Here is a 115,343-nt window from a genome sequence, read left to right on the forward strand (position 1 = left end):
GCCCGCGGCTTCGACCGTCTCGACCAGGTTGCTCGCGGGGACCGCGGAGCCGTGCCCGGGGCTGCGCAGCATCACGACCAGCCGCCGCACTGCGCCGAGGGCTTCCGAGCCTGCCTGCTCGATCTCCTTGATCAGGTCATGCTCGGGACCCTCGGCGAGGATCACGCTTGCGGCCTGCGTACGCACCACAACGCCGGTGATGTGGTGGGCGACCAAGTCGTGCAATTCCCTGGCCAGCTCGAGCCGCTCCCGGTCGCGGGCGGCCGCCAGTGCGGCGTCACGGCGGGCGTCGCCGTCCCGCAGGATCAGCCCGACCATGACGCTGCAGCCCCACAGCAAGGCCCACATCACCGCCACGGCCAGCGTCGCGGACGTGCTGCCGTACCGCAGTACTGGCGCGGACGCCATCGCCAGCCCGCCGAGCACCGCGAGTACCGCGGCGAGCCCCCGGTGCAGCTGGTGGCATGCCGCTCCCACCAGGAGCATCGACGCCACGACCTCGGGATCTCCGCCGATCTCCGCCGGCAGTGCCACGAAGAAGCCCACTCCGCTGCAGGCCAGGGAGAGCGCGATCGCCGAAGCGGTCAGCGTTGCCGTCCGCTCGGGAAAACGCCGCCGCAGCAGGGCGATCGCGCCTGCCGCCAGACCCACCGCGAAGTAGAGGATCTCGCCTGCTGAGGCCGGGGCGTGCACGATCAGCCGTCGCACGAGCAGTTCGAGGTTCAGCCCGGCCACGACCACGACCTCGGTGATCACGAGACCGCGGACCGGCTGTGGGGCGATGGTCGGAAGCACGGCAATCCTTCCTGCGGGTGCCGGGGTGATCATCATGAGGGGCCGCGGACATTCCGGCACCCCGGCACCCGGGTGATCACCGGGATTTCGCCGCGCAGGTGAGGTCGTGTTCCGGCCGTTGCCCCGTGGTCAGGAACGCGGTCGCCGCCGCATCGGCGCACGGGTTGGCGACATAGGGGTACACGCCATGGCCGCCCGCGTCGACGATGACCATGCGCGCCCGGTCGCCGAGCGCCCGCCGCATCTGCAGGGCACCCGCCAGCGGGGTCGCCGGATCCCGCAGGTTCTGCAACATCAGCACGTTCGACGGTCCCCGGTCTCCGACGCGCACCGGCGGCTCGGCCGGCTTCGACCAGAACGCGCAGGGCTGGACGTTCGCCCCGGCGGCGCCGAACATCGGGTGACGCAGCCGGTCGAGCGCCACGGCGGCCTGGTAGGTGCCGACCGACCGCGGCCACTGGGAGTCGTTGCACACGAGGTAGTAGCGACCTGAGATCAGGTTGTCCACATCCGATGGAGCGCCACCGCCGGGAAGTTGCGGGAGCGGCCGGCCGGTGTCCAGCGCCTGCCACACCTTGGCCACCAGCGGCATTGCCACGTCGTTGAAGAGGAAACCGTAGGTCAGCATCCGGAAGGTCGGACCGTCGACATCCTGGGCCGGCGTTTTGTCCAGCCGCGCGGCGAGCTCGAAATATTTCGCAGTGACCAGCGCGGGAGTGCTACCCAGGTGGTACGTCGAGTCTTGGGCGGCGGCGAACTTGGCGAAGTCCGGGAAGCGGTCGTCCATCCCCTGGGCGAAGAGCCGGTCGTTCGCGAAGTCCCAGCCGGTCGCGTGCAGGTTGCTGTCGAGCAGGATCCGGTCGCTGCGCTCGGGAAACAGCGTGGTGTACACCGCGCCGAGATAGGTGCCCCACGAGTAGCCGGCGAAGGAGGTCTTCTCCTCGCCCAGTGCTGCCCGGATCCGGTCCATGTCCCGCGCGACGGCGGCGGTGCTGAAGAACGGCAGCATCGATGCGGTCTTGGACGTGGCGCACTGCTGAGCGATTGCCTTGGACTGGTCGGCCCGCATCGCCACGTCGGCGGCGTTGCGCGCATAGGGCGGGACGTTGCCCACCGCCTGCTGCTCCGCGGTCAAATCACACGTCACCGGGGTGCTGTGCCCGATCCCTCGCGGGTCGAAGCCGATCAGGTCGTAGCTGTCCAGCACGCTCTGCGGCAGCTTCGCGGTGACCAGTTCGGTCGGAAACTTCAGCCCGGATGAGGGCCCGCCCGGGTTGGTCAGCAGCACCCCGCGGCGCTGCGCCGGGTTCTTGCTCGCCAGCCGCGAAATCGCCAGGTCGATCTGCGTGCCGCCGGGGTTGCGGTAGTCGAGCGGGACCTTGATCGTCGAGCACTCCAGCCCGGGTGCGGTAGCGTCGCCCGGACAGGGCCCCCATTGCACCGTACCCGGCGGCGTTCCGGCCTGGCTGGCTCCGGCGGGCACCCCCGCGAGCGCCCCTGCCCCCAGGACGCCGATCGCGAGCGCGATGGACCACGTCTTCTTCATCCGATACCCCTCCTTGAGCCGACGCTAACGCGCCGGAACCGTCGCTCGTCAACCTGCGCTGGCCGGTGGTGAGCGAATTTCATTCTGCTTGGCATCGATGCAGTGCACATCGAGCGCGCGAATGGTTCCGAAGAGGCCGGGTATCGGCCAAAAGGACTAGGGCCGGAAGTTTCGGGTGCGGCTCGGATAGGAGCTGCCGGCCCCGGGCTTCGCGAATGCCGGCGTGATTAACAGGACGTCCGCTCGGAAGCGCTCGGAGAGGACGCCGGGCTGGTGTCGGCGATGTCTTCGGAACGGACTCCAGGCCGCGACCGTGATGAGTAGCTGCGCAGCGCCGCGCGGGTCCTGCTGCTGGAGAACTGCGGACCGGCGCAGCTTTGACTTCGCTCGAAGCGTTCGCCGAAACCTCGACGGCGCGTTCTGCGCCGCTGTGTTCTGCGCCGTGGTGCATTGGGGACCGGGCGCCTGGCTTGCGCCTCGGCGGGCACGTGCCGGCGCTGCTCAGCGGGCCGAGCGGGCCGGTTCACGGGAACCTCGGTGAGGCGATGGGCCCGCCGCAGGGTACGGCCACCTGGCGGGCGTGCCGGCGATGACCGATCCCGACCTGACCGCGCAACCGTTCGTCGCGCACATCGACGACTCGTACCGTCAGCTCGCCGACGCGCTGCGCCGCGCCCAGGCCGGAGGTCGGATCGCCGTCGGTGTGGACGTCGACAGGCCGCGGGGCACGTGGTGGCGCTCAGCCACGGCGTCGGCACGAGTGGCCTCATCGGACAGCTCGCCGTGGACGCCGCCGAACGATGCTGGGCGCCCACCTGGACGCGCTGTTCTCCGGGGTCAGTGGCTGCCTGCGAGCTCGCCGGACAGCGTGCCGTGCCGGCGCGCACTGTCGGCGTTGAGCCCGACGATCTCCACGGTCTTGCCCCGGCCTTCGTACTTGGTGGTGATCGCGTCGAGGGCGGCGACGGTCGAGGCGTCCCAGATGTGGGCCGCGCTCAGGTCGATGATCACCGTGTCCGGGTCGTTGGCGTAGTCGAACTGGTAGACGAGGTCGTTGCTGGAGGCGAAGAACAGTTCGCCGGTGACGGTGTAGACGACCTGGCGGCCGCCGGGATCGACCAAGGGGGAGACCTCGACGAGGTGCGCGACCCGGCGGGTGAAGATGACCATCGCGGTGATCGTGCCGACGACCACGCCGATGGCGAGGTTGCTGGTCGCCACGACCACGGCGACGGTGATCACCATGACCGTGATCTCGCCGGCGGGCATCCGCTTGAGCGTGGCGGGGGCGACGCTGTGCCGGTCGAAGGTGCCGAAGGCGACCAGGACCATCACGGCGACCAGCGCCGCCATGGGGATGTCGGAGACGACCGGGCCGAACACGATGCACAGGATCATCAGGAATGTCCCGGCGAGAAACGTCGAGAGCCGGGTGCGGGCGCCGGCGGTCCGGACGTTGATCATGGTCTGGCCGATCATCGCGCAGCCGCCCATGCCGCCGAAGATGCCTGTGACGACGTTGGCGATGCCCTGGCCGATCGCTTCGCGGGTCTTGTTCGAGTGGGTGTCGGTGATGTCGTCGACCAGCTTGGCGGTCATCAGCGATTCCATCAGCCCGACGAGGGCGAACGCCAGTGCGAAAGGGGCGATCAGTTTCAGGGTGTCGAACGTGAACGGCACGTCCGGCACGCCCGGAACCGGCAAAGACGACGGGAGCGCGCCCTTGTCGCCCACTGTGGGCACCGAGATGCCCGCGGCGATCGTCAACGCGGTGAGCGCCACGATCGACACCAGTGGGGCCGGGATCACGCGCGTCAGCTTCGGGAAGAGGATCATGATTCCCAGGCCGGCGGCGAAAAGCGGGTAGACCGGCCACGGAACGTCGATCAGTTCCGGCACCTGCGCCAGGAAGATCAGGATGGCGAGCGCGTTGACGAACCCGACCATCACGCTGCGGGGCACGAACCGCATCAGCTTCGCGACGCCGAGGGAGCCGAGCACGATCTGGATGAGCCCGCCGAGGATGACGGTGGCGACGAGGTAGCCGAGGCCGTGTTCGCGGGCGAGCGGGGCGACGACGAGGGCGATGGCGCCGGTGGCGGCGGAGATCATCGCCGCGCGGCCGCCGACGACCGAGATCACCACGGCCATGGTGAAGGAGGCGAACAGGCCGATGCTCGGGTCGACGCCGGCGATGATCGAGAAGGAGATCGCCTCGGGGATCAGCGCGAGCGCGACAACCAGGCCGGCGAGGATCTCGGTGCGGGCGACCTTCGGCGAGAGCCACGCCGGGCGCGTGCGCAGAGAGGACAGAACAGAAGACAAGAGGGCAACCTGACGTGCTCGGGCGCCACGCGGCGCGGCAGTGACCACGTCGCCGACGACGTGGCAGAGGGCTGGAGGGCGAGCAGACGTGTGCCTGCCCGGGCGAGGTTCGGTTCGACCGGCGAAGGGTTAGCTCGGCTGGATCACGGCACCTGCTCGGCGTGTACGGGGATGCTCCTCGGCTCGACAAGGGGACTCGGGGGCGGCAGTGACCCCGGCGGTCCGGCGGCGTGCTCGCCACCGTCGTCGGCGACTGAATAGGGCCACCGTACACTACCCTCACGTAAGAGTAGACTCGCCGGGTGACTTCAGGTATTACGGCTCGACCTCGTCCGGTGGACGTTCCCGGCGAGGCAGGGCGACGGCGGACGTTCGCCGTCATCAGCCATCCGGACGCGGGCAAATCGACGCTCACCGAGGCGCTGGCGGTGCACGCCAGGGTGATCTCCGAAGCCGGTGCGGTGCACGGCAAAGCCGGCCGGCGCGGGGTGACCTCGGACTGGATGGAGATGGAACGCGCCCGCGGGATCTCCATCACCTCCGCGGCACTGCAGTTCGCCTACGGCGACACCGTGATCAACCTGCTGGACACCCCCGGGCACGCCGACTTCTCCGAGGACACTTACCGGGTGCTCTCGGCGGTGGACTCCGCGGTCATGCTCCTGGACGCGGCCAAAGGCCTCGAGCCGCAGACGCTGAAGCTGTTCGACGTCTGCCGGTACCGGGGCATTCCCGTGATCACGTTCATCAACAAGTGGGACCGGCCCGGTCGCGACGCCCTGGCCCTGTGCGACGAGTTGACCGACCGGATCGGGCTCACCGCGATGCCCGTGACCTGGCCGATCGGGCAGGCCGGGCAGCTGCGCGGGGCGCTCGATCTCGCCGAGGGCAACGTCATCCGGTATCAGTCCGCGGCGGGCGGCGGCGGCGCGCCCGACCTCCGGCTGGACGCGACCCAGGCGGAAGCCGAGTTCGGCGATGACTGGCTGCGCGCCCGCGAGGAAGCGGACCTGCTGCTCTCCGCGGGCGGCGAGTTCGACCTCGCCCGGTTCACCGCGGCGACGGCGACCCCGGTGCTGTTCGGCGCGGCGGTCCGCAACTTCGGCGTGCGCCGGCTCCTGGATCTGCTCGTCGACATCGCGCCCGGGCCCGCCCCGCGGCTGGACACCGGACATCACCCGCGTGCGCTGGACGCGCCGTTCTCGGCGTTCGTGTTCAAGGTGCAGACCGGCATGGACCCGGCGCACCGAGACCAGATCGCGTTCGCCCGCGTCTGTTCGGGGGAGTTCGAGCGCGGGATGGTCGTCACCAACGCCTCCACCCGGCGGCCGTTCGCCACGAAGTACGCCCAGCAGGTGTTCGGCCAGCAACGCTCCACAGTGGACACCGCGTATCCGGGCGACGTCGTCGGCCTGGTCAACGCCACCGCGCTGCGGGTCGGTGACACCCTCTACGCCGGCAAACCTCCGGTGCGCTTCCCCGGCCTGCCCAGCTTCGCGCCCGCGCACTTCGCGGTCGCGCGCCCGGCCGATCTCGGCCGCGCGAAGCAGTTCCGCAAAGGCGTGGAGCAGCTGGGTGCGGAAGGCGTCGTGCAGGTCCTGCGGTCGGACCGGCGGGGCGACGCCGCCCCGGTCCTGGCTGCGGTCGGGCCGATGCAGTTCGAGGTGGCCGCGCACCGCATGGAGCACGAGTTCACCTCGCCGATCCGGCTGGAGCAACTGCCCTACCGGGCTGCGCGGCGCCTGGTCGATCCGGTCCAGCGCGGTCTCGTCGACTCCGGGGCGCGCAGTGAGGTCCTGACCCGTCTCGACGGCACGGATCTCGCGCTCTTCGCGGAGGAAATGGATCTGCGGCTGCTGATCCGCCGGTTTCCCGAGCTGGAGCTGGAAACGCTGGTCGCGGAAGGAGGTTGAGGGCGCGCGTCAGCGCGGTGAACGCGCCGCCGTGGCGGTAGCCGGGCGATCCGTGGCCTGGTGGGACCTCAGGAGTCCCGCGAACTCCTCGGCGACGGTCAGTTTCGCCCGCAGGTCCGCGCACGCCTTTTCGGCGGTCTCGCTGAACTCCCCGAGCCGGGCCGCGGGGTTCTCGATGTGTGGGCTGCCGGGCACCGGGTCGAGGATGGCGAGCAGGTCGCGCATCTCCTCCAGCTGGAACCCCAGCGGCTTCATCCGCTTGATCAGCAGCAGCCGGTCGATGTCGGGTTCGGTATAAAGGCGGAACCCGCCTTGGCTGCGGGCGCTGGGCACCACGAGGCCGACTTCCTCGTAGTAGCGGATCGTGCGCAGCGACAGCTCAGTACGCTCGGCCACCTCGCCGATCTGCATCTGCTCGCCCACGCTGGGTCCTTTCGTCCGCCGCGGGTCAACGGTAACGCACCTCGCCGCCCGGAGACCGGCGTCACAGCAATCCTACCCTCACGTGAAGGTAGTGTCTGAATCGGCAATGGTCCGTTCTGGTCCCCGCCGCAGCGCTCTGCCCGGCGCCGCGTTCCGCATGGGGAACCCATCACTTCACACGTTAAAGGGGAACCCGACGGTGTCCTCCGGCGCCATCGCGCCGCGGTCCGTCGCCGTGCCCGGCCAGGCACACCTGCCCCGCGTCGTCGGCGTAGCGGCGGTGCCTTGGCCCTGCACACCACGTCCATTCCGGAGATCCTTCTCGAACTGCGTCCGGCGATGCTGACGGTCGCCGTCGCCGACGACAGTCCACGGCCCGCGGTGCTGATGGGACGAGCCGGAAGCAATTCGCCGGCGCTTGGTCTGCGGATCGTGGCGGACGCGGCGCGGGTGTGGGGGAGCAGCTCGCGCTGGTCCGGAGGCAAGATCGTCTGGGCGGTACTGGCCACCGGCCGACGCCGCGACCAGCATGACGGGTAGCTGCCTCCGGCGGGTTCTCGGGCGCGTCGAGGGGTTCTCGATCGTGGCCGGGGTCAAAGGTGACAATCCTCTGCGTGCTGACGCTCACCGCTGCTCTAACCTCACCCGCTCAGAACAAGTCGCAGAGTTCTGCCGAGACGAGGCGTCCGCCTGTGACACTGCAGGAGGCGCTCACCGATCCTGACCCGTTGATCCGTTATCAGGCCCGTCGGCAGCACGCTTACGAGAGCGGCGAACTGGTGCTTGACTCGGACTTGGTGACCCTTGACCGCATGGTCGAGATCTGGCAGCGGAACAGGGATTGCTTGCGTGAGCACCGCTTGCGCGCGGCGGAGTCGCGCCGCACGGCACCTCGAGCAGGCCGTAAAGGGTAGCCGGTCACTTGAGGCTGCCGTGGGGTTTATCGGCCCGTCTGGAGGAGTCGGAGGACGGGCCATCGGTGATTCAGAGATGATCTGGTGAGTGGTGCCCGCGACGCCGGGCGTAACCGAGCCCGATCGTCCTCATACTCGCCGAGGACCCGATCACGAACATCGACACCAGGAACGGCTCGTACGTACCGATGGGCTGAGCCGCTGAGGCAGGAACGCGCCAGGGCGTACATCAGCAGTGCGGTGGTGAAACGTGAGCGATTCGCCGACGGCGGCTCCGCGTCGGTGGCCGGTGGCATGACGAGCGCGATGGCCGGCGACGCGTGTCCGGGATCAGTACCCGTTGTCCCGGTCGATGCGGCGTGGCGAATAGCGGGAGTCAGTGCGGCAACGGCGAGGTCAGCGTCGAGAACACGTGACCTGACCCAGGCCCCGGTGCCCGGCCATCGTGTCGTGGCCTGGAGGCCGGCGTCGACGTCGACAGAGGCGACGGTGCTTGCGGAGTCGCCCACGTACACGCGCCGGCCGTCCGTGCTGACCGGTGAGGTCACCCGTCCGGGGAGAGCTATCGACCACAGGGGCTTCCCGAACGGTGACAGGCGATGAGCCGCTCCTGCGACGGCAGCAACACCGTGCCATCCCGGAGTACGAGAGGTGAGGTCGACAGATTGCCGCCTGAGGAGCCGCCTGAGTCGTAGGTCCAGCGGTCGCTGCCGTCGGACGGATTCAATGCGTGCAGCACGCCGCCGTTGGACGTCACGGATAGCGTGCCGTCGGCACCGACGACCGGCCCCGGAGTCACGGCATCCTCCAGTTTGCCCTCCACCGCACTGTTCCTTCGCGGGACCGTCCGTGGTGGATGATCCGGAGTGGCGGGCGTCATGCAGGGCCGAGGGCCACGGCGCCCATGTCTCGGTGCCCGGCGGCTGTTGCGGCACCACGACCGGTGTGGCGGACGCGGGCGCGGGGCCGGCTGTGGTGCGCAGGCGGCCAGTGCCACGGCGAGCAGGGCTACGACGGGAACGAGCCGGTTGGCCACCGAACTACGCGATTCAGCCTTCTGCGAGTGCCCGGTCGCTCTTGCGGGCCTACTTCGCGGGACGGGGCGCAACGGCTGCTCCGACTTCGTCAAGGGTCTGCTGTGTGACCAGGCCGGTGTCCTCGAGGACTTCCATGTGGTCCATGACGGTCAGGCTGGCCTGGCGGGCCAGGCGCCGGACGAGGTCGTTCTGGGTGCTCGCGCGAACTTCGGCGATGGTGGCGAAGATCTTGCCGTGGGACGACCGGAGCAGGCCGACGAAGAGCTCGTCGAACTGCAGTCCCTGCGCCTCCGTCAGTTGGCGGTCCCAGCCCTGTTGCTCGGCGGTGGCCTGGTCGGGGAGCTGCACACCGGTGATGGCCGAGTCTTCGCGGACGAGCTGGTCCAGGAGCGAGTGACCGTCGAGCAGGTGCATGCCCGCTCGCTTGACAGCCTCGCTGCTGGCGTGGGTCTGTGCGAGCCGGCCGGCGGGGATCTCCCACAGCCCGGCTTGCCGGACCTTCACCAGGAAAGTCTTGTCCACGTCGGTGAGCGGTCCGCTGTTCCCACTGGGCGGCGCTGCTTCCGGGGCGGCGCCGGCGTGCGCGCCGGCCGGAGCCTGGCCCGCCTGGTCGGTACCGCCGGTCGCGATCGCGACGGAGCCCACCCCGAGTGCGGTGGCGGCGACCACGCCGACGATGATTGCGCGGGCTTTCGTGCTGCTTTTCATGCCACGGTGACTCGACATGATTCCCTTTCGGACGGTCGTTCGGGGAGGGCGCCCGCCGTGGGGACGGGAGTGACGGCGGGCGCCCGGTCCGGTGTGGGTCAGGCGTTGCAGGTCTTGTTGCGGTTGATGCAGTTGACGACCTGGTTCATGAGGCGTTGGGACATGACATTGGCGAAGTCGTCGTGGTCGGACAGCGGGTTGTGGTCTTCCTGGGGGAATGAGTCCACTTTGTACTGTTTCTTGACCTGGATGTCGTGCGGGATGTCGTAGACGAGGGTGATCCGCAGCTGCGGCACCGCTGTGAAGCCCTGTGCGCACCGGCCACCCTTGTCCGGGAAGACGATGTGCGTGCGGTGGTTCGCGCTGTCGGTGTTCTTGCCGTCCCAGCAGCTCGGGAAGGTGTGGATCCGCTCGACCTTGCTGCCGTCGGGACAGATCGGGTACTTGTCGGTCAGCCGGTTCTCGAAGCCGGTGCAGGTCCACGCCGCCCGGGTGTTCTTCGTTCCGTTGACCGACGGCTTCGCGTCGCCCGTGAGTGCGCGCAGGAACTTCGGCATCGCGGTGACCTGGCCGGCCGGGCTGCCGCGGAAGGTGATGCCGACCTTCGCCGGGCGCTGGATCTCGCCGTCGTTGTCCGGCAGTTCGTTGTTCTCGTCCGCGCCGGGCAAGGGCTTGGCGTCTCCGCCGGTGCCGGTTTGCTGCCCGAGGGTGCAGGGGGCGAGGGCGTCGAGGCCCTGGGGTTTGGCGGCGGTGCGGCCGATGGCGATGGCCATGCGGTCGATGGTGGCGGCGCGTTTGTCCTTGAGCGGGCCGAGGATGGCGTTCTGGACGAAGTTGGGGCCGCCCTGGCCTTGGCTGGTGGCGAGCCGGTTGTTCGCTTCCTGGAGCTGGGAGTTCAGCAGTTTCAGGTTGCGGTCCACTTCGGCCTTGGCCGAGGCCGGGACGGCGGGGAGCTTGCTCGCGACGTCCGGGCAGGTGATCTGCTGAGCCACCGCGCCGCCGGGCGCGCCACCGCCGTTGCTCGCGCTGTTCCCTCCAGTGCCGGCCTGCTCTTTGAGCGTGCAGGGCGCGAGTGCGTCGAGGCCCTGGGGTTTGGCGGCGGTGCGGCCGATGGCGATGGCCATGCGGTCGATGGTGGCGGCGCGTTTGTCCTTGAGCGGGCCGAGGATGGCGTTCTGGACGAAGTTCGGGCCGCCCTGGCCTTGGGTGCTGGCGAGGCGTTGGTTGGCTTCGTCGACCTGGGTGTCGAGCAGGTCGAGATTGCGGTTGATCTCGGCCATCGCGGAGTCGGGGACGTCGGGAAGCTTGCTGGCGACGTCCGGGCAGGTGATCACCGGGGTGGTGGCGGCCTGGGACGCTTGGTCGCGGTCGCCGTCGGGGGATTGGGCCGGCGGGTTCTTCTCTTCGTCTGCGGTGTCGATGCGTACCACCGGCCAGAAGTAGGCGGACTTGTCGCCGTTCTTGCATGTGGTGCCGGCGGCGTCGAGGCTCTTGTTGTTCGAGTCCGCGTTGGAGGAGAGGTTGCCGACGTAGTCGTGCAGGTGCTGGGCGCCGTTGCGGATGCCGGGCTGGGCGACGAAGTTGTCGGGGTTGAAGTGGCCGTTCTCGTTGCGGCCGCAGTCGACGGTGAAGGTTCCGGTGGACGCGCCGCGGGAGTTCGCGGGCTCGGAGTTGTTCGGGGCGACCTTGAGGATGTCGATGTAGAGGGCGGGGTCGGCTTCGTCGGCGCCGGCCTTGCCGGGTTCGCCGAACGTGGTCGCCACCACGATGCCGCCGGCTGCGATGGCGAGCGCGAGGGCGCCGGTCGCGATCTTGGTGCGTCGGGAGATGCGGTGCCTTCCGGTGTTTCCGGGCATGGGTGACTCCGTTGTTCGGGGCGACGGCAAAGGGCAGGGGGTGCCGCCGCAGATGTGCCGTACTGCCTGGGGAGTAGCGGGGACGGGGCGCTCACTGACCCGACATCAGTGGAAGCAGCGCAATACCTGTTAGCGCTAACCACGACGGAGAGGTTTGTTCCTCGGGGGAATGGATGATCTCCGTGGTGGTTGTGGCGGCAATCGTCGCTTGTCCGCTTCGGGTTGTCCAGGGTTCGGAAGGTGTGCGAAATACTTCGGAAATGTGGTGAACCTTGGTGAACCGGCGTCCGTGTATCCCGGTGGAGCGTGAAGTCTGCAGCTCGGCTGCAGCCTCGGGATCGCAAGGTGATTGTCAGGTGCACCGCCGTCCTGATGCGGAAAGGTGACCTCGACCAGCGTCGACGAGTGCGGACCGAGAGGGAGCCAGGCGGACTATGAGTGCACGGACCCCGGAAACGGACCAGCGCGGTGTGCCGCGCGAAGCCGGTGAAAGTGGGGTGACGGCGCGGCACAGCGTGGTGTTCGCCGCCACCCACGCCACGGCGTTCCTGGCCGGGGTTTGGCTCGTGCTGTCGCCGTACGTGTTCGACCAGCGAGTCGGCGGCCTGTGGTGCGACCTTTGTGCCGGTGCCGTCCTCGCCGTCAGTGGTGCCGCCGCGCTCGTCGAGCCGGGGTCGGTGAAGGTGTGGCGGCCGGTGCAGCTTGTCGCGGGAGCGTGGCTGATTGCGGCACCGTTCGCGCTCGGGCAGGACGCCGTCGCCTCCGCGACCCGGGTTGGTGACCTACTCCTGGGAACCGTCGTGTTGGTCGCGTGGGCGGTCGGCGCGGCGGCGGTGTTCCGGGCCCACCGGCGCGGGGAGCGCCGCCGGCGACGCGGCAGCTGGGCCGGGCGCCGTCGGGTGTGATCGTCGCCGGCGGATCATCCGCGGTGACCGTCGGGCGCCGACTTCGGGGAATTGGGTTGCGCTTCAGCGGAGGCGATCTTGCTGTCGGCCGGGCGCGCCGTTGAGCCGGTGTCGCTCGTGCAAGTACAGCGCCTGGCCGATGTCGCCGAGCAGCATGCCGAACGAACCGGCGATGAACAGCCAGATCGCGAGCAGCTCGGTGGTGTGCCAGACGAACAGGACACTGCCGACGAAGAAGACGAGGTTGCCGGCCACCCCGATGACCAGGTGCACGGTCGGGAACTCGCGGACGAACGCCTTGAGCATGGTTACTCCCAGCACTCCTTATGAAGGCGGTTCGGTTAGGCCGGTTGGACGGTCTTGACCGCGAGCTGGTTGCCGGGGAGATCGCCGTTCGCGCAGCCGGTTCCCGGCATGGGCACGAAGTTCGAATCGGTTTCCTGTGGCAGGTAGATGCGTAGTCCGCGCACGGGAGTCGGCCGGCAGATGTCGTCGGGATAGTTGTGCACGTTCACGAACTGGATGAGGGCCGTCGCGGTCTGCCCGGAATTCAGCTTGACCGAGTTGCCCTTCGTGCCGGAGCGGTAGGCCGCTTCGCCTACTTGATGGCCGTCGTCTCCGGCCACATAGGACACTCCGGGAAAGCCCTGCACAGTGCACGGATTCGCTTTGGTGTTGGTGATCAGCAAGGGACGGTAGAGCGAGCCCGCGGCTGCGTCTCCCTCGCCGAGCGCCAACTTGACGTCGCCCGCGCCGCACAGCTCGTTCCCGGCCGGCGCGACGGAGGTCGAGGGGAGCGGCGAGGTGGATTCGGGTGTGGTCGCGGTCAAGGTATAGGTCGGTGAGGTCGTCGTCGGTGGCGCGACCGTGTTCGAAGCGGCAGGGGCCGGGTCGCTGCTACCGCAGCCGGTCAGCCCCAACGCGCCGACCGACACGGCGATGATGGGGAACAGTCGTGGATTCTTCGGGTGATGCACCGGAATTCCTCCTTGTGACGCTTGTGATCCGCACTTCAAGTAGGCCGAGTTCTCGGTCGGCGGCCACGCAGGAGGGATACCCCGGGCCGCGACGCGGGATGCCTTGCGTGACCTGACAGTCCTCTTACGATCCGGGCGGTGGATCGTAAGGTGATCGTCAGGTGCGAGAGGCGGAGGTTCGGAAATACTAGGGGATTGACCTGGAAATGCTCGTCATGTTCGAGTAACAGCATCCGCCGATTCCTTTGTGGTACTGGAAATTCGCCCCTACGTTCGTGGCCACTCGGATCGTGAAGGGGTGCGAATGACGCACGAGGGATGGACCCGCCGCGACTTGCTGCGGCGGACGGCGCTCACCACAGCGGCGGTGCTGGGCGGAGGCGTGCTGATGTCGGCCTGCGAGAGCACCGGCGGTGCCGACGGTGGCAAGGACGCGCTGCAGGCGGCCAAGGACGCCAAGACGATCAGGATCGGCATCGCGAACGAGGCGCCGTACGGATTCGCCGACAGCTCGGGCAAGACGACCGGTGAAGCGCCGGAGGTGGCCCGCGCGGTGTTCAAGGCGCTGGGCATCGACGGCGTGCAGGCCAGCGTGGTCCCGTTCGACCAGCTCATCCCCGCCCTCACCGCGAAGCAGTTCGACGTCGTGGCCGCGGGCATGAACATCACCGGCAAGCGCTGCCAGACAGCGGACTTCTCGGCACCGGACTTCTCGGCGCTCACGGCTTTGCTCGTGCCCAAGGGAAGCCCGCAAGGTGTCGTGAAGCTCGAGGACGTCGCCGCGAAGAGGGTCAAGGTGGCGGTGCTCTCGGCCGCGGTCGAGAAGGGCTACCTCATCGGCGCCGGCGACCGCCCACCGGTGGCGTCCGGTGCTCCCGCTCGCCGGGGCGTGGCTGGTGGTGGCACCGATCGCTCTCGGCTACAACCACGGGACCCCGGCCCCGGCCACCACCGCCAGCGACGTCACGGCCGGAGCTGTCGTGCTGGCGCTTTGGGGTGCCGGCGTCGTCGTGCTGGCCCGCTCGTTGCGCCATCGGGGAGAGTGGTGACCCCGACGGAGCCGGCGGTCATCGTCTCCGGGTACGACGGCACCCAGGAGTCCCTTCGAGCCGTGTTCTGGGCCGCGGCGGAGGCCGATCGCCGGCACAACGCGCTCCTCGTGGCACGCGCCCTGGACTGGAGCTGGCCGGGCGGGAGTTACCCGGAGGTGGCGCTCGCGCCACTGAGCGGGGGAGCCGAGCGGCTGCGCAGCGACGCCGAGGCGCAGATGCGGGAGGCCGTGCGCGAAATCGGCCATTCACCCCCGACCTCGAGGTGCGGACGGTCCTGCTCGACGACGTGCCCGGTCCGGCGCTGGCTCGCGTCGCTGCCCGGACCGAAGCGGTGATGGTGGTGGTGGGGCCGCCGAGCACGGGCCCGCTTGGCCGGGCGGTTCTCGGGTCCACCACCGCCGGACTCGCGAAAGCGTCCGGACGACCGCTCGTCGTCGTCCGAGGTGAGGAACCCGTCGAAGGGACCGCACGGTACCCCGTGGTCGTCGGTCTCGACCCGGCAGCCGACAATTCCGCCGCGCTGGCGTTCGCACTGGACTTCGCCCAACGGCACGCAGTTGCAGTGCACCTTGTCCATGCGATGACCGGCCGGTTCCGCAAGCACACCGGCCCGTCGGAGCCGATGGTGGCCGAGCTGGCCGGCTGGTTGTCCGCTTACCCGGAAGTCCCGTCGCCTTCGAGCTGAGCGACTGCCGAGCCGCGCACGACCGCGTGTACGACATCGAAGTGCACGACGGTGACGCGTAGGTTCCCGGCGGGCAGCTCGTCATACGGCGCGACATGGTCCTGCACTGCGGTGACCACGTCCACACCGTGGAGTACCACGGTGCGACGCACGCGCTCGTCATGAACGGCAAGGCCGGGAACCCCGCGTTCCAGGCCCGGCTCAACCTGACCGAGGACGGGAACGGCTTCGTCGGAACGATGTCCGCCGACGGCGGTACTCCGGTGGCCGTGCGAGGCGCGGGGATCGAGGTCGTCTACCACACGGAACGGCGGCACCCCGGCCTCGTCGTACCTGCCGTGGGTGGACTTCACCGTCAGGACCGCGTGGGTCCAGGGGATTCTGACGGTCACCTACCCGCTGGGCTCCGACGACGTCAGCGACCGGTCCGCGTCACCAAGGTCGACCGGCCCACGGGGGAAACGACACTCGAGATGCCCGCGGAGTTCAGGGGCGCCTTCCGGCCGGACTCGTTCGTGATCGTCCTGGCTTCGGGCAGCCGCTCCTTCGCCGGCACCTTCGACGACAGCGAAGACAACCGTTACGACTGGCGAGGGAACACCGCCGCGCCGCCGCAGGTGACCGCGGCGGCCGCGGCTCCCGCGCGGCCGCGCTGGCCGGCGCTGCGCCCCAGGCCACGCTGTCCCCGCGTGTGGGTGGCGCGGATGTGCGGGAACGCGATCTTTTGGAGTCGACGTAGGAGGTCATGGTGACAGGTTCTCGGGTTTTGCCGCGGGGCAAGGCTGTCGTGGTGGGCTCCGGTGTCACCGAGGAATTCATGGCCGCGGCAGCGTGGGCCGCGGGGGAGGCGGAGGCTCGCGGTCGCCCACTCGTGGTCGTGCGAGCGTTCGACTGGCACTGGCCGCCGATGCCCATACCGACGGTGCCGTCGGTGCCGGCGGATGACGGCGGTGAGGTGTCCGGCCGGCGGTGCAGGTCCAGCTGCCGCGGAAATCCGGCGCGAGCACGCCGGAGCCGACGTCGGCGCGGCGGTGACCGACGGGCATCCGTCGCTCGCCCTGCTGGGCTCGACCACTTCGGAACTGGTGCGCACGACACACCGGCCTGCCGTGGTCGTCCGTGGTGCCGCACCGCGTTCCGGAGCCGATCGAGACCGGGGAAGCCGCGTTGCCGGTTATCGGCAGTCATAGCCGTGGGCCGTTGCGCCGCGCGATGCCCCGCTCGGTCAGCCACTGGGTGCTCCAGTACACACGCTGCCCGGTCGCGGTGCTGCGGGAACTCGACGACGGCGAGAACGACGAGCTGTGAGCAGTCGAGAGAACTTGTCGGGAACCCGGACGTCCGTAAGAGATCGGTAACCGCAGCGCCGGGCACAGCTGGGCGATTCGTCCCGTTGAATGAGGCATCGCGGACGACGAGGAGAACGAGATGAACGGCACGACCCGCCTGCTCGCCCGGCCCTGGCTGATCGGCGTCCTGGTAGCGGTCCTGGTCGCGGTCGCCGCGGGCCTGTACTGGTTCCAGCCGTGGCAGCTGTGGGTCGATGAGACGGTGCAGGAAACCCTTCCGTCCGGCGCGCCGGCGTCACAGCCTCCAATACCGGAGTCAACGTCGTCGGCGCCGGCCTCTCAACCGGCTGCGCCGGCCGAGGTCGCGACCGGCACGCTGATCAGCCACGAGCACCAGACCACCGGAACAGTCCGGGTCCTGCGCGCGGCCGACGGGTCATTCCTGCTGCGCCTGGAAGACCTCGCCACCAGCAGCGGCCCCGACGTACACGTCTGGCTCACCGACGCGCCCGTGAGACCGGGCAAGGACGGCTGGGACGTCTTCGACGACGGCAAGTACCTCGACGCCGGCAAGCTCAAGGGCAACAAGGGGAACCAGAACTACTCCCTGCCGGCGGGCACCGACCTGGCCGGCTACACCAGCGTGAGCCTTTGGTGCGACCGCTTCAACGTGTCCTTCGGTGCCGCCGAACTGACGAGCCGGCCCGCCTGACGGGCGCAGCTCACCCGCACCGGCCTGTCACGGCCGGTGCGGGTGCCGGTCCGAGCCAACCCGCCGGTTCGCCTCCTTCTACGGTGAGGTCGCCGTGGGCCGACGGCTGAGCGTCATCGCCTGGTCTCGCCGGGGGAGTGGGCGCAGCCGGTAGGTGTAGCTGTAGTCGCGGTCGGCGAACAGCTTGTATTCGTCGTGCGTGTGCGCGCCCCAGCTGTTGTCGCCGCCGACGCCCATCTGCTTGTGGTTCAGGCGCAGCACCACGTCTTGGCGGGCAGTGAGCTGGTAGTCGTGCCGCGCACCGACCGACAGGTCCTCCGGCGTGAAGTGCGAGGCGTTGACCTCCAGCAGCGGCTCGCCGCTCGCGAGGAGCCCGATGCCACGCTTGTTGGTCAGCGCGACCCACCGCACGTCCGTCTTGTTGCCGTTTTCCTGAGGGCGGATGTAGTCCGTCCACTGCCCGGCGACCGTCGAGGAGTACCGGCCCACGTCCGAGCCCGTGTTGCGGTCCCAGTGGTTCTCCTCGGGTCCTCGGCCGTAGTAGTCGAGGGTGTCGAATTCGCTGGGCAGGAGCAGGATCGTTCCGATTTCGGGGATGTAGGGCAGGGTCGGCGAACCGGGGTGGAGCGTGTTGTCCACTTTGATCTCGGCGTTGCCGAAGATCGTGTACGTGGTCGTGTACGCCGAGGCGACCGACGTCGGCAGGGTGCCGCTGACGGTCACCGCGGCGGCCTTGCCGGCGAGGGTTTGCACGGTGACGCCGGTGACTCGGCGGTTGGTGCCCGCGTGCCGCCAGGTCGCGTTGCGGCTCGGCTGTCCGTTCCCGATGTCGTTGTCGGTGGGTGCACGCCAGAAGTTCGGGGCCGGCCCCGACGTCACGAGCCGCACCCCGTGGGCCTCGTAGGTGGCGATGAGGCCGGTGTCCTTGGCGATGGTCACGGTGAACCCGTCGCCGGTGACCGTGACGGTCTTGTCGGTGTCCGCGACGACGACGGCCGGTACCTGCGCGAGCGGCACCGGCTGCACCGCGGGGCCGCCGAAGCCGACCGGCAGCTGCTGTTCGGCCACCTCGTGGCCTCGGTCGGCCCAGGCCGTGCGGGTCCGGGTGGTGAAGGACAACTGAAGGAAGTACTCGGATCCCGGCTCGAGGCGGGCCGGGCGGCGGAACGGCACGGTGATCGCCCGGCTCGACCGGGGTGGCACGTCGAGCTGCGCGCGCGTGAGCTGCCCGCGCTGCACGACCGTGCCGTCGGCTACGAGTTCCCAGCTGCCGTCGTAGGTGTTGACGTTGGTGAAGAGGTTCTCGTTCGTGATCGTCACCCGGCCCGAGGTGACGTCGGGGCCCGCGGAGACGTTGATCGACTGGTAGACGTGCTTGACCTCGGTGGCCTTCCCGCCCGGCTGGCGTTCGGCCGTGACGATGCCGTTGGCGCAGAAGTTCCCGTCGTTGGGGTTGTCGCCCCAGTCGCCGCCGTAGGCGAGGAAGGTCCGGTCAGCGGGCTGCTGCTCGGTGTAGGTGGCGGTGGCCGCGTCGAACCAGAACCGGACGGCAGGGTCACGCGGGTCGCGGGTCGTGGTCGTGAGTTCCGCGGCGCTGAGTCCTCGCGCGTACACGTGGGCGGCGCGGATGAGCCCGCCGAACACGCGCTCGGGGTTCTCGGCGTCGGTGCCGAGGGCGAGCTGGACCGCGGTGCTTTCCGGGGTGCGGTCGGTGCCGGTGGTGGCCACGGCGTTGCCGTCGAGGTAGAGCGTGAGCGTGTTCGCCGCGTCGTCGAAGACGCCGGCTACGTGGTGTTCCTTCCCCGTCCAGTCCGCGGGCAGGGGTGCGTTGACCGCGATCCATCCGCCGGCGTAGATGAAGAACTCGAGACTGTTCTCGGAGAGCTTGAGCGAGTACTGGTGATCGCCCTTGGCGATGATCGGCTGGTGCCCACCGACCGCGGCCGGGGTGACCCAGGCTTCCAGCGTCAGCGAACCGGTCAGTTCCAGGCTTTCCGCGGAGGCGAACACCGCACCGCCCGAGACGCCGTGCGCGCGGTCGAACGTCGCGGCGGGTGCGAGCTCGGCGGCCAGGGCTTGGGGTCCGGTCTCGGCGAGCAGCTTGCGTGGCGGGGTGGGCCAGTGCAGCCCCTGGTCCACGAAGTCCCAGATGAACCCGCCCTGCAGGATCGGGTACGTGCGGATGATGTCCCAGTACTCCTTGAGGTTCCCGTTGGAGTTCCCCATGGCGTGGGCGTACTCGATCATGATGTACGGCCTGGTGTCGGACGTGTCGAGCGCGCGTTCCTTGATCCTGGCGGGGGTTTCGTACATCTGGGAGCGGATGTCGCTGACTTCGGGCCGGTTGTCGCCCTCGTACTGGACCACGCGGGTCGTGTCGTAGGAGCGGATCCAGTCGCGCATGGCGACGAAGTTGCTGCCCGCGCCGGCTTCGTTGCCCAGCGACCAGATGACCACGGAGGGGTGGTTCTTGTCGCGGTGCACCATCCGCTGGGCGCGGGCGAGCACCGCGGTGGTCCAGTCCGGGTTCGAGCCGGGGTAGCTGTCCCGGACACCGTGGGTCTCGAGGTTGGTTTCGTCCAGGACGTACAGGCCGTACTCGTCGGCCAGCTCGTACCAGGTGGGGTTGTTGGGGTAGTGGGAGGTGCGGGTGGCGTTGATGTTGAGGCGCTTCATCAGCCCGATGTCCTCGACGAGGTCGGCGCGGGTGAGCGCGGCGCCGTGGCCGGGGTGCATCTCGTGGCGGTTGGTGCCGCGCAGCGTCACCGGCTGCCCGTTGATGCGCATCAGCCCGTCGGCGAGCCTGAATTCGCGGAAGCCGACGCGTGCCGAGAGGGTCTCGACGACCTTCCCGGCCGGGTCCCGCAGCACGAGCACCGCCGTGTAGAGATCGGGCCGCTCCGCCGACCAGAGTTTCGGCGTGCGCACCCCTTGGGTCGCGCTCACCGTGACGTCCTGCCCGGCGGCGCCTGAGCCGAGGTTCACCTGCTGGCTCAACGGACGCGGCCAGACCGGCCGCCGGTCCGCGTCGTAGAGCTGGGTCTCCACGGTGTAGGTGCGCTTGTCCGTGCCGCCGTAGTCGCGGACGTGGGCGGTGACGGCGAGGTCGGCGTTGGTGTAGCCATCGCGCAGCCACGTGTCGAGGCGGAAGTCGCGCAGGTGCACCGCTGGCGTCGAAAACAGGTAGACGGACCGGAAGATGCCGGCGAGGCGGATCATGTCCTGGTCTTCCATCCAGTCGCCGTCGGGGAAGCGGTAGACCTCGACGGCGATCCGGTTGGTTCCCGGCCGGAGATGTTCGGTGATGTCGAACTCGCTGGGCGTGTACGAGTCCTCGCGGTAGCCGATCAGCGTGCCGTTGATCCACACGTAGAACGCCGACTTGACGCCCTCGAAGTGCAGGAACGTGCGCCTTCCCCGCCAACCGTCCGGGACGCGGAAGGTCCGCCGGTACTGGCCGACCGGGTTGAACCGCGTCGGTGCGAAGGGCGGCTGGGCGTTCTCGTTCTGACCGTTGGCGCCCCACCAGGGGTAGGTGATGTTGACGTAGATCGGGAAGTCGTAGCCGTGCAACTGCCAGTTCGACGGAACGGGCATCCTGGCCCAGGAGCTGTCGTCGACGTCGTCGCGGTAGAAGTCGGGATCGCGCGCGTCGGGGCGGTCGGCGTGCTGGAACCTCCACTCGCCGTCGAGGTCGAACCGGTAGGGCGAACGAGTGCGGTCGACGGCCAGCGCCTGGCCGAGGTCGGCGTAGGGCATGAGCGTGGCGTGCGGCGGCTCGGTGCCGATCTCGAAGATCCCGATGTTGTTGTTCCACTCGGGGAAGCCGTTCGGCGGCGCGCCCAGGCCATCGAGCGCGGTCGCCGCCGCGGCCGGGCATGGCATCGTGGCGGGCAGGGCCAGCGTCCCCAGGAGCGCGGCGCTTCCCTCCAGGAACCTGCGACGGCTGAGCCCTGCGCGGCGTGCGGCCGGGTCTGGCGAGACCTGCGACATCGTGAACCACCCCGTTCCTCGACGACCTACAGCGTTACGGGTTCACCCTCACGGAGTCAACACTGTTGATCAGAAACCAACGGAAGTATGTTGATTTATGTTGAGGTGAGCGTGCGGGGTCCGGCGCCGCGCTGAGGGTCCGGCTGCCGGTCGACGAAGAAGAGGAAGCTCAGGCCGAGCCCGGCGCAGGGACGTTCGACATGATCGGGCGTCCGATGATGGTCAGCTGCTGGTCGACGCCGGACGCCGCCGAGGCTGCAGGTTTCCCTCCACGCCACCGGTGCACCCGGACGGTCGTTCGGCCCGGCGGATCTGCATCGATCGCATCACCTGCTCGGCGAGATGGAGAAGGAGCTGAAACCGACCGGGGCGTGGCTCTTCAGCGCCCGGTTGAGCGAACCGGGTGCCGCGCGAGTCCGGCGGCGAGGTGCTGAACACCGACGGGCCGTTCGCGGAAAGCTGAACACTTTCGAGGCCGGCTGGCAAGCACAGGGTGGAAGGGCAAGGCGGACCTACGAGTCCTCCCGGGTGAAGGTCGCCGATATCGCCGCCGGCAAGTTCTGACCGAGCCCCGGCTTTGATCGTTCGGGCTGAGCGGATCAAGGGCAGCTGTTATTTCGCACAAAGGAGAGTAATGCGGAAGAAACGCCACCACCTCCGTGCGGTGCTGGGGTGTCTCATCGCCACGATCGTCAGCCTTTCTGGGGTGAGTGCCGCTCGAGCGGGCCAGCCGGATCGGGTGCCGGTGGCGCATCTGACCGACACCGTGGCCGACCAAATGGTCCGTGAGGGCACCCAAACCGGACCGACCGATCCCTCCACACAACTCAGCGCCCAGGTTTTTCTCAACGGCGACGCCAACGGCTTGGCCGACTACGCGCGCGCGGTATCCGACCCGGCCGACCCCCGCTACGGCCATTTCCTGACACCCGACCAGACCCGTGGCCGCTTCGGTCCCACACAGCACCGGATCGACGCGGTCACCGCCTGGCTGCGCGGCACCGGGCTGTCGATCGTCTTCGTCAGCTCGCGGGGCGTCGTCGTGCACGGAACGGTGGCCCAGGCGGCCTCCACCTTCGGCACGAGGTTCGCGAACTACACCGCCGGGGAGCGGCAGTTCCGCGCGGCGGTGGATCCGATCACCGTGCCCGCCTCCGTGGCGGCCGACGTGCTCGCCGTCACCGGGCTCACCGCCGGTGGCAAGCCCAGCAAGCCCGCCTCCGACGGGCCTCCGCCGGAGGCGGGGACGTTCGCGCCGGACAAAGTCACCGGCCGGGCCGATACGCCGTCCAGTCCGTGCCCCGCCTACTTCGGCGACACGCCGGCCGCCACTCTCCCTCCTGCCTACGGGCATCTCGTCCAGTGGGCCCCGTGTGGCTACACGCCGAAGCAGGTTCGCGACGCCTACGGGATCACCGGCACCGGGCTCACCGGCAAGGGCGTGACCATCGGCATCGTCGGCTCCAGCTACGCGGTGAACGCCCTGGCCGACGCGAACCGCTTCGCCGCGGAACACGGCGAGCCTGCCTTCGTGTCAGGTCAGTTCACTGCGTATGTCGCGCCCGGTGCCGGTACGAGCGAAGCCAGCGGCGAGTTCGGCATGGACATCCAGGCCGCGCACGCGATGGCCCCGGAGGCGAATATCGCCTACGTGGTCGGTTCCGCGGCCATGTGGGGAGACCGGGTGCTGGACGGGATCGGAACCATCGTCGAGCAGCGCCTGGCAGATGTCGTGTCAGGCTCGATCACGGTCGGCCGCACCCCCGGTTCGGCGCCCGATGCGATCGCCGCGTACGAGCGCCTGTTCCAGGAGGCGGCGGTCGAAGGCATCACCATCGATTTCGCCAGCGGCGACTCGGGCGGTGGCCTCGTCGACGGTGTGAGGTCCGTCGAGTATCCGGCGTCCAGTCCCTGGGTCACCGGGGTGGGCGGCACCACCCTGGCCATCGGCCCGCGCAACAGGTACCAGGGGGAAGTCGTCTGGGCGACTTCGAATACGGAGCTGTCGGCGGACGGCACAGGCTGGGAGTACGAACCACCCGGCTACGAGGGAGGTGCGACCGGTGGCGGTACCAGCACCGTGTTCGGTCAACCCTTTTACCAACACGATGTCGTACCAGCGACCGTCGCCGGCACCCCGCCGATGCGCACCGTTCCCGACGTCTCCTCCCTCGCCGACCCAGACCTCGGTCTGCTCATCGGGACGACCGGGTACGACCTGAGCGGCAACCTGGGCTACACCGAGGGCAACGGCGGCGGGACCAGCCTTGCGTCCCCGTTGTTCGCCGGCGTCGAAGCCCTCCTCGTGCAGGTCCACGGTCCGCTCGGTTTCGCCAACCCCGCTCTCTACGCCCGCCACCACATGTTTCACTGCATCCACGACAACCTGGCAGGAACCCCGAACACCATCGCTTTCGCCGTGAGCCGCCGCGGTCAGGTCACACTCGTCACGCCCGGGCAGTACGCGAACGCGTCCCTCGAGTTCGAGCCCGGCTACAACACGGCAACCGGGCTTGGCTCCCCAACTCGAGAGCTGATCGACTCATTCCGGTCAAGGCCGTAGAGCCACCGTGTCGCCTCGCGCCAGTGTCGGCGAGGCGGGCAACGCGTCCCTGCTCCGGATTGGGCTCTGGCCTCGACAAGGACGGGACGGAGGCACGATCCGGGCCGATGTGATGTGGGCAGGACCAGATCGCACCGGACAGATATCGACGGTGAGACGACTTCGCAGGAGCGACCAGGGTTCCCTTGAGCAGGAACTACGAAAAGGCTCGGGGGCGGTCCTTTCGGAGAGGTATGCCATCGACTTTCCTGCCATGCGTTGTTGGACTGCAGGTGGAGAGGGGCGCCGACTCGGTATGTGGCGAGAGTTTGCAAAGGGAGACTCGGCGCACGCCTTCGCGCGGGGTCGGATCCGTTCTGTGCGCTCGTCAGCCGGGCATCGGTGAGGTCGGCTCAGTACGAGAAGCTCTCGCTCGGCCAGCGGCTCTCGAACTCCTCGCGGGCGTTGAGCAGCAAGGCGCCGAAGCTGGCGCCATGCTGCGGATGTTCCCACGGTGAAGGTCGGCGCGAAGTGGTTGTGACGGCGGCCGTTAGGCGACGGGAGCGGCTTCCCATGCCTGTCGGTTTCCTTTCGTGTGTTCGGACGGCGGGGAAACTACGACCGGGTAGCGGTCACCGGCGGCCTTCGGCGTCTTCGGCGAGGAGCAGGTACGCGCCTGCCGTCCAGGTGTATGCGCGGTCGCGTAGTCCTTCGCCGGTCAAGGCGTCGAAGTTTTCGGCGAAGCCCGACTTCTCGCAGGTTGTCCGGAACCGGGAGCTCACCTGCTCGGCGAGGTCCTGAGCTCCGCCGCGGCGGAGACCGTCCTCGATCAGGACCGCGACCGGCGCCCAGACGGGGCCTCGCCAGTAGCCGTCCGCTTCGTAATACGGCGAGGTGGGCAGCTCGGTGGCCGGCCCCACCGCGGTCAGGTGCCGGGTGATGCCGTCGCACAGCCGCTCGAAGACATCGGGCGGCAGGTGCTCGCCCAGCACGACCGGCATGAGCTCGAGTAGACTGGAGCCGGCGCGGAGCGTCCCACTGACCACCCCGCGACTGACGAACCGGGCGCCGTCCCACAGCTCGGCCAGCATCGCGGCCAGCAGGTCGTCGGCCTGGCGATCCCACGGCTGCGCCGGCTCACCCAGCTCGGCGGCGAGCCGGGCCAGCTCCTTCAGCTGCAGGACCAGGAACGCGGCGAGATCGGCTGACTGGACGAGGCGTTCCTCGCGGAACACCGTGGCGTTGTCCCAGCCGCTGTCGTTGCCGTGTTCGTAGTAGGGCAGCGGGTGACCGGGCGGCCGCCGGTGGTCGAGCCAGAACCGGGTCCATGCCGAAAGCTGCCGGTACGTCCGCTCGGCGTCGGGTACCTCGCCACCGAAACGTTCCCGCAACCGGCCCAGGGCCCACCCGTGGATGGGCGGCTTGACGAAGTTGCGCAGCGTCTCCGAGTGGGTGATGGAGTCCGGCAGAGCTCCCTGGTCGTCCTGGTGGTCGAACACCACCTGGAACTGGTCCCAGGCGAGCTCCGGGGCGCCGGAGGCCAGCGCCAGCGCGGTGAAGCAGTGGTCCCAGCTCCACACCTTGTCCATCCAGTGCTTCGACATCAGCACCGCCGGACGGGTGATGAACCCGGCCGGCCGGACCGTGGCCGACCAGATCACATAGCAGGCCAGCTCGGCGGCCGGGGTCCGCTCGCCGCGCCACGGCGCCACGGCGTCGGCGAACCGGGCGAAGTCGTCCGCCGAGGTGGTGACCGCCTCGGACAGGCCCGGCCCGGGCGCGTGTGGCGGCGATGTGGCGATCTCCTCGATCACCAGTTCCCACGGTTCGCCGTCTTCGCCGGTGGCGACCAGCCGTTCCGCCGTCCCGAGCTGCTGGTCGCCCGACCGGCGCTCCTGTCCGGAAACGACGGTGACGCGGAACCGGTGTCCGGTCTCGTAGGAGGTGAACACGGCGCCCCCGGCCGGATCGGGGTAGAGGTAGGTGCCGGTGAAGGGGGTCAGCGTCGGCTCGGTCGCGCTGATCCGGACGCCCAGCCCGTTTCCTGCGATGTGCAGGGTGCTCGCTGAGCCGAACGCCGCGGTGATCTGCCCGTCACCGGCGCTCCACGTGAGCTTCGCCGGCTCCGCGGTGATCGAGGTGGGGACCCGGACGCCACCGGCGACGGGCACGATCGACAGGACCGGGTGCATCCCGTTGCGGTGGGATACCAGGTGAATGTCGTCGCTGTAGGTCGCGAGGCCCACGACGGGAGAGAGGCCGAACCAGGCACCGAACCGGCTGAAGGGGATCTCCCGCACCGAGAACTCGGGGGCCACAGTGGACTTCCTTTCAGTCTTTGACGGCACCGGTGGTGATGCCCGCGGCGACGAAGCGCTGGGCGAGGACGAGGAGCACGGCCGCGGGGATCGACGCGACCACGGCCGTGGCCATGATCGAGTTCCACTCCTGGTTGTTGTTGCCGATGTAGCGGTAGATGCCGAGGGTGAGTGGCTGCAGCCGGCCACCGGCGTCCAAAGTGGACGCGAACACGAAGTCCGACCAGGCCCACAGGAACGAGAACAGGGCCGCGGTCACGAGTCCGTTGCGGCTGGCCGGCAGAACGACGGAGACGAACGACCGCCAGGGCCCGGCACCGTCGATCCGGGCCGCCTGCAGCAGTTCGTCCGGGACGACCGCCATGAAGGACGTGAGGATCAGCACCGCGAACGGTACGGCGATGGTCGAGTCCGCGAAGATCAGCCCCCAGATCGAGTTGGTGATCCCGAGACCGACGTAGATGCCGTAGAACCCCAGAGCCATGATGATGCCGGGGATCATCTGCGCGACGAGCAGGACGAACGCCAGCGGACCGCGGCCGCGGGGCCGGAGCTTGGCCAGTGAGTACGCCGCGGGTGCGGCCAGTACCAGGGTGAGCACCACCGTGCCCAGCGCGATGAGCAGGCTCGTGCCGAAGTACGGCAGTTGTTCGCGCAGTACCCGCTCGTACCCTTCGGTGGTCGGGGACGACGGGAACAAGTCTGGCGGCGACTTGCGCATGTCACGCGCGGGCGTGAGCGAGACGTTGACCATCCAGTAGACCGGGAACAGCATCAGCGCGGTCAGCACCAGGCCGACCGCGGTCCGCCAGGCCGGGCGCCTCATGCCGGCTCCTGCCTGCGCTGCAACCGGATGTACAGCAGACCGGCGGCGAGCGCGAGGAGGATGAGCACGTTGCCCACGGCGGCGCTGGGCCCGAACCGGGGGAGCAGGCTGCCGAACCCGAGTTCGTAGGACCAGGTGGCCAGGGTGCTCGACGAGCCGCTCGGCCCGCCCTTGGTCATGATCCAGATGATGTCGAACACCTTCAGCGTATAGACGAGGCCGAGCAGCAGGGTAATGGCCGAAACCGGGCGCAGCAGGGGAAAGGTGACGTGGCGGAAGGCCTGCCAGCCGGTCGCGCCGTCCAGTGAAGCAGCCTCGTAGACGTCTCGGGGAATGTTCTGCAGGCCGCTGTAGAGCACGACGAGGTTGAACGGGATCCCGATCCAGATGTTGGCGGCGATGACCGACACGAGCGACCAGGACGGCGAGGTCAGCCAGTTGACCGGGCCCGCCCCGACGAGCTGCAGTCCGGCGTTCACCAGCCCGGACTCGCTGTTGAGCAGCCAGGCCCACGTCGACGCCGACACGATCAGTGGCAACAGCCAGGGCACCAGGAAGAGGGCACGCAGCGTCGCCGACAACCGGAATCCGCGGGCGAAGAACACCGCCATCGCCAAGCCGATCACGTACTGGAACGCCAGCGACGCCACCGTGAAGACCAAGGTGTTCACCAGCGCGGTCCGGAACAGCGGGTCGCCGAACACCGTGGCGTAGTTGGCGAACCCGACCAGCGGCGCTCCACCGTGGACGAACGTGCGGACCGTGTAGCCGCGGATGCTCAGGTCGACGTTGGTGAGCAGCGGGTAGGCGTAGCACACCACCAGGTAGGCCACCAGCGGCACTAGGAACGCCCAGCCGACGACCTGCCTGCGGACCTCTCGCGAGCGCATCGGCACCTACTTCGCGGCCGCGGCCTGGGCGTCCGCGAGCGCGGCTTGCGGTGCCTTCGACCCGGTCAGTGCGGCCTGGACCGCGCCCCACAGGGGCTGCGAGATCCGCGGGTAGCGGGTGCCGAGGCCGTCCCCGGTGCGGCCCTTGGCGTTTTTCACCGCGTCCACCCAGACGGCCAGTTCCGGCGCCTGGGCGACCTGCTGTTGCTGAACCGAGGGAACGGCGGAGACGTAGGTGAGGGCGGTGTCCGTCGCGAGCACCTTGTCGGGGTTGGTCAGGCACGCGGCGATGCGTGCGGCCTTGGCTTCCTTGTCCTTGTCGTCCTGGGCGGTGACGGTGACGAACTCACCGCCGGTGGGTGCCGGCGCTGTTCCCCCGGCCCGGGCGGGAATCGGGACGACGCCGTACTCGAAGCCCGCCTTCTTCGCGTTCTGCAGCTGCCAGGTGCCGTTTTCCGCGAACGCGAACTCCCCGGTGGCGAACTCCTGCCAGCTCGTGGTCTGAGTGTTGTTCACCACCGAGTTGGGGGCATATCCCTTGTCCAGCCACGACTTCCACACCTCGAGCGCGGCGGTGGCGGCGGGGGTGCCCAGGTCGGTCAGTGCCGCTCCGGCGCCCCAGAACCACGGCAGGAACTGGAACGTGCCCTCCTCGGTGCCGATCGCGGAGAACGTGATCCCCTTCTTGCCCGCCGTCTTGACCTTGCCCAGCGCGGAGTCGAGGGAGGCCCAGTCCTTGATCGCGGCCGGGTCCACGCCGGCCGCGGTGAGCACAGTCTTGTTGTAGTAGAGCGCGAGCGTGTTCGCCCCGATCGGCACGCCGTAGGTGTGGCCGCCGACCTGCCCGGCGCCCAGGAGGTTCGGGGACACCTGGCCGGCGTCCAGCCCGACGTCCTCGTTCGCCTTCAGCACCCCGCCTTCGGCGAGCGTGCTCACCACCGGGTTGTCCAGGACCAGCACGTTCGGGGCGGTGCGTTGCTGCGCGGCGAGCAGGACCTTGTTGGTCAGGTCGGTGGTGTCGTAGGACTGGCGCTGGATCTGCACGCCCGCCTCCGTGCCGCACTTGCCGATCACCTGCGCCCACTCCGAGCTCGCGTCGAACTGCGGGTACGGGTCCCACAGGGAGAACGGACCGGCATCACCAGAGCCGCCGGTGCCGGACGACGGCGAGCACGCGGTCAGGGACGCGGCCAAGCCGAGCGCGGCCAGGGCGGCGGGGAAACGGCGGGAGCGGTGCATGGTGGTCCCTTCCTGCGGCTGCGGTGACGACTACATCGAACCGGTTCGATGCCAGAAGGCGACGTCAACGTAGCCTTCACGTCCTGACGGCGCAAGTACGCGTTACGATCGTCGACGGATCGGTCGAACCGGTTCCTATGCCGAACGGAGAGGTGTGGATGAACATCGGGGAGATCGCCCGGCGCGCCGGGGTGTCGCGCAGCACGGTGTCCTACGCGCTCAGCGGGAAACGGCCGGTCTCCGCGGCGACCGTGCGGCGGATCAACGACGTGATCGCCGAGCTCGGCTACCGGCCCAACGCCAGCGCCCGTGCCCTCGCGGAAGGCCGCACCCGGACGTTCGGACTGGTGATTCCCCCGGCGAGCGCCCGGCTGACCGACGCACAGCTGGGCTTCGTTGCCAGCGTGGTGGAGGCGGCCGCGGTGCACGACCACGACGTGCTGCTCTCGCCGGGCGGTGGAGACCACAGCCGGTCGTTCGACCGGATCGTCACCGGCCGCCGGGTTGACGGGGTCATCCTGATGGAGATCCTCCTGGAAGATCCGCGGGTCGAGCGGCTCGGCCAGGCCGGGCTGCCGTTCGTCACCATCGGGCACACCGAGCATCCCGGCGCGCTGTGGTGGGTGGACGTCGACTACGCGGCGCTGATCAGCCGATGTGTCCACCACCTGGCCGACCTCGGGCACCGCGACGTCGTCCTTGTCAACCGCTCGGACGAGCTCGTCGCCGCGGGCTACGGCCCCGCCCTGCGCGCGGCCGCAGGATTCCGCAAGGCGGCCGCGGAACGCGGCCTCACCGCGCACCACGTGTGCTGCGCCGACGAGCCCGCCGCCGGCCTGACGTGCTTCGAGCGGATCCGGGCCGACTGGCCCGATGTCACCGCCGTGGTGACCATCAACGAGGCTGCGCTGCCCGGTGTGCAGCGGGCGCTGCTGCACGCGGGGCTGAACGTGCCGCGGGACTTCTCGGTCACCGGGGTGATCGCCGACCGCCTGGCGGAGGACTTCCACCCGCCGCTCACGGCGGCGGACGTACCGGCCAGGGAGATGGCCAGGCTTGCCGTAGCGCTGCTGCTGGAGCAGATCGGGGACGCGTCGGCCACGCCGCGGCACGCGCTGCTCGAGCCCGCGATCTCCTTGCGGTCGAGCACCGGTGCACGCCGGTAAGGCGGAACCGGTTCGACCAAGTCTCTCTTGATTGCCCGACTCTCTTGGGCGTACTCTCGTCGTCGCATCGAACCGGTTCGAATCTTTCTTACCGCCCGGTCCGGTCGGAGTGTCGATGGTTCACCGGCGAACTTCCGCACCGCCGCCCACGGCGGTCGCTCCACCGAGCTTTCCCCGCGTCGCCGCCGGCCGTCTCTCCGCTTGAGTCCGGGACCTCCCCACGTCCAAGGAGTCGCAAGTGGACACTGTCCGCACGGCCCGGCGACCGCGTCGCCGCCTCGCCACTCTCCTCACCGGGGCCGCGCTCGTCGCGGCCTCCCTGACCACGGCCACCAACCCGGCCAAGGCCGCCGACGAATCCGTCGGCGTCGACTTCTCCATCGCGGGCGGGGCGCCGACCTACCGGGCTTCGGGCTGGATCTACGGGATGACCGAAAACGCGTCGGGGCCCGCCGACCACTTCTACCGCGACGTGCGGTTCCGGTACATGCGTGCCGGGGGAGCGCAGCTCGACAGCCCGGGTGGCTGGGTGTCGGGCCGGTACGACCGCCGGTGGAACGCGACCCGCGCCCAGTTGCTTCGCACGCGATCCCTCGGCGGTCAGTTCGTCCTGCTCGTCCACGACCTGTGGGGCGCCGACGGTTACCCGATCTCCCGTTTCCCCGGGGACAACGGCGACTGGAGCGACTACGACAGCTTCCTCACGCGGCTGATCAACGACGTCCGGGCGACCGGCGCTCCCGTCGAGTGGGACCTGTGGAACGAGCCGAACCTCGGAATCTTCTGGAACCGCACGCAGTCGCAGTACTTCGAGCTGTGGCGACGCACGTACCAGCGCGTCCGGGCGGCGTTCCCGGACCAGCTGATCGTCGGCCCCAGCTTCGCCGGTGTCCCGTCGACCACGAACACCTGGTGGAACCAGTACCTCGACTTCGTCCGCGCGAACAATGTCGTCCCCGACATCGTCAGCTGGCACTCCCTGCCCGGGGATCCCGTGGTCAACGTCGCGGCAGCCAACGCCACGCTCGACCCGCGCGGCATCCCGCACCCGAGGCCGTACCAGATCAACGAATACGGCGCCTCGAACGAACAGAACCCGGGCGACGGCTCCTGGTACGTCGCGCGCCTGGAACGGGCCGGCGCAGACGGCCTGCGCGCGAACTGGGCGAGCACCGGGAACCTGCACAACGACCTCGCCAACCTTCTCGTCCGCGACTCGGCCGGCCGGCACCTGCCGAAGGGCGAGTGGTGGGTCTACCGCTTCTACGGGTCCCAGACCGGCCAGGTCGTCTCGTCGACGCCCAGCTCGGACTACGACGCGTTCGCCACGAAGACCAGTGGCGTGGCGAAGATCCTCGTCGGCGGTGGCCGGACGACCGGCAATATCGCGGTGAACCTGAACCGGCTGGACACCACGAGCGGCCTCGTCCAGGACAACCAGGTGCGTGTGCTCGTCCAGCGCATCCCCTACAACGGCGGGGGTGCGGTCCAGGGGCCGGTCACGGTGCAGAACTCGGTGGTGAGCCTGTCCGGCAACGCGGCGACGGTCAACCTGCCGCACAGCGCCATCGACGACTCCTTCACCATCACCCTGCTGCCGCCATCGGACGCCGGCTTCCAGGCGGTCGCGGTCGCTCAGCATTCCCAGCAGTGCCTGGACAACGCCAATCTGAACACCGCTGACGGCAACCAGCAGCAGCAGTACCCGTGCGAGGGCGGCGACCAGCAACTCTGGAACTTCCGCCCGGTCTCCGGGGCGGCCGGAACGTTCACCTTGGTCAACCAGCAGACCGGCAAGTGCCTGGACGTCAACGGCGCCTCGACCGCGGACGGCGCTGCCGTGCAGCAGTGGACCTGCCTCAGCGGAGCCGCGAACCAGCAGTTCACGCTGCGCAAGGTGACGTACGGCGGCAACGATTCCCACGACTACCAGCTGGTTGCCCGCCATAGCGGCAAGTGCGTCGACGTGAACGCCGTATCGGCCGCCGCGGGTGCGGTGATCCACCAATGGACGTGCAATCCGGCCACGCAGGGCAGCCCGCTCAACCAGACCTGGCGGCTCTGGGGCCACTGAAGCAAAGCCGAACGGCTGTCGCGGGGCGCAGGGTTCCGGCGGAGCCGAGGCGCAGGCGCTTCGGCTCCGCCGGATTGTCGTGGCAGTACTGGTGCTCGCTGTCGAGGCGGTACTCCGCGTTCACCAGTTCGAGGAGCTCGGCCACCGACGTGTCGCCGGATCGCCGGTCGAAGGTGATCTCGCCGTGCTGCAACAGGTTCACCCGGTCGCTGACGTCCATCACCTGGCCGTAGTTGTGGGCGATGAGGATGATCGCGATGTCCCCTCGCTGCTTCAGTTCCCGCAGCAGGCGCAGGATCACCGCGCTCTCCTTGGCGCCCATCGCGGCGAGCGGCTCGTCGAGCAGCAGGAGCATCGCGTTCGAGCACACCGCGAACTGACCCATCGTCCGCTGCCGTTCCTGCGACGCCGCGAGATGAAACGCCGCGCCGTTGTTCGACTACCATCTGGCGCAGCCGGAAGTGCCGCCGCGAGCGTGTCCGATATCAGGCGGGTTCGCGGGCGAGCCACGGCGGCGGAAGGGGCGACCTGCTCAAGGCCCCGGGCGTGTCCGTGGAACGGATCGGTCCTTGCCCATGCGCAGGATCAAGGCGACCGCGTCCTCCGAGGGGACTGCCGGAGTCAGCACCTCCTGCAAGAGAAGGCCACGTATCGCGGCAACGGTGACGGTGGCCAAAGTCGACGCTTCCTCGGTGTCGAGCCCCTCGCGTTCCGCGAGCGAAGCCAGCATCTTGGTCAGGTCGTCGAGCGAATCGATGAACTCACGAAAGTCCTCTGGGCTGTACGCGGCGAGTCCTACGACATGGAAGAAGCCGCGGACCCGCGACAGCTGCTCCGGGCGGGTGTACGTCCGCCAGATCGCCACGACGAGGTCGTCGAAGGTGCCTTGCCGGGCTGCCTCGAGCAGTGCCTCGTTGTCACGAGATCGCTGCGCTTCGAGCATGGCCGCCAAGACGCCCGGAAGTGAACCGAAGTGGTATCGAAGGAGGGCGTGGGTGGTCTCGGTCCTGGCCGCGATCTCACGAAGCGACACCTCCGGTGAAGGAAGGTCCTCGCCGAAGGCGTCGAGAAGCCGAGCCAGGAGACGCCCGCGTGCGTCGCCCTTGCGTTCCGCGTTTGACAGGATCACTCCCATAGTTTATCCATTGGATAAGAGACTGGCGACGCCGTGTTGCTCACACATGGTCGCAGTCGGCGCCGGTGGAGGGAACGACTCGTGGAACGGTGTCAAGTGGTCGGCGCGACGGTCGTCGACGGATCGGGTCGCGACCCGGTCGACGTCGACGTCACCATCGAAGACGGGCACATCACCCAGGTCGGTGCCTCCGGCGCACACGGCGAGCACCTCGATGCCGGAGGCCTGACGATGACGCCCGGCCTGATCGACGCTCACGTCCACTTGGGCCTGTCGAGCCCGATCCAGCCGCAGTTCTCGTTCCGGATCAGCGCCGCCGAGCTCGCGGCGGACATCTTCGCCACGGCCGGCGCGACGCTCGACGCCGGCTTCACCACCGTCCGGGACACCGGCGGGGTCGACGGCGGACTCGTCACCACGATCGCGAAGGGCAAGGTCCGGGGGCCGCGCGTCCTGTCCTGCGGACCGGTTCAGTGCCAGATCGGCGGGCACGGCTACTACGGAGCCGACTGGGAACCCACCGAGCTGTGGAGCAGCCACCACCTGCCCGGCCTGTGCGCCCTGTCCATGATGTCCGGCAACGCGGACGAGCTGCGGCGCAACGTGCGCGAGGCGTTCCGCCGCGGAGCCTCCTTCCTGAAGCTCTGCGTGACCGGCGGAGTGGTCGGCGCCCACGACCGGCTGACCGACACCCAGTTCACCGTCGAGGAGATCGCCGTCGCTGTTCAGGAGGCCGCGGCGCGGGGCACCTACGTGACGGTGCACGCCCACAACAACGACGGCATCCGGAACGCGATCGAGGCCGGGGCGCGCTGTGTCGAACACGGCACCGATCTCGACGAAGCCACGGCCACCCTGATGGCCACTCGAGACGTCGCCCTCGTGCCCACGTTCGCCGTCGTCGAGCAACTGCTGCACGACACCGCCGGAGCGGGCCTCGACGAATCCACCCGCGACCGGGTGCTGGGTGTTCGTGAGCGGATGACCGAGGCGCTCGCCGTCGCCAAGGAGGCCGGAGTGCGGATCGGGCTGGGCTCCGATCTCATCGGCCCGGCTCAGGACCGCCGGGGCGAAGAGCTCAGGCTGCGCGCGAAGCTCGAAACACCGATGGCAGCTCTCGTGGCGGCCACCAGGACCAACGCCGAGATCCTCGGCCTGGCCGGCCAAGCCGGTGTCATCGCTCCCGGCGCGCAGGCCGACCTCGTGCTGTGGAACGGCAACCCGGTCGAAGACCCGGAGCTGTTCGCCGACCCCGCCAACGCCGTCCTCGTACTCAAGGCCGGCCGAATTGTGAAGGACCTCCGATGAGCACCATGTGGCAGGGCTGCCTCGCCGACACCGACTACTTCGAGCTGCGTTCCAGCGGCGGGCACGACTACGGCGTCTGGGTCACCACACCACCGGGCTACGACCCCGCGACGACGCGAACTCCTGTCGTGTACGTGCTCGACGGCAACTGGGCCGTGGGCATGACGGCTCCGCTCATCGTCACCCAGAAAGACCCCATGCAGCAGCTCCAGCCCTACATCCAGGTCAGCGTCGGCTACGCGGGCGAGGACGCACAGCACTGGGCACGGCTGCGCAACAGAGACCTCGTGCCACCCGGCGAGCCCATCGCCCAGGAGTTCGTCGACGCCGTGGAAACGGGAATCCGAATGGGTTCGATGACCCGCGAGGAAGCCGACGCCTACCTCGCCGAACTGCGCGACGCCCACGCCGATGCGTTCCTGAGCTTCCTCACCGCGGAACTGCACCCGCGGATCGAACGCGACTACGGCACGGCCGCGAGCGGTCACGGCCTCTTCGGCTACTCCTACGGCGGACTCTTCAGCCTCTACGCCTGGCTCACCGGCAGCACACTCTTCGAGAGCATCGGAGCGGGCAGCCCCGGTGTCGTCGGTGAAGACAGTCAGGTCTTCGCACGGCTCGAAGAAATGGGCGACCGCCTGCCTGCCGCCAAGCTTCACGTCACCCTCAACGAACAAGAGCTTCTCGGAGACCTGGCCGTCTACCAGAACCTCGCGAAGAACACGGCCACCGTCCTGCACCACCTGACCGCCCGCGGCGGCGCCGTCACCAGCGCGGTCCTGCGCGAAACGCACGTGACCGGCCTTCAGGCCTCGTTCCTCAGCTACCTCAGGACCTGCCGTGCCCGGTAAGCGCCCGAGTGCCGATGTGGTCGTGATCGGGGCCGGGGTGATCGGTTCGTCGATCGCCCTTGAGCTTGCCCGGGCGGGGCACCGGGTGAACGTGCTCGATCGGGCCCCTGGGGCCGGCCAGGGGTCGACCTCGGCATCGAGCGCGATCGTCCGGTTCAACTTTTCCACCGCCGCCGGGGTGGCGACGGCGTGGGAGGCGCAGTTCGGCTGGCTCGACTGGGCCGGCCACCTAGGGCACGATGTCGGCGATCTCGCGATGTTCCACAAGAGCGGGCTGGTCATGCTGGACGTCGAGGCGGCTCCGCGTACGTCATGGCTTCCGTTGTTCGATGAGATCGGTGTTCCCTACGAGGAATGGGACAGCGCGACCTTGGCCGAGCGCGTTCCGGGTATCGACGCCGGCCGCTATTGGCCGCCGAAGCGGCTCGCCGACGAGGAATTCTGGGAGGACGCGCACCATTCGCTCGGTGGCGTGTACACCCCGGATGCCGGTTACGTCTCGGACCCGAGCCTCGCCGCCGTGAACCTCGCCGCCGCGGCCTCGGCGTGCGGGGCGGAGCTCCGCTTCCGCAGCACGGTGACAGCGGTGGAGAAGGCCGGCGGGCGCGTGACGTCGGTGCGGCTGTCGGACGGCACCCGGCTTCCCTGTGCCGTCGTGGTCAACGCGGCCGGTCCGTGGTCGGGCGCGGTGAACCGGTTGGCCGGCGTGGGTTCCGACTTCACGGTCGGTGTGCGCCCGATGAGGCAGGAAGTAGCGCACGTGCCGGTTTTGGAGAGCTACGGCGGGCCGGTGGTGGCGGACATGGATCTGGGCACCTATTTCCGTGGTGAGGCGGCAGGGGGCCTGCTCGTCGGCGGAACGGAGCCGGAGTGTGATCCGATGCAGTGGATCGACGACCCGGACGCCGTCGACATCCACCCGACGGCCGCGGTCTTCGAGGCTCAGGTGACGCGGGCTGCACGGCGGCTACCCGATCTGGCGGTGCCCAACCGGGCGCGCGGCGTGGTGGGCGTTTACGACGTCGCCGACGATTGGACCCCGATCTACGACCGCACCGAACTCGAGGGCTTCTACCTCGCGATCGGAACGAGTGGCAACCAGTTCAAGAACGCGCCGGTCGTGGGGCAGCTGATGACGGAGCTGATCAACCAGGTGGAGAACGGCGTCGACCACGACGCGGTGCCCGTCCGGTTCCGGGCCCCGCGCACTGGCCTGGAGATCGACCTGGGTGCGTTCTCGCGTAAGCGCAACCGAAACACGGCGAACTCGGGCACGGTGCTGGGCTGAGCAGGGAGCTCGGACGAGGCCGTTGTTCTCCGTAGGCGAGTTGTCGAGCAGCCGTGACGCCGTGCCATGCAGCACTGCCGCGGTGTCTCGGTGTCCTTGAGGAGGCGCCTGTCGAAATGGCGCGGATCTCGGACGGCTGCTCGTCGGCGGTGACGGCTTCGGCGCCGAGTTCACCACGGCGCTGTGCTGGGATCTGGCGCCTCGGTGGCTGGTCCGGTGGAGGCAACGGGTTCAGCGAAGCGGACCGCGCTTGCCCGCCTCGAACAGCTGGAACGACGCACCCGTCCCTTCGCCGTCGCGCCGCCCTGCGCGGACGTCGCCCGCGTCCGCTGGGGCGAACCTGAACTCGTCGGCGGGATCGTCTTCCGCACCTTTACCAGCGCCGGCCGCGCCCGCCACACCGCCTGGCGCGGGCTGCGCGAGGACCGCAAACCCAACGACGTCATCGCCCCGGGTGCAATGCCGGCACCCACGGTGACAAGGCCGACGCCGACAGCAACGGACGCTGCCGAACACCCGGAAGCGGCAGGCACACAGCCGACGCAGTTGGGCGAGAAGGTGACGGTTCAGGTCGAGAACCGGCGGCTGACCATCTCGAACCTCGGCAAAGTCCTCTACCCGCAGGCGGGTTCACCAAAGGCAAAGTGATCAACTACTACTCACGGGTCGCCCCGGCCCTGCTGCTGCATCTGGCCGGCCGTCCCGTCACGTTCATCCGCTTTCCCCACGGGGGTTGCCGGCCAGCAGTTCTTCGAGAAGAACGTCGCGAGCGGTGCGCCCGACTGGCCGACCACCGTCCGGCTGCCCACCTCCGGCAGGCGCTCCGGTCGCGGGGAGGGCGTCATCGAGTACGTGTTGCTGGACGAGCTTGCGGCCCTTCATCACCGGCCTGCAGGTCGGCTGCGCGGGCGTCCCCGCGAACCGTGGCGCGATCGCCTACGACGCCACCGGCTACAACGCCGACACCGTCGTGCGCGCCACCACCCAGGCCATCCTCGGGCTCGGCGGCCGCGGCCTGGCCCAGCTGACGTCGGCCGGTGCATCCGCCGCGGAACCTGCGCCGACCTGCCCGTGACCACGGGGGAGCCCGGCACCGGTGAGTGCCGGGCTCCCTCGGCGGTTCATACGTGCCGGAACTCCGCCGGGCGCTTCCCGGTGAACGCGGCCATGCCTTCCTGCTGGTCGTGCGTCGCGAAGGTCGAGTGGGACAGCCGGCGCGGCCGATCGCTTCGAGCACATGTGGCGCCCGGTGTTGCTTGTTGGCGTGGCCGCCGTGGAGTTGAGATCGATTGTCCGTTGTCTGGGTCGTGTGGTTGGCGCAATACGCGATAGACCAAGGGTTTTCGATCTGAGTGACGGCGTTGTGGTGAGTTCCGTTGGCAGGATCCATGATCCACAGCTGGCCGGTGGCGTGGCGGAATCCGAGCGTTGTCCAGGTGCGGCGTACTTGTTCGAAGGCTGATTTGTCTTTGAGTTGTGCGCGGTCGAGGTTGATGGGGAACGGCAATTCGGTGACGAGCTGCTCGCTCTGCAGGCCACCTGCTTCGACGCTCGTCAGGCACGCCGAAGCGCCGAGGCCATCGACGTCATCGACGATGTGGCGGTGGTCCGACAACTGCTCGCCGACAAGTACGGGACGTCGTCGCCGAGGCCGGGCCTGCACCGCGGTGACGCGCCTGAGGTCATGACCTGCGGCCGGCGATGATGTCCCCGATCGTCGTCAACGCCGGGTTGCCCGGGTCCCAGTACTCGCTGTGCGCCGCGCCGCTCGGGCCGCCCGTCGGGCCCGGGGTGCCTGGGGCGGAGGCGAACACGTCGCCGCCGAAGGGCCGGTCTGCGGGGTTCGGGCCCAGTGCGACGTCGTGGTCCGAGGTGAGCGGGCCGCCCGGCTGGTACGGACCCGGGTTGATCTTGCCGTTCGTGATGCTGATCAGGTCGTTGGCCGCGGTCGTCGAGTGGACGTGCTCGGCGACGTGCGCCTGGTCGACGCCGTCGAGGTGCAGCTGAGCGGCTTGGTCCACACCGACGCCCGGGCTCGCCACGAACACGAGGTCGTCGGCGTTCAGGCCGCCGTCGCGGGCCGCGTGGCCGATCGTCGTCGTGCCGTAGCTGTGGCCCAGCACCGTGTTGTGCGAGGCAGGGCCGACGTGCGTGGCGCGCAAGCCGTCCTGGAACGTCTGCAGGTCGCCCTTGCCGCCGTCGGCGTAGGACTCGTCCCCGGCGTTGTAGAGCTGGTCCGGCGCGTCGTAGCCGACCCACGTGATGACCGAAGTGGACGGTGACCCCGCGGCCTGCGCGGCGTCGTACATCACGTCGGCGCGGTGGACGTCCCCGGTGATGCTGTTCAGGTCCGCCATGGTGCCCGGGACGTACGTCGTGACGTTCGCGGCCGTGTCGGGGTTCCCGGTCGCGACCACGCCCTTGCCGTCCGCGGCCGTGTCGAGCTCCAGCAGGAACGTCGGTGGCCCGCCGCCGTTCAGTCGGTCGCGCAACGCGGTCAGGCCGTTGACGCGGTCCTTCAGAGCGCTGTCGCCGCCGTCCGGGACACCGCCCCCGCCACCCGTGTAAGGGTTGTAGCCCTGGTTCTGGTCGGCTTTGAGAGCGGCGCTCGCGGCGTCGACCTCCCGGTCCAGCGCGGCGCGGTTCAGCGAGTCGCGGACCGTCGCGGGGACGCCGTCGAGGTTGCGGATCGAGTCCGGCGCGTCCTGCATGACCTTCGCACGGTCGGCGTCGGACAGGCCGTCCCACCACCCTTTGACCGTCGCCGGCCCGCCACCCGGCGGCGCCGCGGGGGCCGGACCGTGGTCGGGTGCGGCCAGCGGAGCCCCGGCGCCCGCGGAGACGCGGCCCGCGGCGTCGTCGAGGATGCCCTGCGCGAGGCTCGCCACCTGGCTCGCGAACTGCGCCCGGTAGGCGTCGCTCGCCCCGGCGGGCAGCTTGCCGAGGTTTTCGTAGGTGGCGGAGTTCTGCGCGATGAGGTCCACAAGGGACTGTTTGGCCGCGGTGACTTCGCCGGCGAAGTTCGTCACCCGGGCCGCGACCTGCCGCATCGCCTGGCCGTTGTCGCCGGCCTGGGTCAGCACCCGGTGCGCCCGGGCGAACATCGCGACACCGGCGGTGTCGGTCCACGACGTCGTCAGGTCGGCGGTGTTCGTCCCGGCGGCCCGGTCGAACGTCCCGGCCGCCGACTCCCAGGACCCGGCGAGTGTCCGGACGGAGTCCTCGTTCGTGTCGGGCCACGGGACCTTGGCCTTCACCGCGCCCCACAGGGCGTCGGCGGGTTCGGCGATCGGCATGGCTCCAGGATTCCACCCGGGGCACCGAAAACGCGCCCGGTGGCCGGAAGCGGACAACGGCGTTTCGCCGCCGCCCGCCCGCCGCAGAATGAGCGGGTGACCACAGCAGCGGGCGATCAGATGGGCATGGAAACCGACACCGTCGACCGCGGCGCGCAGGCTCTCGCCGACAGCGGCACGGCCCTCGGAACTGCCTGGCGTGCCGGTGATTCGGCCATCGCCGCGGGCGAACCGGCCATCGGCACCGGCGTGCTGGGCGCGGCGTTCCGTGGCGGCTATACGGGCACGAGCGACGCGGTGCGCCAGTCCGCCGGATTCGTCGCGCCGGACTTCGCCGCGACCGCCGAGGCCGGCCGGTTGTCCGCCGCGGACTACGCGGCCGCCGACCAGCGGGCCCGGGCCGCGATGGCGGCCGGCCGATGAGCGAGTCGCCGGACGGTACCGTCCGCGCCACGCTCGGCGAGCGCGGCGAACTGGTGCGGCTGTGGCTCGACCCCCGCCTCCTGCGGGAGCCGGACCGCCTCGCCGCGAGAGTGCTCGACACCGTGGCGGCTGACGCCGAGTTCGATTTCGAACCGCTGCTTCGGGAACTGGACGGCTTTCCCGCGCTGCGCGACAGTCTCGAGCGGTTCCGCGACGAACTGCCGGGTGTGCGCGAGACGGCGTTCTCGGACGACGGCCTGATCAGCGCCACCGTCACCGGCGACGGCCGGCTCGCGGACCTCGAGGTGAGCCCGCGCGCCTGTCACGATTCGAAAGCGCTGGCGACGGTGATCGTCGCCACCGTGCGGCGGGCCGGAAAGGCGGTCGAGCACAGGAATTCCACGCTCGCGCACGGGCTCACGGCGCCAGCCGGTACCCCACGCGGTGCTCGGTGTGGATGAGGGCCGGCGGCCGGAGCTTGCGCCGCAGCTGCGCGATGACGACGTCGAGGACGTTGGTCGCCGGGGTGGCCATCTCGTCCCAGGCGTGCGCGATCAGCTCGGCCCGCGGCACCGCCTCGCCCGCGCGCCGCGCCAGCAGCTCCAGGACCGCGAACTCCGTGTGCGTCACCGTGAGCAGGACCCCGGCCCGCCGCACCTGACGGCCGCCGACGTCCACTTCGAGGTCGCCGCAGCGCAGTACCACCGGCTCGGCGGGGCGCGGCGCCCGGCGGCACAGGTTGCGGACGCGGGCCACGAGCTCGTCCACCGCGAACGGTTTCACCAGGTAGTCGTCGGCGTGGGCGAGCCCGGCGATGCGGTCGGCGACGGCGTCGCGCGCGGTGAGGAACAGCACCGGCGTCTGCAGGCCGGCCGCCCGCTTCGCCGCGAGGAACCCGACGGCGTCGCCGGACGGCAGCATCCGGTCCAGGACCGCGCAGTCGTAGGTGTTGACCCAGAGCGCCTCGTCGGCGGCGGGCAGGTCGCCGACCACGTCGACGGCGAACCCGGCCCCGCGCAGCGAAGCGCCGACCGCGAGCCGGAGGTCGGGGTCGTCTTCGACGATCAGCACGCGCACACTTCCGGACAGTAGCGCCCCGGCGTCCGGTCAGCCCGCTTCGGCCAGCAGCCAGCCGCGATCGGCGGCCTTGACCCCGGCCTGGAACCGGCTGCGCGCGCCGAGACGCCGCATGATGTCGGCGACCATGCGGCGCACGGTGCGCACGGACACGCCGAGCTCGGCCGCGGCGGACTCGTCGGTGTGGCCGGTGGTGAGCAGCTCCAGCAGCCGGGACTGGCGCTGGTCGAGCGCCTCGTCGTGGCCGCCTTCGATCAGCGGGGTGGCGACCGGCCAGAGCCGTTCGAACAGCTCGACGGTCGTCGTGACCACGCCGGGCAGCCGGAACGCGAGCACACCGGAGGAGCTGATCGCGCGGTCCGCGGGCAGGACGACGAGCGAGCGGTCGAGGACCAGCGCGTCGGTCGGGACGGCCGGAAGGGTACGCACGGAAGCCCCGGCCAGGGCGAGGGCGCCGAGCCGCCGGCTCAGCGCCGGGGCCGTCCTTGCCGTGTCGGGCACCAGGATCCGGTAGCCGACGCCGCGGCCGAGGTGTACGTGATCGTTCGGGCGGACGGCGCCGAGCGGCGCGCGGGCCGCAGGGCCGGAGGTGCTCATGACGAGGACTTCGTGGCGGGCGTCCGCCAGCAGGTCGGTGCGGGGCGTGGTCATTCTGCGGTCCCTCCGATCGGGAGCGTGGCGGTGACGCCGGTGAGGTGGTGGCCGTCGAGGCGGTCGAGCCGCCGGCCGTGGCCCGCGCACCAGCGGGTGAGCCCGGGCAGCGCGGCGTCGAGGGCGGCGGGGGAGCGGGCGGCCAGGCGCAGGGTGGCGCTCGTGGTGGTGCCACGCGGGGTGCGCCGGGCTTGCGCCGCGAGGGTGACGGCGACCCCGGGCGGGCGGCTGAGCAGGCCGGCGACCAGACGTTCGGTGACCGGGCCGTCGACCCGGAAGCAGATCTGGGAGATCGGCCCGGTGCGCCAGCGGGTCCAGTCTTCGCGCAGTACGGTCCGGCCGCCGGTGACGTGCGCGAGCGCGGCGATGGTGGCGAGACCGGCTTCGCGGCCGAGAGGTTCCGACGGGACGCCGTGCTGGGTGAGGCCGCGCAGGACGCGGCGGAGGGTGTTGCGCAGGACGAGGGTGAGGACGTCGTCGTCGGCGTGCCCGGCGGTGCGGACGGCGTGGATGCCGAACCACCGTCGCGGCGGCGTGCCGGGTCCGCCGCCGGCGTGGAAGATCGCCTGGACACCGGGGTAGGGGCCGTCGGGATCGGCCGCGGGCAGCAGCGTGGCGGGCGGGACCCACCGCGGGCCGCTGGTGGTGGGCTCGGCGACGGCCGCGACGCCACCGGCGTGCCGGACGACCAGGACGGGGACACCGGCGAGGTCGGTGGCACCGACGCTGACGCCGGGCAGCAGGTGCTCCAGCAGCGCTGCGGCCCGTTCGTGCGGCGGCAGGGCGACGTCGCGGGGGCGGGCGAGGTAGCCGAGGCCGAGCGAGGTGAGTTCGGCGAGGCTGCGGTTCTTGATCTTGAGGGTGCTCCCGCCGGTCACCGCGGCGGCGAGAGCGGCCGCCGCGGTGACCGGCCAGGGCTGGGTGAGGCCGGCGGCGGCGAGAGCGGCGGCGCATTCCCAGCGGACGAGAGTGCCGGCGCGGGGAAGCGGTTTCGCGGATTCGGCAGGCGGCTCGGTGACCGCGGTTCGGGGCGGCGGCGGGGTCGCGGGCAGGGAGAGCGCAGTGGCGTAGCGGAGGGGCGCACCGACCGCGGCCGCGACGACCGGCGGGGCCTGGTCGGTCGTGGGGTGGAGCGGCGCGCCGGCCGCGACCGCGGAGCCGGGCTGCGGCAGGCTCGTGGCCGTGGCAAGCCGGACGCCACCCGCGGCCACGCCACCCGCGGCCACGCCACCCGCCGCCGCGGTCTCCGTGGCCTGTGCCGCGCCCTCGACCTCCGGCGGCGGCGCAGCGAGCACCGTGGTGCCCACGGGCCCGGTCATCCCCGGGTTGATCGCCGCCACAACCGCCGGGCGGCTCGAGAACTCAGCGCCGGCCATCCCGCACCTGTCCCTCCGTCGCTCGCCGGAACGCCGCCGTCAGCTCGGGCCCCGGCTCGACCCCCAGGTCGCTCCGGAGCGCCGCCCGCGCGCGGCGGTACAGCCCGATCGCCTCACTGCTGCGACCCCGGTCGCACAGCAGCTCCATCCAGCGGGCCCACGGCGGCTCCCACCACGGGTCTTCGTCCACCAGTCCCCTCAGCAACGCCTCCGCCTCGCGGAACCGGCCCAGCGAACCGTGGACCTCCGCCAGCTCCAGCCGCAGATTCCGGTGCACGCTCGCCAGCCACGTCACCGTCCCCGGCCCGGAGCCCGCGCGGAGCCCGTCGAACGGCGTGCCGCGCCACAGCCCCAGTGCCGCGCCGAACAGAGCCGCCGCCCTTGCACGAGCCCCCACGTCCCGTGCGCGGCGACCCTGTCCGGCCAGCAGCTCGAGGTGGTCGACGTCGAGTTCGCCCGGCTCCACCCGCAGCCGGTAGGCGTGTTCGCCGCGCTCGATGCGGGGTCCGCCGGCGGCGGCCGGGAGCGTGCGGCGCCAGTGCCAGATGTAGGTCTTCAGGTTCGCTTCGGCCGACACCGGCGCGGCCTGTTCCTGCCAAGTCGCCGCGATCAGCTGCTCGACGTCCACCCATTCGTTAGCGTGGAGCAGCAGCGCGGTCAGCACCGCCAGCGGCTTCCGGGCGCCGCGGACCCCGCGCACCCGGACCGGTCCGAGCACCGAGAACAGCGGGGGAAAGGACACTGTGGACAATGGCCCGGTGGACACCTCGGTCAGCGTGGTCGCCGTCATCACCGGCACCCCCCTCGTGGTCTGCGGTGTTCAGCTTGGGCGATCCGACATGAGGATTCGATGACAACGACCCGGGTGCTGGTCGTCGAGGACGACGAAAACCTTCGCTTCGCGGTGGCCACCGAGCTCACGGCCGGTGGTCTCGCCGTCGCTACCGCCGCCGACCTGGCCGGCGCGGACGCCGCTTTGCGCGAGACCGACGTGGCCTGCGTCGTCTTCGACCGGATGCTGCCCGACGGCGACTCGCTGCACTTCGTCGACCGGCTGCGCCGCCGCGGCTGGGCCGTCCCGGTCCTGTTCCTCACCGCTCGCGACAGCACCCAGGACCGCGTCGACGGCTTCGCCCACGGTGGCGACGACTACCTCGTCAAGCCGTTCTCCCCGGCCGAGCTCGCCGCGCGCGTGCACGTCCTGTGCCGGCGTGGCGGGAATCCCCGGCCGTCCGTGCTGAGCGTCGCCGACCTGGAGCTGGACAGCGCCCGCCGCGAGGTCCGCCGCGCCGGCGTGCTGCTGACGTTGTCGGACAAGGAGTTCGCCGTGCTCGAGGTGCTGCTGATCCGGGCCGGGCAGGCGGTCGGCCGCGAGGAACTGCTCGACCACTGCTGGGACGGCTCGGCCGACCCGGTCGCCAACGTCGTCGACGCGGTCGTCAAACGCTTGCGCGCCAAGCTGCGCGAACCCGGCCTGATCCACGCGGTGCGCGGCACCGGCTACCGGCTGGCCGTGGAATGACGCGCTCCTCGGCCGACCGCCTGCGCCGTCTGCGCGTGCTGCTCACGATCCTGTTCACCGCGATGAACACGGTCGGCCTGGTCGTCGTCGCCTGGCTGGTGCTCGCGGCCGACTCGCGGCAGCGCGAACAGCACCTCGACGACGAGCTGTACCGCGTCACCTCCGTGGTCAAGCGGCTGCTGCGCGCCGACGGCCCGGACGGCATCAGCGCCGCCGGTGCCGACCGCGACGAGGTCAACGACGCCTGCCCGCAGTTCGCCGTGCTGCCCGGCGGATCCGGGACGTTCCCGGCGAAGCTGAGCGGCCGCCCGTGCGTGGCGGTCGACGTCGACGTGCTCAACGGCTACGCGCAGCAGGCCATCGAGCAGAGCAAGTTCCTCTACGGCGGGATCGACGCCCCCGACGGCAGCCCGCTGCGGATACGCGTCGACCCCGTCCGGGCCCAGTCCGGCCGCTACGCCGGCGCTGTGGTCGCGGTGACCGACGCGCGTGCCGAAACGGACGCCCACGAGCGCGAGGTGCTCTGGGTGGTCGGCGGCGCGGTGGTGCTGGCCGGGGCGCTCGGCCTGACCGGGTGGGTCCTGTCCGGCCGCGCGATCCGGCCCGCGGCGAGTGCCCTCGAGCAGCAGGAGCTGCTGCTCGCCGAGACCGCGCACGACCTGCGTACGCCGGTGGCCGCGCTGCGGGCCCTCGCCGAGACGGCGCAGCGGCACCCGGCCGAGTCCGCCGAGCTGCTGCCGCGCACGGTCGCGCTGTCGGCCCAGATGGGCGAGATCATCGACGGCCTGCTCGTGCGGGCCCGGCTCGCGGCGGGCGTCGACCGGCTGACCGTCCAGCCGGTCTGGCTCGACCAGCTCGTCTCCGGGGTGGTCGAGGACACCCCGGCCGAGGGCGCCCGCGTCGCCGTCACCGCCGCGCCGTGCACCGTGCTCGTCGACCCGGCGCTGGTCCGCCGGGCGATCGGCAACCTCCTGGACAACGCCCTGCGCTACGGACGGCAGCCGGGGGAGCAGGCCGTCGTGCACATCACCGTCGCCGGGGGCCGGGTCACCGTGGCCGACCAGGGGCCCGGCGTCGACAGCACGACGGCGGAGGAGCTGTTCGACCGGTTCCGCACCGGCAGCGGCTCCTCCGGGCTGGGCCTGTCGATCGTGCGCTGGGTCGCGCAGGCCCACGGCGGCCGTCTCAACCTCTACAACGCCGACGAAGGCGGCGCGATCTTCGAGCTGGAACTGCCCCTGGCACCCGAGCGCCACTGAGTGTCACGGAGCCCTCCGCCTGTTCGCGTGCCTGAGGACTCTGCTGGGGTGCGGAAATGGACCGGAAATGTATCGGGTGCCGTACACTCCGCCACGTGAAACTGGGGATCGAAGGGCGGTTTCCGGGGGGCAAAAAACTGCGTTCCCGGATTCCGCTGGTACTCGTCGTGGCGTTGTGTGCCGGCGGCGCCGTCGTGGCGCTGACCGGCAGGACGCCGTCCGCCGGGGCGGATTTCCTGCCCGCGGGGCACTGGTTCTACGACTCGGAAACGCAGTCCGCGCTGCACATCGACGGCTCGACCGCGCAGATCGACTCCGCCGGCCAGGTGCCCGGCCGCCCGGGCAGCCAGGTGCTGCAGGGCGACACCAGCGGCTACGTCGTCGGGCAGGACGGCGGCATCACGATGTTCGACCAGTCCACCCTGGCCGCGCAGCCGCCGCAGACCGCTCCCGACGACGAGCGCGGTCTCGCGATCGAAACCGCCGGCGGCCCCTACCTGGCCTACCGCAACGCGGGCAGGATCGCCCGGCTCGGCGGCGCGGTGCAGCTGATCGACGTCGAGGGGCCTTTCGGCGACCCGGTCGCGATGGCCGACGGCACACTCTGGCTCAACCGCACCGACACCGGGCAGCTGTGCCGGCTGCGCAAGGACGACTCGTCGGTCGCCTGCCCCGCCTCGGCCCAGCCCGGCGACACCGGTGGCATGACCCTCGTCGGCGGCAAGCCCGTCTTCGTGAACACCCACGACCGCACGCTGCGCACCGTCGGCGACGACGGCGAAGGTGCCGCGGTGCCGCTGGACGTCCCCGTCTCGGCCGCGACCCGCCCGGCCGCGGCCGACGTGCAGGGCCGCGTCGCGCTGTTCGACCCGGAAAGCAAACGCCTGTACCTGGTCGACCCGGCCGGGTTCGACCCGGCGAAGCCGCGCGAGCGACCGATTTCCGCGCAGTTGCCGCCGGGCGACTACGACGGCCCGGCTTCCACCGGCGACGTCGTCGCCCTGGTCGACAAAGCGGGCCGCAGGCTGCTCACCTACGACCACACCGGCGCGGCCCGCGACACCAAGCCGATCCCGGCCGAGCCCGGCACGCCGAAACTGGTGCAGGGCGGCGACTCCCGCGTCTACGTCGAGGGCGACCGGGGCCGGCACGTCCTGGTGCTCGACCACGACGGCCGGGTCTCCGACGTCCCGGCCGCGGGCCGCCCGCCGACCACGAGCGTCCCGCCCAGCCCGCCGCCGCCGGAGACCCCGCCGACCGGCAGCGCGCCGCCGGTGCGGCCGCAGCCGACGCAGCAGCCGGAGCGGACGGTCGTGCGCACGGAAAGGCCGCCGCCGACCCCGAAGTCGACGCCGAAACCGCCACCCGCGCCGCCGCCGACGGTCGCGGCGAGCCCGCCGAGCGCGCCCACGCGGGTCTCCGCGAAGGCCGGGGACGGTTCGGCGACGGTCAGCTGGGGCGCGGCCGCCGCGAACGGCTCGCCCGTGACCGCGTACAAGATCACGTGGACCGGCGGCGGCAGCGGCTCGGTGACGATGATCGCCTCCGCGCGCTCGACCACCGTGCAGGGCTTGGCGAACCGCAAGGCGTACACCTTCACCGTCCGGGCCGTCAACGAGGTCGGCGAAGGCCCCGGCGCGTCCAGCGGCTCGGTGACGCCGGCCGGTACCGAGAAGCTGACGCTGTCGCGCGGCGGGCAGTGCGCCCCCGAGTACGACCGCGACGGCTGCGCGAAGATGCACGTCGTGCTCAGCGGGTTCGCGCCGGGCACGCACGTCGACGTCGTCCCGCACTCGACGGATTCCGGCTACAGCAACGGAGGCCACGGCGTCGACACCGACTCCAGCGGGCGCGCGGCCTTCAGCGCGTTCGACTACTACGGTGTCGGCAACACCGTCTGGGTCACCGCGAGCGTCGACGGCTCGGCCGTGACCTCGAACCGTCTCAAGTGGACAGGAGGCTGATAGTGCCGACACCGGCCGAGGTGTACCAGCTGATCGCGCGCAACGTGCAGACCGTGCTGCGCGGGAAGCCGGAGGTCGTGCGGCTGGCCGTCGCCGCGGTGCTGGCCGAGGGCCACCTGCTGGTCGAGGACGTGCCCGGGCTCGGCAAGACGACGCTGGCGCGGTGCCTGGCCCGCAGCATCGGCGGCAGCTACCACCGGATCCAGTTCACCCCGGACCTGCTGCCCGGCGACATCACCGGTGTGCAGATCTACCACCAGCGCGAGGAGGCGTTCCGCTTCCACCCCGGCGGGATCTTCGCCAACGTCGTGGTGGCCGACGAAATCAACCGCGGCACACCGAAAACGCAGTCGGCGCTGCTGGAGGTGATGTCCGAGCGCACTGTCACCGTCGACGCGGAGCGGCACGAGGTGCCGACGCCGTTCATCGTCGTCGCGACCCAGAACCCGATCGAGATGGAGGGCACCTACCGGCTGCCCGAAGCCCAGCTCGACCGGTTCCTCATGCGGCTGACGGTCGGCTACCCGGACCTGGCCACCGAGGTGCTGGTGATCATGAGCGACCGCGCGGGCATCGGGCCCGACGAGCTGTCGCCGGTCGTCGACCTGGAGACGCTGCGGGCGGCGATCGCGCAGGTGCGGGCGATCCACGTCGACGGCGCGGTCTGCGAGTACGCCGCCCGCATCGCCGCCGCGACCCGCACGCACGTCGCGCTGCGCCACGGCGCCAGCCCGCGCGGCAGCATCGCACTGATCAGCACCGCGCAGGCGATCGCGGCCACCTACGGCCGCGGTTACGTGACCCCCGACGACGTCAAGGAGGTCGCGCGGCCGGTGCTGGCCCACCGGCTGATCCTGACCTCCGACGCCGAACTGACCCAGCGCAAGCCCGCGGACATCCTCGACGAGGTGCTCGCCGCGACGCCGGCCCCGACCACGCGCACCCCGGCCGCCGGGACCCCGGTGGGCTGATGACACGCCCGACCGCGCGGGGCACCGGACTGGTGGTGACCTCGGTGGCCCTGCTCGCCGCGGGCCTGGCCGGCGGCTGGCCGCTGCCGCGCGCCCTCGGCGCGGCCGGGCTGCTGGCCGTCCTCGGCGCGGTGCTGGCCGGTGCCCGCCGCGTGCGCGTCTCGGTGGCCAGGGAGGTCTACCCGGACCGCGTGGGCCGCGGTCGCCCGGCGTTCGCCCAGCTGCGGGTTCGCAACGCCGGCACCCGGCGGCAAAGTGCGTTCACCGCCGGCGACCGCGTCGGCGCCGGGACGCACGAGGTGCGCGTGCGCGCACTGGCGCCGGGGACGGAGTCGGTGCTGCACTACGAGCTGCCCACCGGGACCCGCGGCCGGCACCAGGTCGGGCCGCTGACGCTGGAACGCCGGGACCCGCTCGGGCTCGGCCGCGCCGGGATCACCACCGGCGACACCGCGACGCTGTGGGTGCACCCGAAGGTGCGGCCGGTGCTGCTGCCGGTGGGCGGCCACCCGCGCCACCACCACGAGGGCGTCACCACCGAGCTGTCTCCGCACGGTTCGCACGACTTGCGCGACGTCCGCGAGTACGTGCCCGGCGACGAGGTCCGGCACCTGCACTGGAAGGCGACCGCCCGGACCGGGCGGCTGATGGTGCGCGACTTCGTCGACCCGGAGCAGCCGCGCTTCACCGTCGTGCTGGACACCCGGTGCCCGCCGGGGCCGCTGTTCGAGGAAGCCGTCGACGTCGCGGCGTCGCTGCTGGCCGCGGCCGCCACGGCCGGGCACCGGTGCCGGCTGGTGACGCCGTGCGGCGTGGATGTGGCGACGCTGTCGGGTTCCCCGGCGGTGCGGCGGTTGCTCGACGAGCTGTGCGTCCTGACCGGAGGTGCGACGCCGGACTCGCGGTTGCTGCCGGAAAGCCGGGAACGCGGGGGCATCCTGACCGTCGTGGCCGCGGGCCCGCTGGACCTGGCGCCGGTGGCGGCGGTGCGGTCCCGGTACGCGAGCACGGTCGCCGTGATCCTGGGGGCGTCGGCGCCGCCCGCCGGCGCGACCCGGGTGCTGCTCGCGCCGGACGCCGTCAGCGCGTTGCGGCGCTGGACCGAGGTGGTCGCCTCGTGACGCGGGCCGTCGTCCTGCTCTTGACCGCGCTGCCCGGGCTGCTGTTCGCGCCGGTGTTCGGGTTCTGGGCGCTGGTCCTGCCGGTGCTCGCGGCCGGTGTCGTGTGCTTCGGCGTCGCGGAACTGTGCGATCGCCGGCGGGCGCTCCGGCCGTGGCGTCCGGTCATCGCGGCCGTGCTCGGTCTGGTGGTGGTGCTCGAAGTCGTGCTGCGCGGGACGGTGTCGCCGGGGGAGGCGCTGCACGCGCTCGTCGCCGGGGTCACGGACTCGTGGCGGCTGACCCTGCAGACGACGTGGCCGGCGCCGGCGGACCCGGCGCTGGTGCTGTTCGTGCCGCTGCTGGTGCTGGCCGCGTCGGTGCTGGCGGTCGAGCTGCTGGGGCGGCGTCCCCTGCTCGCGTTGCTGCCTTCGCTGCCGGTTCTGGTGCTCAGCCAGGCTTTCGGCGCCCTGACGGGCGCGACCGCGCTGGTGGTCGGGGCCGCCTACGCCGCGCTCGTGGTGCTGCTGCTGGTGCTGACCGGGCCGGATCGGCCGTCGGCGCCGTCGCGGCTGGGGGCCGTGCTGCTCGCCGCGGTGCCGGTCGTCGTGCTCGGCGCGGTCGGGGTCGTGGCCGGCGGGGTCGCCGACCCGGCCGGGACACCGGCGTTTTCGTTGCAGGACAACCAGCCCGCGCCGCTGCCGCCGGGCCGGGTGGCCAATCCGCTGACCGAGGTCGCGGGCCGGCTGCTGCACCCCGAGGTGCCGGTGTTCCGGTACTCGAGCGGCACACCGGTCGACCGGTGGCGCCTGGCCGTGCTCGACCGCTTCAACGGCGTCACGTGGTCACCGGGCGGCGAACCGCGGCGGCTCGGCGCGCCGCTGCCCGCCCCCGCGGCACCGCCGTCGGACCTGCGGACCGCCGACGTCACGGTGTTCGGGTCGCTCGGCCCGTGGCTGCCGAGCCAGCCGCTGGTGTCCGGGGTGGACGGGGTGACGCCGTTCGTCGACGCCGCATCGGGGCAGCTGCGGTTGCCGGGCCCGGCCGACGGCGCCGCGTACCGGCTGCGGTGGTGGGAACCCACCGGGCAGGCCGGGCTGCTGGGACGCGGAGTCGACCCGGCCGCCGCCCGGGACGTCGGCGACGTCGGTGCGGTGCCGCCGGAGGTCACGACGCTGGCTCGCGGCGCGGTACGGGACATGCGGCCGTCGTTCCAGACGGCGCTGCTGCTGGAGAAGTACTTCAGCGACAACTACCGCGTGGTGCGGGCGGGGGAGCGGCTGCCGACGGGCAGCGGCTGGCCGCAGCTGAAGCGGTTCCTGCTGGAGACGCACGTGGGCACGAGCGAGCAGTTCGCGGCGGCGTACGTGGCGGTGGCGAAGCTGCTCGGCATCCCGGCCCGCGTCGCGGTCGGCTTCCGGTCGCCGGCCGGCGCGGGCCGGGACGTGGTGGTGCGCAACGCGGACGTGCTGGCGTGGCCGGAGGTCGCGGTCGACGGCGTCGGCTGGGTGGCCCTGGACCCGACGGGAGCGGCGGCGGCCTCGGGCGGCCTGGGCGACACGACGGCCCGAGCCCGGGCGGCGCTACCTCCACCGGATCAGGTGACCCCGCCCCGGCTCCCGTCTTCCGGCACGGGCGCTTCGGCTCCCGACACCGGGCTTTCGGTGCCGTGGCCGGTGTTCGCGGTGCTTTTGACGGTGCTGGTGGTGCTGTGGCTGGTCGGCGTCCCGGCGGTGGGGGTGGTCCGGGCGTGGCGACGGCGACGCCGTCCGGGGTACGCATCGGTGGCGGGCGCGTGGGCGGAGGCGCGCGACCGGCTACGGGCGCACGGCGTGGTGCTGACGCCGGGAATGACGGTCCGGGACGCGCTCTCCGCGGTGGGACCTTCGGCGCCGGCCGGGGTCCGGGAGGGGTTGTCGGAACTGGCCGGCGCGATGGACGCGGCGATGTGGACCGTTTCGGCCTCCGACGAGCGGGAACGCGCGTGGGCGGCGGTCCGGAAGCTGCGCCGCGGCTTGGGGAAGGCCCGCCCGGGGCGGCGGGTGCTGGCGTGGTTCGACCCACGCGGGTTGCGTCCCTCCCGCGCTTGACCGAAAGCCGTGAATGGCACATCGAGGGACTTCAAGTCCCTCGATGTGCCATTCACGGCTTTTCGTGCCGGGTGTCGCCTGACCGGTTCCGGCCAGCGCGCCCCGGCTGCCGCGCACCGCCGCGACGATGGCGTGATGAGCCGAACCCTGCCCGCGTTGGCCGGTGTCGTCGCCGCGGTGCTCGTCTCCACCGCGCCGCCCGCGGTTGCCGCGCCGCCGGCCGGGGCCTGTTCCACCGCCGAAGGTGCCCACCCCGTCGTCACCGAACTGCCCTGGGCGCAACGGACCCTCGACCCGCGGCGGGTCTGGCCGCACAGCACCGGGGCCGGGGTCACCGTCGCCGTCGTCGACTCCGGGGTCGACGCCGCCCATCCGCAGCTCACCGGGAAAGTTCTGCCGGGCAAGGACTTCTTCCTCTCCGGCGATCTCTCCGGTGACTTCGACTGCGCCTCCCACGGCACGGCCGTCGCCGGGATCATCGCCGCCGCGCCGCAGGCCGGCGTCGGCTTCCAGGGGCTCGCCCCGGGCGCCACGGTCCTGCCCGTACGGATCACCGACCGTGACCTCGCCGACGACGGCCGCCCGACCCCGATCGATCCCGTCGTCCTCGCCCGGGGCATCTGGTACGCCGCCGACTCCGGGGCCAAGGTCATCAACCTCTCGCTGTCCGGCTACGCCGACGACGTGGTCGTGCACGACGCCATCCGGCACGCCCAGCAGAACGACGTCCTCGTCGTCGCGGCCGTCGGGAACCGCAGCTCCGGCCCGTCCTACCCCGCGATGTACGACGGCGTCCTCGGCGTCGGCTCGATCGACATCGGCGGCCACCGGGCGCAGGGCTCACAGGTCGGGTCCTATGTGGACATCGTCGCGCCCGGGGCCGGGGTGCTGAGCACGACCCGCGCGGGCGGCCACGACTACTTCGACGGCACCAGCTTCGCCGCCCCCTTCGTCTCCGCCACCGCCGCGCTCGTCCGCGAAGCCGAGCCCGGACTCAGCGCCGCCCAGGTGGCCGGCCGCCTGATCGCGACGGCGACCCCGATGCCCGGCGGCGCGGGCAGCCTCGAGTACGGCGCCGGCCTGGTCGACCCCTACCGGGCGGTGACCGAAGGACTCACCGCCCGCCCGGCGGCCCCGCTGCCGTCCGTCGTACCCGCGGCACCGGATCCGGCGGCCGAAAGCGCCGCGGCCTGGTGGGCGCGCCAAGGCACCGCGGCCCGTTCCGGAGTCGCTGCCGCCCTGGCCGCGACGCTCCTCGGCACGGTCGTGCTCGTGGTCCTCCGCCGGGGGAAACGACGGCGGTGGACGCCCGCCCGGGCCCGCCCGCTGCCGCCGCGTCCCGACCGCGAGCCGGTCGCCGCCGAACCCTTCCTGCTGCCCGGAAGGCACTGAAAAGGGCGGCCCCGAACCGGGACCGCCCCTTTCCCCCAGCCTCAGATCGACGTGCTGCCGACCCGGGCCTTCGCCGACGCCAGCGCCTGCTGCAACTCGGTGTTCGTGTTGTCGACGCCGCCGCGCAGCGCCTCCAGCATCTGCTGCTGCGCCTGCGAAACCTGCTGCCAGGCGGCACTCACCTCGGTGAACTGGCCGCCCGCCTGGTCCTGCCAGCCCTCGGCGGTCTGGCCGGACATCGTCTGCCAGGTGCTCATCTCCTGGTCGACCCGCCCGATGGTGCTGCGGATCTGGTCGGTGAGCCCGTGCAGCTCGCTGAAGTTTCCCTTGATCAGCACGAGGAATCCCCTTTCCGTGGTCAGGCCCGCAGCGCGCCGCCGAAGGGGCTGTGCCCCTGGGCGGACTCGATGCCGGCGCGCGCCGCGTCTTCGGCGCTGAGGTAGGTGTTGGCCGAGAACTGCGTGTTCTCGCCGAGGTTGCCCAGTGCCGCGGTCAGCCGGGTGATGCCCTGGTCCCACTGCTCGTGCGCGCGCACGAACGCCTCGTAGGACGTCCCGACCCACTGCCCGTGCATCGCCCCGACCACCGGGAGCAGCGACGCCCGGTGTCCGTTGATGCTGTCCGCCACCGAACCGGCGGTCTTCGCCGACTGCTGGAGGACGTCCATTTCGCCGTGTAGCTGATCCTGCATGCTCGCCACGCGCGGCTCCTTTTTTCACCGGAATAGCCGTTTCCGGCCCGACGCTAGGTGCCCCGCGGCCCGCGTGGCCCCGTCGCGGCACGTTCCTGCCACGCCACCCCACGCCGCCCGGGCAGCCCCGACGATGACGGCGTGGCGACGACCTTGGTGCACCGCGGCGACCGGACGGCCGGGCCGGCGATGCCGTCCGGCGAGGTGGTGCTGGAAGCACCGCCGGAGATCCCGCTGCCTTCGGGGCGGACGTGGACGCAGGCCCTGATGGTCCTGCCGATGGTGGCGATCATGGGCGGCACGCTGCTCGGCTTCGGCGGGACGGCGAGTGCGCTGCGGTACGTCGTGCTCGGCCTGTTCGGTGTCGCGATCCTCGGCATGCTCTGCGCGGCCTTCCTCAACGGCGGCGGCGTGAGCAAGCGCGAGATGGCGCACGCGCGCCGGCTCTACCTGCGTGGCCTGGCCCAGCACCGGATGCGCGTCACCCGCACGATCGATCGTCAGCGGGCCGCACTGGCCCACCTGCACCCCGAGCCGGAGACGCTGTGGTCCCTGGCCGCCGGGCCGCGGCTGTGGGAACGGCGGCCCGCCGACCCCGACTTCCTGGTCGCCCGGATCGGCCGGGGCCCGCAGGGCCTGGCCACCCCGATCGTCCCGCCGGACACCGTGGCGCTGGAACGCCTGGAGCCGCTTTCCGCGCTCGCGCTGCGCCGGTTCGTCACGGCGTACACGACCGTCGGCGGGCTCCCGCTCGCTGTCTCGGTGAACGGCTTCGCGCGGCTTCACCTGACCGGCGACCGAGACCGCCGCACCGCGCTGGCCCGGGCCCTGCTGGCCCAGCTGGCCGTGCTGCACGCGCCCGACGACGTCCGGATCGCCGTCTGCGCCGCGCCTGACCGGCTGCCGGAGTGGGACTGGGTCAAGTGGCTGCCGCACGCGCTGCACCCGGACCGCACCGACGCCGTCGGGCCGCTGCGGCTGGTCGCCCCGGCCGCCACCGCGCTCGAGGCGATGCTCGACGACCTGCTCGCCGGCCGCCCGCGGTTCGACCCGGACGGCCCCGGCCGCGCCCCGGCCCCGCACCTGCTGGTCGTCCTCGACGGCGGCGACGTCCTGGGCTCCGATCATCTGATGACCGGCGGCGGCGTCGAAGGCGTCACCGTCCTCGACCTCAGCTCGCCCGTGCCCCGCGCGCTCGATCGGGGCGCGGCCGAGCTGAGCGTCCGCGCGGACGGGACGCTGGCCGCCCGGACCACGGGCGGCACCGAAGAACTCGGCCAGGCCGACGCGGTGGCGCCGGCCGCCGCCGAAGCGCTCGCCCGGACGCTGGCGCCGTTGCGGCTGCCCAGCGGAACCCGCGGCGAGCAGCCGCTCAGCAGTGAGCTCGGTCTGGAAGACCTGCTCGGCCTCGGTGACCCGTTCGCGTTCGACCCCACCGGCACCTGGCGGCCGCGGCCGAGCCGCGACCGCCTGCGCGTCCGGTTCGGGATCACCCCGGACGGCACGCCGGTCGAGCTGGACCTCAAGGAGTCCGCCCAGGACGGGATGGGCCCGCACGGCCTGCTGATCGGCGCGACCGGGTCCGGCAAGAGCGAGCTGCTGCGCACCCTCGTGCTGGCGCTGGCGATCACGCACCCGCCGAACCAGCTCAACTTCGCGCTCATCGACTTCAAAGGCGGCGCCACCTTCACCCGCCTCGACGGCCTCCCGCACACCAGCGCGGTGATCACCAACCTCGCCGACGAGCTGCCGCTGGTCGACCGGATGGCCGACGCGATCAACGGCGAGCTGATCCGCCGTCAGGAACTGCTGCGCGCGGCCGGGAACTTCGCTTCCCTGCGTGACTACGAGAAGGCCCGGCTCGCCGGGGCGCCGCTCGCGGAGGTACCGACGCTGCTGGTGGTCTGCGACGAGTTCAGCGAACTGCTCTCCGCCCGGCCGGACTTCATCGACATGTTCGTCCAGATCGGGCGCGTCGGCCGGTCGCTCGGTGTGCACCTGCTGCTGGCGAGCCAGCGTTTGGAGGAGGGCAGGCTGCGCGGGCTCGACGGCCACCTGTCCTACCGGATCGGCCTGCGGACCTTCTCCGACATGGAAAGCCGCGCGGTGCTGGGGGTCACCGCGGCGTTCACCCTGCCGCGCGCGCCGGGCCACGGTTTCCTCAAGTTCGGCACCGAGGTCATGACGCGATTCCGCTCCGCCTACGTCTCCGGCGTCCACCGCCCCGGCACGACCGGCGCTGGGCCTCGCGAACACCAGGCCGCCATGCGCGAGTACACGACTTCGTATGTCGCACCCGAAATGACGGATGAACCCGAAGCCGAGGAAGACCTCGACGACGCCGTCGGCGAAAGCCTCCTGGACATCCTGGTCGACCGGTTCACCGGCAAGGGCACGCCGGCGCACCAGGTGTGGCTGCCGCCGCTGCGCGAGTCGTCCACTGTGGACGATTTGCTCGGGACGCCGGTGGTGGACCCGGTGCGCGGGCTCGTCGCCGGACCGGGGCTGGCCGGGAAGCTGCGCGCTTCGGCGGGGATCGTCGACCGGCCGCTCGACCAGCGGCGGGACCCCCTGGAGCTGGATTTCTCCGGCGCGGCCGGGCACGCCGTGGTCGTCGGCGCGCCGCGGTCGGGCAAGAGCGTCGCGCTGCGAACGATCATCGCGAGCCTGGCGCTGACCCACACGCCGCGTGAGACACAGTTCTACTGCCTCGACTTCGGCGGTGGCACGCTCGCCACCTTGCGGGGTCTGCCGCACGTCGGCAGCGTCGCGGCCCGGCAGAACGCCGGCGCGGTCCGGCGCACGGTCGCCGAGGTGGCCGGCGTGCTCGCGGCCCGCGAACGCCGGTTCGCGGAGCTGGAGCTCGACGGCATGCCCGAGTTCCGGCGCCGCCGCGCCGCCGGCGAGTTCGCCGAGGACCCCTACGGCGACGTCTTCCTGGTGGTCGACGGCTGGCTGACCCTGCGCAAGGACTTCGAGGACCTCGAGGAGGTCGTCGCCGGGATCGCCGCGCGCGGGCTCGCCTACGGCGTCCACCTGCTGGTGGCCTGCTCCCGCTCGTTCGACCTGCGCCCGGCCGTGCGCGACCTCTTCGGCGGGCGGCTGGAGCTGCGGCTCGGCGACCCGGTCGACACCATGGTCGACCGGGCGAGCCAGCTGCTCGTCCCGGAGAACGCGCCCGGGCGCGGTGTCACGAGCGGACGACACCAGATGCTGACGGCCCTGCCCCGGATCGACGGGCGTGCGACCGCCGACGACCTGCCGGCCGGCTCGGCGGCGCTCGTCGAGGCCGTGGCGGCGGCCTGGCGGGGGGAGCCCGCGCCGAGGGTGCGGCTGCTGCCGGGCGTGCTGCCGTACCCGGAACTGTCTACTGTGGATGACCCGGCGACGCACCGGCTCGCGGTCGGGATCGCCGAGCAGGACCTGGCTCCGGTGCGACTGGACTTCGCGGCCGACCCGCACCTGCTGGTGCTCGGTGACGGCGAATCCGGCAAAACGGCGTTCCTGCGGCTGCTGGCCCGCCGCATCGCCGGGGCGTACCGGCCAGAGCAGGCCCGGCTGATCGTGGTCGACCACCGGCGCGGGCTGCTCGGCGACCTGTCCGAGCCGCACCTGCTCGGCTACGGCACGGACCCGGCGTCGACGGCCGGCTTGCTCGCCGAAGCGGCTCGCGGCGTCGCCGAACGGCTGCCCGGCCCCGACGTCACGCCCGCCCAGCTGCGGACGCGGTCGTGGTGGCACGGACCGGAGCTGTTCGTGCTGGTCGACGACTACGACCTCGTCGTCAACCCGGCGGCGAACCCGTTGCTGCCGCTGCTGGAGCACTTGGCCCAGAGCCGCGACATCGGCCTGCACGTCATCGTGACGCGGCGGACGGGCGGGGCCGGGCGCGCGTTGTTCGAGCCGTTCCTCACCCGGCTGCGCGACGTCGGCACCCCCGGGCTGCTGCTGTCCGGTGACAAGGAAGAAGGACCGCTGCTCGGCGGGGTCAAGGCCGAGCCGCTGCCCGCCGGGCGTGGCCGGCTGATCGGCCGCCGCGACGCGCCGAAGCTGCTGCAGCTGGCCTGGCTGCCGCCGGCCGATGTGACCACAGTGGACGAAGGGAAACCCTGATGGGACAAGACATCCACGGCCTTACCGATGGCCTGGAACAGTTCTCGCCGCCGCCGCCGGACCCAGGTGTCGCGGCCGCACGGCCGGGTATCGCCGGCGGCGGCCTGCTGGAGACGGCGGAGCTGACGGCCGCGGACACGGAGTCGGCGACCGCGCTCACCGGGTACGTCCAGCGGGCGCACGACGAGTTCGTCGCACTGGCCGGGATCGCCCGGGGCGCGGCGCAGGACTACCTCGCCGGCAACGCGGCCGGGGCCCAGGCCCTGACCGTGGCCGGCACCGGACTGGGGGACTGAGCGGTGGGGTACGGATCGCTGCCGTTGGAGCAGCAGCTCGCGATGGTGCAGGTGGAACAGGGCAACGTCGGCGCGTTCGGCGAGATCGGCCGCAAGTGGCAGGCCGCGCAGACGGCGTTGGAGACCGCGGAGGGGCAGCTGGCCGAGCACGCGAGCCGGGTTTCCGGGGCATGGCAGGACGACGCGGGGCGGACCTTCCTCCGGCGGACCGACGCCGGCACGACGTCGTTGCGCACGCACGCGCAGTGGATCGCGGCGGCGGCCCCGTGGACGGCCCTCGACGCGGCCGCCCAAGCGGTGCCGATGGTCACGCGGTACGTCGCGCAGTGCCTGGAGCAGGCGCGGCAGATCCAGGCCGCGGTGGCTCAGGCGGGAGGTGCGTCGGCGGACTCCCAGGTGAAGCAGCTGCAGGAAGCGGCCGGCGCGAAGATGGACGAGCTGGGGCGGCTGTACGTGGCGGCGGCGCAACGGCTGCGTGCGGCGGCGGGGGAGAGTGCCGCAGGCTCGGGCGGTGGCAGTTCCGGCGATGGCGCGGCCGCCGGTGGTGGTGCTACCGGTGGTGGTGCTGCCGGTGGTGCCTCGGCGAGTGCTGCCGACGCGGGTGCCGCCGGGGCGGGTGGTGCTGACGCGGGTGGCGCCGAGGCGCAGGCGGCCGCCGGTGGTGCCGCCGCAGCTTCCGGCGCGGGTGCTGCCGGTGGTGCCGCTTCCGGCGCCGTTGGCGGTCCCGGCGCGGTGCCCACTCCCGAAGCCCCGCCGGTGCCGGATCTGCCGTCGCCGGTCGCGCCGACGTTGGCGGGGCTGGAGAGCGTCGCGCCGCCGGTGCCGCCCTCGGTGACGCCGGTCGCGCCATCGCTGCCGTCGGCGGCGGGAGTGCCGAGCCCGGCGCTGGGCGGTCTCGCCGGATTGGCCGGCTCGGTCCGTCTCCCGGGAGCGACGGCGATCCCGCAGGCCGCGGTACCCCGCGCGACGACGGTCACCCCGGCCGCCGCGACCGCCCCCGGGGAACCGATCGTCCCAGGCGTGGCTTCGGGGGCGTCGGCACGCCCGGCGTCGGGTGGGTTCCCCGGCATGATGCCGCCGATGTCGGGCGCGCTCGCGGGCTCGGGGCAGCGTCCCGGGCCGGGCCGGGCGGAGAACCGGTTCACGGGCCGCGGCCCGGTCCGCAGGCAGCCGCCGGGGGTGCCTGAGCGGCTCGGCGGCCGGACCCGCGGCGACCGCCGTCCGGTGCCGGCGGAAGAGCCCCGCTGGTCCCCGGACAAGCCTCGTCTCGACGACGAACTGTGGGAGGTCGCACCACCCCCGTCCCCGTTGCGGTCCGAGCGAGGCTGAGACGGGAAAGGCCCGCCCCGCACGTGTTCCGGGGCGGGCCTTTCCCGTGGAAAGCGCCGCTCCCGGCAGCCCGAGGCGCGGCCCCGGATGCCGCGAAGGGCACCCTCATGGCCGTAACGTCCATGAGGGTGCCCTTCACGACCGTCTCCCCGGTCAGCGGCTCAGCGCCGCCTGCTCCACCAAACCCGGCCCCACCGGGACCCGCGCCAGCAGCTCCGCCGGAATCCGCACGGGCGTCACCGCGCCGTACCCCAGCACCTCCATCGTCCGCCTGCTCGCCAGCGGGTACGCACGCCCCGCGTCCGTCACCAGCGCGAGCGTGCCCGCCGGGGCCGTCCGGCTCGGCATCGCCTCCACCAGCGCCGCCATGCCCGGGGGGACCACCACGCTGTCGGCCAGCGCTGCTCCCGCCGCCGTCCGGCCGGCCGTCACCGTCATCGGGTCCGGCGGGGCCAGCGCCGGGTCGAGCACCACTGACGGCGCCTCCGCCCCCGGCGTGAAACCCAGGCACACCGCGGCACCCGTGGCGAACTCGGGCAGCTGCGCGGGAACGTCACCGGGCTGCCGCGCCGGCGACGGGGACCGGTGGGCCTCCGCCAGGTCGAGCGGGCTCAGCGGGACGGCGTCCGGCTGGGCGTTCGCATACGCGGCCGCGGTCGGCGGGTACGCCCGCTGGATGTCGTACTGCAGCGGCGTGATCGGGCGCAGCCGCCCGGTCTCGGCCAGGTAGTACCCCGTCGTGCCGCTCGTCCGGACAGCCAGCAGCTGACCCGCGCGCAGCTCCGGCCGCCGGGCCACCGCCGTCGACGGCCTCCCCGCGTCCGGCAGCGGAATCGGCGCGATCGCGCCCCCGGCCGGCAGCAGATCGCCCGCCGCCGGGCTCAGCCGGACCGGCGACGCCGAGCGCAGCGCCAGCCCGACCGTCACCGCGTCGGCCGCCGCGATCCGGTGCCGGAAACCGCCGGCCACCAGGTACCGCTCGCCGGTGTCCGCGGACTCCGCCAGCAGCGCCCGGTCGCCCAGCGGCGTCCCCCCTGCGGGCGAGCCTCCGGCGAGCAGCACCGAACGGCTCACCACGCTGCCGTCGGCGCCGGTCTCCGGCCGCGAGCACAGCGACCACTCCGGGCCGAGCAGGTGGTCGGACGCGGGCAGCGCGTCCGGCGCCCCCGCGATGCCGATCAGCGGTCCGCGCGGCACGCCGTCGAGTGAGTTCCGGGACACCTGCACGGTCTTCGCGCTGCCCGCGGCGAGCACCGCCGACGTGTAGTTCGCCGCCGGGTGCAGGCGGCCGGCGACGTAGACGAACCGCGTCCCCGTCTCCTTTTCCACGATGACGGCGTCCCCGGCCTGCCAGGACGTGTTCCCGCCGGGGACGAGCAGCCCGAAGACGCCGAACCCGGCCAGCAGGAGCAGGGACAGCCCGATCCCGGCGAACGCCGCGGTCGCCGGCCGCCGGAACCGCGGCCGCTCCGGGTCGGTTTCGCGGGCGGCGAGCGCGGAAACCGTGCGCTGGACGAGGAACTGGTGCGCGTGCAGCTGGTCGCGAGGGGAGGCCACCTCAGCCCGCCAGCCCGCGGAGCACCGCGTACAGGCCGAGCACCCAGCACAGCAGCGGGACCACGGCCACGACCACGAGCACCTCGACGATCTCACCCCACCGCGCCAGGTACGGCGTCGGCGTCCTGGCCGCGTAACGCAGGCCGGCCGGGACCACGACGACGGTGGCGGCCGCGCACACCGCGGCGATCGTCCACGGCTGCCCGCCGCCGAAGAGGGCCAGGCTCGCCAGGCCCGTCGCGCCGGCCAGCAGCAGCGGCACCCGGTGCCGCACGATCGGGTGCAGCCGCGCCCGCAGCAGGAAGCCGGCGGTCAGCACGGCCGTGAAGACGACGCCCGCGGTGCCACCGTGCCCGGCCCACCAGACCTGCGCCGGCGCGGCGGCCGAGGCGATCGCCCAGAGCAGCCCGGTGAGGATGCCGTCGGCGCGCACCACCGACGCGTAGACCGCGCGCCGGGCCGGGTGCGGGGTGTCGCGCAGCAGGTCGGCCGGGCCGCGCGGGAGGACCGGCAACGGCAGCCGGCCCAGCCGGACCGCGAGCGCGGGCAGCGGGGGCGAGCCGACCAGGGCCGCGGCCGCGACGATCGCGGCCGCCTGCGGCCCGGGCACGACGTCCGCCGTCGCGAGCCACGCCCCGAGCGTTCCGGCCAGGCCGGCGACCGCCCCGGCCGTGAAGACGGCCGCCCGGTCGGCCACGCCCATCAGCCCGGCGACGGCGGCGACCAGCACGGCCGCGCACCCGGCGAGCAGCTGGGGCGCGCCCGGCGGCTCGCCGGCGGTCAGAGGGGCGCCACCGGCCGGCAGGAGGGCGCCACCCACGAAAGCGAACGGCCACGCCGTCACCGCCAGGATCGCACCGGCCCCGCTGTCGCCGAACGCCCGGGCGAGGCCCGACCCGCCGGCCACCAGCGCGACCGCCGCGAGCAGGGCCGCGACCGCCGGGCCGACGCCAGGGCCCGCCGTGACGAGCACGGCCAGTGCCACCAGCGCCGCGAGTGATCCGGCCGCCAGGCCCGCGGCCCGGGTGTGACGGGCCTGCCAGGTGCCGCCGAGACGGGCCGACCCTTCGGCGATCACGTCGGCCAGGTCGTCGTACTCCAGCTCGGGCCAGTCGACCTGGGCCGGAACCAGGTGCAGGACCTCGCCGTCGCCGACGCGCTGCGCGGCGGCCGTGCGGGCGGGGTCGAGCCGGCCGCCGTCGCCGCGGCGCAGCAGCCACCCGCCAGGCGGTTCGTCGGCCACGCCGGCGTGCCGGAGCAGGCCCGGCAACAGCTCGGCGAGCGGCGCCCGTTCGGGCAGCGCGAGGTCGATGCGGCGGTGCGGCGTCGCGACCGTCACGCGGACCAGGCCGGTCGTGGTCATGGTGGCCTTCCTCGGTTCGGCTCGCGGCAGGTAGCTGCCGTGGGCACCCGCGGACTGGCGCGGGCGGACCTACTATGGATCGGCCGGGCCACGCGGAGGGCAGGGCGGCAGGTTGCGGACAGGCGGGGGTCATGACGGGAACGACGGGCGGAGACGCGTACTCCGGGGTCTCGTCACGGGTGACCTTCGCCTACCGGCAGCTGCCGTCGAAGTTCGACAAGCGCACCAAGGCGGCGTTCGACCGCGAGCAGGCGGCGGTGCGGCACATCCCGTCGGTGCTGGCGATCGACGCGGTCGAGACCCGCTCGGACGGCAGCCAGGTGCTGCGGCGCGAGCAGTGCCCGCAGTCGCTGGCCGAGCTGGTCAGCCGCGGCGGTCCGCTGTCCGCGGCGGACGCGGTCGTCCTGGGCCGGACGCTGGCGACGGCGCTGGCCGGCATGCACAAGGCGGGCGTCGTCCACGGCGGCGTGAGCCCGCACAACGTCCTGTTCCGTGCCTCGGGTGAGCCGGTCCTTGCCGACGGTGGCCTGGTGCTGCGGCACACGTTCCCCCGCGATCCGTTGCACGCCATCGAGTTCCGCGCGCCCGAGGCGGCGCGCACCGAGGTGTTCGACGAGGCGAACGACATGTACGGCTTGGGCGCGGTGGTGCACTTCGCGCTGACGGGCGGTTCGCCGCACCCGGGCAAGCTCGGGGAGCGGCAGGGCGAGCGGGTGCTGCGGGTGCTGCGCGAGCCGGTGCCGGCGATCCACCGCGAGGACGTCCCGGTGGCCCTGGCCACGACGATCGGCCGGCTGCTGGCGGCCGACCCGGCCCGCCGCCTGACGGACGCGGTGGAGGTGGCCCGCCGGCTGGCGACGGTGGGATCGGTGCCGCCGGGCTTCGACGACTTCGCTTCGGGGCCGGTGCCTCCGGTGGCCGGTGGGTACGGGATGGTGCCACCGACATCCGCCGCGCCGCCGGGAGTGGTCACGCCGGCGCTCGCTGTGGCCTCCCCACCGCAGGTCCCGGTGCCGACGGCGACGACTTCTGCGTGGGCGAAGCCAGGCGCAGGCCCGGTTCCCCATTCGGCGCAGCCGGGTGCGGCTCCGTCGGCTGGGCCGTCGGCCGCGTCGCCGGTGCCTGCCGGCGACGTTGTGCTGCCAGGTGCTGTCGTGGCCGGAGGCTCTGCTGACGCCGCGGGTGCGGCTCGGGCGACCGCGCCGGTGCCCGCGGCCTCGAACCCTGTCGTGGCCGCAACCCCGGCCGCGCCCATGGCACCGCCTTGGGCGCCGCAAGTTCCCGAGGCGACCCGCGTTCCCCTGGCCTCCTTCGACTTCCGCGGCGTCAACCCCGGCAACCGCCGCAGCCGGCGGAAACTGCTCGTATTCGGCGGAATCGCCGTTGCCGTCGCGGCGGTTGGCGGTGGGCTGATCGCCGTCCTCGGCAGTGGGTCCGTCGAAATGGCGCAGCCCGCTGAAACCCAGCCCGCCGCTCCACCGCCTTCCTCGCTCGTCGCCGCGCCCGCCACCGCTCTCGAACTGCTCCCTCCCAAAGACGCCAGCGACACCGTCGAGCTCACCTGGCGCAGCTCGGCGCCCATGGACTACGCCGTGGTCGTCGCCGCCGAAGGGGACCAGGCGCGGGTGGTGCCCGCCGGGCGGCAGCTCAGCCTGACCATCCCGGTCGAACCCGGAAAGCGGTACTGCTTCCTCGTCCGCGCCGCCACCGCGCGCGGGGTCTACGAAAGCCTGCCGAAAGCCATCCGCGGCGCCACCTGCACCCGCTGAACGCGCGTGGCCGGAAGCGGCCGGCGGCGCCGAGGTCACAGCACCGAGGTCACGGCGCAGCGGGCGCGAACGGTCCGCCGCCGTTGCCTTTCGTAGGTGCTGCTCAGGGACCTGTGGTCACCGGATCCCGGAGATCGGCGACCGGCACGACTGCCTGCTACAGGGGAGCGTCGCCGCGGGTGCTGAGCGCCACCAGGGCCGCCGACTACGTCCGCCGGCGCCTCGGCGGCGGAACCCTTGAGCCGAACACGGCCGGTGAGATCGCGATGCCGGTGCAGGGCCCCTTCGCGAGCCCGAGGCGCAGAGCGACGCCGCCGGTGCTGGCGGCACCGGTTCGAGGGTGGCGTGGGCGAGGCCGGCGTTGGTGTCCGGTTCGCGGATGTGGACGCCGTGGCGGCGGGCGTCGGCGACCAGAGACTGCGAGCTGTAGCAGCCCAGCCGCGACGTCACCGTGGGGAAATGGGGGTGGTCAGCGCGCGGCACTGCCCGCCGACCGTGGTTTTGGTCGATGTCGCACCGCGAAGGCCGGGTCGACCGTCTGCGCCTGTTCCTTTCGGCGAACTGACGACCACTGCCGTGCGGCGTGGCTCCGCGCAGCACGCGCGCAATCCGACCCACTCATTCCCTTTCGACGCGCGGTTTGCGGGTCGCCCGGCCGGGATCGGCGCTTCGCCGCCTGCGCGGCTTCAGCCGTTGCGCACGATTCGCCAGCGGGTGGCGGCCGCGCCGTTGTCGGGGCCTTGGACGGCGAACGCGCCGGTGGCCGTCGAGTTGTTCTCGATGGTCAGCAGCTTGCCGCTGTTGACGTTGCGGATCTTCGCCGTCCCGTCGCCCTGGTCGAGGACGGTCCAGCGGTGGTCGGCCGTGCCGTTGTCCGCCCACTGCAGGACGCGGGCGTTGTCCACCGTCGACATGTCCAGGACGCCGAGGACCTTGCCGCTGTTGGCGTTGCGGAACCGGACGGCGGTCCCGTCCGTGATGACCTCCCAGTTGTGGTCCGCCGTGCCGCTGTCGGACCACTGCAGCGCGCGGCCGCCGTCCGCGGTGGACATGTTCTCGATGCCCAGCACCAGCCCGCTGCCCACGTTGACCAGCCGGCTCGTCGTCCCACCGGAGCCGCCCCCGGTGTTCCAATAGACCGTGTAGTTGAAGCCCTGCGCGTCGTGGAACGGCACCAGGTTGACCGACGAGCCGTTGGCCTTCGCGCTGAAAGCGAGCGCGGTGGTGCTCGTCCGCGTGACCGAGTTCGGGTCGAGGGACGGCAACGCGCCGAGCGTGCTGCTGCCGTAGTTGCCGGCCAGCACCACCGGGCCGTAGGTCACCGCGGCGACGTTCGCGTTGTCGTTGGCCGCCTTCAGGGCGACCTTCATGGGCAGCCGGACGGTGACCGTGTCACCCGAGGCCCACGACCGCGACAACGTCGCGTAACTGCCGGGGGTGGCGGTCACGTTCTGCGCGACGCCGTTGACACTGACGGTCGCCCCGGTCGTCCAACTCGGGATGCGCAGGCGCATGGCCCAGGCGCCGCTCACGCTGCCGGTGACCGTCAGGGTGGTGGTGTCACCGGCCGGGTACGACGTGGTCTGGGTGACGGTGATGCCGCGCTGGGTCCAGGTGAGCACCGAAGGCAGGAACAGGTTCACGATCAGCGTCGTGTCGCTGTAGAAGTAGATCGAATCCGCCAGCTTCGTCTGGGTTTCCAGGCCGCTGCCCTGGCAGCACCAGAACGAGTTGTAGTCGGTGCTCCACGTGCCGCCGCCCCACGCCGGGCCGAGACCGCGCCGGCCGCCCGGGTTGAGGGAGCTGAAGTAGGTGACGTGGCCGTGGCTGTCGGCCGGGTTCTGCTGGCCGATCATCTGGTTGAGCAGCGCCCGCTCGTAGTAGTCGGCCAGGTCGGCGCGATCCGGGTAGAGCGCGATCAGTTCCCGGGTCAGCTTGAGCATGTTGTAGGTGTTGCAGCTCTCGCACGTGTCCTGGTTGAGGTACCCGGCGATGGCGTTGGGCGCGCGAAAGTGCTCGGCCTGGCTGTTGCCGCCGATGGCGTAGGTGTGCGCGCCGACGGTGATGTTCCACGCGTTGGTGGCGATGTCGCGATAGCGCGTGGTGCCCGTGGCCTTGTACTCCCGCGCGGCGCCGATCCACTTGGGAATCTGGGTGTTGGCGTGCAGGCCGCTGAGCTGATCCCGGTTCGCCGCCAGCGGGTCGAACACGGCGGCGTGGTCGAACCGCTGCGCGACGGTCAGCCATCGTGCGTCGCCGGTGTACTGGTAGAGGTCGGTCAGCACCGCGTTCATGCCGCCGAACTCGGTGCCCAGCACGGATTGCTGCTGCGCATAGCTGAGCCGGCCGGTACGCCGGTCGACCCACGCCGCCAGGCTCAGCAGCACGTCACGGGCTTGGGTGCTGTCGACGTACCGCCAGACGTCGAGCAGGCCCGCCATCGTCTTGTGGATGCAGTAGTACGGCACGTTGCCGTTCGACAGGCGCCCGGCCTCGAGGTTGTCGAAGTCCGACTCGGGGAAGCCGGACAGGTACCCGGCGGTGAACCCGGCGGCGCCGTTGTTGGCCTGGCACTTGGCCAGTTCGGCGACCATGGAGGTGGCCTTGTCCCGGCACGTCGTGTCCCCGGTGACCGCCCACAGCTGCGCCCACGCCGTGAGGAAATGCCCCTGCACGTGGCTGCGGAAGGGGAAGTTCGGCGCGTCCCAGCCGCCGTTGGTGGCGGCGCCGCCGGTGGAGAGCCGGTGGTTGGCCCGGAAGTTGTAGAGCAGCCGGCCGACGTCGACGAACCGCAGGTAGTTCTGCGTCCGGTTCTGGTTGTCCAGCCACCGGCTCGCGGTCAGCCGCACCTGGCCGAGCTCGAACGGGAACGCGGACACCCCGGCCTCCGATCGGACCGGACCGGTGGCGGCGCCGGCGGCGGGAGCCCACCCGAAGGCGGAGCCGGCCGCGGAAACGAGGGCGCCGGCGCCGGCGGCTTGCAGCAACCGCCGCCGGGTGAAGGATGAGGTCACCGGATTCTCCGTTCGGCCGGCATGGGAACGGAGGCGGACGTTAGCGCCGACATCCGGGTCTGTCACGTACTGCGCGACCGCTCGTGCTCCTGCGGGCCAACGATTACCGGCTCGTTCGCTGTTCAGGCGTAGTGACCACGGCAGGACAGGTCCGCAGCGGCGGGTGAAACTTACCCGGGCCGAAGCAGGCGCTGACCGCCGCACGCCCGCCTCCGCTCCGGCAGGCGTGCACGGTCCGCGGGACCGGCTGTCGATCCCGCTCACCCCGTCGCTACTTCGTGGTCGACGTCCGCCCTCCGCGCGCCGGCGCGGGTTCACCCGGTGCCGCGGGGCAGACGCCGGCGGCGAGCCACTTCTCACGCAGACCGGCCGGGATGGTCAACGCGGTCGGCTGCCCGTCGGTGAGCGTGCGGACGCTCCCGCCCAGCAGCAGACTGCCCGCCTTGTCGAGGACCGCAGTGGCCAGGCGGCTGCGGTCCTCCGCTCGTTCCAGCACCCGCATCAGCCGCGCGCCCGCGCCGACCGCCCGGCTCCAGCCCCGTGCGCGCGGCACCTCGAGCCAGTCGGCGACCTGCGGGGTGACGACCTGGCGGACGACCGCGGCGGCCACGCCGTCGAACGCCTTGCCGGGAATCATGTGCTCGTAGAGGTCGAGGAGGTTGCGGGTGAGCTCGATTCCTTCGTCCGACGGCCCGTAGGTCGCCTCGACGAGTTCGGCGTTCAACGCCTGCGCCTCGGCCAGCGTCTCGGGTATCGCGTCGGCCGGGATGCCGAGCATCGCGCCGGTCACGCGCCAGACGTAGTAGTAGTTCTCGGCTTCCCGCTCGGTCACGGAGATCCCGATCCGGCGCATGCCGTCGATGACCTGGACCGAGAAGATGAGCAGCGCACCGAGTATGTCCTGCTGGCACAGGGGAACCCCGTCGGCGGCGACGTCCCATTCGCCGGAGTGGGTGATGAAGTAGCGCACGGCGGCGTGGATGAGCCGGGTCTTCTGGATCGTGGGCACGAACCCGCCGCCCGAACCGAACGGGGCGGGACCCATCATGTTCAGCACGAACTGCGAAGTTTCCGACAGCCGGCGGTGCGGCTGGTTGAGCCGGTGGGTCAGCGACAGCACGCGCGACGCCCGCGGCTGGGCGTAGCAGTTCACCATCGCCCCGAACGAGAGTACCGACGCGACGTGCACGCCGTCGTCGACGAAGAACTCGTAGGCGCTCGCGACCCGATCGAGGTCGGCCCAGTCCGGCGGATTGTCTGTGGCGATGAGGAAGCGGCGCACGGATTCCGGCAGGGTGTCGGGGATGGGCTGGTCGTTGTCCCGGAACTGCGCCAGGACTTCGTTGACCGCGACGGTCGTCCCGCTGGCGACCAGGTCGGCGACCACTGCGTCGGCGAGTGGGTCGCCCAGAAACTTCAATTCTTCGAGCGGGATCGGTCTCGGCGACCCGTGGTTCTCTGTCACCGATTTAGTTTCGGTCGGGAACAAACCGGGGGTCAGCGCCATTCAGGCAGAACCGGTTCACGAACCGGTGACAGCGCTGGTTACGGCGCGTGCGCTCCATCGTGCCTCGGTGACGTTTCCGGAAGTCAGCACTCCCGGCGTCAGCTGATGCGATGGAGATGCCCGTCCTGGACTGCGAGCACGGCGAGGAGGCCACTCGTAGGGCCCGCTGTTGCTTGCCAGCCTGTCGCGCCAGGTGCGGCCGTCGCGGTCTGCCCGGCCGTGAGCGGGAGGCCGCTGATACCGCCCCCTGTGACTGTGCCGGTCTGGTCGGTGATGAGGACGCAGTCCGGTGGGGTTCCGTTGATGGAGACCCAGCCGGTGGTGATGGCGCCGGGGTCCGTGGCGGGAGCGTCGAGCGCTCCGTGTGCTGTGCCCGGGCCCTTGTCGGTCAGCGGTTGTGCGGTCGCGAGGTCCAGGTGGCTGCCGAGTTCGGGGCCGTGGCAGCCGAGGGTGAAGGCGTTGTTGAATGGGTAGGCCTGCAGCGCGCGAGCGGCAGAAGCAGCCGCGCGCTGAATGTGCAAACCCTCCAGTGCTGCCGGGGCGTCGACGCGTAGGGCGATCGCGGCGAGATTGAGTGGAGCGTAGCTGCGGCGGACCTGGTCCGCTTTGCCTCCGCCGATCGCGTGCGTGATCAAGGACAGCGCGACGACACCGACCACGAGATAACGGCGCGACCACTGTGGACGGTGCGCAGCGGCCAGCACGACGAGGGCGATCGTCGCCAGCGCGGCGACGAGGACGTAGCGGCTGATGAGCCCGACGTTGCCGCCGGGGACATTGGTGGTGGTCCGTCCGAGTGCGAGCATCAGTGGCAAGGCGAACGCGTAGAGCGTCAAGCCGAGCCAACCCGCGTCGCCGTCCACCGTGCGGTGACGGCGGTTGTCGAGCGTCCGGCTGAACAGCACAGCGAGCAGGGTGATCGTGAGCCCGCCGGCGATGACCGCGACGACGGCGACGTCGACCGACCACAAACCGCCGACGGCGGCGGCGATGACCGACAAACGTCCGTCCGGGTCGAAAGCGGCCGTCGCGCCCGACTGCGCCCCGGCGGGTTTGGTCAGCCACCACGCCGCGATGATGACGACGCCTGCCACGGCGGGGATCACGACGCGAAGCCGGGATTCCTTGCGCAGCCAAAGGATGAAGGCGATCACGAACCAGATCGGCAATGCCGCACCGAAGCTGAGGCACCCGAGAACCGCCGCACCCGAAGCGATAGCGATGCGGCCGCGGTGGGCACAGGCGATCGCGACCGTGCAGAACGTCACCGCGGGGACCCAGCTGATGCCGTTCGTGCTCTGCAACCACAACTCGGTCGCGTGGGAGCTGAACAGCAGCCACGTCATGGCCGCGGTCAACGCGCCCCGGGCTGTCGGTGAAAGCTGCCGCGGCAGCATCGATCGCAGCGACAGCACGGCGACGGCGAGCAGGGCGATCGTCAGGACCGTCAGGACGCGGTTGTCGCCGCCGAACCACGCCGCATCCGCGTAGAACAGCAGCGACGGCACCACGAACGGCTGATCGAGGTGATAGGTGAACACCTGTCCGAGCAGGAGGTTGCCGTTGTCGTCGGTGATCTTGGCGAAGACGTGCCAGTAGTCGAGCAGCACGTGCATCCGCGGCGCGCGCACCGCGGCCAACAACGCCAGGCCGACCGGTACGGCCGAGAACAGCCACCACGCGACGACGCCCGGCCGCCACGACGCGCGGGCGCGGACCGGTGCGGCGATGCGCGGGATCGGCGCGGTGACGTCCGGCTCGTGGGCGTCGGCGAGCGCTGGCTGAGTCATGGATCTCCTGCAGAACGGATGGCTGCGGCCCGGCGACGGCGGGACCGGCAGGCATCGTAACCGGCGGTCATTCGGCTCCTGCAAAGCGGTGACCTGGTCTTTTACGGGATCGGTGATCGTTTGGCAACTGTAAGCCTCGTCTCACCGAACCTGTGTAACAGCTGTGAATCCGCTCCGATGATTGCTGCGGGTGAGGGACGAAGACTTCCCGACCCCTGGGCAGACCGGGCACGACGTGCGCGGCGAGCCGGGCAAGACCCCGCGGCGGCAGCTGTGTCCCGCGGGGCCATTGGGGGCGACCACGGCGGAGTGCCGCGGTCGCCGGGGGAGGAACTGGCGTGCTGCGTTTGTCGCGTCCTGTCCATCTGGTCCGCTGGGTCAGAGCACTCGTGCTCGTCCTGACGATGACCCTGCTCGTCGGCAGCACCGAAGCCATCGCGGCACCGCCGCGGCTTACGGACGCGCCCAAGCCGATCGACCCGCGTGACGTCGGTTTACTGCCGTCGGCCGCGCCCACGCCGGTGGTGCCGCAGGCGCCGTCGAAGGCGGATTTCGCGGCGCAAAGCCGGCTGGACGGGGGAGCGGGCACGCACTTCGACCCGCAGCGCTCGACGCCGGTGTCATGGACGACGTTCACCACCGAGTACGTCAACGCCGACGGCACGCACTCGGTGCGGCAGTCGAACCAGCCGATGAACGTGCAGGACGAGCACGGTCAGTGGCAGCCGGTCCAGACCACTCTCGAAACGGACCCGGCGACGAAGCGCGCCGACGCCGACAACCACCCCCTGAGCCCGTCTCTGGCCACCAAGGCCAACGACGCCGCCGTGCTGCAGGTCGAGTCCGGCGGCCACGCTGCGGGCCTGGCGCTGGACCAGGCCGCTCCGACTGCAGCCGCGGTGAAGGGTGACTTGGTCACCTATCCGGAGGTCGCCGCCGGTACGGACCTGGACTACGAGGTCACGCCGGGTGCGGTGAAGGAGACGATCAAGCTCAAGCGGCTGCCGGCCGACGGGCGGTCGTCGTGGAAGTTCAAGCTCACCACCGGTGATCTGACGCCGAAGCTGGAGAAGAACGGGTCCGTCACCCTGGCCGACAAGGCCGGTGCGGCGAAGATCGTGCTCCCGCCGATCGAGACGTGGGACTCCGCGGGCAACGGCGAGACCGCGCCCGCGATGACCGGCGGCGTGTACACGCTGGAGAAGGCCGGTTCGGACTGGTGGCTGACCGTCGCGGTCGACCCGAACTGGCTGCGTGACCCCAAGCGCGTGTACCCGGTGTCGGTCGACCCGACGTTCACCTACGGCGTCACCGAGTCGCACTCCTACCGCTCCGACGGCACGAACTGCGACGCCTGCGGTCTGCGGATCGGCAACAGTCAGGCCAAGGGCGACACGTATAACCGCAGCGTCTTCCACATGGACTACTCGCCGTTGTTCGGCAAGACCGTGGTCGGTGCGCGGATGGACCTGACCCGCAACACCAGCGTCGTCGGGTCGCTCAAGACGTGGAACGCGAACCTATACCACGCGTCGGCGTTCAACTTCAACGGCGTCGGCGGTTACATGACCAGCGCCCTGGTCGGTGACGTCGGCAGCTTCGTCGGCGAAGGCATGACCGGGTTCATCCGCGAGCGGGTCAACGCCCGCGACGGCAACGTGTTCTTCATGATGATCGGCGCGGAGAACGCCGGCACGTGGACGTACAAGAACCTCAACGCCACGCTCACGGTGGACACCGGTTCCCCGGCCCCGGCACCCACGCTGGTCGGCCCGGCGGACGGCACGGTGTCGACGTCGCTGACTCCGACGTTGTCGGTCAACCCGGTGACCGACCCGGATGGCGAGCAGGTCAAGTACTGCTTCCGCATCGCCACCGGCGCGGACGCCAAGTCCGGTGTCGTGGTCGAGTCCGGCTGCCTGACGACGCCGACGTGGACGGTCCCGGCAGGGATTCTGCAGGACGGCGTCGCCTACACGTGGCAGGCGATGACCTACAGCGGCACCACGACGATCACCCCGACCTGGGTCGGTCACTTCAAGATCGACCAGCGGATCGGCGAACACGGCCCGTCACCCACTGACGACGCCGGCCCGGTCACGGTCAATCTGGCCAACGGCAACGTCTCCACCGACGAGCAGACCCCGTCGTTCACGACCGTCGGCGGTAACGCCGGCCTGAGCTTTCGGGTACAACTCACAGCAGGTGGAGAACAAGGGGCTCAAGGCGTCCTACTTCGTCGACCTGTCGCACAACGGCCTGATCAGCGACGCGCAGCAGCCGGTGCTGGTGCGCACCGAGCCGCAGGTGAACGTCGACTGGGGGACCGACTCGCCGTTCGTGCCGGCGTTACCCGCGGACTGGTTCGTCGCCCGCTGGGAAGGCTTCTTCCAAGCCCCGGTCACCGGGACCTACCAGTTCGCCGGGGTCCACGACGACGGTGCCGTGGTCTGGATCAACGGCGGCAAGGTCTACGACGTCGGCTCCCCGAGCGACCTGAATTGGACCCAGGCCACCAGCGTCTCGCTGACCGCGGGGCAGCGGGTGCCGATCAAGGTCGAGAGCGCCGAGGTCACCGGCCCAGCCAGGATGCGGTTGTTCGTCCGCACGGCCGACAACACGACGGTCGCGCCGCAGATCGTCCCGGCCGACTGGTTGTACACGTCGGACTTGCCCGTGTTGCCGCAGGGCTGGACACTCTCCGCGGACCTTGACGGTGACGGCTCGAGCTACACCGAGGCCAAGGTCACCGACCAGAACATCGTGCTGACCGACGCGACAGGTGCCAAGCACACCTGGACCAAGAAGAGCACCGGCGGTTACACACCACCCGCGGACGAAGACGGGGTCCTAGCGCTCGACGCGGCTGGCAAGGTCACCTTGACCGACGGCGGCGACCTGTTCGTCTTCCGGAGCGATGGCAAGCTCGAGAGCCAGTCCGCCAGCACCGATTCGCGGAAGCCCGCGGCACTGCAGTACGTCTACGACGGCGCTCCGTCGCGGCTGCGCGAAATCAAGGATCCAGTCTCCGGCCGCTCGCACGTCTTGCACTACAACCGTGCCGGCGACGACTGCTACGGCGGCGTCACCCCGCCACCGGGTGCCCAGACGCTGCCGCCGTCACAGATGCTGTGCCGCGTCAGTTACTGGGACGGCACCGAAACCAGGCTCTGGTACGTCAACGGCCGACTCGGCCGGATCGAAGACCCGGGCTCGGAGAACAGCGACTACGGCTACAACGCGGCTGGCCTGCTCGCCGGCGTGCGGTCGAGCCTGGCCAACGACTGGATCGCCGCGGACCCGGCCAACCGCAAGGCCAACGAAGGCGACCTCACGACGAACATCACCTACGACACCGGCGCCAAGCCGAAGGTGACCAATGTCAGCTCGGCGGTCGCTGCGATCGGCAAGCCCCGCGAAGGCAACGGCTACCGCTACGACCCGGCCAACCGCACGACCTACGTCGACACCGCGGGGTTGTCACCGGCCGTCGGTTTCTCCGGCAAAGTCACCTACGACGACGCCGATCGCACGCTGTCCACAACAGATAGCGCGGGTCGTGTCTCCGCGCAGGAGTGGGGGCCCAAGGACTTGTCGTTGTCCACGACGGATCCGGCGGGTCGCAAGACCACGACCGTGTACGACTACGCCGACCGTCCGGTCGACTCCTACGGCCCGGCGCCCGCTTCCTGTTTCGCCGGGCAGCTGCCGAGCGGGACGTGCCCCGGCGGCATGGCGCACGGGCACAACGCCTACGACGAGGGCATCAACGGCCTGGCCGTGTCGTGGTACGACAACGACAAGCTCTCCGGCGCTCCGAAGACCTACACCACGGGACTCGGCACGGCCGACGGCTCGCTGGTGAATAACTGGAACAGCGACGCGCCGGGCAGTGGCCTGCCTGCGGACCACTTCTCGCTGCGCGCGACCGGCGACATCGTCTTCCCTGCGGCCGGGGACTACACCTTGCGGCTGCTCGCCGACGACGGGGTGCGGGTCTGGGTCGACGATCAGCTGGTCATCGACGATTGGATCAACACCACGGCGAAGTGGCGTCAGGGCGTCGTGCACGCCGACGCCGCCGGGCAGGCGAAGCGGATCCGGATCGACTACTACGAGTTCGACCTCACCGCCCAGCTGGAGTTGCACTGGACGACCCCGTCCGGCACCCAGCAGCCCGTGCCCGGCACACAGCTGCGGCCGCGGTACGGCCTGAAGACCTCGACTACGGCGTCGGAGTCCGATGGCGTCGGGGACAAGGTCGGCGTCACCAAGTTCGGCGAGAACGGCCTCGATCCGGCCTATGGCCTCGCGACATCGGGACAAGCCGACCCGAGCGGGCTGAAGGTTGCCGGATCGGTGTCGTACGAGCCCCCCGGGACGGGCTACCTACGCAAGACCGGCAAGACCATGGCGACCGGCGCCAAGACCGTGTACGGCTACTACGGCGACGCCGAAAGCCATGTCAACCCGTGTGATCCCGGCGGTGCTGCGGTCAACCAGGGCGGGATGCCGAAGCTGATCACGTCCACCGCGCCCGCCGCCGGCCCGGCCCGGATCGACGAGCAGGTCTACGACGCGTCTGGACGGGTGGTCGCCGAGGCGAGCAGTGGCGCCTGGACGTGCACCAGTTACGACAGTCGTGACCGGCCCCTGCAAGAGAAGGTGCCTGCGAGCAAGGACGCGCCGGCTAGAACCGTGACGCACGACTACGCGGTCGGTGGTGACCCGCTCACGTCGTCGATCAGCGACGACAAGGGCACTGTCACCACGGTGAGCGACCTGCTCGGCCGAGTCGTCGCCTACACCGACGTAAACGGTGTGCGCACCGGCACGAGCTACGACCAGGTCGGGCGGATCGCGTCGTCGACGGTGACGCCGCCGGACCCGGCGGATCCGCCGCGCACCGTGTCGTTCACCTACGACGACGCCGGCCGGGTGCTCACCGAGAAACTCGGCGAGCAGGTCCTCGCGTCGGTCGGCTACGACAACGCGGGCGAGCTCGCGTCGGTGACCTATGGCAACGGCACCTCGCTGGCGTCCATCACGAAGGACAACGGCGCCCGGCTGCTCTCGCTGGGCTGGAAGACGAGCGACGGAAAGGACGTCGTCTCCAAGGTCGGCCGCACGTCGGCGGGCACGATAGTCGACGAGTCCCTCGCCGGGACCGACGCTCGGCCGAACGCGCCGAACTACGTCTACGACGGGCTTGGCCGATTGGCCGAGGCCTATGTAGCGGGCCACCATTACACGTACGACTTCACCTCGAGCGCTTCGGCCACGTGCCCGACTGGGACCCAGGCGAACGCCGGGCTGAACACCAACCGGATGCGACTGCTGGACGAAACTGCCGCCGGAACGGCCGAAACCCGATACTGCTACGACGCGGCGGACCGGCTGCTGGCCACCGAAGGCGCTACGGCGCTGGCCGGGTTCACCTACGACTCGGACGGCAACACCACGGGCTGGACCGCGGCCGATGGCAGCACGTCGACGCTGGCGTGGGACGGTTCCGGCCGCAACATCGGCGCGAAGACCACCGGGGCGAACCCGGCCGACGTCGCCTACACCCGCGACGCGACCAACCGCATCGTCCGGCGCGATCCGCGCGACTGCGACAACAACACCGTCGTGCGCTACGGCTACACCGGCGACGGGGACAGCGCTGACCTCACCCTGAACGCGGGCGGCCGGCTCACCACGCTCTCGCTGACGCTCCCGGGCGGGCTGCTGTACACGTCGAAGGTCGGCTCCGACGGGGCGTTCACGCCGTCGTTCGACCACCCGTCGGTGCGTGGCGACCTGGTGCTGTCCACGGACGCGGCCGGACACCAGGTCGGGAACCTGCGCACGTTCGACCCGTACGGCCAGCCGCTGGCCCCTTCGGGCGTGGTCGACACCCAGAACGTGCCGGACAACTCGCCGGGTTCGATGGACTACGGGTGGCTCGGCCAGTACCAGCGGCCCTACGAGCACACCGGCGCGCTGTCACTGGTCCAGATGGGCGCCCGCCCGTACAGCCCCCTGCTGGGCCGGTTCCTCTCGGTCGACCCGGTCGAGGGGGGTTCCGCCAACGACTACGACTACGTGGCCGGCGATCCCGTCAACGCGTTGGACCTCGACGGCAACTCGTGGTTCAGTTCGATCGTTTCCGTGGTCACCAAGGTCGCTGAAGTCGTCTCCAATATCCCGGGCCCGATCGGCGCGGTGGCCAGTGGCGTGGCTGCCGTGGGCAATGCCATCCAGGGAAACTGGGGCGCGGCCGCGATGTACGCCTTCGGAGCGATCACAGCCGGCGTTGGCGCACTGGCCGTCGGCGCTTATAAAGCCGTTAAGTTCGCTCGGGGAGTCGGATCCGTTCTCAAGGCCGCGAAGCGGTCACGTGGGTTCGTGTACAAGGGTGTCCATGCGAGCGTCCGCCAATCCAGGGTTGCAGGCCGCATCTGGGTCGGTCGCGGCGCCACCAAGACTGTCACCAAGCGGGGAAGCGTCCGCTGGGTTTCCAAGAGTGGTCACCGGCAGTACCGGTCACCGGAGAACAAGGGCAGGCGAGGCTGGCAGTCGAACTTCGAGTCCGGCCGGGTCAAGGGCAAGTACACCAACAACTATCATGTGCGGCATTGACGCAGAGGGAGTTGTTCATGGACACGCAGCCGTCGAGCGGGTTTCCGTTCGCCGACCGGGTCGCCGAAGTGGTCGATGCGGGAAAATCGCAAGGGTATCTCTTCGTCACCGTGCCCGAAATCGCCTCGACCACGGCAAGCGGTGCCGTGACCTACGTGGACATGGATTTCGCCCGGCGGGATCCGGAACAGCCCGGTGGCTGGCGTTACGAGGATCGGGCGGACCCCGGGACGGAAAGCGCGATGCAGGAACTGGAAGCAGCCGAACTCGATTGGTACGGTGAGAAATTCGGCCTGCGCTGGCTCGATGGTGAGGAGGCGGCTCGGATCCGGCATGAGGTTTTCGACTGACATCGCGGGCACATGTCGGCCCGATGGCCCTCGGGATGGGTTCTCGGTGTCGTGCACGCGCAGAACGATCCGGCTGGCGGCGACGACCGCGAACGGGATTCGCGCGGCTTCGGTATCTATCCGGACTCAAGGCCGGTCACCTCGGTCAGACCTTCGTTCTCACCGCGACCGCGTTGGGGCTGGCTCCTGCCCAGACCGGCGCCTTCTGTGATTCGCCGATCGCCGCCCGGTTCGGCCTGGACAACATCGGTCACACCCCGCTGTACCTGTTGGCGGCCGGGATGCCGCACCCGGACCCGCAATGGGCCCCGCCGCCGGCGACCGCGAGCACCTTCCGGGCCACCGAACTCGGATAGCCGGCCGGCGGACGGTGAGAGTGTCGGATTCGACGCGCTCGGCGTAGGGCGGATCTCGGGCCGGTTCGCGCGCTCGGGTTCCGGAGGCCGTCGACCAGTTTCATTGGACGCCGCACTTCGGCCGAGGGGCTGTCCGTCCCTCCGCGAGTGGCCGAGCAAGCCGCCCGCGATGGGTTGGAACGCCCGGTAGCGCTTCGCTGATCTGTGGTTGCGACTACGGTGGCGAACTCTTGAACCGACTCGAGCCGGTGGCCGGGTAGCAGGGTGCAGGAAGTGTTGTGCCCCATGGGATCATTTCGGTGCCCGTGATCGGACGTCGGTGATCCCGGCCATGACGGCCGCGGTGAACTCTGCGGGATGCACCACGGGAGCGTCGTGGTCGGCCGGCAGTTCCAGTGGCCGGGCTTCGAGCTGGTCGGCGAGCTGTCGCTGTGAGCGCGGGTGACAAACCGTATCGTGAGTCGTGATCACGATTGCCGCGGGTGTCCGGCGGAGTCCGGCCACCCGGTGGCGCAGATCGTATCGGCTGACCGCGCGCCCGGTGGCGAAAACCCCGCTGACCGGAGTGCGGGCCAGCTCGCCGAGCAGCCACGGCCACATCGCCGCGAGATCCGGTGACGTCCGTCGGCTCAGGCCGAAGTAGCGGGCGGACATCGAAGCGCCGAGACCGAGGCGGGCCAGTGGTGTCGCGGCGGTGAGCACGCGCCACACCGTTCGGTCGCGGAGAGTCTGGCGGTAGTTCAACGCGGTCGCGGCCAGGACCAGCCCGGCGACCCGGTCCGGACAGGAGAGTGCGAGGTGGAGGCCGACAGGGCCGCCCAGGGAGTACCCGCACACGATGACCTTGCCGATGCCGAGCAGATCGAGCAGCGCCAAAGCGTCTGCGGCAAGGTCCTCGATTTCGAACGGGCGGTCGGCGGGAAGTCCTCTCCCGTGTCCTCGCTGGTCGTAGCCCAAGAATCCGACTCGGTCCGCGACGAGACGGGGCATCACGCCGAAGTAGTTGACGTCCAATGACCACGACCAGCCGTGCAGCAGGAGCACCGGTGGATCGACCGCGTCGGCGGGTCGGTGATCGCGGACGAACAATTCGCCTCGCCCGGGCAAAGTGAGCAGCCGGCCTTGGGGGAGCGAGGGAACCGAGGTCGGGTCGCTTGCCGGGGCGCGGGTCGGTCCGAGGGCGGCGAAGAGCCGCTTTCGCAGGGTCCGGACAGCTTCGTCCACGCCTCGATACTTACTGGCAGCGTGTCAATAGTCAACCATCGGTGACTGGGCGGAACTTCCGGGACGGCCGAGGCGTGATGGCGGGGTGTGATGGTCGGCGCGGTTCGCCAGTCCACTGTGGCGGGTTTCAAGTCGTTGGCGCACCGCATTGATCGCGAGCGCCGGCGACGAGTCGCAGGCGCGCCACCCCCGGAATCAAGCGTTATTATTTCGTTACTTTGAGTGATTCGACAGTGTGACCACCTTGTTGGCCCATCGCCAACTGCGCCGGGTGGCGCTCTGTGCTGATCCGAACACCGCAGGGATCCGTGAACAGCTGTCACCGCGACTCCGCGGGAGTCCGGCGGTCCCCGGATCCGCTGTAACGCCGCCGCGCTCGCCTCGGATGCCTACCAGCGATGACTGTGCCATCATCGGGAACCTCGGATTTCCCGCAGAACCCGCCTCCGGAACCCACGCCCGCTGTTCCCCCGACGACGTCCGCGTTGACCGCTGCTCGTGCTATCCGTGCTGCCACAGAGGTTTTCGTGGCGATCACCGGCCGACAGCCGGACGGCGTGACAGGAGCGCGCCAGACCGCCGAGCGAGGCTGGTCCGTGCTCATCGACGTCGTCGAGCTGGAACGAATACCCGCTACCACGAGCGTCATCGGCACCTACCGGGTCGATGTCGACAGCGCCGGCGAACTCGTCTCCTACGAGCGAATTCGCCGTTTTACCCGCGGCACCACCGATCTGTAGCGCAGAGCAGGAGTTGTTTCAGGTGGACAGTCAGTCGAGTTCCCTTGCCGATGTGCTGGAACGCGTGCTGGACAAGGGTGTGGTGATCGTCGGCGACATCGCCGTGAACGTCGTCGACATCGAACTGCTCACGCTGCGGCTCAGGCTCTTCATCGCCTCCGCGCAGACAGCGCGTGAGATGGGGATGGACTGGTGGACGAACGATCCCTTCTTCTCGCCTGGCGCGAGGCGCGCCGACGTCCTGCCGGCCGAAGCTCGGCCGGTCAGTGAACTGGAGGAACTTCGCGCCCGTGTGTTGCAGCTCGAGACCGCGTTGACCGCGGCCGGTTCCGAGCCGGCGGCCGAACCCGTTCGCCGGGGAGAGGGCTCGTGACCGCCGGCGCCGAGTCCGATGCGGACGTGGCGTCGCTGGCGCAGCGCCACGCGCCGGAAGTGTGGGAAACGGCTCTGCGGGCAGCCAAGGATCAGGCGACGGCGGTACTCACGCGCCGGCTGACCGACGCCATCCTCGCCGGGGCCGCCGGTCCCCGGTCCGGCCCAGCGCCCGGGCCGGATATCCCGCAGCCTCGTCCGGGTCTCTGTGCCTACGCCATCACGTGGTCGCACGCCCAGGTACCGGAGAACGTCGCCGGATCCGACGTCGCCCCGGCGGTGCGTCTGATCGTGCACGAGAATCTCGCCCTCCTGGTCGCCCAGGTCGATCTCGCGGCATTCGCCGGCCTGGAGCACGAGGCCGGTCCGACGGACACCGTCGCTCCGGACAGCCGGCTCGCGATGCTCGCCCGTCAGCACGACGCGGTGATCCGCGCGATCTTCCACGACTGCCCGGCCTTGCCCCTCAGGTTCGGCACGGTGGTCCGTGACGAGCGCGCGGCGCTTCGCCTGCTCGAGGAACGCCGGGCCGAAGTGGCGGAGTGGCTCGCACGTGTCGATGGCCACCGCGAATGGGGTGTGCGCGTTGTCCGGCCGGAGCCGCATCCGGAGTCGATCCGGGAGGTTCCTCTCGAGGGAATCTCGGGAACTGAGTACCTCGCGTTGCGAGCCCGGCAACTGGACGACGGCCGGCACGCGAAAGCGCTTGCACGCGATGCGGTGAACGCCCTGCACGATTCGTTGGCAGGGTGCTCGACGGACGCCGTGCAGCGGGAACAGCCCCACGCCTTCTTCGATGCTGCCTACCTGGTTCGCCAAGATCAGGAGGAGACGTTCCACGGTCGGATCCGGCGGCTCGAAGACGACCTCGCCACCGCCGGGATGACCGCGCGGACGACCGGCCCGTGGCCGCCCTATTCGTTCGCCCCGGCACAGCTGGAGGTGCGGCGGTGAACGATCTGCCTTCGCTTCCCGCCGAGGGGGCCGGCCTGACCAGCCTGGTGGATCTGCTGGACCGCGTGGTGGCCCGGGGTGCCGTGGTGAACGGGGACGTGATCATCACACTGGCGGGAGTCGACCTGATCCGGCTCGACCTGCGGCTCCTGCTCGCCGCGGTCGACGAGATCGACCGGTAGGAGTTCCACTGTGGACACACCGAGGCGGATAAGCGCCGACACCGGGCAAGGGCTGGGGCGGCTTGTCCTCGCGGTACTCGAAGTCGTCGCGGAACTGCTCGAGCGGCAAGCACTGAGGCGGATGGCGTCCGGAAGCCTGACCGAGGTCGAGGTCGAGCGGCTCGGCCAGGGATTGCTGTCCTTGCGACGACAGTTCGAAGAGCTCCGCGCCGTCCTGGACGTCCCGGAGCGGAAAGCCGATGCGGTACACGTCAAGCAATCCGAGAGGATCCAACCGTGAGCGCTCCCGCCCCCACCACCGGTGGTCTTGCCGAAACCCTGAACATCCTGCTGGACAAAGGACTCGTCATCGACGCGACGATCCGGGTCTCGGTGATCGGCATCGAGATCCTGACCATCGAGGCCAAGATCGTGATCGCCAGTGTCGACACCTACATCCGATACCTCGAAGCGATGCAGCGCATCGAGGCGCAGCGGCAGGCCCTCCCGCCGGGCACCGTGCCCGCGCCGGGCACCCAGGGAATCGCCGGGACCTACGGCCTGCTGCCGGTGGCCACTCCCATCCCGGTCGGCTTCGCGCAGCAGGCGGTCGTCACGCCCGGGTTCGCCCAGGCCACCCCGGCGCCATCCGGCGCCGGCGAAGGCGAGCGATGAGACTGAACCTGCACGGTGTCGTCCGGGCCGGGCATCCGTTGCCCGGCCCGGACCGGCCCGACGCGGCCAGGCTTCTCGTCTGGGAAGATCTCGCGCTGGTGGTCAGCCCGCTGCCCGTGGACCGGGACGTGACCCCGCACGATGCCACGCAGCACCTCCTGACGCTGTCCGCGCTGGTGCGGCAGGGTCCAGTGGTCCCGTTGCGCTGGGGAACCGTCGCCGAGGACGACGAGTCCGCCCGGGCGGAGGTCCTCCGTCCCCTCGCCCGCCACCTGAGAGCCGAGCTCGAACGCCTCGACGGATTCGCTGAAGCGCACGTGTACTTGCGGTTCGACGAGGAGACGGCGCTGTGGGCCGTCTCGGATGATCCGACGGGGTGGAAGGGCCGCGCCGGTGCCGGCCTGACCGATCGGATCAAAGCGGGTGAAGCGATCGCGCGGCGCCTCGTGAGCTGGCGGCAAGCGCGTACCGACGACCTGTTGAAGCCTCTGGATCGGTACGTGTGCGAAGTCAAAGCCCTGGATGATCAGGACCACTTGGAGGAACGCCGGGCACTTCTCGTGCGACAGGAGGATTTGCTCTCGGTTCAGGAGGCGGTCGCAGCCATCGCCGCGGTGGACGTGGACTGCAGGTTCGTCGGTCCTCTCCCCGCGTTCACTTTTCTGCGAGCTGTCCCGAAGGGACCGGACGACGGTGGCCAAGCGTCGCGGTGGGGCTGGTAGGTCTTCCCCCGAGATGGGTTCACCGGTGAACGTCTCGAAAGTGCTGCGCAAGGCTGCCGCGTTGGTCGTCGCCCTGGTCCTGCCGCCTGCCGGTCGACGGCTTGCGTGTCGACCACCTGCCCGAGCCGATCGAGCTGCAGGACACCGGCCCCACGTTAAGCCGGCTTCTCTGCTCTCGCGGTCGCAACCATTCACCGCCGACGGCGTCCTCGCCTCGCTCGGCGACTGCCGGGCGCTGCTGCCCGAACGGAGGTGTGGTTCCGGCCGCTCGCCCAGCCCGCGGCGAAGGCCGCCAGTCCTGGCCCGGGCACGCCGCCGGTCGTCGGATCCACTTTGGACTACGGCGCCGGATTCGCGGCGCCCTGCACGACGGCCGGCACCGATCCCGGCTGGCTGACCACGCTGCCCGGCCAGGCCCGGGCGAGCCGCCGCGTGCTCCGGTGAGCGGCTGGGATCTCGTTGTACCGGAACGGAGAAGCTGAGGAAAAGCCCGACTGCGCCGCTGTCTTCGTGTGGCTGGCGAACACTTCCACACTGGTCGGGGATCGCCGACATCGGCGTGACCCGATGTACCTGGCGCGAAAATCAGGGGCTGGGTTCCTCGTGAAGCTCGAGGTGCGGCCGGTCGCCTCCCAGCGCGGCCAGTACGGTCCGGTAGGTCAGGTCGGTCCGCGCGCCCACGTCGCCCGCCGCGATGCCCAGTGCCGGTGAGTCCGCCGGCAGCTGCGCTGCTTCGTGAACGACGGCCAGGTAGATGGCGCAGCACCACGCCGTGTCGGTGGCGGTGATCTCGCCGGCTTCGCGCAACCGGCTGAACAGCTGCTCCAGCCCGGTCGTCACCTCAGGACTCAGGGGTGTCATCTTGGTGGCCGGGTCCGCGGTGAGTTCCATGATCGCCCGGCTGCCGACCTTCAGCTCGAAGAGCAGCTCGGTCAGCCGGTACAGCGCCGCGACGGGCGGCGCCGTCGCCACGCGTGCCTGCTCGAGCCCGCGCAGGTAACGCTCGTTGAGCACGCCGGTCAGCGCCTCCAGCAGGGCCTTCCGGGACGAGAACCGGCGGTGGACGGTGGCGCGCGCGAGGCCCGCGGCGTCGGCGATCCGTTCCAGCGTGGCGGCCGGGTCGGCCGCGAGCAGCTCCTCGGCGGCCGCCAGGATCCGCGCCGTGCTGCGCTCCGCGTCCGCCCGCAAGCGCCTCGGTTCGGCGTCTGCGCTCACCCGGAACCCCTCCTTCTCGCTCGGCTCGACCTAGACGTCCCGGATCAGCTTACATCCGAAGCGTGAACGTCTCGACTCCTCGCCTAAATGAGACTTTGGTGTAGCATTTGTGGAGTCAAGTCAGACGCGGACGGAGAACCACCATGGATCTGGATCTTGCGGGCAAGCGTGTCCTCGTGACGGGGGCGAGCCGCGGCATCGGGCTGGCGACGGTCGAGGCGTTCGTCGCCGAAGGCGCCGAAGTCGTCGCCGTGTCGCGGAAGAACACCCCTGAGCTCGAAGCCACCGACGCGACGTTCGTGTCCGCCGACCTCCTCGACCCCGGCGCGCCGCGGCGGGTGCTCGACACCGTGCTCGCGAGCGACCCGCGCCTCGACGTGCTCGTCAACAACGCGGGCGGCGGGGACGCGTCCGACGCGGACCTCCTCGACCCCGTCGGCGGTTCCGGCGCGGCGTGGGACGACGTGCTCGCGCTGAACCTGCGCGCCGCCGTGGAGATGACGCGGGCCGCGCTGCCGGCGTTGTCGCGGGCGCGGGGAGCGATCGTGAACATCGGCTCGAGTTCCGCGCGCGACCCGCGTGGGGTGCCGCTGTCCTACGCCGCGGCCAAGGCCGGGCTGAGCGCGTTCTCCCGCGGGCTGGCGGAGAAACTGGGGGAGACGGGCGTCCGGGTCAACGTCGTCACCCCCGGCGCCACCCGGACCGCGATCCTGACGAGCCCGGACGGCTACATCGGGCGGCTGTCGGCGAGCATGGGCGTGGACCACGAGTCGTTGCTCGCGGCCATGCCGGAGCAGTCGGGAATGGTGACCGGCAAGCTGATCGAACCCGCTGAGATCGCCCGGGCGGTGCTGGTGCTGGCGTCGCCGGCGATGCCCAGCGCGGTCGGCTCCAACTGGATCGTCGACGGGGGCGTCCTCAAGACTCCGTGAAAGTCTTGCCCGGGTGAAGCGGGTAGCTCGGTCAGCGCAGCTCGAGCTCCACGCTCACGGGGCGACCGCGCCCAACGTCGAGGCGCCGGCCCGAACCCACCACGATCCGCGCGACAGCAACGGGCTGCGGGCGTCTCTGCTGATCGGTCCTACGAGTCGCGCGACAAGTATTCGGTCCAGCCGCGCGCGGCCTGCAGCAGCGACTCGTGGGAAGCATCGTCGAAGGCGCGTAACTTCAGGAAGTGCTGCGCGATCGTCAGGCCGAGGATTCCGCTCACGGTGATCAGGGCGCGTAGGTGTGCGTCGTCGCCCTCCAGTGACCTGGCGAGGTTGTCGACGCGTTCGTCGAGGTAAGCCCGCATCGTGTCGGCGGCTTCCGGCACCGTGAGCATGGACCGGACGAGTGCGCTCGTCTCCGGGGGCAGCTCGCGCAGCCGGTTGGCGAGGACCTCCAGCAGGTGCTCGGCGGCGCTCTGGGCGTCCTCGCCGGGCAGCTGGACCGCGGCGGTGAACAGGGCCGCCTTCGAGCCGTAGTGCTGCATCACCAGCGAGGCGTCCACGCCCGCCACGCCGGCGATGCCCCGGATCGTCGCGCCCTCGAAGCCGCGGGCCGCGAACTCCTGTCGGGCGGCCTCGAGGATCCGCTGTGCGGTGCGGGCGCGTTTGGCATCGCGGGACGTCTCGGTCATGAAATCACTCTACAGGCGTTGAGCGATTCGTGTACTGTCTCGCTCAACGGCGGTTGAGCGGACTGCCCGGACCGGGGAGACCTGGCGTGGCACTCATCGCGATCGAAGAACACTGGAACCTGCCCGAGCTCACCTCGGCGGTGAAGGCACTCCCGGAAGACCGCGGTGACCCGAGCGTCGTGCTCGACGAGCTGGGCGACAACCTCGAGCGCCTCGACGACCTCGGCGACGCCCGGATCGCAGCGATGGACGCCCAGGGCGTCGACCTGCAGATCCTTTCGCTGGCGCCACCCGGGACACACCCACTGGAGCCGGCGGACGCGAAGACGCTCAGCACCCGGGCCAACGACATCGCCGCCGAGGCGGTCCGGCGGCACCCCACGCGGCTGCGGGCCTTCTGCACCCTGCCGATGGCGGACCCGGAGGCCGCCACCGCCGAGCTCGAACGCGCTGCCGCTCTCGGGTTCGTCGGAGCGATGGTCTACGGGCGCACGGCCGGAACGCCACTGGACGACCCGCGCTACGACGACCTGTTCGGCACCGCCGCGGCCCTGCGGCAGCCGATCTTCCTCCACCCGCAGATTCCCTCGCGCACAGTCCGTGAAGCCGTCTACGGCGGCTTCGACCCGTTGACCGATCTGGCCTTGGCGACGTTCGGCTGGGGGTGGCACCTGGAGGCCGCGGTCGCCGCGTTGCGCCTGATCGTCCGCGGCACCTTCGATCGCCATCCCGGCCTGCAGCTCGTGCTCGGCCATTGGGGCGAACTGCTGCTGTTCTGGACGGACCGCGCCGACGGCCTCTCGAGCGTCGCGGGTCTGGACCGGAAGGTGTCGGACTACGTCCGCGCCAACATCCACATCACCAGTTCCGGAATGTTCGATCCCGCGCTGCTGCGCCATGTCCTGGCGGTCACGACGCCCGACCGGCTGCTGTTCTCGACCGATTACCCCTTCCGGCGGCCGGCCAGGACGGACATCGAGAAGTTCCTCGCCGAGTTCCCGGCCGGCGAAGACCGCGACAAGTTCACCGCGGGCAACGCCTGCGCCCTTTTCGGTATCGACCTCACATCACGGAAGGAACAGCAATGACTCTTCACGGAAATGGCTCACCCACCCGCGCGGTCGTTCTCGGCGGCGGCGGAACCGTCGGCGTCGCCTGGCAGACGGGTCTGCTCACCGGGCTGCGTGAAGCCGGTGCCGACTTGGCGGAAGCACCGGCGATCGTGGGAACGTCGGCGGGATCCCTGGTCGGTGCGATGCTCGCCGGCGGCCGTGACGTCACCGACGCGCTCGCCGTCTTGGCGGAGGTGGGGCAGAAGCTCGACTTCGACAGCTTGGGAGCAGGGTCGCAGAACTTCCTGGACGCGTCGCGCCAAGCCGTCTTCGCTGCCGATCCGCGGCAAGCGCTGCGAGCGATCGGCGCCGCGGCACGGGAAGCGTCGACCACACTCAGCGAAGACGACTACCTCGGCCTGCTCGGAACACTCGACGGTTTCGCCTGGCCCGCGGGGTTCCGCTGCACGGCGATCGACACCGGCACCGGCGAGCTTGTCGTGTGGGGCGAAGAATCCGGTGTTCCGCTGCTGCACGCGGTCGCGGCCAGTTGTGTCGTACCGATGTTGTTCCCCACCGTCACCATCGACGGAAACCGCTACATGGACGGCGGAATCGTGAACCACCTGAACGCCGCGGCGGCGCCACCGAGCGACGTTCTCGTGGTCGTGTCCTGCCTGCCGATCGAGGCCCCGGGTGGCGCGCCCGGCAGCGATCGATCCCCTTCGACGATCAAGGCGGACGCCGAAGTGGCGCGGCTGCGCCAAAACACCCGGCTGGTGGCCGTCGACCCCGACTTCGGCGACCTCGAAGCGCCGGTGAAGATGATGGATCCGGAGACCGCCGGCCGGGCGTTCCACATCGGCAGGCGTCAGGCCGAACGCGAGGCGGCAGCGATCCGGGCCGTCTGGGACTTCTGATGGTCAGCGGGATCCCGACTTGCCTGACTGTCGTTGCCCGAGAATGCCGATCAGGTCGGCTCGGCGACTGATGTCGAGCTTGCGGAAGACCTTGGTGAGGTGCTGTTCGACGGTGCTCACCGACAGGAAGAGCTTCTGGCCGATCGCCTTGTTGCTCAGCCCGTCGGCCGCCAGCCGGGCCACGCCGGCTTCGCGCGCGGTCAGCTCCCGGTGCGGATCCTCGTCGGGCTCGAGCAGGCCGGTGAGGTCGAAGCGGTCACCGCTGAGCAGCAGGTCGCGGGTGATGCCGGTGGCTTCACACCGCTGTGCGACCTCCATCGCGCGTCGCCCGGTGGTCCGTGAGCGTTTCGAGTCGCCCCGCTCGTAGTACTCGTTGCTCAGTTCGGCCAGCGCCGTCGCCAGTTCCAGCAGGTGCTCGGACCCCTGCAGGAGGCTCACCGACTGCTGCAGCAGGGCGAGCCGGTCGGCCTCCGGGGCGGCGTGGCCGGTCAGGCGCAGCGCCGCGGCGTGCACCGAGGATGCCTTGCCCCGGGCGTGCGCGATCTCGTCGTCGAACATGGCCAGCGCCTCCGACGTGCGGCCGAGAGCCAGGTACGCCTGGCCCGCGCCGGTGCGCCACGCCGCGAGTGCCGGGTGGTCGACGTCCCACTCGCCGGCCAGCTCCCCGCAGGTGAGGAAGTCCTGCAGCGCCGCGTGGGGCCGGCCGGTCGCCAGGGCGTGGTGGCCGCGGGCGTGCCGGTAGCCGAGACCGAACGTGGTGTCGAGCATCTCCGGCTTGGTGCGCCGGCGAAGCAGGGCGTCGGCTTCGCCGAACTCGCGCAGGGCGACGCTGGCCAGCACGTGGGTGCCCAGGGGGTAGCCGAGCACCACACCCCAGCTCCCCGGGCACATCAGGCCGAGTGCCTCGGCCGCCCGGTTCCTGGCCTCGGGCAGGTCGCCGCGGCGGAGCGCGATGTCGGCGGTCACGCCGGTCAGCACCGCTCGCAGGAGCAGCTGTTCGCGGCCGGCGAACCGGGCGAGCAGCCGGTCGCACCACGCCTGGGCCGCCGCGAGCCGGTCCGCGTGGATCAGCGTCAGCAGGGTGGACAGCAGGAGCGCGACGTCGACGCCCTGGTGCTCGAAGTCCTCGAGTACGGAGTCGGCCGCCGCCGGGTTGCCGGCACCGTCGGGCGAGCAGGCGGGACGTGACTCGGCCGGGGCGAAGTGGCGCGACCAGCTCCGGACCGACGCGAGCGTGCCCGACAGCCGCGGATCCGCCGCGTCCCCCGCGTCCGCGATCCGGTCGAGCGTGTCGCGTACCTCGGCTGTCCTGCCGTTCCACGACAGGACGTTCAGCAGCACCCGGGTGTCCTCGGCGCTCAGGTGGCCAGCGCGGAAGGCGGTCCGGAGTTCGGGCAGGTGACTCCCGGCGGCCGACGGGTTGATCTGCCACTGGGCGCGGGTCAGAGTGGCGAACGCAGCCGAGCGGACGCGCTGGTCGCCGGTCGCTCGCAGAGCGGCCTCGGCGTAGCGGATCGCGAGCTCGGGACGGTCGTCGTGCAGGACGTCCCCGGCGGCGCCGGCGAAAACCTCGGCCGGCCACGAGCCGGGCTCCACCAGCGCCTCGGCTTCGATCAGGTGTCCCGCGATCGCAGCGGCGTCGAGACCCTCGCGGCGCAGCGCCGACGCCGCCCGCAGGTGCGTGGCCGCCCGATCGGCTTCGGCCAGGCTCGTCAGCGCGGCGTCCCGGATCACCGGGTGCCGGAAGGTCCCGCCGTCCCGTAGCAACCGGACCTCGGCGAGCGTGCCGAGCGCCCGGTCGAGCGCCTCCTGGCTCAGGCCGGCGACGTCGGCCAGCAGGTGCGGCCACGTCGGGCCGAGCACCGCCAGGCCGCGCGCGGCTTGCAGCGCGGGGGCGGGGACCCGGTGGAGGCACGCGCTCACGGCGGCGGCGAACCCGGGCCCCGGCCGGGACGGGCCGGGGCCCGTCCCGCCGTCGCCGGGCCTTCGCTCGCCGAGCAGTGCGGTGACCAGGAGCGGGTTGCCGCCCGAGAGGTCGGCGTAGTCCGCCACGAGCGGGCAGCCGGCCGGCTCGCCGAGGAGTTCGGCGATGCCGGCGGTCGTGAGCATCTCGAGCGGCAGGTGCCGGACCGGCAGGTGGCGGCCGAGTTCGACGTCGAAGACGGTGTTGCCGGTGTACGGCAGCCCTGGCGCCGTGAGCACGATGAGCACCCGGGTACCGCGCAGCCGCCGGTGCAGGTAGAGCAACGTCTCCAGCGAGCGGTCGTCGGCGTGGTGGATGTCGTCCACGCACAGCAATGCGGGCTCGTCGTCCACCACGTCGGACAGCAGCGAGCAGACGTCGTCCATGTCCGGGGTGGCCGCCACGAGCTCGAACCCGGACCGGCGGCCCACGCTCCCGAAGAGCTGGCCGATCACCCCCAGCGGCCGGGACCGCTCGCCGGCCGAACCGGTCGCGGACAGGACCGGCGTCCCGCTGCCCACCTGGGTTTCGACGAACGTGTGCACCAGGGCGGTCTTGCCGCTGCCGACCGGCCCCGACACGACGACGACACGGCTGCCGCCGCCACTCGCGCACGCCTCGAAGCAGTCGCGCAGGGCGTCGAGGTGGCGGGTCCGTTCGGCCGGCACCATGGTGGCCATCCCCTCTCGTCGTCCCCAGAGGATCGCCGTACCGGCGCGGTGTGAAGATCAGCATCCTGACACGGATCCGCGATCGTGTACACGCACGCCCGGCGAGGACGCCGGATCGGGGGATCAGATCGTCAGCACGAGCCGCCCCGCCAGGCTGCCTGCCTCGGTCTGCCGGTGGGCCTCGGCCGCCTTGTCCAGCGGCAGGACCCCGGCGACGCGGGTGGTGAGCCGGCCGGTCGCCAGCCGGTCCAGGATCTCCCCGAGCTGGACGCCGTCCGGCGCGCCGTGGACGGCCGACACGCGGATGCCGCGTTCGGGCGCGGGGACCCGGGCCTGGGACGCGGAGACGAAGCTCCCGCCCTCGCGCACGCCGGGCAGCAGCGGGTCACCGAGCAGCGCCGTGTCGAAGACGCCGTCGACCCCGTCCGGAAGCAGGCGCCGGAGAGCCGCGGTGACGTCGCTCGGGGCGCCGCGCGCGACGGTGTGCCGGGCGCCGAGTGCGCGCAGTTCGTCCTGCTCGCCGGGACCGGCCAAGGCGATGACCTCGAGTCCCCGGGCCGCGGCGTGCTGGATGGCGAAGCGTCCGACGACCCCGCCCGCGCCGGTGATGAACACCGTCGCGCCGGCCGGCAGCCGGAGCAGGTCGACGGCCTGCTGTGCGGTCTGGGCGCTCAACGGCACCGACGCGGCGTCGACCAGGTCGACCCCGGCGGGGACCGGGGCGAGCCAGCTCGGGTCGGCGACGACGATCTCGGCGTAGGTGCCCCGGCCGGTGCCGAGCTCGAACCAGGGCAGGAAACCGGCGACGACGGTGCCCGCGGGCAGGCCGGGAGCGTCGTCGATCAGGGCGCCGGCGAAGTCGAAGCCCAGGACGAAGGGCGGCACCAGGGTGCCGAGCCGGCCGGCGGCCGCCCCGGACCGGATCTTCACGTCGGCCTGGTTGACCGTGGTCGCCCCCAGCCGCACCCGGACCAGGCCGGCTTCGGCCGCGGGGTCGGCGTGCTCGGTGAGCCGCAGGACTTCCGGGCCGCCGTATGCGGGGACCTCGATGACGTACATGGTGGTTCCGTTTCGGGTGGGGATCAGCTGGGTGCGGGACGGCCGCTGAGGCAGTGGGTCCGCGGGGGCGCGCAGTGGGGGATCAGGTAGCGGTGGGCGAGGGCGCCGAGCGCCGCGCCCAGCAGCGGCGCGGTGAGGTAGGCCCACAGGTTCGCGGTGTTCCCGCTGACCAGCGCCGGCCCCAGCTGGCGCGCCGGGTTGGCCGCGCCGCCGCTGATCGGGCCGAGCAGCGCGATGATCAGCCCGACCGCCGCGGCGACGGCGTAGGGCATGGGCCGGACGTATTCGGGGTGGACGAGGAAGAAGCCGACGAGCAGCGCCACCGCGGCGAAGCTGAGCGCCTCGATCGCGAAGATCGCCGGGACGGGCAGCCCGGGCGCGGGCTGGGCCAGCCCGCCGCTGAGCGCCGCCGCGTCGAGCACCGGCCCCCACACGAGGCGGGCCAGTGCGGTGCCGGCGAGCGCGCCGAGCAGCTGCGCCACCGCGTACGGAAGCACCGCGCGGCCGGGAAAGGCCCGCATCAGCCACAGCGCGACGCTGACGGCCGGGTTCAGGTGGGCGCCGGACCGGCGGCCCGGCGGGCTGAGGATCAGGCCCAGCAGGACGAGCGCGACCAAGCCGCCGATCACGGCCAGGGCCAGGCGCAGGTCGGCGACGTACACGGGGGAGGCCGGGTCGAGGAGCCAGCGCGTCACCGTCACCACGACGAACATCAAGACCGCCGTCAACACGCCTTCCACCGCGGCGTGACGCCACGGCACCGCACCCGGGCCCCGACCGGCGGCCGATCCGCTCAACCCCAGGTCATTTCGCCGGTGGCGACCTTGCTGCCGAGCTCCAGGGCGACACCGAGACCGAGGTCCGGGTGGTGCCGCAGCATGGCGGCCCGCAGCGTCGCGGAGTCGGTCGCGCCGGCCAGTTCCTTGTCGAACGCGGCCAGGTAGGAGCGCGTCTCGGCGATCACCGACGCGTCGGTCGGCGCGTCCGCGGCCGCGTGGCCGGCCACCACCAGCCGCGGGTCCAGCGCTTCGACCTGGGCCAGGACCTCGTCCCACGCGGCCCGTTCGGTGGCCGTGGGGGAGTCCGCGATCCAGGCGTGCAATCCCGCCCACAGCAGCGCGCCGCCGAAAACGGCGCGGTCTTCGGGCTGCCACACGTATTCCGTGCGCCACTCCAGGTCGGGGTGGGCGCCGCGGATCTCGAAGGTGTGGCCTTCCAGCTCGAAGCGGTCCGAGCCGACCGGCGCGGGGATGACGACGTCGGAGGTCAGGTTGGTCCCGAGATGGGCCCAGGTCTCGAGTTTGTGCCGCCAGGTCTGCTCGATCTTGGCCAGGGTCGCGGGGGTGCAGATCACCTCGACGTCCGGGAACGCCTGCCGGACGACGGTAAGGCCGAAGTAGTAGTCCGGGTCGGCGGCGCTGACGAACACCGTCTTGAGCCGCTTGCCCGAGTCGATGACGTCGGCCAGCACCCGGTGCTGCTCGGCGAGCGTGAACTGCCCGTCGATCAGGAGAGCGTCCCGTTTTCCCGTCACCAGAACCGAGGTCTTGTGCATACCGGGCTCCCCGGCGGTATGCACCTTGTAGGACAGATCGGGCGACATGAGCATCCTTTCGTGTGTCAGGCTGAGGAATGGGTTCATCCGGAGCAAGCCGGCGCCGCTGCGTAGGTCGGCTCGCTCCCCGCTCGGTGTTCTGAGCCGGCCTGTCGTCACCAAGCTGGTTCGTTCTCGGGCGGCCGGCACTTGATCTACGTCCCAGCTAAGTTGTGTCAAGACCCCTAGTGCAACCCCTAAGCGCTCCGGCCGGCCCCAGCGCTGGTGCGGCGCCCGCTCTCGCGGTCCCCGGGGTCACCGCGGCCTTGGCGAGGCCGAGCCTGGCCGACGCCGCAGGCGGCGCGCCGGCGGCGGAGGTAGCGACGCGGGATCCGTCAGGACCTTCTCGAGCCGGCCGTGCTCGCACTGCAGCCCCGGGAACCGGTCGAAGACCCCGGCGACGATCAGGCGGAGCGCGGTAAGCCCGGCGTCGTGGTGCCAGCCGAACGTCCCAGTGGCCAGCAGCTCGTCCTCCGGGCCGCCGAAGCGCCGGTAGTAGGCCTCGAAGATGTCCCGGAAGCGGGACTCGTCGAGGGCCTGGCCGCGGGAGTTCGCGTGCACCAGCGCCCCGTCGAACCCGAGGTCCGCGACGGCCCGGCGCAGTTCGTCGGCCGCCGCCGAGGGCGTGGACGTCGCGAGGGCCGCGAACCCCCGGAACCGCCCGGGAAATCGGCCGGGGATCGGCAAGGGCGTGGCGGATGCTTTCCGCCACGCCCGGCCGGACGATCGGCGATGTCGTCCGGCGCGTAGCCGAGTTGGCCGCCGGTCACGGTTGGCTGTCGACCCGAAAGGCGGTCGCGTCGGGTGTCCGCGGACACCCCGAAGCTGCCGGGCACGGTGTCACCGGTGTGTCACGGCGGGCACACGGCCTTATGCCGGCATGGCCGCCGCCGGTGCGGCCGCCGGGGCCACGCCGGTGACGCCGGGGTGACGTCCGGGCCGGACCATCGGCGCGTGCGATTCGGGACCGGACCGGGGCGGGGTTGATGGCGGAGCTGTCGAGTTCACCGCGGCCGTCGCGGGGTGCGCTGGTCGCCTTCGACGTGCGCAACCCCGTCGCCGGGCTGATCGTCTTCCAGTACAACCCGGACGAGCTGTCCCGGTCGCTCACCCTGCGGACCGTTCCGGGCAACGAGGCCGATCCCAACCCGCCGATCGTGGGAGCCCCGGTCGAGGTGATCAGCCTGACCGCGGAGATCGACGCCGCGGACGCGACCGGGCCGCTGGCGGCCGGTGACGTGCACGGGCCGCTCGCCGCGCTGGAGATGCTGCTCTACCCGAAGACCGCGACCGTGCTGGGCAACCAGGCGCTCGCCGCCGCGGGGACCATCGAACTGCTGCCCACGGCGGCTCCGCTGACGCTGCTGGTGTGGGGCGCGACGCGCGTGCTGCCGGTGCGGCTCACCGCCTTCACGATCACCGAGCAGGCCTTCGACGCCGCGTTGAACCCTGTGCGTGCCCAGGTGCAGCTGAGCCTTCGGGTGCTGTCCTACAACGACCTGCCGGTCACCGACGCCGGGCACCACATCTTCCTCGCCCACCAGGTGGCCAAGGAGGCCCTCGCGACCCGGTCCGCTGTGGCGGGGGTCGCGGCGCCCGTGGTCGCCGCGGTGACGCGCGCGGTGCTGTCGTGACGGATCCGGCGAGCCGCTACCACGGAGCCGAGGTCGCGTCGCTGGAGACGGCCGACGGGCGCCCGTGCCGGTACCTGCGCCGCCGGTTCCTGCCCCAGGTCGACGACCTGCACGTCGTGGCCGAACACGTGCTGACCCGGGGCGACCGCCCCGACCTGATCAGCGCCGACCACCTCGGCGACGCCGAGCTGTTCTGGCGGTTGTGCGACGCGAACCCCGTGCTGCACCCGGACGAGCTGACCGGCGAAGACCGGATCGGCACCGCCGTGCGCATCCCGTTCCCCGTGGCCTGAGGAGGACCGGTGGCGCACGAAGTCAAAACGACCCTGACCGTCCTGTCGGGCGCGGGGGTGCCGTTGCCCGTACCCGCCGACGTCACCGCGAAGATCGAGACCGCCGAGGTGCGGCTGTCCGAGTCGGGCCGCTCCGGCTTCCAGCTCGTCGTCGCCGACGGGCGGTCCGGGATCGCGGCCGTCGCGGACTACCCGGTGCTCTCGCGCGGCCTGTTCGAACGGTTCCACCGGGTGGTGGTGGTCGTCACGGTGGCCGGGCTGCCGCACGTGCTGATCGACGGCGTGGTGACCTGCCGGGAGCTCACCGTCGACCCGCCGAAGCTCGTGGTGACGGGGGAGGACCTCGGGGTGTTGATGGACGTCGAGGAACGCAACGCGGAGTACCCCGCGCAGAGCGACGCCGTGATCGCCGCCCGCCTGCTCGCGCGGTACGGGCGCTACGGCATCGTCCCGCTGGTCGTGCCGCCTCCCTCGGCCGACGTGCCGACGCCGGTCGAGCGGGTCGCCGTGCAGACCGGCACCGATCTCGGCCACCTCACCGCGATGGCGGCCCGGCACGGGTACGTGTTCCACCTCGCCGCCGGGCCGCTTCCCCGGTCCAGCACGGCTTATTGGGGTCCCGCGGTGCCGAGCGGGGATGTCGCGCCGGCGGTGTCCTACGGCGCCGCGCCGTTCGGCAACGTCGAGAGCCTCTCGTTCCGGGTGGACGGGCTGGCGCCCGCGTCGGTCCGGGGTTTCGTCCAGGACCGGCGGACCAACCGGGCCGTGCCGGTGATCGGGCTCGGCGGCGGCCGGCCGCCCATGGCGGTCCGGCCGGTCCGGCTGACCAACGGCGCCGGCGCCCGCACGGTGTCCTACCGGGACAGTGGCGCGAGTGCCGCGGAGGCGCTGGCCACGGCGAACGCCCGGGCGGAGGCGTCGGCGGACGCGGTGACCGCGACCGGCAAGGTCGACAGCACCCGGTACCCGGGTGTCCTGCGGCCCCGGCAGACCGTCGGAGTGCGGGGTGTCGGCTGGCAGCACGACGGGCTGTACCGGGTCCGCGGCGTCACGCACTCGATCGCGCGGGGTTCCTACACCCAGGATTTCACGCTGACGCGCGAAGGTGTCGGTTCGACGACGGTGGTGGTGCGGCCGTGAAGACGTTCTTCGGCAAGTACCGCGGCACCGTCGTGGCCAATGTGGACCCGTTGCGGCTGGCGCGGGTCCAGGTCAGCTGCCCGGCGGTCCTGGGTGACGGCCGGATGAGCTGGGCGCTGCCATGCGTGCCCTACGCGGGGCCGGGGGTGGGGCTCGTCGCGGTGCCGCCGGTCGGGGCCGCGATCTGGGTGGAGTTCGAGGCGGGTGACCCGGACTCGCCGATCTGGACCGGGTGCTTCTGGTCCACCGGCCAGCTGCCGCGGAGCGCCGGGCTGCCGACGGCCAAGGTGTTCCGCACCGACGGCGTGGAGGTCGTGGCCGACGACCTGCCGGGGACGGGCGGCCTGACGATCGAGGTCTCCCCGCCCGTCGTGCCCACCGCGTTGCGCTTCTCGTTGTCCGCCGGGGGGATCGAGCTGACCGCCGGCACGTCGAGCGTCGCGCTGACGCCGGCGTCGGTGTCGGTCAACAACGGTGCGCTGGAGGTGACCTGATGCCGGGGTTCCTGATCCAGGCCGGGGCGGTGGTGACCTGTTCCCACGGCGGCCCGGCACAGCCCACCGCGGTCCAGCCGCGGGTGCGGCTCGGCGGCGCGCCGGTGCTGCCCGCCACGACCGTGCACACGGTCGCGGGCTGTCCCTTCACGCTGCCGTCCGGCAACGGGCCGTGCGTCAGCGCGCAGTGGGTCGGCGCGGTCCGGGTGCGGGCCGGCGGGGTGCCCGTGTTGCTGTCCGAGAGCCGGTCCGTGTGCACGCCGACCGGCACGCCGCTGGTCGTCACCGTGACCCAGCAGCGCGTCAGGGGGATGTGAGCGTGCACATCGGGTTGCCCTTCCGCGTCGACGGCCGCGGCCGGACCGCGCGGGCCGACGACGACGAGTACGTCCGCGGCCTGGTGGAACAGGTCCTGTTCACGGCGCCGGGAGAGCGGGTGAACCGTCCGGCGTTCGGCAGCGGGGTCCGCCAGCTCGTGTTCGAACCCGCGGGCGGCGAACTGGCCGACGCGTTGCGGGTGCTGCTGCGGGGCGCGCTGCAGCAGTGGCTCGCCGACCGGATCGAGGTCGAGGCGGTCGATACCGAGGTGGCGGACTCGACGTTGAGCATCCGCGTCCGGTACCGGACGCGGGCCGGCGCCGAGGCCAGAACGGTCCTGCTGACCCGGGATGTCGTGTGATGACTGGTGTTCCGGTACCCGTCGACTACTTCGCCCGCGACTACGCCGGGCTGCGGCGCCTGCTGCTCGACCAGCTGGCGGCCGCTCTGCCCGACCGGCGGGACGACAGCCCGGCGGACCTGGGCGTCGTCCTCACGGAGTTGTTCGCCTACCTCGGCGACCACCTCGCCTACGCGCAGGACTCGGCGGCGACGGAGGCGTACCTGGGGACGGCCCGGTTCCGCGAGTCGGTGCGACGGCACGCCCGGTTGCTCGACTACCCGCTGCACGAGGGCGCCGCCGCGCGGACCTGGCTCGTCGTGACGGGCGAGGACGTGACGACCCTCGACGCCGGTCTCGAGGTGTCGACGCCCGGTGGGGAGAGCGTCTTCCACACGGTGCACCCGGTCACGGTCCGCCCGTCCCGCAACACCATCGAGGTGGACACCCGCGACGCCGAGCGCGCCGAGCTGGCCGCGGGGGCCACCAGCGCCCGGCTGGCCGGCGCACCGGCCGACCTCGCGTTGCGCGCCGGAGATGTGCTCGTGTTCGAGGACGCGGGGGCCGCCCGCAGCTGTGTCGTCCGGCTGACCGAGGACCCGGTCGTGCGCCACGATCCCGACTCGGTCACCGTCACCTGGCACGCGCAGGACGCCCCGCGCGCACCGCTTCGGCTGTGGCGGCTCCCGACCGCCGACGGCGGGCTCGAACCCACCACGGTCGTGCGCGGCAACGTGGTGCTGGCCGAGCACGGCCGGCTGGTCGCCGGGGAACCCGTCGCCCCGGCGACGGTGCCTGCCGACGGCCCGTTCCGGCCCCGGCTCGCCCGGCCGGGACTCGCCTACGCGGTGCCCTACGAGCACTCCGACGCCGTCGGGCGGCCGGCGGCGGACGCCCTGGTCATCGACCCCACGCTGGCCGTGCCCGCGATGGTGGCGCTGCACGACGAAGTGAGCGCGTGGCAGGTGCGTGCGGACCTCGTCGGCAGCGGCCGGTCCGCGGCGGACTACGTCGTCGAGAAGGCCGAGGACGGCACCGCGCGGCTCCGGTTCGGCGACGGCCGGGAGGGCCGCGCACCCGTGCCGGGAACGGTGCTGCGGGCGTCCTACCGCATCGGCGGCGGCCCGGACGGCAACGTGGGCACGGGAGCCGTCACCGAGCTGGTGACGCCGGTCGCGGGGGTGCGGGTACGCAACTGCGTCCCGGCCGTCGGTGGTGCGGCGGCCCAGCCGACCGAGCAGGCCAGGCTGCTCGCGCCGCACGGCTCGCACGTCCTCGCGAGAGCCGTGACCGAGGCCGACCACTCGGAGATCGCGATGCGCCACCCCTCGGTCGGGCGCGCGTGGTCGGTCCGGCGCTGGACGGGGTCCTGGCACACGGTGACGACGGTGATCGACCCGCCGGCGGGCGTCGTGCCCGACCTGGCGCGGATCGCCGGCTTCATCGGACGGCACGCCGTCGCGGGCGAGGACGTGCGGGTGGTGGCCGCGGTCGCCGTCCCGCTCGACATCCGGCTGACCGTGTACCCGCGCCCCTCGGCCGCGCCCGCCGAGGTGCTGGCCGGCCTGCGCGATGCGTTCACGGCCGGGCTGACCCGGGACGGCCGTCCCGGGTTCTTCCACCCGGACGCCTTCTCCTTCGCCGGCCCCGTCCACCTGAGCCGGGTGGTGGCCGCGGCGATGGCGGTACCCGGCGTCCGGTGGGTCGACACCGGCGACGATCCGGCCGTCGGCAACCGGTTCCACCGGTGGGGCCGGCGGGCCGAAGGGGAACTCGCCGCCGGCACCATCGTCCTCGGCGAGTACGAGGTGGTCAGCTGCGTGAGCGATCCGGACCGGCCCGGGCTCGGCGCGATCGACTTCGTGCTGGAGTCGGCCCGGTGACGCGGGACGTCGTCGTCCGCCGGTGCCTCGACGCGCTGCGGACCGGCTTGCCGGAGCTGGCGGTGGACAACCCGGACGACCCGGCGGTGGCCCTCGTCGGCGCCTGGGCCACCGTGGTCGACATGCTCGACTTCTACCGCGACCGGATCGCGGCGGAGGGGTACGTCGCGACCGCGGTCGAGGAACGGTCGGCGCTGGAGCTGGGCCGCGCGGTCGGGGCCGAACCGGTCCCCGCGATCGGCGCGTCGGTGCTGCTGTCGGTCACCGCGGGAGAGGTGCCCGAGGTGGTCGTGGCGGCCGGCACGGCCGTGCACAGCATTCCCGGGCCGGACGGGACGACGCAGGTCTTCGAGACGGACGCCGAGCTGCGGGCCCGGCCGGAGCGGAACTCGGTCCCGTTGCGGCAACGGCGGCCGCAGCGGCCGAGCGGGGTGGTGACCGGCCTGCGGGTCCGGGAAACCACGCTGCGCGCCGGTGACTTCGTCCTCGTCCGCGTCGGCTCGTCGGCGTACCCGCGGGTGCTCTCCGGTGTCCACACCGGACAGCCGGAGCCCGGGGTGACGACTCTCGGCTGGGTCGAGCCGGTCACTGTGCCGGCGGACGCCGGTATCGAGGTGCACGTCTTCCGCGTGCGCACCGCGCTCTTCGGGCACAACGCACCCGACTGGACGGCGATGCCGGCCGCCGTCAAGTCGGACTACGGGGGCGCCGACGCCGCCGACTGGCCGGGTCTCGACGTCGTGTCGTCCACCGACCCGGATGACGACGGGCCGGCCGTGGAGCTGGCCGGCGACCACCCGTCGATCGGCGTCGGGTCGTGGCTGCTGCTGCGCGCTCCGGGCAAGACGGACGTCCTGCGGAAAGTGCTGGCCGTCCGGACGAGCGCCGCGGCGGGCTTCGCCGTCAGCGGCCCGGTCACCCAGGCGGTGATCGAGGGCGGGGCGGACCTGTTCGACGGCTTCACCCGCCGCACGACCACCGTGCTGGGGCAGAGCGAACAGCTCACGCTCGCCGACGAACCGGACACCGCCGAGATCGCCGCGCCCGTGCTGGATCTCGCGGAGCCGGTGCCGTTCACCCCGGGGGCACCGGTGATCGTCGTCGGCCGCGACACCGGGGGTGAACTCCTTGCCCAGCACGGGATCGTCGTGGCCGCGACGGGATCGACGCTGGCGCTGACCGCGCCCCTGGCGTCCGGGATCGTCCAGGCGTCCGGGACCGTGCTGGGCAACGTGGTCGCGGCGACCGCCGGCGAGACCGTGGCCGAGGTGCTCGGCAGCGGCGACGGATCCGCCACCCACCAGCGGTTCCCGGTCCGGCGTGCGGTGGTCGGGCACGTGCCCGCCGCCACCGGCGACGGCTTCCGGTCGACACTCGACGTGCGGGTGGACGACGTGTCCTGGGCCCAGGTGCCCGAGATGCTGTCGGCCGGCCCCGCAGACCGGGTGTTCCGCGTGCGGGAGGAAGCCGACGGGACCGCGGTGGTGTGGTTCGGGGACGGCGTGCACGGCGCCCGCCTCACCACGGGAACCGGGAACGTCGTGGCCGTCTACCGGACGGCGGCGGGGCGTGCCGCGAACGTCGGGGCCGGCACGCTGCGCCTGCTGCCGATCAGCCCGCTCGGCGTCACCGGGGTGGACAACCCGGTGCCCGCCACCGGTGGCACCGACCGCCGTCCCGTGGACCTCGCGCGGATCCCCTACGCCGCAGGCGTTCTGGACCGGGTCGTGTCGCCGGCCGACCACTTGGCCTTCGCGCTCGCGTTCGCCGGCGTGCGCACGGCGGCGCTGACCGTGTTCGGCAAGGGCACCCGCCCGGTCGTGCACCTCGACGTCGTTACGGTGGGTGGTGCCGGCCGGGTCGTGGACGACCTGCGGGCCGCGCTGCGGGCCGTCCGGTCGCCGGAGGGTGACCTGGACGTCCAGCAGTGCCAGGAGGTGGAGTTCGAGGTGTCGCTCGAAATCGTGCTCGAGAAGCCCGGTGACACCCGGGTCACGACGGCGGTTTCGTCGGCGGTGCGGGACACGTTCGGTGCGGATGGCCGCGCGATCGCCGAGCCGGTCGCGCTCTCGCAGATCGTGGCCGTCGCGCAGCGGGTGCCGGGCGTCGCGGCGGTCCGGCCCACCGCGCTGCACCGGCACGGCGCCGCGGTGGCCGTGGCCCAGGTGCTCGACGCGCTGCCCGCCCGGCTCGGCTTGTCCGGTGTGGTCGCGGCGCAGCTGCTCGTGGTCCACGAGATCGTGGTGCGGGAGGCTTCCGGATGACCGGCAACCCGATGTACGACCTGCTCCCGCAGTACGTCCGGACCCGCGACGCGGACCTGGGCCACCCGCTGCGGTCGCTGCTCGCGCCCCTGGAGGACGAGTACCGGCGGGTCCGCCACGACGTCGACCGCCTCTACGACGACTGGTTCGTCGAGACGTGCCGGGCCGAGGTGCTCCCGCTGCTGCTGGACCTCGCCGGCGGCCGGACCCTCACCGGTGCGCCGTCGCGGGCTCTGGTCGCGCACAGCGTCCACACCGGCCGGATCAAGGGCACGGCCGAAGGTCTGCGCGGGATGGCCGCCGACGTCACCGGCCGGCCGGCGGACGTGGTCGAGTACTTCGCCCGCCTGCGCGTCACCCAGCACGTCGACAACGTCCGGCCCGGCCGCCTCGCGCTCCCGGACCTGCGGGACACGGCCGGCCTGGCCCGCCTGGGCACCGCGCACGACGAGGTGGCGCGCGGCGCCGACGTTCGCGACATGACCGGCGGGGTGGCCCGCCACAACGTCGCGAACATCGGGGTGTACCTGTGGCGGCTGGACAGCTACCCGTACCGCGGTGTGCACGCCCGCGCGGTGGACGGCGGACGCGGCCGGTGGACGTTCGACCCGGCGGGCCGGGACACCCCGCTGTTCACCCCGGATGCGCGGCCGCTCTCCCGGCTGGACCTGCATTCGGCGCTCGCCGGCGGTGCCGCCGGACCGGCGGTGGCGGTCGTCGTGGACGGCACCTCGGTGCCGTTGTGCGCCGCCGACCTGAGCGCGTGGGACCAGCCCGCGGACGGGCAGGTGGCCGTGGACCCGGAGCTGGGCCGCCTCACGGTCGGCCGTCGTGCCGGGGCGCCGCTCGTCGAGGTCGCCTACCACGCGGGTGCGCCCGGCGACCTCGGCGCGCACTCGTACTACCGCGGCCCGGCCCTCGCGGGTGCCCTCGCCGCCGCGGACTTCCCGAGCCCGTCCGCCGCGGACTGGCGGGCGGTGGTGCGGCAGCGGTCCGGCTCGTTCACCAGCTTCGCCGACGCGGCGGCGGCGTGGAGCTCGTTGCCCGCCGACCCCGCCGGCCGCTTCGGGGTGATCGTCGTCGCCGACAGCGCCACCTACTCCGAGGACCTGGACCTGCGGCTGCGCCCCGGCGAGCGCCTGCTCGTCGTCGCCGCGGCGACGACCGCGGCCGGCGTACTGGTCCCGGTGGGCGTCCGGCCGCACTTCGCCGGCGGCGTCCGCGTCCGGACCCGGCCGGGTCGCGCGCCGGTGCCGACCGGGCTGGTCCTCGACGGCCTCTCGATCGAGCGCGGGGTGCGGGCGGACGACGGCCTCCCCGGCACGCTGGTGGTGTCCGGCTGCACGGTGCTGGGTGGCCTGGGGGCGGAGACGGCGAAGTCACCGGCGGGGCACACCTTCCGGCTGCTGCGCTCGGTCGTCGAGAGCGTCGAACTGCCCGGCCGGCGGGTCGTGGCCCAGGACAGCGTCGTGTACGCGCGGGGGAAGGCCGTGGTGGCGGACGACCTCGAGCTGGTCGCGTGCACCGTGCTCGGTGACGTGGCGGCGCGGACGGTGTCCGCCACCGACTCGATCCTGACCGGCGCGGTGACCGCCACCGACGGCAGCCAGGCCCGGCACAGCCACCTCGGCTCCGGTGTCGGGCAACCGGTGTTCGACTCGGTCGACCCGGCGCATCCCGCGTTCTGCCGGCTGTCCCCGGGGTGCCCGCCGGAGATCACGACGGGTGCCGGTGACCAGGGGGAGATGGGCGCGCACCACCACCTCGGCCAGGGCCGGCGGCTCGCCGAGCTGGCGTTCCAGCTCGACGGGCACCTGCGGCCGGGTCTGGTCGCCGGCACGTGCTTCGCCACCTGAACCGGCTCACGACCGCACAGACATGGGGAAAGGCAGGACATGAAGGGCGATTTCACCCGCCGGACGTTCCGCAGGGCCGACCGGTACCGCGGGGTGCTGCTGCAGCAGGGCAGGGTGGCGCTCGACGCCGACTGGAACGAGCAGCACGAGATCCAGCGCTACCACGACGAGCTGACCGCGCGGGACGCGATCGGCCCCCACGGCGCTCCGGTCGACACGGCCGGTTTCCGGATCACCGACGCCGACGGCGAGGAGCCGCGCGAGTGCTCGTGGGACCGCCTGACCGTCTCGCAGGGCCGGTACTACGTGCAGGGCGTCCTGTGCGAGAACGACCTGCCCCTGCCGCTCTCGGAGCAGCCCGACCTGCCCGGCGTGGCCGAACCCCTCGAGGACGGCCGGTATGTGGTCTACCTCGACGTGTGGTCGGAGCACGTCACCGCGCTGGAGGACCCGCGGCTGCTGGAGGTCGCGCTCGGCGGAGCCGACACGGCGACCCGTGCGCGCACCGTGTGGCAGGTGCGGGTCCAGTGGCTGCCCGACCACCACACCGTGGCCGGGGACGTCGCCCCGCCGTGGACCCCGGCGTACACCGGAACCCCGCGTGGCCTGCGGGCCAAAGCTGTCGCCGACCCGGATGCGCCCGCCGGGCTGGTGCCGTCGTCGGCCGCCTACCGGGGGCTGCGCAACCAGCTCTACCGCGTGGAGATCCGCGACGGCGGCGACCGGCCCACGTTCGTGTGGTCCCGGGACAACGGATCCGTCACCGCACGGGTCGCCGAACTCGCTTCGGACACCGGGGGCGACGACCTCCGGGTGCGGATCGACGCGCCGCCGCGGGACGCGGTGTCGGGGTTCCCGGCCGGCTGCTGGGTCGAGCTGGTGGACCGGGACAGGAGCCGGCGCGGCGAACCGGGGTTCCTCGGCCGGGTGTCGGGTTCGGCGGACGTCGACCTGACCGTCGGCGGCTGGGACGGACCGGCCCCCCGGCCGCTCGACCTGGTGGATCCCGTGATCCTGCGCCGGTGGGACAGCGACGGCGCGGTGCCGGTCGCGGACGGGTGGCTCGAGCTCGATCACGGGCTCTCCGTCCAGTTCTCCGGTGGGCTGGCGACCTGCGGGGACCACTGGCTCATCCCGGCCCGCACGGCGCTGACGGCCGGCTCACCGGCGGGCGCCGGCGTCCAATGGCCGGCGGCCGAGGACGAGCCGGTGTTCCTCCCGCCGGACGGCATCATCCACCAGTACGCCGCGATCGCGCTGCTCGACCTGCGCGAGAAGAAGTGGACGCGGATGGCCGACTGCCGCGCCACCTTCGCGCCGCTGGCCCAGGCCAGGGCCGATCCCGCGAGTCAGGCCGCCCCGGGCCTGCACGTGGAACGGGTGGCGTTGCGCCGGACCGGGAGCAAGGTGGAGAACGACCAGCGGGTCACGCCGGCGGAGCTGCTGACCGGCCTCACCGTCGAATTCGACGGCGCCCCGGTGCCGCTCGGTGGTCCCGGCCGGCCGCCTCTGACCGTGACGATCGACCTGCCCTACTCCGAGGCCGAGAGCATCTCCGACGGCGATGCCCGGCGGGTGCTCGGTACCCGGCCGCTCCTGCTGGACGCGATCGTCGAGGCCGACCGGGCGTCGCTGGTGTGGATTCCCGGCGACGTGGTGTCCGACAGCCTGGCCAACCTGGTCAGCGTGCTGCACGAACGGGGCGTCGAACGGCTGCTGTGCACGCTGCGGATCGACGGGAGGTCGGTCGTGGACAGTGACCACCCCACCCGGATGCTCAACGGCCTGGCGATCCACCGTGCCCGCGAGGACGGCACGGTCGAGCAGCTCCTGCCCACCGTCGACGACGTGCGCGGCGCGGACTTCAGCACCTGGTTCTGGCTCGACATCGAGCCGGAGCCGGGCAAGTTCGACAGCGCCAAGTTCGACGCCAACGTCTTCGGCTGACCCGTCTTCGGCCGATCGTGTTCTGAGGAGAAACCCTGATGTCGTTGGATGACAAACGTGCCGGCGAGCTGATCCGCGCGGAGGACTGGAACGAGCTCGTCGCCGTGGTCAAGGATCTGCAGGCCGAGAACACGGCGTTGCGGGCGCGGGCCGACCAGTTGCAGGCCGGGAAGCTGGGTCTCGCCGAGGGCGGCCGGGTCACCGGTCTGCTCGAGGCGACGGTGTTCCGGGCCGACGCGGTGCGCAGCTCCGGCCTCGGGGCCGAGTTCGTCCGGCCGGTCGGCAGCACGTGGGAGCACTCGACGAACCAGTCCACCTGGCAGACGCTGGTCACCAAGCAGGTCGGGGTGTCCCGCACGACGACGTTCCTGCTGATCGGGCACGGCTCGGGGAAGGCCGAGGACGGGACGCATCCGTTGGAAGTCGGCATCTTCAAGGACTCGCAGTGGCAGGGCACGGAGAGCGTCACCGGCGCGTCCGACGTGGCCTGGGGCATGGGCTACTCGGGACCCAGCACGGACTCGCTGCGCCACGCCGGCCAGATCGTGGCCATGGCACTGTGCCGGGTCGAGCCCGGCGCACCGGTGTTCCAGCTGCGCTACCGCGCGAGGACCGGCCAGAAGCTGGTCACGGTGTACGGCCCGTCCCTTTGGATCATCCGCCTGGGTGACCCCACGCCTCAGTAGGTGAGTTTCTTGAAGCAGGTGAGGGCTGCCGAGAGGGTGAGGACGGGGTTCGGGCCGGTCATGGATCCCTTTTTTGCTCTGACCGAGGCTCCGTCGCAGACGGCCCGGGACCGATCATGCCGGACGACCACAAGCCCTGCTGAGACACGCTCTTAGGGGCCGCCTCGACTCGCCGGCGTACGGTCTCGTCGGCGAGGACGGCCGTTTCGACGGCGGCCCGCAGTCCCGCCGTCGAGCCGGCCAGCAGGGCGGTGATCTCGGCGGCGGGCAGCTCGACGACGAGGGTTTCGATGTGCACGGTTTCCGCGCGGCCGGTCAGGTCGGCCATCCGCTGACCTCCGTGCCGGTCAGCCGGCGGTCGAGTTTGGCGTATTCGGCCCGGGCGGCTTCCAGGACGTGGGCCATGGTCACGGCTTCTCCCGCGTCGGCGGCGAGGTAGGCGGCGGACAGGGCCGTGTCGCGGATGGCCGCGCCGGTGATCGTCAGCTGGGCCAGCAGGTCGTGGTCGAGGTCGCGGGTGGGAGCCGCGGCCGGGAACGCCGTGCGCCAGATGGCCGCCCGCGAGCGCGCGTCGGGGAACGGGAAGTCGACCACGAACCGGAGCCGCCGCTGGAACGCCGGGTCGAGGCTGTCCTTCAGGTTCGTGGTCAGGATCGCCAGCCCGCGGTAGCTTTCGATGCGCTGCAACAGGTAGCCGACCTCGATGTTGGCGTACCGGTCGCGGCTGTCGGTGACCTCGCCGCGCTTGCCGAACAGCGCATCCGCCTCGTCGAAGAGCAGGACCGCGCCGCCGGCGTCCGCGGCGTCGAACACCCTGCTGAGGTTCTTCTCCGTCTCGCCGACGTACTTGCTGATCACCCGGCTCAGGTCCACGCGGTAGAGATCCAGGTGCAGCTCGCCGGCCACCACCTCGGCCGCGAGGGTCTTCCCGGTGCCGCTGGGCCCGGCGAAGAGCGCGGCGGTGCCGAGGCCGCGGGCGCCCGCGAAGCCCCACCCGTCCAGGACGAGGTGCCGGTGGCGGACGTGCGCGACCAGCCGGTGCAGCCGCGTGGACTGGTGGGCCGGCAGCACGATGTCGGCCCAGCCCGCGCGGCTCTCCACACGTTGCGCGACGGCGTCGATGCCGGGCCGGGCGTGGCTTTGGCACCCGCGCCACAGGTCGTCGACCGTGACCTGCCCGGCCGCCCTCGCCTCGGACACCACGGCGCGCACGGTGTCCGCGTCCAGGTCGAACTGCGCCGCCAGCCGGGTCACCTCCGGTACCGGGACCCGGTCCGCCACGTCACGCCACAGCAGGACGCGTTCGGCCACCGAAGCGGCCGGCACGCTGATCCGGGGCAGAGCCGGGCCCGGAGGCGGCCGGGGCGCGATGATCGCCACCGGGGCGCTCAGCCGGCCGGCGAACCGGACCGCGGCGAGGTGCGCGGGTTCGTCCGCCTCCACGAGGTCGAGGATCCACGCGGTCGGGGTCAGTGTGCTCTCACGTTCGCACAACGCCGCCAGTTCGTTGCGCGGCCGCACGTCCCGCGGCAGGTCCGCGCCGTCGAGGACGACCGGTCGCCGCCCGGCCCGGGCGCTCGCCGTCGCGGCGATGGCCAGCAGATCGGCCCGGTGGCGCCCGAGCACCACGACGTGGGGGGTCGACGGGTCGGCCCACTGCCGTGCCAGCGTGGCGGCGGCGGGGTGCCCGGTCGCCGCCGGGGGAGGGGGTGCCGAGAGGGCCGCGATCGCCGGGTCCAGGTAGTCGAGGCCGGTCAGGGCGTGCAACACCCGTTCCTCGATCCGCAGGGTGCCGGCGGTCGGTGACTCCGGGTGGGTCAGCGTCACCAGGCGGCACGCTCGCAGAGGACCGGCCGGGGAAATGGCGTCCCAGTGCGGGCTGTCCAGAGTGGACAGTGCGAGGCCGAAGCTCGCCCACGTGCGGCCGGGTTCACCGTGGGCCTTCGCGCAGGCGTGCGCGAAGCCCGTGTCGAGCTCCACCCCCGCGCACAGCAACAGCACGTCGCGTTCGAAGCCGGACAGGCCGAAACCGTCGCGCAGCGCGTCGAGCGCGGGCGGCTCGGGGAGGGTCCACGCGGTCCGGGGCACCGGCTCCGCACTGTCGGGGTCGAGGCGCCCGGCCAGCTCGTCCAGTGCCGCCGCGAGGTGGCCGTGGTTCGCCGCCGACCACTCGGGCGACCGGGTCACTCCGCGTCCGGCGTCAACAGAGTGGCTTTGACGCGGACCTTCTTCGGCTTCTCGGCCGGGACGGCGGCCGGGACCTCGTCCGCGACGTAAACGGCGGTCGCCTGGTAGGCGACCGACAGCCGGTAGGCGGAGTGGAACAGCGCCGACCAGAGCTTCGTCGCCGACTCCTGGTCGAGCGGGAGCATGCTCAGCCGCACGACGTCCGGCGCGGTGGCCGGGTCGAGGTGCTGTTCCCACGCGTCCGGGTCGATCTGGACCGCCCGGGCCGCGACGTCGGCGACCAGGGCGCGGTCCAGCACCGGGTGGCGCGCCAGCGTCGCGACCGTCATGCCGAGGAGCCGCTGTGGCTCCAAAGTCGACTCGTCGCCGTAGAAGGTGAGCAGGTAGTCCAGATCGAGGCACTGCACGGCCGGGGCCACCGTGCCGGAGCCGGACCGCCTGGTGGGCAACGCGTCCAGCCCCGGTGCGCCGCGGGGTGCCGCGCGGTAGAGGAAGACGTTCACGCCGCTGACCTGAGTGTCCACAGTGGCCAGTGCCGACGGTCGGATGGTGGTGACCTGGGCGCTGCGCACGTCACCGGGGCTCGCGCCGGCCAGGACGTCGCCGAGGATCCGCCTGAGGGTCGCGGTGACCATGGCCACCGCCAGGTGACTCATTTCCCCTCGCGGCCGGACAGGTAGTCCTCGAGCGACATCGACCGGGTGGGTGCCCGTCGCGCACGGGCGGGAGCGGGTGCCGCGGTCGTCGTGGCGGCGGGCCGGACCACGACGGTGCCGATGGTGACGGTGACGTTCGGCGCGACCGGCGCCGGCGCGGGAAGGCGGGTCCGCGCGGGCGCCGCGAACTCCCTCGTGGCCACCGGTGCGACCGCGCTCGCCGGCGGAACGGGCGCGTCGGTCACGGGAGACTGCTCGGTCACGGTGGTCTCCTGGACCTCGGGTGCTACGGGAGCGCCGGCGGGAGCGGGCTCGGCCGCCACACCGGAGACGCCGGCGACGACATCGGCGGGGACCGGGCCGGGTGTCCCGCGCTGGTCGTCGCCGGCGCCCGGCGGTCGTGACGCCGGTCGCTCGGGCTCGGCGTGGGTGGCCGTCGCGGCGCGCGGTGGCCTGAGGGTCGACTGCCGCGCCGGTTCGGCGACTCGCCCGGGGAGCGGCCGGGCGGCGTCGCGTCCCGCCCGGCGGTCCGGTACCGCGGACCCAGCCGGCGGAACCGGCTCGGACTCGGCTCCGGCGACCGGAAAGGCCGGCGAGCCGGGCTCGGTTCCGGCTGGTTCCCGTTCGACGGCCTGGCCGGCCGTCGCCGGCCGCGGGACCGCCTGCTCGCGGATCACCGTCGCGGCCGGGGGTGTGCCGCCGCTCTCCGCCGGCCGGGAGGTGCTCGGCCGTTCCGCTTCGACCAGCGGGTCGGGCTGCGCCGCGGGCACGACCACGGGAGCGTTCCGGCGCAACGGTTGTGACAGCCCCAGCGTCCGGTCGACGAGGTGGTCCAGGAAGTCGGTCATCCGGCCGCCATCCTCAGATAGGTGGCGCGCCGCCGCGGCCCGAGCGCCAGGATGTCGTGTTCGGTCCACCCGTAGGCCGAGGCCAGCAGGTGTACCTCAGCCAGCAGGTCGAGGGCGTGCCGTTCGACTTCGGCCCACAGCAGGACCGCGACGTCGAGGTCCGCCCTGGTCACGCTCGCGCACTCGGGGCACGTGGCCGCGATGGTGACGGCGCTCGCCGGTGCCGCAGTCTCCATGACTTCCGCCCACCGGTCGCCGTCCGGGGTGCCGGGACCCCGGGCACACCGCGTCAGCAGGTGTGCACGCGCCTGTGCCGGGGACATCCCGCGGATCTGCCGCAGGTCTTCGCTGGTGGGCAGCGCGAAGGGCACGCCGTCCAGATCGAGCTGCTTCGCCGGCGGGGGATCGGGCAGTGCGGCCAGGTCGACCGCGACGTCGAGGGCGTCCCCGCAACCGGTGCACGCGAATTCCCCCACGACGACCGACCGCCCCGACAGCGTCCGCAACGCCGCGAGAAGCACGGCGTCGCGCCGGGCGACGTCGGTTCGCGCCGCCTCGTCGACGTCGATGCCGTCGAACGCGGCGAACATCGTCACCGCCCGGTCGAGAGAATCCCGCCCGCTGCCCTGTTCCCACGCCACCAGCACGTCCGCGGCGAGCAAGATCAGCCCGGGTAGCCGGGTTCGGTGGGCTCGACGACCGCGAGGTCACGTTCCCAGCCCTCGTTCTCCAGCTTGATGTGCTGGATCGCGACGGCGTTCGCGTTGGCGTCGAGCTCGGGAAGTGCCTGGTACTCCGAAACCCAGCAGCGGTAGACCTTGTAGGCGATGGCCAGCTGCCCTGCCTCGTTGTAGACCTCCAGCACCAGGTCCTTGCGGAAGTCGCTCAGCGAGAGCTCCGAGCCCAGCCCGTTGCCGTACTTGTGCGCCTGATTGGCCCACTGCTCGAACGCGGTGTCGTGCGTGACCCCGCGTTCGAGGGTGATCGCGGTGTACTCGGTGCGGCCGGGGGACTTGCGGCTGCTGCTCGGGTCGCCGCCGTCCCGGTGGGAAACGACCTCGGTCGTCCGGCTCAACGCGCCGACCTTGCTGACGCCCGCGACGTACCTGCCGTCCAGGCGGACGCGGAACTTGAAGTTCTTGTACGGGTCCCGCCGGTGGGCGTTGACGGTGTACTCGGCCATCGTGCCGGTGTCCTCCCTGATCAGGCCTGCGTCGCGGTCGTCTGCTGGATCTGCAGGACCACGAACTCCGCCGGGCGCACCGGGGCGAACCCGACGAGCACGTTGACCCGGCCCGCCGCGACGTCGTCCGGTGTCGTCGTGTCCTTGTCGCACCGGACGAAGAACGCCTCGGCCGGGGTGGTGCCCTGGAACGCCCCCTGCCGGAACAGGCCCTGCATGAACGACCCGATCGCGAGCCGCAGCTGCGACCAGAGCGGCTCGTCGTTCGGCTCGAACACCGCCCACTGGGTGCCGCGGAACAGCGACGACTCGAGGTACAGGGCCAGCCTGCGCACCGGCAGGTACTTGTACTCGTCGCCCAGCTGGTCGGAGCCGCGCATGGTCCGCGCTCCCCACACCACCGGCCCGGTCCCGGGGAACGCGCGCAGGCAGTTCACACCGAGTGCGTTGAGCCGCCCGTTTTCCTCGTCGGTCAGGGTGACGGCGAGGCTGGTACCGCCCGCGAGCGCGGCGTCGACCCCCGCGGGTGCCTTCCACACCCCGCGGGTCGCGTCGGTGCGCGCGATCACGCCGGCCACGGCGCCGCAGGAGGCGAACTCGCCGGACCGCCCGTCGGCGGTGGGATCGCGCTGAAGCAGCTTGGGGTAGAAGACGGCGGCGTTGCGGGCCGCTTCGCCGGTCACGCCCGCCGCCGCCAGCGCGTTCGGCACGCCCGCGGGCGCCACGCCGCCGGGGAGGTCGACGATCAGCACGGCGCGCCGGCGCACGCACAGCTGCGCGGCGGCGCCCAACACCTTGGCGTCCACGGCTTTGGCGGGGTCGGTCGGCGGAACGCACAGCAGGGTGAACGGGTCGGCGAGGTCCAACGCCCGGATCCCGTGGTGCCGGTCGGCGAACCCTTCGCCGTCGTAGTCGTCCTTGCCGAGCGCTGCGCCGGCCGACGTGGGCGTCGCGACGGCGAACGCCGTGTCCGGTCCGGTGACGAGTGGCCGCGGGATCGCGGAGTCGCCCGCCGGTGGCACGACCCGGACGAGCGCGGACCCCGCGGCGAGGACGTCGACCACGAACCGGGGACCCGCGGTCGTGGTGAGGTTGCGGTACGCCTCCTGCTTGGACGTCGCGGGATCGGTGACGGTGAGGTTGAACAGCGTCGTGGACGTCGGATCGACGACGTCGTGGTCGACGTCGATCCGCAGCCGGTCGGCCCACGGGCCCGGGTCGGCCGCCCGCAGCACCAGGCCGGTCTGGCCCGTCGGCAGGCCGGCCTGGTGGAACTCGGCCGTTCCCGCGGTGGCGGAGACCACCCGGACGACGACGGCCTGCCCGCCACCGTTGGCGAAGTAGTCGCGCACGGCGAAGCCGACCGGGGTCCCGAGCCCGCCGAACGTGCGCTCGTAGCCCGCGTAGCTGTCGACTGTCACGGCCTGGTGCACCGGACCCCGGGTCGTGGGACCCACGAACGCGGTCACCGAGGTCGCGACGCCGGTGATCGAGCGGGTACCGGACGGCACCTCGGCCACGTACACACCGGGGTAGGAGGTGTTCACGACGACCATGACGCCTCTTTCGGTTCGGGTCCGCGTGCCGGGGGTGGGGTTCTCGAGCCACAGTTCGGGACGGCACATTAGCGAGCCGATGTCTCCGTGGAATCACCGCCGCATCTCATCGTTCGCCGTCTCCCCGCCGAGATCCCCGTTGCGCCGCGCCGATACTGTCGGTTCCCCAGCAAGTCGCTGGCCCAGCAGAAGACGGGGGGACCAGTTGTCACCCAAAACGTTCACTGCCACCCAGAAAACGGCCGGTCACGGCATGCTCACCCTGTTCGGTGGGTTCCAGCTCCAGATCGACGGCACGGTCGTCAAGCTCGCGGTCGGCGCGCAGCGGCTGGTCGCGTTCCTCGCCGTCGGCGGACCCTCCCTGCGGAGCCGGATCGCGTCCGCGTTGTGGGGTGACGGCCCGGAGAACCGCGCCCAGGCGCGGTTGCGCACGACGATCTGGCGGGTGAACAACCTGGTGCCGGGACTGGTCGCCAACCGCCAGGGGCTGCTGGCGGTGGCGGAATTCGTCGAATCCGACGTCCGGCGGTTCGCGGCGGAGGCGCGAACCCAGCTGAGCGGCGGTGCGGAACCGAGCACGGCGACGCTCGACCTGGGCTCGGGAGAACTGCTGCCCGGCTGGGACGACGACTGGGTGCGGTTCGAGCGTGATCGCTTCAAACAGCTGCAGCTGCACATGATGGAGGCGATCGCGGCGGTGCTGCGGGCGCGCGGCGACTACGGGATCGCCCTGGACATCGCCCTGCACGCGGTGCGGACCGACCCGTTGCGGGAAAGCGCTCGCCGGGCCGTGATCGATGTGCACCTCGCGGAGGGCAATCACGTGGAGGCGTTGCGCGAATACCGGCGGTTCCACCACGAGCTGCTGACCGAGATCGGGGCGCGTCCGTCACGGGCGCTGTCCCAGCTGGTGTTCGCCCCGACGGCCTGAGCGCGAACCCGTTCGTACCGAAAGGATCCCAGTCATGACCGACCGAGCTCCGGACCAGCGGCGCGACCAGTCCGGTTCCAGGCCCGCACAGACTCCGCCCACGTCGGGGTCCAGGGCCGATACGTGGATGGGCAAACCGGGCAGCTACAAGTTGAGAGCGGTTCCGATCCATGGGAACCAGCCCAAGATCACGGTGTTCGGCGCAGCCGCGTTGGAGGCGGCGCGAGACGACCGGCTGCGGATGCTGGGGTACCTGATGAACGGCTCCGAACGGGTCGAGGACTACGCCACCGGGGTTTGTTACGACATCGTGGCGTTCATCCTCGCGCTGGACGGCCGGATCGACCGGAAGACGCTGGAGGGGACCGGCGGTCAGGACTGGCTGAAGTACTTCGACTTCGACAGCGGAACGAAGTGGAGCGGGGAAGCGATCCCGACGGGGAGCGCGGTCGGCTTCAAACGGATCGGCGACTACGAACCAGGGTACTTCCACGCGACGGTGGCCGTCGGCGGAACGTTCGTGCGGGGTGTGAACGCGAACGGAATCACCTACGGCTGGCTGGACAAGGCCGACTTGACCGAACGGCTCGCGGGCAGGCGCGACATCGAGGTGCGCTACCTGACACCGTGATCAGGTGAACCAGTGACCGAACGTCTCCTCGTCCTTGAGGCCGAGGAGCTTCGAGTCGTCCAGATCCTTGAACACCGCCAAGTACTTGTCGAGCTCCACCGGATTCCCTAGCATGGCCTCGTTCACGGCGCGCACGAGCGCGTCGCCCCGGTGCTCGACGAGCACGCGGAGGTCCTTCAGCCGCGGGTCGAACAGGACCGGCGCGAGCTTCTCCTCCGCGGCCAGATGGGCGCGATCTTTTCCTTGTTCGACGTTCATCGTGGGGAACGGCGGAATTTCCTCGTGGCGGGTCAACCGACCGATGGATCCGGTCGGTTCTTGCCCCCCGGGCGCTTCGATCCGAACCCGTCCCGGCAGCTTGGCGAACGCTCCGGTCCGGACGAGCTTGTCGAAGCGATCCGGTGGCAGGAAGCCGCTGATCGTGTCCAGCGCCGACTTGACGTTGGGAGCGAATTCATTTCGTCCCCCGGTGCTGACCACGATCTCGCCGCCTTGCGTCTGGGGGAGGATCTTCTTCGTCAGGAAGAACTCGAGTAGCTGCTCCACCGTTCCCGCCTTTTCCGAGCCCGGGATCAGGCGTTTTTTCTGCTCGGGATTCAGTCGCACGAACCGGGCCAACGGAATGGAGTGGGTCACGTGCTGCATCATCTTCGGCGCCACGCTCTTCGTGAGCGGCGTCAGTCCTGGCGCGAGCCTGTCCAGCTCGGGCGTGCCCGTCCATTTACCCTTCGCGAGTGCGATGGGCAACTGTGCGACGTTCTTGCCAAAACTGCGGATCGGAAATTTCTTGAGGTCGGCGTCGATCTGCGTTTTCAGCTCTTTGGCGTCCTTGAGCACCTTCCTTGTGAACGGCCGGGTCCGGAACTCGACCTGCACGAGTGCTCCGGGTCCTTCCGGCTTGATGTCGTC

101 protein-coding genes and 2 pseudogenes (2 of these 103 cut by a window edge) are annotated in these 115,343 nt (G+C 71.5%); 59 read left to right on the top strand and 44 right to left on the bottom strand.

Features of this window, described 5'->3' with window-relative positions; genetic code table 11:
* From OG494_RS06255 to OG494_RS06265, 3 genes are all read right to left on the bottom strand, one after another.
* Positions 1-795: the 5' portion of a sensor histidine kinase gene (locus tag OG494_RS06255; protein ID WP_328452836.1), read on the bottom strand. It extends 372 nt beyond the left edge of the window; only the first 795 of its 1,167 coding nucleotides appear in the window; the start codon lies at positions 793-795; its stop codon lies beyond the left edge, outside the window.
* A gap of 76 nt (positions 796-871) precedes the next feature.
* Positions 872-2,341 carry an alpha/beta hydrolase gene (locus OG494_RS06260; RefSeq protein ID WP_328452838.1) on the bottom strand — a complete coding sequence of 490 codons (1,470 nt, stop codon included), beginning with the start codon at positions 2,339-2,341 and terminating at the stop codon, positions 872-874.
* A gap of 837 nt (positions 2,342-3,178) precedes the next feature.
* On the bottom strand, positions 3,179-4,666 hold the full coding sequence (locus OG494_RS06265; RefSeq protein ID WP_328452840.1) for a SulP family inorganic anion transporter: 1,488 nt from the start codon (positions 4,664-4,666) through the stop codon (positions 3,179-3,181).
* Positions 4,667-5,001: 335 nt separating this feature from the next.
* Between OG494_RS06265 and OG494_RS06270 the strand changes: the two genes are divergently transcribed.
* The gene (locus OG494_RS06270; protein ID WP_328452842.1) at positions 5,002-6,579 is read left to right on the top strand and encodes a peptide chain release factor 3; all 1,578 of its coding nucleotides are present in this window, start codon (positions 5,002-5,004) and stop codon (positions 6,577-6,579) included.
* Between the two features lie 9 nt (positions 6,580-6,588).
* Here the strand turns inward: OG494_RS06270 and OG494_RS06275 are convergent, their stop codons facing one another.
* Complete coding sequence (locus OG494_RS06275) at positions 6,589-7,002, bottom strand: MerR family transcriptional regulator (RefSeq protein WP_328452844.1); 414 nt, start codon at positions 7,000-7,002, stop codon at positions 6,589-6,591.
* Positions 7,003-7,287: 285 nt separating this feature from the next.
* Between OG494_RS06275 and OG494_RS06280 the strand changes: the two genes are divergently transcribed.
* Positions 7,288-7,542, top strand: coding sequence for a hypothetical protein (locus OG494_RS06280; protein ID WP_328452846.1), 255 nt, complete (start codon positions 7,288-7,290; stop codon positions 7,540-7,542).
* A 74-nt stretch (positions 7,543-7,616) separates the two neighbouring features.
* The gene (locus OG494_RS06285) at positions 7,617-7,916 is read left to right on the top strand and encodes a hypothetical protein (protein ID WP_328452848.1); all 300 of its coding nucleotides are present in this window, start codon (positions 7,617-7,619) and stop codon (positions 7,914-7,916) included.
* 562 nt (positions 7,917-8,478) lie between these two features.
* Here the strand turns inward: OG494_RS06285 and OG494_RS06290 are convergent.
* The 3 genes from OG494_RS06290 to OG494_RS06300 all read right to left on the bottom strand — a co-directional run bounded on the left by OG494_RS06290 (position 8,479) and on the right by OG494_RS06300 (position 11,517).
* Complete coding sequence (locus OG494_RS06290; RefSeq protein WP_328452850.1) at positions 8,479-8,739, bottom strand: outer membrane protein assembly factor BamB family protein; 261 nt, start codon at positions 8,737-8,739, stop codon at positions 8,479-8,481.
* A gap of 262 nt (positions 8,740-9,001) precedes the next feature.
* A complete protein-coding gene (locus OG494_RS06295) occupies positions 9,002-9,661 on the bottom strand; it encodes a DUF4142 domain-containing protein (RefSeq protein WP_328452852.1) in 660 nt (219 codons plus the stop codon).
* 98 nt (positions 9,662-9,759) lie between these two features.
* Complete coding sequence (locus OG494_RS06300; protein ID WP_328452853.1) at positions 9,760-11,517, bottom strand: DUF1996 domain-containing protein; 1,758 nt, start codon at positions 11,515-11,517, stop codon at positions 9,760-9,762.
* Between the two features lie 434 nt (positions 11,518-11,951).
* Between OG494_RS06300 and OG494_RS06305 the strand changes: the two genes are divergently transcribed.
* Positions 11,952-12,422 carry an SPW repeat domain-containing protein gene (locus OG494_RS06305; protein ID WP_328452854.1) on the top strand — a complete coding sequence of 157 codons (471 nt, stop codon included), beginning with the start codon at positions 11,952-11,954 and terminating at the stop codon, positions 12,420-12,422.
* Positions 12,423-12,485: 63 nt separating this feature from the next.
* On the opposite strand, the gene OG494_RS06310 is transcribed toward OG494_RS06305, so the two are convergent.
* Positions 12,486-12,728, bottom strand: a complete 243-nt coding sequence (locus tag OG494_RS06310; protein ID WP_328452855.1) for a YrhK family protein — start codon at positions 12,726-12,728, stop codon at positions 12,486-12,488.
* Positions 12,729-12,763: 35 nt separating this feature from the next.
* Complete coding sequence (locus tag OG494_RS06315; protein WP_328452857.1) at positions 12,764-13,399, bottom strand: DUF4232 domain-containing protein; 636 nt, start codon at positions 13,397-13,399, stop codon at positions 12,764-12,766.
* Positions 13,400-13,703: 304 nt separating this feature from the next.
* Here OG494_RS06315 and OG494_RS06320 point away from each other — a divergent pair, with 304 nt between their 5' ends.
* From OG494_RS06320 to OG494_RS06340, 5 genes and pseudogenes are all read left to right on the top strand, one after another.
* Positions 13,704-14,786, top strand: a complete 1,083-nt coding sequence (locus OG494_RS06320) for a transporter substrate-binding domain-containing protein (RefSeq protein WP_328452858.1) — start codon at positions 13,704-13,706, stop codon at positions 14,784-14,786.
* Positions 14,693-15,136, top strand: a pseudogene (locus tag OG494_RS48315) (universal stress protein); the annotation flags it as partial. The gene OG494_RS06320 and the pseudogene OG494_RS48315, both read left to right, overlap by 94 nt.
* A gap of 161 nt (positions 15,137-15,297) precedes the next feature.
* A complete protein-coding gene (locus tag OG494_RS48320; protein WP_442874467.1) occupies positions 15,298-15,888 on the top strand; it encodes a hypothetical protein in 591 nt (196 codons plus the stop codon).
* Between the two features lie 370 nt (positions 15,889-16,258).
* Positions 16,259-16,444: a universal stress protein gene (locus tag OG494_RS06335; protein ID WP_328458884.1), complete on the top strand. Its 186-nt coding sequence runs from the start codon at positions 16,259-16,261 to the stop codon at positions 16,442-16,444.
* A 120-nt stretch (positions 16,445-16,564) separates the two neighbouring features.
* Positions 16,565-17,137, top strand: a complete 573-nt coding sequence (locus OG494_RS06340) for a DM13 domain-containing protein (protein WP_328452862.1) — start codon at positions 16,565-16,567, stop codon at positions 17,135-17,137.
* Positions 17,138-17,215: 78 nt separating this feature from the next.
* Here the strand turns inward: OG494_RS06340 and OG494_RS06345 are convergent, their stop codons facing one another.
* Positions 17,216-21,130 carry a glycoside hydrolase family 2 TIM barrel-domain containing protein gene (locus OG494_RS06345; protein WP_328452864.1) on the bottom strand — a complete coding sequence of 1,305 codons (3,915 nt, stop codon included), beginning with the start codon at positions 21,128-21,130 and terminating at the stop codon, positions 17,216-17,218.
* Positions 21,131-21,472: 342 nt separating this feature from the next.
* On the opposite strand from OG494_RS06345, the gene OG494_RS06350 reads away from it, so the two are divergent.
* Complete coding sequence (locus OG494_RS06350) at positions 21,473-21,694, top strand: hypothetical protein (protein WP_328452866.1); 222 nt, start codon at positions 21,473-21,475, stop codon at positions 21,692-21,694.
* Positions 21,695-21,764: 70 nt separating this feature from the next.
* Positions 21,765-23,693, top strand: a complete 1,929-nt coding sequence (locus OG494_RS06355; RefSeq protein ID WP_328452868.1) for a S53 family peptidase — start codon at positions 21,765-21,767, stop codon at positions 23,691-23,693.
* A gap of 611 nt (positions 23,694-24,304) precedes the next feature.
* Here OG494_RS06355 and OG494_RS06360 read toward each other — a convergent pair.
* From OG494_RS06360 to OG494_RS06375, 4 genes are read right to left on the bottom strand one after another with little or no spacing between them, the layout of a single operon-like run.
* The gene (locus tag OG494_RS06360) at positions 24,305-25,990 is read right to left on the bottom strand and encodes an amylo-alpha-1,6-glucosidase (RefSeq protein ID WP_328452870.1); all 1,686 of its coding nucleotides are present in this window, start codon (positions 25,988-25,990) and stop codon (positions 24,305-24,307) included.
* Between the two features lie 13 nt (positions 25,991-26,003).
* Entirely contained in the window at positions 26,004-26,816 is an 813-nt protein-coding gene (locus OG494_RS06365) for a carbohydrate ABC transporter permease (protein ID WP_328452873.1), read from the bottom strand.
* Complete coding sequence (locus OG494_RS06370) at positions 26,813-27,706, bottom strand: carbohydrate ABC transporter permease (protein ID WP_328452875.1); 894 nt, start codon at positions 27,704-27,706, stop codon at positions 26,813-26,815. Before OG494_RS06370 ends, OG494_RS06365 begins: the two co-directional genes overlap by 4 nt.
* A 6-nt stretch (positions 27,707-27,712) precedes the next feature.
* A complete protein-coding gene (locus OG494_RS06375) occupies positions 27,713-28,945 on the bottom strand; it encodes a sugar ABC transporter substrate-binding protein (RefSeq protein WP_328452876.1) in 1,233 nt (410 codons plus the stop codon).
* A 158-nt stretch (positions 28,946-29,103) separates the two neighbouring features.
* Here OG494_RS06375 and OG494_RS06380 point away from each other — a divergent pair, with 158 nt between their 5' ends.
* Both OG494_RS06380 and OG494_RS06385 read left to right on the top strand, forming a co-directional pair.
* A complete protein-coding gene (locus OG494_RS06380; protein ID WP_328452878.1) occupies positions 29,104-30,111 on the top strand; it encodes a LacI family DNA-binding transcriptional regulator in 1,008 nt (335 codons plus the stop codon).
* A 238-nt stretch (positions 30,112-30,349) separates the two neighbouring features.
* Positions 30,350-32,185: an RICIN domain-containing protein gene (locus tag OG494_RS06385; protein ID WP_328452880.1), complete on the top strand. Its 1,836-nt coding sequence runs from the start codon at positions 30,350-30,352 to the stop codon at positions 32,183-32,185.
* Here the strand turns inward: OG494_RS06385 and OG494_RS06390 are convergent.
* Positions 32,154-32,540 carry a hypothetical protein gene (locus OG494_RS06390; RefSeq protein ID WP_328452881.1) on the bottom strand — a complete coding sequence of 129 codons (387 nt, stop codon included), beginning with the start codon at positions 32,538-32,540 and terminating at the stop codon, positions 32,154-32,156. The genes OG494_RS06385 and OG494_RS06390 overlap by 32 nt on opposite strands.
* A gap of 177 nt (positions 32,541-32,717) precedes the next feature.
* Positions 32,718-33,320, bottom strand: coding sequence for a TetR/AcrR family transcriptional regulator (locus OG494_RS06395; protein WP_442874386.1), 603 nt, complete (start codon positions 33,318-33,320; stop codon positions 32,718-32,720).
* Between the two features lie 81 nt (positions 33,321-33,401).
* On the opposite strand from OG494_RS06395, the gene OG494_RS06400 reads away from it, so the two are divergent.
* The 7 genes and pseudogenes from OG494_RS06400 (at position 33,402) to OG494_RS06430 (ending at position 38,472) form a co-directional block, all read left to right on the top strand.
* The gene (locus tag OG494_RS06400) at positions 33,402-34,628 is read left to right on the top strand and encodes a metal-dependent hydrolase family protein (protein WP_328452883.1); all 1,227 of its coding nucleotides are present in this window, start codon (positions 33,402-33,404) and stop codon (positions 34,626-34,628) included.
* Positions 34,625-35,479 (top strand): alpha/beta hydrolase, encoded by an 855-nt coding sequence (locus tag OG494_RS06405; protein ID WP_328452885.1) that lies wholly within the window; start codon positions 34,625-34,627, stop codon positions 35,477-35,479. The genes OG494_RS06400 and OG494_RS06405 overlap by 4 nt, the downstream gene beginning before the upstream one ends.
* The gene (locus tag OG494_RS06410; protein ID WP_328452887.1) at positions 35,469-36,767 is read left to right on the top strand and encodes an NAD(P)/FAD-dependent oxidoreductase; all 1,299 of its coding nucleotides are present in this window, start codon (positions 35,469-35,471) and stop codon (positions 36,765-36,767) included. The genes OG494_RS06405 and OG494_RS06410 overlap by 11 nt, the downstream gene beginning before the upstream one ends.
* Positions 36,768-36,983: 216 nt before the next feature.
* Positions 36,984-37,415 (top strand): ATP dependent DNA ligase, encoded by a 432-nt coding sequence (locus tag OG494_RS06415; protein WP_328452889.1) that lies wholly within the window; start codon positions 36,984-36,986, stop codon positions 37,413-37,415.
* Positions 37,412-37,456, top strand: a pseudogene (locus OG494_RS06420) (hypothetical protein); the annotation flags it as partial. The gene OG494_RS06415 and the pseudogene OG494_RS06420, both read left to right, overlap by 4 nt.
* A gap of 179 nt (positions 37,457-37,635) precedes the next feature.
* Positions 37,636-37,842 carry a hypothetical protein gene (locus OG494_RS06425; RefSeq protein ID WP_328459242.1) on the top strand — a complete coding sequence of 69 codons (207 nt, stop codon included), beginning with the start codon at positions 37,636-37,638 and terminating at the stop codon, positions 37,840-37,842.
* A gap of 399 nt (positions 37,843-38,241) precedes the next feature.
* Complete coding sequence (locus tag OG494_RS06430; protein WP_328452891.1) at positions 38,242-38,472, top strand: hypothetical protein; 231 nt, start codon at positions 38,242-38,244, stop codon at positions 38,470-38,472.
* On the opposite strand, the gene OG494_RS06435 is transcribed toward OG494_RS06430, so the two are convergent.
* A complete protein-coding gene (locus tag OG494_RS06435; RefSeq protein ID WP_328452893.1) occupies positions 38,450-40,063 on the bottom strand; it encodes an alpha/beta hydrolase in 1,614 nt (537 codons plus the stop codon). The two genes, OG494_RS06430 and OG494_RS06435, sit on opposite strands and share 23 nt — an antisense overlap.
* 96 nt (positions 40,064-40,159) lie before the next feature.
* On the opposite strand from OG494_RS06435, the gene OG494_RS06440 reads away from it, so the two are divergent.
* Positions 40,160-40,486, top strand: coding sequence for a hypothetical protein (locus tag OG494_RS06440; protein ID WP_328452895.1), 327 nt, complete (start codon positions 40,160-40,162; stop codon positions 40,484-40,486).
* Positions 40,483-40,947: a YbaB/EbfC family nucleoid-associated protein gene (locus tag OG494_RS06445; protein WP_328452897.1), complete on the top strand. Its 465-nt coding sequence runs from the start codon at positions 40,483-40,485 to the stop codon at positions 40,945-40,947. The genes OG494_RS06440 and OG494_RS06445 overlap by 4 nt, the downstream gene beginning before the upstream one ends.
* On the opposite strand, the gene OG494_RS06450 is transcribed toward OG494_RS06445, so the two are convergent.
* Genes OG494_RS06450 through OG494_RS06465 form a run of 4 tightly spaced genes read right to left on the bottom strand, consistent with a single transcriptional unit; the run spans position 40,904 to position 44,380 of the window.
* Positions 40,904-41,563 (bottom strand): response regulator transcription factor, encoded by a 660-nt coding sequence (locus OG494_RS06450; RefSeq protein ID WP_328452899.1) that lies wholly within the window; start codon positions 41,561-41,563, stop codon positions 40,904-40,906. The two genes, OG494_RS06445 and OG494_RS06450, sit on opposite strands and share 44 nt — an antisense overlap.
* 30 nt (positions 41,564-41,593) lie before the next feature.
* Complete coding sequence (locus tag OG494_RS06455; protein ID WP_328452901.1) at positions 41,594-42,214, bottom strand: helix-turn-helix transcriptional regulator; 621 nt, start codon at positions 42,212-42,214, stop codon at positions 41,594-41,596.
* Positions 42,211-43,590 (bottom strand): hypothetical protein, encoded by a 1,380-nt coding sequence (locus tag OG494_RS06460; RefSeq protein WP_328452903.1) that lies wholly within the window; start codon positions 43,588-43,590, stop codon positions 42,211-42,213. The genes OG494_RS06455 and OG494_RS06460 overlap by 4 nt, the downstream gene beginning before the upstream one ends.
* Positions 43,577-44,380 carry an AfsR/SARP family transcriptional regulator gene (locus OG494_RS06465; protein ID WP_328452905.1) on the bottom strand — a complete coding sequence of 268 codons (804 nt, stop codon included), beginning with the start codon at positions 44,378-44,380 and terminating at the stop codon, positions 43,577-43,579. Before OG494_RS06465 ends, OG494_RS06460 begins: the two co-directional genes overlap by 14 nt.
* A gap of 60 nt (positions 44,381-44,440) precedes the next feature.
* Here OG494_RS06465 and OG494_RS06470 point away from each other — a divergent pair, with 60 nt between their 5' ends.
* From OG494_RS06470 to mycP, 7 genes are all read left to right on the top strand, one after another.
* Positions 44,441-45,112, top strand: a complete 672-nt coding sequence (locus tag OG494_RS06470; RefSeq protein ID WP_328452907.1) for a response regulator transcription factor — start codon at positions 44,441-44,443, stop codon at positions 45,110-45,112.
* Positions 45,109-46,371, top strand: a complete 1,263-nt coding sequence (locus OG494_RS06475; protein WP_328452910.1) for a sensor histidine kinase — start codon at positions 45,109-45,111, stop codon at positions 46,369-46,371. Before OG494_RS06470 ends, OG494_RS06475 begins: the two co-directional genes overlap by 4 nt.
* Before the next feature lie 95 nt (positions 46,372-46,466).
* Positions 46,467-48,335: a fibronectin type III domain-containing protein gene (locus OG494_RS06480; protein ID WP_328452912.1), complete on the top strand. Its 1,869-nt coding sequence runs from the start codon at positions 46,467-46,469 to the stop codon at positions 48,333-48,335.
* The gene (locus tag OG494_RS06485) at positions 48,335-49,306 is read left to right on the top strand and encodes an AAA family ATPase (RefSeq protein WP_328458886.1); all 972 of its coding nucleotides are present in this window, start codon (positions 48,335-48,337) and stop codon (positions 49,304-49,306) included. The genes OG494_RS06480 and OG494_RS06485 overlap by 1 nt, the downstream gene beginning before the upstream one ends.
* A complete protein-coding gene (locus tag OG494_RS06490; protein ID WP_328452914.1) occupies positions 49,306-50,427 on the top strand; it encodes a DUF58 domain-containing protein in 1,122 nt (373 codons plus the stop codon). The genes OG494_RS06485 and OG494_RS06490 overlap by 1 nt, the downstream gene beginning before the upstream one ends.
* Positions 50,424-52,493 carry a transglutaminase family protein gene (locus OG494_RS06495; RefSeq protein WP_328452916.1) on the top strand — a complete coding sequence of 690 codons (2,070 nt, stop codon included), beginning with the start codon at positions 50,424-50,426 and terminating at the stop codon, positions 52,491-52,493. The genes OG494_RS06490 and OG494_RS06495 overlap by 4 nt, the downstream gene beginning before the upstream one ends.
* Before the next feature lie 135 nt (positions 52,494-52,628).
* Positions 52,629-53,885 carry a type VII secretion-associated serine protease mycosin gene (mycP, locus tag OG494_RS06500; protein WP_328452918.1) on the top strand — a complete coding sequence of 419 codons (1,257 nt, stop codon included), beginning with the start codon at positions 52,629-52,631 and terminating at the stop codon, positions 53,883-53,885.
* Between the two features lie 41 nt (positions 53,886-53,926).
* Here the strand turns inward: mycP and OG494_RS06505 are convergent, their stop codons facing one another.
* Together OG494_RS06505 and OG494_RS06510 are read right to left on the bottom strand one after the other, a co-directional pair.
* Positions 53,927-54,223: a WXG100 family type VII secretion target gene (locus OG494_RS06505; RefSeq protein WP_328452920.1), complete on the bottom strand. Its 297-nt coding sequence runs from the start codon at positions 54,221-54,223 to the stop codon at positions 53,927-53,929.
* A 20-nt stretch (positions 54,224-54,243) separates the two neighbouring features.
* Positions 54,244-54,576 carry a WXG100 family type VII secretion target gene (locus OG494_RS06510; RefSeq protein WP_244180950.1) on the bottom strand — a complete coding sequence of 111 codons (333 nt, stop codon included), beginning with the start codon at positions 54,574-54,576 and terminating at the stop codon, positions 54,244-54,246.
* A gap of 141 nt (positions 54,577-54,717) precedes the next feature.
* Here OG494_RS06510 and eccCa point away from each other — a divergent pair, with 141 nt between their 5' ends.
* From eccCa to OG494_RS06525, 3 genes are read left to right on the top strand one after another with little or no spacing between them, the layout of a single operon-like run.
* Entirely contained in the window at positions 54,718-58,689 is a 3,972-nt protein-coding gene (gene eccCa / locus OG494_RS06515; RefSeq protein ID WP_442874387.1) for a type VII secretion protein EccCa, read from the top strand.
* The gene (locus OG494_RS06520) at positions 58,689-58,985 is read left to right on the top strand and encodes a hypothetical protein (RefSeq protein ID WP_328452922.1); all 297 of its coding nucleotides are present in this window, start codon (positions 58,689-58,691) and stop codon (positions 58,983-58,985) included. Before eccCa ends, OG494_RS06520 begins: the two co-directional genes overlap by 1 nt.
* Positions 58,986-58,988: 3 nt before the next feature.
* A complete protein-coding gene (locus OG494_RS06525) occupies positions 58,989-60,314 on the top strand; it encodes a hypothetical protein (protein WP_328452924.1) in 1,326 nt (441 codons plus the stop codon).
* Between the two features lie 153 nt (positions 60,315-60,467).
* Here OG494_RS06525 and eccB read toward each other — a convergent pair whose 3' ends face one another.
* Together eccB and eccD are read right to left on the bottom strand one after the other, a co-directional pair.
* Positions 60,468-61,871 carry a type VII secretion protein EccB gene (gene eccB / locus OG494_RS06530; protein WP_328452927.1) on the bottom strand — a complete coding sequence of 468 codons (1,404 nt, stop codon included), beginning with the start codon at positions 61,869-61,871 and terminating at the stop codon, positions 60,468-60,470.
* A 1-nt stretch (position 61,872) separates the two neighbouring features.
* Positions 61,873-63,234 carry a type VII secretion integral membrane protein EccD gene (gene eccD, locus OG494_RS06535; protein WP_328452929.1) on the bottom strand — a complete coding sequence of 454 codons (1,362 nt, stop codon included), beginning with the start codon at positions 63,232-63,234 and terminating at the stop codon, positions 61,873-61,875.
* A 131-nt stretch (positions 63,235-63,365) separates the two neighbouring features.
* Between eccD and OG494_RS06540 the strand changes: the two genes are divergently transcribed.
* A complete protein-coding gene (locus OG494_RS06540) occupies positions 63,366-65,003 on the top strand; it encodes a serine/threonine protein kinase (protein WP_328452931.1) in 1,638 nt (545 codons plus the stop codon).
* A gap of 686 nt (positions 65,004-65,689) precedes the next feature.
* Here the strand turns inward: OG494_RS06540 and OG494_RS06545 are convergent.
* The 3 genes from OG494_RS06545 to OG494_RS06555 form a co-directional block, all read right to left on the bottom strand.
* Positions 65,690-68,017 carry a beta-L-arabinofuranosidase domain-containing protein gene (locus OG494_RS06545; RefSeq protein ID WP_328452933.1) on the bottom strand — a complete coding sequence of 776 codons (2,328 nt, stop codon included), beginning with the start codon at positions 68,015-68,017 and terminating at the stop codon, positions 65,690-65,692.
* A 271-nt stretch (positions 68,018-68,288) separates the two neighbouring features.
* Positions 68,289-69,437 (bottom strand): oxygenase MpaB family protein, encoded by a 1,149-nt coding sequence (locus tag OG494_RS06550; protein ID WP_328452935.1) that lies wholly within the window; start codon positions 69,435-69,437, stop codon positions 68,289-68,291.
* 185 nt (positions 69,438-69,622) lie between these two features.
* The gene (locus OG494_RS06555; RefSeq protein WP_328452937.1) at positions 69,623-71,398 is read right to left on the bottom strand and encodes a DUF2079 domain-containing protein; all 1,776 of its coding nucleotides are present in this window, start codon (positions 71,396-71,398) and stop codon (positions 69,623-69,625) included.
* Between the two features lie 2,121 nt (positions 71,399-73,519).
* Between OG494_RS06555 and OG494_RS06560 the strand changes: the two genes are divergently transcribed.
* Positions 73,520-77,938 carry a PA14 domain-containing protein gene (locus OG494_RS06560; protein WP_328452939.1) on the top strand — a complete coding sequence of 1,473 codons (4,419 nt, stop codon included), beginning with the start codon at positions 73,520-73,522 and terminating at the stop codon, positions 77,936-77,938.
* A 17-nt stretch (positions 77,939-77,955) separates the two neighbouring features.
* Positions 77,956-78,288 (top strand): hypothetical protein, encoded by a 333-nt coding sequence (locus OG494_RS06565; RefSeq protein ID WP_328452941.1) that lies wholly within the window; start codon positions 77,956-77,958, stop codon positions 78,286-78,288.
* 647 nt (positions 78,289-78,935) lie between these two features.
* On the opposite strand, the gene OG494_RS06570 is transcribed toward OG494_RS06565, so the two are convergent.
* Positions 78,936-79,688 (bottom strand): alpha/beta fold hydrolase, encoded by a 753-nt coding sequence (locus OG494_RS06570; protein WP_328452943.1) that lies wholly within the window; start codon positions 79,686-79,688, stop codon positions 78,936-78,938.
* A gap of 578 nt (positions 79,689-80,266) precedes the next feature.
* Between OG494_RS06570 and gvpO the strand changes: the two genes are divergently transcribed.
* The 8 genes from gvpO (at position 80,267) to OG494_RS06610 (ending at position 83,936) form a co-directional block, all read left to right on the top strand.
* Positions 80,267-80,608 carry a gas vesicle protein GvpO gene (gene gvpO, locus OG494_RS06575; protein WP_328452945.1) on the top strand — a complete coding sequence of 114 codons (342 nt, stop codon included), beginning with the start codon at positions 80,267-80,269 and terminating at the stop codon, positions 80,606-80,608.
* A 22-nt stretch (positions 80,609-80,630) separates the two neighbouring features.
* Positions 80,631-80,981: a gas vesicle protein gene (locus OG494_RS06580; protein ID WP_328452947.1), complete on the top strand. Its 351-nt coding sequence runs from the start codon at positions 80,631-80,633 to the stop codon at positions 80,979-80,981.
* Positions 80,978-81,934 (top strand): GvpL/GvpF family gas vesicle protein, encoded by a 957-nt coding sequence (locus OG494_RS06585; protein WP_328452949.1) that lies wholly within the window; start codon positions 80,978-80,980, stop codon positions 81,932-81,934. The genes OG494_RS06580 and OG494_RS06585 overlap by 4 nt, the downstream gene beginning before the upstream one ends.
* Positions 81,931-82,116: a gas vesicle protein GvpJ gene (gvpJ, locus tag OG494_RS06590; RefSeq protein WP_328452951.1), complete on the top strand. Its 186-nt coding sequence runs from the start codon at positions 81,931-81,933 to the stop codon at positions 82,114-82,116. Before OG494_RS06585 ends, gvpJ (OG494_RS06590) begins: the two co-directional genes overlap by 4 nt.
* Positions 82,117-82,126: 10 nt before the next feature.
* Positions 82,127-82,396 (top strand): gas vesicle protein K, encoded by a 270-nt coding sequence (locus tag OG494_RS06595; RefSeq protein WP_328452953.1) that lies wholly within the window; start codon positions 82,127-82,129, stop codon positions 82,394-82,396.
* Complete coding sequence (gene gvpJ / locus OG494_RS06600; RefSeq protein WP_284745697.1) at positions 82,393-82,770, top strand: gas vesicle protein GvpJ; 378 nt, start codon at positions 82,393-82,395, stop codon at positions 82,768-82,770. Before OG494_RS06595 ends, gvpJ (OG494_RS06600) begins: the two co-directional genes overlap by 4 nt.
* Positions 82,767-83,492, top strand: coding sequence for a GvpL/GvpF family gas vesicle protein (locus tag OG494_RS06605; RefSeq protein WP_328452956.1), 726 nt, complete (start codon positions 82,767-82,769; stop codon positions 83,490-83,492). The genes gvpJ (OG494_RS06600) and OG494_RS06605 overlap by 4 nt, the downstream gene beginning before the upstream one ends.
* 252 nt (positions 83,493-83,744) lie before the next feature.
* Entirely contained in the window at positions 83,745-83,936 is a 192-nt protein-coding gene (locus OG494_RS06610; RefSeq protein WP_328452958.1) for a hypothetical protein, read from the top strand.
* A gap of 141 nt (positions 83,937-84,077) precedes the next feature.
* Here the strand turns inward: OG494_RS06610 and OG494_RS06615 are convergent, their stop codons facing one another.
* Complete coding sequence (locus tag OG494_RS06615; RefSeq protein WP_328452960.1) at positions 84,078-84,707, bottom strand: TetR/AcrR family transcriptional regulator; 630 nt, start codon at positions 84,705-84,707, stop codon at positions 84,078-84,080.
* Between the two features lie 143 nt (positions 84,708-84,850).
* On the opposite strand from OG494_RS06615, the gene OG494_RS06620 reads away from it, so the two are divergent.
* Entirely contained in the window at positions 84,851-85,639 is a 789-nt protein-coding gene (locus OG494_RS06620; RefSeq protein ID WP_328452962.1) for an SDR family NAD(P)-dependent oxidoreductase, read from the top strand.
* Positions 85,640-85,788: 149 nt separating this feature from the next.
* Here OG494_RS06620 and OG494_RS06625 read toward each other — a convergent pair whose 3' ends face one another.
* Complete coding sequence (locus OG494_RS06625) at positions 85,789-86,328, bottom strand: TetR/AcrR family transcriptional regulator (RefSeq protein WP_328452964.1); 540 nt, start codon at positions 86,326-86,328, stop codon at positions 85,789-85,791.
* 86 nt (positions 86,329-86,414) lie between these two features.
* On the opposite strand from OG494_RS06625, the gene OG494_RS06630 reads away from it, so the two are divergent.
* Together OG494_RS06630 and OG494_RS06635 are read left to right on the top strand one after the other, a co-directional pair.
* A complete protein-coding gene (locus OG494_RS06630) occupies positions 86,415-87,416 on the top strand; it encodes an amidohydrolase family protein (RefSeq protein ID WP_328452966.1) in 1,002 nt (333 codons plus the stop codon).
* A complete protein-coding gene (locus OG494_RS06635; RefSeq protein WP_328452968.1) occupies positions 87,413-88,300 on the top strand; it encodes a patatin-like phospholipase family protein in 888 nt (295 codons plus the stop codon). The genes OG494_RS06630 and OG494_RS06635 overlap by 4 nt, the downstream gene beginning before the upstream one ends.
* A 3-nt stretch (positions 88,301-88,303) precedes the next feature.
* Here OG494_RS06635 and OG494_RS06640 read toward each other — a convergent pair whose 3' ends face one another.
* The 5 genes from OG494_RS06640 to OG494_RS06660 all read right to left on the bottom strand — a co-directional run bounded on the left by OG494_RS06640 (position 88,304) and on the right by OG494_RS06660 (position 94,274).
* Positions 88,304-90,943, bottom strand: coding sequence for a helix-turn-helix transcriptional regulator (locus tag OG494_RS06640; protein WP_328452970.1), 2,640 nt, complete (start codon positions 90,941-90,943; stop codon positions 88,304-88,306).
* Positions 90,944-91,057: 114 nt separating this feature from the next.
* Positions 91,058-91,993, bottom strand: coding sequence for an NADP-dependent oxidoreductase (locus tag OG494_RS06645; RefSeq protein WP_328452972.1), 936 nt, complete (start codon positions 91,991-91,993; stop codon positions 91,058-91,060).
* A gap of 23 nt (positions 91,994-92,016) precedes the next feature.
* On the bottom strand, positions 92,017-92,754 hold the full coding sequence (locus tag OG494_RS06650) for an MIP/aquaporin family protein (protein ID WP_328452974.1): 738 nt from the start codon (positions 92,752-92,754) through the stop codon (positions 92,017-92,019).
* Between the two features lie 32 nt (positions 92,755-92,786).
* The gene (locus OG494_RS06655; protein ID WP_328452976.1) at positions 92,787-93,596 is read right to left on the bottom strand and encodes an MBL fold metallo-hydrolase; all 810 of its coding nucleotides are present in this window, start codon (positions 93,594-93,596) and stop codon (positions 92,787-92,789) included.
* A gap of 246 nt (positions 93,597-93,842) precedes the next feature.
* Positions 93,843-94,274 carry an amidohydrolase family protein gene (locus OG494_RS06660; RefSeq protein ID WP_328452977.1) on the bottom strand — a complete coding sequence of 144 codons (432 nt, stop codon included), beginning with the start codon at positions 94,272-94,274 and terminating at the stop codon, positions 93,843-93,845.
* A gap of 299 nt (positions 94,275-94,573) precedes the next feature.
* Between OG494_RS06660 and OG494_RS06665 the strand changes: the two genes are divergently transcribed.
* Genes OG494_RS06665 through OG494_RS06715 form a run of 11 tightly spaced genes read left to right on the top strand, consistent with a single transcriptional unit; the run spans position 94,574 to position 106,442 of the window.
* A complete protein-coding gene (locus OG494_RS06665; protein ID WP_328452979.1) occupies positions 94,574-95,221 on the top strand; it encodes a hypothetical protein in 648 nt (215 codons plus the stop codon).
* A complete protein-coding gene (locus OG494_RS06670; protein WP_328452981.1) occupies positions 95,218-95,514 on the top strand; it encodes a LysM domain-containing protein in 297 nt (98 codons plus the stop codon). The genes OG494_RS06665 and OG494_RS06670 overlap by 4 nt, the downstream gene beginning before the upstream one ends.
* Before the next feature lie 9 nt (positions 95,515-95,523).
* Positions 95,524-96,654, top strand: coding sequence for a hypothetical protein (locus OG494_RS06675; protein ID WP_328452983.1), 1,131 nt, complete (start codon positions 95,524-95,526; stop codon positions 96,652-96,654).
* Positions 96,651-97,148 carry a phage baseplate assembly protein V gene (locus OG494_RS06680; protein WP_328452985.1) on the top strand — a complete coding sequence of 166 codons (498 nt, stop codon included), beginning with the start codon at positions 96,651-96,653 and terminating at the stop codon, positions 97,146-97,148. Before OG494_RS06675 ends, OG494_RS06680 begins: the two co-directional genes overlap by 4 nt.
* Positions 97,148-97,465 carry a hypothetical protein gene (locus OG494_RS06685; protein WP_328452987.1) on the top strand — a complete coding sequence of 106 codons (318 nt, stop codon included), beginning with the start codon at positions 97,148-97,150 and terminating at the stop codon, positions 97,463-97,465. Before OG494_RS06680 ends, OG494_RS06685 begins: the two co-directional genes overlap by 1 nt.
* 2 nt (positions 97,466-97,467) lie before the next feature.
* Complete coding sequence (locus OG494_RS06690) at positions 97,468-97,827, top strand: GPW/gp25 family protein (protein ID WP_328452989.1); 360 nt, start codon at positions 97,468-97,470, stop codon at positions 97,825-97,827.
* A complete protein-coding gene (locus OG494_RS06695; RefSeq protein WP_328452991.1) occupies positions 97,827-99,689 on the top strand; it encodes a baseplate J/gp47 family protein in 1,863 nt (620 codons plus the stop codon). The genes OG494_RS06690 and OG494_RS06695 overlap by 1 nt, the downstream gene beginning before the upstream one ends.
* Positions 99,686-101,953 carry a hypothetical protein gene (locus OG494_RS06700; protein WP_328452993.1) on the top strand — a complete coding sequence of 756 codons (2,268 nt, stop codon included), beginning with the start codon at positions 99,686-99,688 and terminating at the stop codon, positions 101,951-101,953. The genes OG494_RS06695 and OG494_RS06700 overlap by 4 nt, the downstream gene beginning before the upstream one ends.
* Entirely contained in the window at positions 101,950-103,809 is a 1,860-nt protein-coding gene (locus OG494_RS06705) for a hypothetical protein (protein ID WP_328452995.1), read from the top strand. The genes OG494_RS06700 and OG494_RS06705 overlap by 4 nt, the downstream gene beginning before the upstream one ends.
* Positions 103,810-103,848: 39 nt before the next feature.
* The gene (locus OG494_RS06710; RefSeq protein ID WP_328452997.1) at positions 103,849-105,756 is read left to right on the top strand and encodes a DUF6519 domain-containing protein; all 1,908 of its coding nucleotides are present in this window, start codon (positions 103,849-103,851) and stop codon (positions 105,754-105,756) included.
* A gap of 38 nt (positions 105,757-105,794) precedes the next feature.
* Positions 105,795-106,442: a hypothetical protein gene (locus OG494_RS06715; RefSeq protein ID WP_328452999.1), complete on the top strand. Its 648-nt coding sequence runs from the start codon at positions 105,795-105,797 to the stop codon at positions 106,440-106,442.
* A 58-nt stretch (positions 106,443-106,500) separates the two neighbouring features.
* Here the strand turns inward: OG494_RS06715 and OG494_RS06720 are convergent, their stop codons facing one another.
* Genes OG494_RS06720 through OG494_RS06750 form a run of 7 tightly spaced genes read right to left on the bottom strand, consistent with a single transcriptional unit; the run spans position 106,501 to position 112,872 of the window.
* Positions 106,501-106,770, bottom strand: coding sequence for a hypothetical protein (locus OG494_RS06720; protein ID WP_328453001.1), 270 nt, complete (start codon positions 106,768-106,770; stop codon positions 106,501-106,503).
* Entirely contained in the window at positions 106,758-108,629 is a 1,872-nt protein-coding gene (locus OG494_RS06725) for an ATP-binding protein (RefSeq protein ID WP_328453002.1), read from the bottom strand. Before OG494_RS06725 ends, OG494_RS06720 begins: the two co-directional genes overlap by 13 nt.
* Positions 108,626-109,285: a DUF4255 domain-containing protein gene (locus tag OG494_RS06730; protein WP_328453004.1), complete on the bottom strand. Its 660-nt coding sequence runs from the start codon at positions 109,283-109,285 to the stop codon at positions 108,626-108,628. The genes OG494_RS06725 and OG494_RS06730 overlap by 4 nt, the downstream gene beginning before the upstream one ends.
* The gene (locus tag OG494_RS06735) at positions 109,282-110,133 is read right to left on the bottom strand and encodes a hypothetical protein (RefSeq protein WP_328453006.1); all 852 of its coding nucleotides are present in this window, start codon (positions 110,131-110,133) and stop codon (positions 109,282-109,284) included. Before OG494_RS06735 ends, OG494_RS06730 begins: the two co-directional genes overlap by 4 nt.
* Complete coding sequence (locus OG494_RS06740) at positions 110,130-110,795, bottom strand: hypothetical protein (protein ID WP_328453008.1); 666 nt, start codon at positions 110,793-110,795, stop codon at positions 110,130-110,132. Before OG494_RS06740 ends, OG494_RS06735 begins: the two co-directional genes overlap by 4 nt.
* A gap of 2 nt (positions 110,796-110,797) precedes the next feature.
* Entirely contained in the window at positions 110,798-111,316 is a 519-nt protein-coding gene (locus tag OG494_RS06745; RefSeq protein ID WP_328453010.1) for a phage tail protein, read from the bottom strand.
* 20 nt (positions 111,317-111,336) lie between these two features.
* Positions 111,337-112,872, bottom strand: a complete 1,536-nt coding sequence (locus tag OG494_RS06750; protein WP_328453012.1) for a phage tail sheath family protein — start codon at positions 112,870-112,872, stop codon at positions 111,337-111,339.
* Positions 112,873-113,125: 253 nt separating this feature from the next.
* On the opposite strand from OG494_RS06750, the gene OG494_RS06755 reads away from it, so the two are divergent.
* Entirely contained in the window at positions 113,126-113,803 is a 678-nt protein-coding gene (locus OG494_RS06755) for an AfsR/SARP family transcriptional regulator (RefSeq protein ID WP_328453014.1), read from the top strand.
* Between the two features lie 193 nt (positions 113,804-113,996).
* Positions 113,997-114,434 carry a hypothetical protein gene (locus OG494_RS06760; protein ID WP_328453016.1) on the top strand — a complete coding sequence of 146 codons (438 nt, stop codon included), beginning with the start codon at positions 113,997-113,999 and terminating at the stop codon, positions 114,432-114,434.
* Here OG494_RS06760 and OG494_RS06765 read toward each other — a convergent pair whose 3' ends face one another.
* Positions 114,435-115,343: the final stretch of an eCIS core domain-containing protein gene (locus OG494_RS06765; protein WP_328453018.1), read on the bottom strand. It continues 1,302 nt past the right edge of the window; only the last 909 of its 2,211 coding nucleotides appear in the window; its start codon lies off the right edge, out of view; it ends in the stop codon at positions 114,435-114,437. It lies immediately after the preceding gene.

Source organism: Amycolatopsis sp. NBC_00438, assembly GCF_036026695.1.
In the GTDB taxonomy this organism is placed as follows: Bacteria; Actinomycetota; Actinomycetes; order Mycobacteriales; family Pseudonocardiaceae; genus Amycolatopsis.

Coding starts and splice junctions, on each gene's coding strand:
- OG494_RS06355 (WP_328452868.1), top strand. CDS start 21,765: ATGCGGAAGAAACGCCACCACCTCCGTGCGGTGCTGGGGTGTCTCATC.
- OG494_RS06310 (WP_328452855.1), bottom strand. CDS start 12,728: ATGCTCAAGGCGTTCGTCCGCGAGTTCCCGACCGTGCACCTGGTCATC.
- OG494_RS06665 (WP_328452979.1), top strand. CDS start 94,574: ATGGCGGAGCTGTCGAGTTCACCGCGGCCGTCGCGGGGTGCGCTGGTC.
- OG494_RS06695 (WP_328452991.1), top strand. CDS start 97,827: ATGACTGGTGTTCCGGTACCCGTCGACTACTTCGCCCGCGACTACGCC.
- OG494_RS06540 (WP_328452931.1), top strand. CDS start 63,366: ATGACGGGAACGACGGGCGGAGACGCGTACTCCGGGGTCTCGTCACGG.
- OG494_RS06300 (WP_328452853.1), bottom strand. CDS start 11,517: ATGCCCGGAAACACCGGAAGGCACCGCATCTCCCGACGCACCAAGATC.
- OG494_RS06720 (WP_328453001.1), bottom strand. CDS start 106,770: ATGGCCGACCTGACCGGCCGCGCGGAAACCGTGCACATCGAAACCCTC.
- OG494_RS06520 (WP_328452922.1), top strand. CDS start 58,689: ATGGGACAAGACATCCACGGCCTTACCGATGGCCTGGAACAGTTCTCG.
- OG494_RS06640 (WP_328452970.1), bottom strand. CDS start 90,943: ATGGCCACCATGGTGCCGGCCGAACGGACCCGCCACCTCGACGCCCTG.
- OG494_RS06755 (WP_328453014.1), top strand. CDS start 113,126: ATGCTCACCCTGTTCGGTGGGTTCCAGCTCCAGATCGACGGCACGGTC.
- mycP (WP_328452918.1), top strand. CDS start 52,629: ATGAGCCGAACCCTGCCCGCGTTGGCCGGTGTCGTCGCCGCGGTGCTC.
- OG494_RS06565 (WP_328452941.1), top strand. CDS start 77,956: ATGGACACGCAGCCGTCGAGCGGGTTTCCGTTCGCCGACCGGGTCGCC.
- OG494_RS06620 (WP_328452962.1), top strand. CDS start 84,851: ATGGATCTGGATCTTGCGGGCAAGCGTGTCCTCGTGACGGGGGCGAGC.
- OG494_RS06305 (WP_328452854.1), top strand. CDS start 11,952: ATGAGTGCACGGACCCCGGAAACGGACCAGCGCGGTGTGCCGCGCGAA.
- OG494_RS06685 (WP_328452987.1), top strand. CDS start 97,148: ATGCCGGGGTTCCTGATCCAGGCCGGGGCGGTGGTGACCTGTTCCCAC.
- OG494_RS06295 (WP_328452852.1), bottom strand. CDS start 9,661: ATGAAAAGCAGCACGAAAGCCCGCGCAATCATCGTCGGCGTGGTCGCC.
- OG494_RS06405 (WP_328452885.1), top strand. CDS start 34,625: ATGAGCACCATGTGGCAGGGCTGCCTCGCCGACACCGACTACTTCGAG.
- OG494_RS06320 (WP_328452858.1), top strand. CDS start 13,704: ATGACGCACGAGGGATGGACCCGCCGCGACTTGCTGCGGCGGACGGCG.
- OG494_RS06745 (WP_328453010.1), bottom strand. CDS start 111,316: ATGGCCGAGTACACCGTCAACGCCCACCGGCGGGACCCGTACAAGAAC.
- OG494_RS06345 (WP_328452864.1), bottom strand. CDS start 21,130: ATGTCGCAGGTCTCGCCAGACCCGGCCGCACGCCGCGCAGGGCTCAGC.
- OG494_RS06715 (WP_328452999.1), top strand. CDS start 105,795: ATGTCGTTGGATGACAAACGTGCCGGCGAGCTGATCCGCGCGGAGGAC.
- OG494_RS06365 (WP_328452873.1), bottom strand. CDS start 26,816: ATGAGGCGCCCGGCCTGGCGGACCGCGGTCGGCCTGGTGCTGACCGCG.
- OG494_RS06350 (WP_328452866.1), top strand. CDS start 21,473: ATGGAGAAGGAGCTGAAACCGACCGGGGCGTGGCTCTTCAGCGCCCGG.
- OG494_RS06705 (WP_328452995.1), top strand. CDS start 101,950: ATGACCGGCAACCCGATGTACGACCTGCTCCCGCAGTACGTCCGGACC.
- OG494_RS06380 (WP_328452878.1), top strand. CDS start 29,104: ATGAACATCGGGGAGATCGCCCGGCGCGCCGGGGTGTCGCGCAGCACG.
- OG494_RS06375 (WP_328452876.1), bottom strand. CDS start 28,945: ATGCACCGCTCCCGCCGTTTCCCCGCCGCCCTGGCCGCGCTCGGCTTG.
- OG494_RS06735 (WP_328453006.1), bottom strand. CDS start 110,133: ATGACCGACTTCCTGGACCACCTCGTCGACCGGACGCTGGGGCTGTCA.
- OG494_RS06470 (WP_328452907.1), top strand. CDS start 44,441: ATGACAACGACCCGGGTGCTGGTCGTCGAGGACGACGAAAACCTTCGC.
- OG494_RS06475 (WP_328452910.1), top strand. CDS start 45,109: ATGACGCGCTCCTCGGCCGACCGCCTGCGCCGTCTGCGCGTGCTGCTC.
- OG494_RS06750 (WP_328453012.1), bottom strand. CDS start 112,872: ATGGTCGTCGTGAACACCTCCTACCCCGGTGTGTACGTGGCCGAGGTG.
- OG494_RS06340 (WP_328452862.1), top strand. CDS start 16,565: ATGAACGGCACGACCCGCCTGCTCGCCCGGCCCTGGCTGATCGGCGTC.
- gvpO (WP_328452945.1), top strand. CDS start 80,267: ATGACTGTGCCATCATCGGGAACCTCGGATTTCCCGCAGAACCCGCCT.
- OG494_RS06460 (WP_328452903.1), bottom strand. CDS start 43,590: ATGGCCGGCGCTGAGTTCTCGAGCCGCCCGGCGGTTGTGGCGGCGATC.
- OG494_RS06635 (WP_328452968.1), top strand. CDS start 87,413: ATGACTCTTCACGGAAATGGCTCACCCACCCGCGCGGTCGTTCTCGGC.
- OG494_RS48320 (WP_442874467.1), top strand. CDS start 15,298: ATGAACGGCAAGGCCGGGAACCCCGCGTTCCAGGCCCGGCTCAACCTG.
- OG494_RS06390 (WP_328452881.1), bottom strand. CDS start 32,540: ATGCTCCTGCTGCTCGACGAGCCGCTCGCCGCGATGGGCGCCAAGGAG.
- OG494_RS06710 (WP_328452997.1), top strand. CDS start 103,849: ATGAAGGGCGATTTCACCCGCCGGACGTTCCGCAGGGCCGACCGGTAC.
- OG494_RS06435 (WP_328452893.1), bottom strand. CDS start 40,063: ATGCCGATCGCCGAACCCGCCGACGCCCTGTGGGGCGCGGTGAAGGCC.
- OG494_RS06490 (WP_328452914.1), top strand. CDS start 49,306: ATGACACGCCCGACCGCGCGGGGCACCGGACTGGTGGTGACCTCGGTG.
- OG494_RS06260 (WP_328452838.1), bottom strand. CDS start 2,341: ATGAAGAAGACGTGGTCCATCGCGCTCGCGATCGGCGTCCTGGGGGCA.
- OG494_RS06455 (WP_328452901.1), bottom strand. CDS start 42,214: ATGACCACGCCCCGCACCGACCTGCTGGCGGACGCCCGCCACGAAGTC.
- OG494_RS06465 (WP_328452905.1), bottom strand. CDS start 44,380: ATGACGGCGACCACGCTGACCGAGGTGTCCACCGGGCCATTGTCCACA.
- OG494_RS06395 (WP_442874386.1), bottom strand. CDS start 33,320: ATGGGAGTGATCCTGTCAAACGCGGAACGCAAGGGCGACGCACGCGGG.
- OG494_RS06445 (WP_328452897.1), top strand. CDS start 40,483: ATGAGCGAGTCGCCGGACGGTACCGTCCGCGCCACGCTCGGCGAGCGC.
- OG494_RS06510 (WP_244180950.1), bottom strand. CDS start 54,576: ATGCAGGATCAGCTACACGGCGAAATGGACGTCCTCCAGCAGTCGGCG.
- OG494_RS06645 (WP_328452972.1), bottom strand. CDS start 91,993: ATGTACGTCATCGAGGTCCCCGCATACGGCGGCCCGGAAGTCCTGCGG.
- eccD (WP_328452929.1), bottom strand. CDS start 63,234: ATGACCACGACCGGCCTGGTCCGCGTGACGGTCGCGACGCCGCACCGC.
- OG494_RS06730 (WP_328453004.1), bottom strand. CDS start 109,285: ATGAGTCACCTGGCGGTGGCCATGGTCACCGCGACCCTCAGGCGGATC.
- OG494_RS06625 (WP_328452964.1), bottom strand. CDS start 86,328: ATGACCGAGACGTCCCGCGATGCCAAACGCGCCCGCACCGCACAGCGG.
- OG494_RS06655 (WP_328452976.1), bottom strand. CDS start 93,596: ATGTCGCCCGATCTGTCCTACAAGGTGCATACCGCCGGGGAGCCCGGT.
- OG494_RS06370 (WP_328452875.1), bottom strand. CDS start 27,706: ATGCGCTCGCGAGAGGTCCGCAGGCAGGTCGTCGGCTGGGCGTTCCTA.
- OG494_RS06605 (WP_328452956.1), top strand. CDS start 82,767: ATGAGACTGAACCTGCACGGTGTCGTCCGGGCCGGGCATCCGTTGCCC.